The sequence below is a fragment of the Streptomyces sp. NPDC039609 genome, from assembly GCF_055596705.1.
This window is the reverse complement of the sequence record NZ_JBVIUJ010000009.1, coordinates 254463-363458: the sequence shown is the minus strand read 5'-3', so window position 1 is coordinate 363458 and position 108996 is coordinate 254463. Positions and strand designations below refer to the sequence as shown.

Genomic DNA, 108996 nt, shown 5'->3' with positions numbered 1-108996 from the left:
CGTTCCCACTCGGCATCACTCAGATCACCCCGCCCCATGCCCACATCAACGACTCGGACACGCGGTAGTCACATGATCGGCCGGACAAGTCCTAGGCGGGCTTCGTGGTGAAGTGGACCGGATCGATTTCGACGGGACCCTGCCGGGTGGCGTAGGGCGGGCAGACTCCGACGGTCACCGCGGAGCAGACGACCCAGCTGAGCGAATCCTCGCTGCGCAGCACCGGAGTCAGCCAGGGACGGGGAGGCTCCATGCAGCCCGTGGCGGCGATGTCCGCCAGGACGGTTTCGTCCGCCGTCTCCAGGCTCAGGCCGCGGAACGACCGGCCGATGTTCATCCGCCGCACGTCCTCGAAGCAGAGCCCGATCGGTGCGGTGTCCTCGAAATACCCTCCGCCGCTGAGGATGAACAGCCGCGAGTGGCCGACGCCGTACCTCCACAACTGAAACCGCTCGGGGCTCGACCCAGGACGCGTCCGCCTGCCTCACGTGCTTCGTCCAAGGGGAACTACGGCCCTTCTCTCTTCGCGGTCACTCGTTGCGGCTCTTCAGGCCCTCACACGCGGCGAGTTCGTCGGCTGTGCCATGGAACGCGGGGCCGCAGTTGGCCGGCAGTCGCTCGACGACCATGGCGACCGCCTCCTGCGCCGTACCAGCGCTACCGACCTTCCGAGTCCGCGAAGGTCCCTCGACGTAGTACGGCCCGGTGTGGTTCGGGCCGGCCTTCGCCGGGCCGATGTAGGGCACGTCCCACGTCCACCTCTGCTCGGTGCAGCGACTGAAGTGCAGCTCCCACATACCGGTCCAGGGGAAGAGCTGCCGCAGCCGTGGCTCGGCGTATGCCGCCGTGACCAACTCCTTGCTCACCCTGTCGGAGTCGAGCAGCTCCTGCCATGCCGCTTCCACCTTGTCCGCGCCTGAGGCGTTCGTCGTCATGCTCGGATTCTCCGGCAGTCGAAGAACTCACTCCTCCAGCAGGGCGAAGAGCCCAGCGGCTGCGAGGCGGTGCTCGTCCTCCGTCAGGCTCTAGACCCCCGCGGGCTCCACCAGGCGCTTGCGGAGGGTCTCCACCACGGTCGGATCCAGGCCCACGTGCCCGGTGACGTACGCGTACACCGATCCGTACTCCGCGCGCAGGTCCGCGAGGAAGAGCCGCATGATCTCCGCGGGTGCCCTGCCGTATCCCGGCCAGCGCAGTTCCCGCCCCGGATGGGCGGCGTGCCAGTCGGCGATCAGCCGTTCGGTGGCCAGTTCGGTCAGCGCGAAGTCGGCGAGGATCTGCTCGTCGGAGACGTCGAGAAGGGAGAGGACCACGGCGGCGAGCAGGCCCGTACGGTCCTTCCCCGAGGCACAGTGGAAGACGAGGGGCCCCTCCGCGGACGCGATCACCTCCAGGGCCTCGCGCAGCTCCACGGCGCCGTCGGCCGCGACCTCGGCGAACCGGTCGGCGAGGTAGCGCCACGGGTCGAGGTCCGGATCGATCTCCGCCTGGTCGTAGGGGCGGTGCTCGATGCTCAGGTTGTGCCAGGTGATGCCGTCCGTCTCCGGCATACGGCCCTTGGCGGCGATCTCCCACGGGTAGCGCAGGTCGATCACCGCGGCCACGCCGAGCTCCTGGAAGCGGTCCAGGTCGGGGCCGCGCAGCTTGGCGAGGGAGTCGGAGCGGTAGAGGACGTCCCAGCGGACGGTTGCGCCGTCGGCGGTCCGATAGCCGCCCAGGTCACGGAAGTTGTGGAGGTTCTCGAAGGGTACGTGTCGTCTCATGACGACACCCTACGACTCGACCAACTCCCAGAAGCGGTCGACGATTCCGTCGAGGTACGCGCGGCCCGAGTCCCCGCTGTCGCCCGAGGCGCCCCAGCTGCTCGTCGCCGCCATCTTCGCGTGGTAGTCGGTGTGCAGCCGCTGGAGCGCGAACTCCAGAGTCCGCTTCTGTACCGGCAGCAGCTTCACGACCGGGCGCACGTACGCCTGCCAGCGCGTCGTGGCCGCGTCCCGCAGCAGCTGGGCCAGGTCCTCGTTCCTGCCGGTCACCGTGAGCAGGGCGCGCGGCCCGAGACCGAGGGTCTGGGCGAGGGCGGCGGTCTGGCGTTCGTTGCCGCGCCAGCGGCCCGACTCCTCCATCCGCAGATAGCCGGGGGCGTCGAGGCCCACCCGGCGCGCCAGGTCGTCCGGGGCGAAGCCCCGGGCCATCCGGTGCTCGCGCAGGGTGGTGGCGGCCGCGATCAGCTCGCCGGGGGCACACCAGAGGACGCCCGCGAGAGCGGTGAGCTCCTGAGCGGTCGGGGCGAGCCGGCCGCGTTCCCAGGCGATGACGGTGTCGGGGGTGACCGCGAGGCCGTACTGCGCGCGAAGACCGTAGGCGACATGGCCCGGAGCCATGCCGAGGCCTTCGCGCAATCGGCGCGCGGCGAGGGCGTTGAAGGGAGGTGAGGGAGGGGAGGGTTGCACCCTGACACGGTAGATGCGGAACGTGACAAATGGCTACGGTGCGTTCACCCAAGGCCAGAAGTCGTAGAAACGTCGGAACCGGTCGGTAACAATCCGTATTGATCTCCGTCGCGTTCGGTGACCGGTGGGCAATGTCCGATGACCGGTCACGCTCGGCGGCGGAGCGCCGGAACGCATCCGGCTATGATCTCCAACTCCCAAATGATGGAGGAGACATGAGCGACCGCCCCGTCCATACGGTGGAAGTGCCTCTGGGTGACGGCAGTGACGAGTTCGTGCGGGTCCAGATCCGAGAGGTGGACGACTCGCTCGTCCGCGTGGGCCGAGGTGGACGCACCATAGCGCGGGCCGAGAGGTCGCTCGGCCAGATGCTGGACACCGTACGCCCCGTGGCGGAGAGCTTCGTGGGGCGGTTCCAGGGGATGGCGCAGGCGCCGGACGAGATCACGTTGGAGTTCGGGGTCTCCCTGTCGGCCGAGGCGGACGTGGTGATCGCCAGCACGGCGACAGCGGCCAATTTCTCCGTGAGTTTGACCTGGAACAGGCGTGACGCGAGGGACGCAGAGGGAGACAATTCCCGCCAGGGCTGAGCCGGGCTCGGAGGGTGTGGTGACGGGGGTCGGGGAGCAGGGCGCCGAGCACGCGGAGTCGAGGCTGGTCTCGGCCGTCGTACGGATCAAGGGAGCCGACGGCGCGATCGGTGGCGCGGGCTTCCTCGTCGCGCCCGACCTCGTCCTCACCTGCGCGCATGTGGTCTCGGACGCGCTGGGCCGGCCCCGCGCGGACGCGGTGGACACCGGCACCGAGGTCACGGTCGACCTGCCACTCGCCGAGCACCCGTACGGCGACGGAGGCGAGCACCCTGACGGCGCCTACGCCGAGCACTCCGACGGCGACGGCGGCGAGCTCGCCCACGACGCCGACGGTCGTGACGAGCTCGCCCATGTCCAGAGCTGGGTGCCGATCAGGCCCGACCAGACCGGGGACATAGCCGTTCTCCGGCTTCGGAACCGGATCCCCGGAGCCCGTCCGCTCCCCATGGCCGACCCGCGGCAAGGCGTGTGGGACCACGAGACGCGCACCGTCGGCTTCACCGACGAACACCCCGACGGCATCTGGCAGAGCGGCCGATTCCGCGGTCCCACCCGGCAGGGCTGGATCCAGCTCTCGCGGACCGACGGCGAGGCCGTGCACGTCAAGGGCGGCTTCAGCGGCAGCCCCGTCTGGGACGACACACTGGGAGCCGCCGTCGGGATGATGGTGGCCGCACAGCCGGTGCGCGAGGCCCAGCAGGCGTTCGTCCTGCGCGTGAGAACCCTGCTGCGGGAAGTACCCGAACTCGCCCCGTTCGTGACCCCGGCCACGCCCTTCCGGGGTCTCGCCCCCTTCCAGGAGGGCGACGCGGACGTCTTCTTCGGACGCGACGACGACATCGAGCGTGTGGTCACCGCCCTGCGGGGCGATCAGCCCACGGTCACGCTGTACGGACCGTCGGGCTGCGGCAAGTCCTCGCTCGCCCTGGCCGGTGTCGTACCGAGGATGAGGCAGGACGGACACCGGATCGTCCGGCTGAACGCCGTACGCTTCCAATCCCTCCGCGCCGCGCTCGCCACCGAACTGTTCGAGACCGCACGGTCCGGGCCGCAGCACGGACCGTCGCGCGCGCGGAGCGCCGACCAAGTGGAGGGATGGCTCGACGAGTTGGGCCTCGCGGACACCGTCCAGCGTGCCCTGGGCCCGTCGACCGGCCGACTCCTCGTCGTACTGGACCAGGCCGAGGCGCTCCTGGACCGCTCCGAAGCCGAGGCCGAGGAGGTCGCCCGTCTGCTCTTCCCCGAGCGGCAGCAGGGCGGTGTACGGGTCCTGGTCACCCTGCGCGCCGACTTCATGGACGCGGCCCTGAACCACGCGCGTCTCGGCCCCGCGCTGAAGCGGGGCGTCACGGTACCCCTCACCCCCATGTCCCGGTCCCAACTCGCGGAAGTGATCAGTGAGCCGGTCAGGCGCGTGCCGGCCGTGGAGTACGACCCGGGCCTGGAGCGGCGCGTCCTCGACGACGCGGGCGGCGAACCGGGAATCCTGCCCCTGCTGGGATTCGTCCTCGCCCAGCTGTGGGACCAGCAGGCCGGGGGACGGCTGCGGACCTCGACGTACGAAGCGAGCGGGGGCGTGTCCGGCGCCCTGCGCCGCCACGCCGAGCAGGCCTGGAGCGAGTGCGTCGAGAGAGGTGACGACGACGAGGCGCGGCGGCTGCTGACCGGCCTGGTCCGGGTCCTGCCGGGCAGCGAGGCTCCGCTGCGGCGCATGCTCACCCGGGAAGAGGCCGGGGAGACGCGGTGGCGGATCGCGACCTCGCTCGCCGCACGACGGCTGCTCGTTCTCCACGGGGACGAGGGGGAAGCGCAGAGCGCCGAACTCGCTCACGAGGCACTGATCAGCGCCTGGCCGACGCTCGCACGCCAGGTGACGGCCGACGCGGAGTTCCTGGCCGGCCGGGCGGAACTCGCCCATGACCTCGACCGCTGGCGGAAGGCCGACGAGCCCAACGACCTGCTGCCCGGCCCGCCGCAGCTCCACTCCCTGCGCGGCCGTCTGCACGGCCGGGAGACGGAACTCGCCCCGGAGGAAAGGGCGTTCCTCGACCTGGCGTGGCGGCGTCAACGCACGCGCCGGAACCGCTCACGGGCCGCGTGGATCGCGGCCGCGCTCGTGCTCGCGCTGATCGCCGCGCTGGGCACGTTCCTCGTCCAGCAGTCGCGGGTGAGTGCCGAACGTCAGGCGGAAGGGCGCTCGCGCGCGCTGGCCTCCCTCTCGGACGACCTGACGACGCGCGATCCGGGGCTCGCGGCCCTGGTCGCCATCGCGGCACACGACATCGAGCCCACCCAGGAGGCCGGTAACGCGCTGCTGCGCCGGTACGACCAGTTCCACGCCGCCCGCTGGGTGCTGACCGGCACCGAGTCCCCGATACAGGACGTGGCGACCAGCACGGACGGCGCCGTGATCCTCGCGACGACCGAGATCGGTGGGACGGCGACTGGGAAGGGCGGCGCGGTGCTGTTCGTTCGCCGGGCTGGGGGCGGGATCCACCGCGAACCCCTGCGCCTGGCCCAGCAGGTCCTCTACCCACTGGTCAGCAGGGACGGCCGGAGGATCGCGTACCTGTCGGCGCAGGACGGCGGCACCCTCGTCTGGCACGACGTGAACCGCGACGCCGAGAACGTGCTGGGTCCTGCCCACACGATCCGGCACAGCGACTTCGGCGATGTCGAGCCGACGGGGATCTACCAGAACGTCGGCCTCGCGGACTTCTCCCCGGACGCCGGCGAGGTGGTCCTGGCGGTGAACGGGCGAGCCCGGATCTGGGATCTGGCGACGGAGAAGGGACGAGGGCTTCCTGCGCGCGTCCCCGTGCTGGAGAAGGTCTGGTTCGGCCCGGACGAGCGCACGCTCGTGATCCAGCGGCCCCACGACACCGAGAAGGGCGCGGACGCCTCGGTGATGGCCGTCGCCACGGGCACCGGGAAGACACGGCTGCTGGCGAGCGGTGCCGGCATGCCGGAGCGGCCGCGCCTCGCACTGTCGGGCGACGGAGCGGTGCTGACCATCTGCCGGCCGGGACAGGGCGAGGGCGGCGCCGTCTACCGGGCCGTACGGGTGAGGGACGGACGCCTGCTCACCACGTACGAGTCCGACCCCGTCCACAAGGGCTGTGACCGAGGTATCGCCATGGACCGGACGGGAGAGCGCTTCGCGGTGCGGGTGTCCGGAGCCAAGTGGGCGCTGTCGACACACGGCCGGGCAAGGGGGCGAAGGAGGCGGCCGGGCCGAGCGATGTCAACCTCGAAGACCTGTCCCTCGTCGGCGGACCCGGGGATCCGGTCCTGGTCACATGGGACGAGACCGCCGTGACCGGACGTCCCCTGAGCATGGACACCTTCGAGGCCGACAGCCCTCCGGTGCTGCTCGGCAACGGACGCACGGCGCTCGTACGGGCGGGCGCCGACGGTGACACCCTGGCCGTCGTCCGCATGGGAGACCGTGGAGAGACGACCCCGCTCCAACAGGTGAAGCGGCCGGCGCGGGACACATCGGCGGACTTTCGCCAGGGTCCCCCGGAGGTCAAGGTCAATCCCTCCCAGACGCTCGCGGCCGACCTCGTCGGCCCGAACACCATCCGGGTGTGGGAGGTCCCGTCCCTGCGCCAGGTCACGGACATCACCACCGCCCGGCCCCCGGTCGACAAGGCCGGGAAGACGACGGACGACGTGGAACTCACCTTCCTCGACGACGGCCGGCTGCTGACCGTTACCGGAACCCGCCTCGAGCACTGGGACGCCCGAACCGGCAGGCGGCAGTCCGAGCCGATCGACGTCGGTTCGCTGGGACTCACCGACAAGAGCCCGCCGCGGTTCACGGTGGACCGCTATCCGAAACCCGACCATGCGCAGATCATGATCGAGGGGTCTTCGGTCATCCATGCCGTGGACCTGCGAACAGGCCAGGAGGACAAGGAACTTCAGCTCCGTTTCCCTCCGGATGTCGTTCACGCCGTGCTCGACCCCAGCGGCCGCTACGCGGTCGTGAAGAACACGCGCGACATGGTGGAGTTGTGGTCGGTAGGGCCCGGGCGGCCCATGGAACGGGTACTCGGCCCCCTCGGGCCCCTCCACCCGTACGGGGACTACCGGATGGGATTCCTGCCGGGTGGCTCGCGGTTCTTCCTGGCCAACGAGGACTCCGTACGCGTCCAGGACGCGACCGAGCCCGGCGGCGGAGAGTCCTACGACTTCGAGGAGAACCAGCGGTTCCTCGCGGCCTCGCCGGACGGCAGGACCCTGCTACGGCTCACCGAGGACACCCAGGTCGACGTCCTCCGCTTGGACCCCGAGCTCTGGAAGGACCGGCTGTGCGAGGTCCTCGGCCGTGACATCTCCGAGGACGAACGCCAGGGCCTTCCCACATGGCTGCCGCGGGGAACGTGCCCGGACTGAGGTGACGGCGATCGCGGAGACCCGTCTCAGCGACCGATCGTCGTGATCCACCGGTACTGGAGCTCCGGACGGCCGATCTGCCCGTACTGCGGGGCCCGCGCGGCCCGCCCGTCCGTGACCAGATGCTCCAGATAGCGGCGCGCGGTGATCCGGGAGATCCCCACGGCCGCCCCGGCCTCGGCGGCGGTCAGCCCGTCCGGCGTGTCCCGGAGGGTACGGGTGACGGCCTCCAGGGTGGGGGCGCTCAGCCCCTTGGGCAGCGAGGCGGGCTGCGGGGTGCGCAGGGTCGCCAGGGCACGGTCCACCTCGTCCTGCCCGGACGCCTCCCCGGCGGTGGCACGGAACTCGGCGTACCGGGTGAGCCGGTCCCGCAGGGTCGCGAAGGTGAACGGCTTCAGGACGTACTGGACGACACCGAGCGACACCCCTTCGCGCACGATCGCGAGATCGCGGGCGGAGGTGACGGCGATGACGTCGGCGGAGTGCCCGCCGGCGCGCAGCGACCGCAGCAGCTGCAGCCCGTGGCCGTCGGGCAGATACAGGTCGAGCAGGATCAGATCGACCGGCAGGCGGTCGAGGACGCGGACGGCCGCGGCCCGCGAGTGCGCGACGCCGACGACGACGAACCCGGGCACCCGCCCGGCGTAGAGCGCGTGCGCGTCGGCGGCGACGGGGTCGTCCTCGACGACCAGCACGCGGATGTCCTGACTCATGCGGGCACCTCCGCACCGGGGGAGCCGGGCGCGGCCTCCGCCGCCGGAGTGGGGCCGGGCGTGCCGGGCCGGGATGCGGGGCTCGCGTCTGCTGCGAGGTCTGGGGACACCGGGGTCGGGGTCGCCCCCGTCTGTGCGGGCTTCGGGGTCGCCTGCGTCGGCTTGGGGGGCGCCTGTCCCGCTTGTGTCGCCTCCGAGGGTGCGTGCCTTGCCTGTGCCGGCTCCGGGGTCGCCTGTCCCGCCTGTGCCGGCTTGGGGGGCGCCTGTCCCGCTTGTGTCGCCTCCGAGGGTGCGTGCCTTGCCTGTGCCGGCTCCGGGGTCGCCTGTCCCGCCTGTGCCGGCTCCGGGGGCGCCCCCGCCTCGTCCGTCAGAGGCAGTCGTACGGTGAATTCCGCGCCGCCCTCCGGGGCCCGGGTCAGGACCACCGTGCCCGCGGCCCGCGTCGTCGCCTGGCGGACCAGGGCGAGGCCGAGGCCTCGGCCGGGGCCTCGGGTGGACCAGCCGCGGTCGAAGACCGCGTCCGGGGCGCCCGCCTCGATCCCCGGGCCGGTGTCGGAGACCCGGAGGAGGAGCTCCCCGTCGTGGGTGCGGGCCGTGACCGTGACCCGCCCCTGCGGCGTACCGCTCGCCGCCTCGACCGCGTTGTCGATCAGGTTGCCGAGGATCGTGACCAGGTCCCGGGACGGAACAGCCGGTGGCAGCAGCCCGTCGTCGATGCGGCTGTCCTCGGTCAGGACCAGCTCCACCCCCGACTCGTTCGCCTGCGCCGCCTTGCCGAGCAGCAGAGCCGCCAGGACCGGCTCACCGACCGCGTCGACCACCCGGTCGGTGAGCGCCTGCGCCAGCTCCAGTTCGGCGGTAGCGAAGCCGACGGCCTCGTCCACCCGACCCAGTTCGATCAGCGAGACAACCGTGTGCAGTCGGTTCGCCGCCTCGTGGGCCTGCGAGCGGAGCGCCTGCGTGAACCCCCGCTCGGAGGTCAACTCGCCCGACAGCGCCTGGAGTTCCGTACGGTCCCGAAGCGTCACGACCGTACCCCGACGCTCCCCGCCCACCACCGGACGGGTGTTGACCACGAGCACCCGCTCGGACGTCAGATGCAGCTCGTCCACCCGCGGCTCCGAGGCGAGCAACGCACTCGTGAGCGAGACCGGCAGCCCCAGATCCGCCGCCGACCTGCCCACCACGTCGGCGTCGAGACCGAGCAGCTCCCGCGCCCCGTCGTTGATGAGCGCGATCCGTCGCTGCCCGTCCAGCATCACGAGCCCCTCGGACACCGCGTGCAGCGCGGCCTCGTGGTAGTCGTGCATCCGGCTCAGCTCGGCCGCGTTCATGCCGTGCGTGTGCCGCCGCAGCCGGGCGTTGATGACGTACGTGCCGATACCGCCGAGCGCCAGCGCCGCCCCCGCCATTCCGAGCAGGGCCGTCACCTGCTCCCGTACCTGCTCGCTGATCTTCTCGATCGTGATGCCCGAGCTGACCAGACCGACGACCCGGCCGTCGTCGAGGACCGGTGCGACCGCGCGGACCGAGCGGCCGAGCGTGCCCATGTGCGTCTCGGAGAAGGTCGTCCCCTTGAGGGCCGGCTCGATGTGGCCGAGGTACGTGCGGCCGATCTGGTCCGGCTCCGGATGCGTCCAGCGCGTGCCGTCCGGGGCCATGATCACCACGAAGGCGACCCCGGAGTGCTGCCGCAGCGACTCCGCGTACGGCTGGAGCCGCGCGCTCGGGTCCGTGGAGCCGGCCGCCTCCACCACCGAGGGGGACTCGGCGACGGCCGTCGCGAGCGCGGTGACCTGGCGGGTCGCGGTCTCCTCGGCCTGGGCGCGGTCCGTGATGTACGCGAAGACGGCGCACCCGGCCACGATCGCGGCCACGAGCACGACCTGCATCGCGAAGAGCTGGCCGGCGAGGCTGCGGGGTCGGGGGAACGGTATGCGCATGTCGGTAAGTGTGCCTGGCCGGATTTGCGGCGGGGAATCCCGTTCCCGAATCGTTCTCCGCCGGACGGTTCGGTCAGGAACGCACATGGTTCGGTCGTGAACGAAACGAACGTAAGGGTGACCCGGGTCACAGGCTGATGGATATTCGCTGGGATCCACCGGGACGTGGACATCCATCAGCACGAGGAGGACCCCGTGGCCGCACAACGGGACCGTACCCACTACCTGTATCTCGCAGTCATCGCCGCCGTCGTACTCGGCATCACGGTCGGGTTCGTGGCGCCGGGCGTCGCCGTTGAGCTCAAGCCACTGGGCACCGGCTTCGTGAACCTGATCAAGATGATGATCTCGCCGATCATCTTCTGCACGATCGTCCTCGGCGTCGGCTCGGTCCGGAAGGCCGCGAAGGTCGGTGCCGTCGGCGGGCTCGCGCTCGGGTACTTCCTCGTGATGTCCACCGTGGCCCTCGCCATCGGCCTTCTCGTGGGCAACATCCTGGACCCCGGCTCCAGCCTCCACCTCACCAAGGAGGTCGCCGAGGCCGGCGCCAAGCAGGCCGACGGGGCGAGCGAGTCCACCGTCGACTTCCTCCTCGGGATCATCCCGAAGACCCTGGTCTCCGCCTTCACCGAGGGCGAGGTCCTCCAGACCCTCCTCGTCGCCCTCCTCGCGGGCTTCGCGCTCCAGGCGATGGGCAGGGCCGGTGAGCCGGTCCTGCGCGGCATCGGGCACATCCAGCGGCTGGTCTTCCGCATCCTCGCCATGATCATGTGGGCGGCCCCGATCGGCGCCTTCGGCGCCATCGCGGCGGTCGTCGGCGCGACCGGCATCGACGCGCTGAAGTCGCTCGCGGTCATCATGATCGGCTTCTACGTGACCTGCGCGCTCTTCGTCTTCGTGGTGCTCGGCGCGCTGCTGCGGGTGGTCGCCGGGGTCAACATCCTCGCGCTGCTGAAGTACCTCGGCCGCGAGTTCCTGCTGATCCTCTCCACCTCGTCCTCCGAGTCGGCGCTGCCGCGCCTCATCGCCAAGATGGAGCACCTGGGTGTCAGCAAGCCCGTCGTCGGCATCACCGTGCCGACCGGCTACTCCTTCAACCTGGACGGCACGGCGATCTACCTGACCATGGCCTCGCTCTTCGTCGCCGAGGCGATGGGCAACCCGCTCTCGCTCGCCGAGCAGATCAGCCTGCTGGTCTTCATGATCATCGCCTCGAAGGGTGCGGCCGGCGTCACCGGCGCCGGTCTCGCGACCCTCGCCGGCGGCCTCCAGTCGCACCGGCCCGAGCTGGTCGACGGCGTCGGTCTGATCGTCGGCATCGACCGCTTCATGAGCGAGGCCCGCGCCCTGACGAACTTCGCCGGCAACGCGGTCGCGACCGTCCTCGTCGGCACCTGGACCAAGGAGATCGACAAGGCCCGGGTCTCCGAGGTCCTGGCAGGCCGGGTCCCGTTCGACGAGAAGACCCTGGTCGACGACCACGCCCCGGCGACCTCCATGCCCGACCAGCGGGCCGACGGCCCCGGGGAGGGCGTGGAGAAGGCCCGCGCCGGCGTCTGAAGCTTCCCGAGTCCCGGGCCTTGAGCCGGATCCGGGCCTCGGGGAAAGGGACGACCCCGGCCGCGCGTGCGGCCGGGGTCGTGCTGCTTCGTGCATAGACGGGTGGGATCGCTTGCTTCGTGCGTCACGGGCGGGGCGGATTGCTCTGTGCGTCACGGGGCGAGATCGTCCTGCTCGTGCGTCACGGACGGGGCGATCCCGCTCGCTCGAGTCTCAGGCGGCAGGGGTCACGAGAACGGGATCCTGACCACCGACTGGTTCCCGACGCCGACCGTGCTCGGCCCGTTCCCGATCGCGTTCCACACCTCGATCCGGACCCGTCCGTTCACCAGGTCCCCGTGGCTGCCGGTGGCCGACCGCAGTCCCCTCGCCTGCGTGTAGTGCTCGTAGCCCGGTACGGGATCGGTCGCGAAGTACTGGTACGTCTCCACGCGCTCCCAGCTCCCGTCGCCCGTACGGTCGTAACTCACCCGTATCTGCTGTCCGTTGGCGACGACGGAACCGGCGTCCACGGACAGGTCGAACTGCGTCGAGCCGCCGTTGTACGTCCGCGTGATCGGGCCCGACGTGAAGACCTGCGCGTTGACCGGGCTGCCGTCATGGTTGGCGCCGCCCGCCGAAGCCAGGGTGACGGCGGAGGCGGCCGACTCGGCGTCGCCCGCGCCCGAGCCGGTCCGCAGATACAGCTGCGAGGAGCCCGAGGGTGGGGGAGTCGTCGGCGGAGTGGTCGGCGGGGTCGTGCCGCCGCCCTTCGTCCACACCGCCACGTAGTCGACGAGCATCGGCCGCCCGGACACCGTCGCCGCCGTCGGCGTCTTCCCGGCCAGCGCGTCCGGGAAGGCCCCGCCCATCGCCACGTTGAGCAGGATGAAGTAGCCCGCGTGGCTGGTCATGTCGGCCCACGCCTGAGCGCCGACCCGGGTCTCGTTCACGCTGTGGAAGAGCTGGTCGTCCACGTACCAGCGCAGCTCGTTGGGGGAGGTCGAGCGGTCCCACTCGAAGCGGTACGTGTGGAAGGCCGACTGGCAGCTCGCGCCGGGGCAGGTGCGGCTGGCGCCGATGCCGGTGGTCTCCCCGCAGGGGCCGCCCGGGTTCACCCCGCAGTGCAGCACGCCCCAGACCGAGTTGAGGCCGTTGACGTTCTCCATGATGTCGAACTCGCCGATGGCCGGCCAGTTCCAGTAGTTGCCCCGGTAGGGCGCGCCGAGCGCCCAGAAGGCGGGCCAGTAGCCGAGGGCCGCGTCACCGGTCACGTTCGGCATCTGGACCCGGCCCTCGATGCGCAGGGTTCCGCCCGCGGGAGCCTTGAAGTCGGCGCGCTTGGTCTCGATGCGGGCCGAGGTCCAGTTGCCGGCGCCGTCCTTGAGCGGGGTGATCCGCAGGTTGCCGGTGCCGTCGAGGCGCAGGTTGTCGGGGCTCGAGGTGTAGTTCTGGATTTCTCCGGTGCCCCAGTTGGCGGGCCCGCCCGGGTAGCCGTGACCGGTGTCGATCTGCCAGTCGGCGGAGTTCGGCAGGGCGCGGTCGGGACCGTTGAAGTCGTCGCTCCACTGGAGCGACCAGCCGGGCGCCGGCGGCGGTACGGCGCCGCTGGCGGTGCCGGTGCCGCCCAGGCCGAGCAGGGCGCCCGTGGCGAGGGCGGCGGCGAGGAGTGAGGCGAGCAGAGGGGTGCGTCGGACGCGGCTCAAGGAGAACACCTCCGGTGGGGGATGAGCGCCTGAGAGCGCTCTCAGGAGGCTTTTGTAGTTGGAGACACCGGCCCCGTCAATGGGTCCGGTGTCTTCGGTTACTGAACGTCCAGCTCCGCCAACTCACCCGCGTCCAGTACGAGTTCGGCGGCGGCCGCCGAGTCCCGCGCCGACTCCGGACGGCTCGCCCCCGGGATCGGGAGCACCGTCTCCGACCGCGCGAGCAGCCAGGCGAGCGCCACCCGCTGCGGACTCACCCCGCGCGCCCGCGCCACCCGGTGGAACCCTCCGAACTCGGGGTCCGCCTCCAACGCCGACGCCCCGTCCGGCGCCGATGCCCCGTCGGGTGTCCCGTTCGGCGCCGGCGCTCCGTCCGGCGTCGGCGCCCCGTCCGGCGCCGATGCCCCGTCCAGCGAGCTCCGCGAGATCCCGCCCAGCGGACTCCACGGCATGAAGGCCAGACCGAGTTCCGCGCAGAGCCGCAGCTCCGCCTCGTCGGTCCGCACGGCGGGGGAGTACCGGTTCTGTACGGAAACCAGCCGGTCGCCCAGGATCTCCCGCGCGAGCCGGATCTGCGCCACGTCCACATTGGAGATCCCGGCCAGCCGGATCGTGCCCACGTCCAGCAACTCCCGTACCGCGCCGAGCGATTCGGCGTACGGCACGGCCGGGTCCGGCTTGTGCAGCTGGTACAGCCCGATCGCCTCGACCCCGAGCCGGCGCGCGGACGCCTCGGCCGCCCGCCGCAGGTGGGCGGGCCTTCCGTCGACCGTCCAGCCACCGTCGGCCGTCCGCCCCCGCCCGCCCTTCGTGGCGACGAGTACGTCGTCAGTACCGTCCCCGCCCCGGCCACGACCCCCGTACGTGGCCAGGGCCCGCGCCACCAGCAGCTCGCCCTCGCCGGGCTCGCCGCCCGGCGGGTGGTACGAATCCGCCGTGTCGAGCAGTGTCACGCCCGCGTCGAGCGCCGCGTGGATGGTGGCGAGCGCGCGGGCCTCGTCGGGACGGCCCTCGATCGACAGCGGCATGGCACCGAGGCCGATCGCGCCGACCCGTACGTCCCCGAGCATCCGGTACCGCATCAGCGCGCCCCCAGCGTCTCGGAGAGGGCCTGCGGCAGCCACTGCGCGGAATTCGAGAAGGAGAAACCGAGAGCCGTCGCGCGTGAGTTGTCCATTCCGTACGAGCGGGCGAAGGAGAACGGCGACACCTCGCCGACCTCCACCTCATGGAGAACGGTCTCTCCACCCACCTGCCTCTCGATCTCGGCGCATATGTCGGCAGTGGTGAGCGGGCCATGAGAATGGGCGTTGACCGGTCCGGTGAATTCGGCCTCCACCGCCCAGGCGAGGAATTCCGCGATCTCCTCGACGTACACAAAGGTGGCCGGGTGGTTCACCGCAGGAACGGAGATCGGCTCACCCGCCCGGATGCGCCGCGCGTAATGCTCGACCCGTCCGGTGAAGTCGTCCCCGCCGCCCAGCACATGGGCGACCCGCACCGCCGTGTACGGGAACGGCGGCTCGGCCGCGAACACGGCCTCCGCCTGCCGCTTTCCCTCACCGTAGTGCGCGTCGAGGAACTCCCCGTCGTCCCAGGGAAGGTCGAGATCGACAGTGACCGTGCGCGGATCGACCGCCTCCTCCCGTACGGGCGCGGCCGAGTCCTCGTACTCGTACACCTCCACCGTCGACGTCATCACATAGCGCCCCGTGCGCGGCCCGAACACCCGCCGGGCAATGGCGGCCTGGAGCGGGGTGTAGCAGACCTGGTCGACGACGACATCGAAAGTCCGGTCGCCGAGCGCCGCTTCCAGAGCCGTCTCGTCGTTCCGGTCGGCGAGCAGGTGGTCCACTCTGTCCGGAGTGTCATTCGGAGCGGCGTAGGGAGTGCCGTTCGGAACGCGGGAGGAACCGCGGTTGAGAATCGTCACGGCGTGTCCGGATTCCAGGAGACGAGCCGTCAGGCGCTTTCCGAAATAGCGGTTCCCACCGATGATCAGAATGTTCATGCGACAAGTGTTACGTTGTGCGCTCGCCGTCTGAAGGGGGAAACATGGGAGTGCAGGCCGCCGCACCGAAGGAACCACGGCATCTGCGCCCTGCCGCCGACGAAACCTCGGGAGGCGCCTTCGACCCCATCGACCGGCAGATCCTGGACCTCGTCCAGACCGACGGCCGCATCAAACTCAGCGAGCTCGGCCGGCGCGTCCGACTGAGCCCTGCGGCCGTCACCGAACGGGTGCGCCGGCTGGAGGCCTGCGGGGCGATCACCGGATACGGAGCCCACGTCTCGCCGTCCCGGCTCGGCTACGGCATCCAGGCCTTCATCCGCGTCAATCCGCACGGCGGGTACACGCTCAAGCACCCGCGGACCCTGGAGCTCACCACCCGGCCCGAGATCCGCGAGGTCCACCACGTGGTGGGCGAGGACTGCTGGATCCTCAAGGTCGCCGTCACCGACACCATCCATCTCGAAGAGATCCTGGAGCAGACCTCGGCGCTCGGCCGGACGACGACCTCGATCGTCCTGTCGTCCCCGGTGGAGCGCAAACCGCTCCTTCCTCCGGGCGCCGTCGGCGGAAACGGATCTTGACGACGCGCTTGTCGGTTCGTTGAGATGAAGGAACTCGCGTCGCGTGCCGGTCCGCGCTGGAAAGCGGAGGCATGGAGGCAAGAGGACTGCATGGAGGCAAGAAGGCTGTGGGGACGGCTCTGCCTCCCCACTCCTTCAACGCAGATCATCGATGAATTCCGTCCGCATCAACGCCGGCCGGCTCGTAGGTCCCTTCGAGGGATCGGTGCTCCTTCTTCTCACCACGACGGGCGCCCGGTCCGGGAGGAAACGGCCCCGCTCGGATTCGTACGGGACGACGACCGTGATCGGCTCCTCGTGGTCGGCTCGGCGGGCGGCTCCGACCGACACCCGGACTGGTACCGCAACATCCTGGCCAACCCCACCGTCACCGTGGAGTTGGGTACGGACACATGGCAGGCGACGGCCGTCGCGGCCACGGGCGCCGAACGCGACGAGCTCTTCGCGAAGGTGGTCGCCGAGGCCCCCCGGCTACGCCGACTACCAGCGGGCCACCGACCGGATCCTCCCGGTCGTCGCCCTCCACCGGATCCCGGAGGACACCTACACCCCACCGACCCGGCCCGATGTCCTCGCCGACGAGCTGATCGAGATCCACGACTGGCTCCGCATTCACGGCACCCCGCGAGGGAATGGCCGCCGGCGCGACCCCTCCGACCCCTCCGACCCCACCGTCGAACTGCGCCGCTGCTGACCACCTTGGGGTTCTGAGGGGCTTGGTGTGGGGGGTCTGGTGGGGGTCGGGTTTCTGAGCCTCCTGGTCTGATACGCCCCCGTGGGCTTCTGGTTCGGCCGCCCTCGTTCCGAGTGTGGCGACCGGAGTCGGTGCGTCAAGGGCGCTCCTGCGTCGCGTCGGCTTCGCCGATTGCGCTTCGCTTCACCCTTGACCCACCGCCTCCGGTCGCCTTTTCACACTCGGAGGGCGGCCCGGGGGCGTGGCCACGCGACGACTCCCTCGGTCCTGGGCGGGGATCGGCGCCTGCGGGTGCGTGGGTGGGATTGCGCGGCAGTTGAATGGGGTGGCCCGGCGGCGCTCAGCGTGTTGCGGCCGTGGGTCGGCTGGGATTCATGCCCCGCTGGTCACTCCCGGTGGGTGGTGGGGTGAGTTGATCAGCTGAGCGACCCTAAGACTCCACAACTCGCCTTCGGCGGGCACCAAGGGGCGCTATCCGGGGAAGTTACCGCGAGTAGTGGAGGGTTAGGGACACCAGTCGTCTGGCCATCGGTTCGGATCGTGACCCCCAGCAGCACTGGAACGGATCCAGGCCCGCTGGAGGGGATCAGCCGCGAGATCACACGCCCGCATCGATGTCGTCCAGGTCTTGCCCGACCCCGAGACCGTCCTACGACTGGCCACGCAGTGCCGGCCGCAATGCACGACGAATGGATCGCCGGGCCTCGCGGCAGCGGGTCAACTCGCCGGGCTGGTCAGGACGCAGTTCGGGTAGTCGTGGTCCGGATCGCCGACGGCGACCCAGAGCTTCAGGACCTTGCCTTGCCTCAAGGCGGAGTAGGAGGCGGGCTTACGCTCACCCGTTTCGGGGTGTGCGGCGTCGAAGGTCACGCCGACGAAGCTTTCCTCCTTGTTGGAGCCATGCTCCCAGGTGCCTGTTCCGGACCAGGTCAAACCCTCTTCCCAGTCGATGGCGATGCAGACCTTGTCGGCGATGAACGTCCCGTCCTGCTTCAGCGTGAGGGTGCCGTCGTCGGCATCGGTCCATGTGGTCGCAAGTTCGGCCGGCTTCAGAACGACCGGTTCGCCCTCGGGCGGCGGCAGGTCGTAGAGCCTGCCGCAGGCTGTCAGGGTGAGGGCCGTGGCGAGCAAGATCAGCGCAGTACGACGGGAACGCAACACAGTCCACCCCTAGCGGGTTCCGCAGGCCGCGTGCGCGACCGGTGACTCAAGAACCCTCGCACCCTGGCACGGAGTTTGAACAGGTTCAAGTCGCAGTGGCCGATCGCGGTCGGACGTACATCGTCCATAGATCACCTTCTTCGCGAACCGCCGTCGGTGGGTGGTGACCCTTAGGCTGCACAACTCGCCTTTGATGGGGCCAAAGGGTGCTATTCGGGGAAGTTACCGCGAGTAGTGGAGAGTTGGGGACACCGGTCGCCTGGTCGGAGGGTCGCGCTCCCGTCGCCGGTCGCAGGACTCAGGAGCGTTCCGGCAGTGACTTCGGACGGGCTTCGTATCCGGCGAGGGGGAGCCTCATGCGGCACTGGTCCTCAGCCTCCACGCCTCCCACCCGGATTCCGGACGGGGTGGGGGAATCTCCCCACCCACCGGGAGTGACCAGCGGGGCATGAGTCCCGGCCGAACGGCGGCCGCCAGCCGCATAGCCGTGCCCCGCTGCCCCATTCAACTGCCGCGCAATCCCACCCACACACCCGCAGGCGCCGATCCCCGCCCAGGACCGAGGGAGTTGCCGCGTGGCCACGCCCCCGGGCCGCCCTCCGAGTGTGAAAAGGCGACCGGAGGTGGCGGGTCAAGGGTGGAGCGAAGCGGAATCGGCGGAGCCGACGCGACGGAGGAGCGCCCTTGAGGCGTCGCCGGAACCCGCCACACTCGGAGAGAGGGCGGCCGAGCCAGAAGCTCGCCGGGGTGTTCCCCTCAGGGGCCCACCGCCCGGGCCCCGACCCCGTCGGCCTTGCGTCGACCCTGACCCCGACCCCGTACGCCCGTCGTCGGCCCCCGACCCCGACCCCGTACGCCCGTCGCCGGCCCCCGACCCCGACCCCGTACGCCCGTCGCCGGCCCCCGACCCCGACCCCGTACGCCCGTCGCCGGCCCCCGACCCCGACCCCGTACGCCCGTCGCCGGCCCCCGACCCCGACCCCGTACCCCCGTCGCCAAACGCCGGTCCCCGCCCCTACCCCAGCCTCAGCTCCTCCACCCTCGGTGGTTCCGCCGTGAAGTCGCTGTACCGTACCCAGCGCGGGCGTACCCGCACATGGGTGATCCCCGGCCATGCGAGGCGGTCGCGGCCGTCCGGGTACGCCGTGAAGTAGACCTCCCGGAGCCGTTCCAGTTCCCGGCCCTGAGGGATGTCTGCGACGCCCTCGATCTGGGCGGTGATCTCGTCCCAGCCGATGACCAACGCGATCCGCGGGTCGGCGACCAGGTTTCCGTACTTACGGGTCGTCTCCACGGTGTCGAAGACGATCTCCAGGTCGTCCGTGACCGCGTAACCGACGACGGCGGCCTGCGGCGCCCCGTCCGCGCTCACGGACGCCTCGACGGCGAGCCTGTGCCCGCGGAGGAACCTCAGCAGTTCGTCGTGCTTCATGGGTACTCCCTAGCACTTTCCCGACCGCTTGCCTTGACGTCGGCGTCAAGGCTTACGTTCGACGCATGCGAATCGGCGAGCTGGCCGAGCGGGCCGGAACGACCACGCGGACTCTGCGCTACTACGAGTCCCGTGGCCTTCTGGCCGCCCGGCGGACGGAGAACGGCTACCGCACGTACGACGAGGACGACCTGCGGCTCCTCGAGCAGATCCGGACCCTGCAGGACTTCGGGTTCGAGCTGGAGGAGACCCGGCCGTTCGTCGACTGCCTGCGGGCGGGGCACCCGGCGGGGGACGCCTGTCCGGCCTCGCTCGACGTGTACCGGCGCAAGCTCGCGGAGCTGGACGGACTCGTCGAGCAGCTCCAGGCGGTACGTGCCCAGGTCGCAACGCAGCTGCTGCGGGCCGAGGCGGAGCTGCCCGGTGGCCCGGAACCCACGTGTGAACTCGGAGGATGACGGAATGATTCGGATAGACGGTGTCACCGAGGTGACGGACGCGGACTTCGACGCCGAGGTCCTGGGCGCGGAGTTGCCCGTCCTGGTGAAGTTCACCGCGGACTGGTGCGGTCCGTGCCGTCAGCTCGGGCCGGTGCTCGGCGCGGTCGCCGCGGAGGAGGCGGACCGGCTGAGGATCGTCCAGATCGACGTGGACAGGAGCCCGGAGACCGCGGTGCGGTACGGGGTGCTCGGGACGCCGACGCTGATGGTGTTCCGGGCGGGCGAGCCCGTGAAGTCGATGGTGGGTGCCCGCCCGAAGCGCCGCCTCCTCAAGGAGCTCGAGGACGTGCTCGTCTAGGGGGTGCCCCAGAGCTCGGTGCTGTGCGCTCCGACGAGCGCCTCGATCCGGTCGAGGACCTCGCCCGGGGGAAGCGCGTCGAGTCGCCGGCCGTCCCGCAGCCGGATGGCCACCAGGTCGTCGGTCGCCTCCCTCGGGCCGATGACCGCCTGGTAGGGGACGAGGCGGGCCTCCCGCACGCGGGCGCCCAGGGTGCCCCGCTCCGGGCCCACGACCTCGGCCCGCAGGCCGCGTTCGGCGCATCGGGCGGCCAGCGCGTCGGCGGCGGGCAGCTCGGACTCCGAGACCGGCAGGACCACCAGCTGGACGGGGGCCAGCCAGGCCGGGAAGGCGCCGCCGTGCTGTTCGAGGAGGTGGGCGACGGCCCGCTCCACGCTGCCGACGACGCTGCGATGGATCATGACGGGCCGGTGCTTGGCGCCGTCCGCCCCGATGTAGTGCAGACCGAAGCGCTCGGGCTGGTGAAAGTCGATCTGTACGGTCGACAGGGTCGACTCCCGCCCGGCTCCGTCCGCGATCTGCACGTCGATCTTGGGCCCGTAGAACGCGGCCTCGCCCTCGGCGGCCTCGTAGGCGAGCCCGGAGGCGTCGAGCACGTCGCGCAGGAGCGCGGTGGACCGCTCCCACAGCTCGGGCGCGGCGACGTACTTGCCGCCGGGTCCGGGGAGCGAGAGCTGGTACCGGGCCGGCGCGATGCCCATCGCCTCGTACGCCCGCCCGATCAGTCCCAGGGCGGCCGCGGTCTCCTCGGCGACCTGGTCGAGGGCGCAGAAGATGTGCGCGTCGTTCAGCTGGATGGCCCGGACCCGGGTCAACCCGCCGAGGACGCCGGAGAGTTCGGAGCGGTACATGCCGCCGAGCTCGGCCATCCGCAACGGCAGCTCGCGGTAGCTGTGTGCGCGGGAGCGGTAGATCACCGCGTGGTGCGGGCAGAGGCTCGGCCGCAGGACGACCTGCTCGCCGCCGAGCTCCATCGGCGGGAACATGTCGTCGCTGTAGTGGTCCCAGTGCCCGGAGATCTCGTACAGCTCCCGTTTCCCGAGGACGGGCGAGTACACGTGCCGGTATCCGGCCCGGCGCTCCACCTCCCGGACGTACTCCTCCAGGGTGTGCCGTACGACGGCCCCGTCGGGCAGCCAGTACGGCAGCCCCGCGCCGATCAGCGGGTCGGTGTCGAACAGGCCCAGCTCGCGGCCGAGCCTGCGGTGGTCGTGGTGCATGTGGTCCTCCGGGGGTGCTCGCCGGGGACGAGCGGCCGGAGGAACGACGAAGCCCCGGGGCGCTCGGCCCCGGGGCTTCGTGACGTCAAGACAGCGGTCAGCGCGCCGGGACACTCTCCGGCGTCGTCGTGATGATCGCGGCACGCTTCATACGGGTGACGGTAGCGGGACCGCCCCCGGCCCGCACGGGATTATTCGTGGAGCCTGAGCCCGAGGCGGCGCGTGACGAGGTTGACGGCGGTGACCTCGACGGCGAGCTCGTCGCCCTCGCCCGGGGCGCGTTCCCCGAGGTCGTCCTTGTGCAGGACGCCCTGGACGCCCGGCGCCACCTCGACGAGGACCCCGAAGGACACGACGTGGGTGACTGTCGCGGTGCGGACCCCGTCGAACCCGGCGCGGGCGAACGCGGCCATCGGGTCGGGCTCCAGGGCCTTGAGCGAGAGGGACACCCGCTCCCGGTCCATGTCCACGTCGAGTACCTCGAAGGCGTGCTCCTCGCCCTCGGCGATGACGTCGGCGGGGGTGTCGACGTGGCGCCAGGACACTTCCGGGATGTTCATCATCGCCTCCACCCCGCCCAGTTCCACGAAGGTCACGCCGAAGCTCGCGATCAACGCGACGACACCGATGACGACATCGCCGCGCTCCAGCCCCCGGAGGAACGCCGCCCGCTCCTCGCCCTCGAGTCTCAGAAGGCCGCGTGCGTCCTTGGACGCCGCCTCGGTCAGCAGGGGACGCCAGCGGGTGAACAACCTGAGCAGCGCGCCGCCGTGCCGGCTCCACAGCTCTCGGTTCTCCCGGAGCACGTCCAGTTCGTTCGCCGCCGTCAGTTCCGCGAAGTCCGCCCGCCGCGTCGCCGTCGGCGTGAACGTCTCCCCCGTGAAGCGGTCCCGGAAGAGTCCGTCCTCCCGACCGATCCCGGGGTACGAGAATTCCCGGTCGCAGCTCGCGTAGAGGTACACGAGCTCCTCCGCCTCCGTGCCGATCGCCGCTGCCAGTACATCGCGGCGTTCCAGCGGCAGCAGCTGCTCGGCGAAGCCGTCCGTGCCGTAGAAGGCGTGGCACAGGCCGGCGAGTCGGAGGGCGTCCCGTGCGCCCCAGGCGGCCAGTCGGGCCTCGACCCGGTCCAGGTGGGCGAGCAAGGTGCCGCCGGGGTGGTTCAGTGTGTCCGCGCCGTGCGCGATCAGCAGATCGCGGGCTTCGTCTCTCCCCATGAGACATGAAAATACCCCGACTAGAATTGCAGTCGGGGTTGTTTCTCGCGTATATTCATGGATTCCGTGTCTACGCACAACAAATGACGCGGAGAAGTTCAATAAACGCACTGTATCGCGCCGGGAGTCGAATTGTCAACCGAGGAATTTCGGAATGAGCAGCAATTCATCACAGAGCTCTACGCACGACTCGACGACCTGAGGGACCGGGCCGAGGCCGACGTCGGCCGGGCGCTCAAGGCGCCGTGGGTCGGCAACCAGGGCCGACTGGAGCGGGACGTGATGGTCGCCGAGCAGTCCGGGCTGCTCGCCGCCTTCAACGCCGGGGAGACCGGGCTCTGTTTCGGACGGCTCGTCTTCCGGGACGGAGGCGACCACCACATCGGCCGCATCGGAATCCGGAAGGACGACCCGGACCGCACGCCCCTCGTCGTCGACTGGCGCGCCGAGGCCGCCCGCCCCTTCTACCTCGCCACCGGGTACGAGCCCATGGGGCTCAGCCGCCGCCGGCACATCACCACCCACGGCCGTGCGGTGACGGCGCTCCACGACGAGGTGCTCGACCTCGCCGACGGGACCCGCACCGGGCACGAGAACCGGGACGCCGACGAGGTGCTGCTCGCCGCGCTCGACGCCGCCCGCACCGGGCGGATGCACGACATCGTGCAGACCATCCAGGCCGAGCAGGACCGCATCATCCGCTCCCCGCACCGAGGCGTCCTCGTCGTCGAGGGCGGTCCCGGCACGGGCAAGACCGCCGTGGCGCTGCACCGGGCCGCGTACCTCCTCTTCGCACACCGCGAGCAGCTCGCCCGCCGCGCCGTCCTCATCGTCGGCCCCAACCCGGCCTTCCTCGGCTACATCGGCAACGTCCTGCCCTCCCTCGGCGAGACCGGCGTCCTGCTCGCCACCCCCGGCGAACTCTTCCCCGGCGTCCGCGCCACCGGTACGGACACCCCCCGCGCCGCCGCCGTCAAGGGTGCCGCCGCGATGGCCGAGGCCCTCGCCGAGGCGGTACGGGACCGCCAGCAGGTGCCCGAGCGCGGCGAGCCCCTGATCGTGCCGCACGACGACGGCGACCTGGTCATCGACTGGGACATGGCCCTCGAAGCGCGCCACAAGGCCCGCGAGACCCGCCTGCCGCACAACCTGGCCAGGCCCTACTTCGTCTTCCACCTTCTCGACGCGCTCGCCGAACAGCTCGCCGACCGCATCGGCGCCGACCCCTACGGCGGGCCCAACTTCCTCGGCCCCGACGACATCGCCCTGCTCGCCAAGGGCATCGCCGCCAGCCAGGACGTCCACGCCGCCATCGACACCCTCTGGCCGCCGCTCACACCCGAGTCCCTCCTCGCCGACTACCTCGCCGATCCGACCCACCTCACCGAGGAGGACGCGGCCGCGATCCGGCGCGAGGACGGCCCCTGGACCCCCGCCGACGTCCCGCTCCTCGACGAGGCCGCCGAACTCCTCGGCGAGGACGACTCGGCCGCACGGGCCGCGGCCGAGGCCGAGCGGGAGAAGCAGATCCAGTACGCACAGGGCGTCCTCGACGTCTCGTACGCCTCGCGCACGTACGAGTTCGAGGACAAGGAGGAGCAGGACAAGGACGCCGCCGAGGTCCTCGCCGCGCACGACATCATCGACGCCGAGCGGTTCGCCGAGCGGCACGAGGAGGCCGACCACCGCAGCGCCGCCGAACGCGCCGCCGCCGACCGCACCTGGGCCTTCGGACACATCATCGTCGACGAGGCGCAGGAGCTCTCCGCGATGGCCTGGCGGCTGCTGATGCGCCGCAGCCCCACCCGCTCGATGACCCTGGTCGGCGACCCGGCCCAGACCGGTGACGCGGCGGGCGTCGGCTCGTGGGAGGGCATCCTCACGCCGTACGTCGAGGACCGCTGGGAGCTCGTACGGCTCGGGGTCAACTACCGCACCCCCGCCGAGATCATGGCGGTCGCCGCCGACGTCCGGCGCGAGGCCGACCCGGGCTTCGAGCCACCCCGCTCGGTCCGCTCCACCGGCGTGGAGCCCTGGCAGCGGACCGTCGAGGACCCGGTGAAGGAGACCGCCGACGCGGTCGCCGCCGAGCTCCGCACCGAGGGCCGGCTCGCCGTGATCGCCCCGCCGGAGCTGCATCCGGCCCTGACGGCGGCGCTGCCGGACGCCTCGTACGGACCGACGCCCGACCTGACCCGGCCGGTGGTCCTCCTCGACCCGCTCCAGGCCAAGGGCCTGGAGTTCGACACGGTCCTCGTCGTCGACCCTGACGGCATCCGGGCCGGCGCCACGCACGGCATCAACGACCTGTACGTGGCGCTGACCCGGGCCACTCAGCGGCTGGGGGTCATCAGGCAGGCCTGAGCCACACCGTCGCCAGCGGCGGCAGCGTCATCCGTACGCTCGCCGAACGGCCGTGGGACGGCACCGACTCGGTCTTCACCGGGTCGGTGCCCACCACGTCGCCACCGCCGTACCGGGCCGCGTCCGTGTTCAGGACCTCGTCCCAGGCCGCGAACGTGTCCGGGACCCCGAGCCGGAAGTCGTGCCGTACGACAGGGGAGAAGTTGCAGACCCCGAGCAGCGGCGAGCCCTCGGCGTCGTAGCGGAGGAACGCGAAGACGTTGTCCTCGGCCGCGTCGCCCACCACCCACTGGAAGCCCTCGGGGACGGTGTCCCGCTCCCACAGCGCCGGCGTCGCGCCGTACACCGTGTTCAAGTCGCGCACCAGGTCCCGTACGCCCCGGTGGTCGGCCTCCGCGCCGTACGACGGGTCGAGCAGCCACCAGTCGGGGCCGTGCTCGGCGGACCACTCCGCACCTTGGGCGAACTCCTGCCCCATGAAGAGGAGTTGCTTGCCGGGGTGGGCCCACATGAAGCCGAGGTACGCGCGGTGGTTGGCGCGCTGCTGCCACCAGTCGCCGGGCATCTTCGAGACCAGGGCCTGCTTGCCGTGCACGACCTCGTCGTGGGAGATCGGCAGGATGTAGTTCTCGCTGTACGCGTACACCATCGAGAAGGTCATCTCGTTGTGGTGGTACTTGCGGTGCACCGGCTCCTTCTCGACGTAGCCGAGGGAGTCGTGCATCCAGCCCATGTTCCACTTCATGCCGAAGCCGAGACCGCCGAAGCCGCCGGGCCCGACCTGGTCCGTCGCCCGGGTGACGCCGTCCCAGGCCGTCGACTCCTCGGCGAAGGTGACGACACCGGGGCAGCGCCGGTACACCGTCGCGTTCATCTCCTGGAGGAAGGCGACCGCGTCCAGGTTCTCCCGCCCGCCGAACTCGTTCGGCAGCCACTCGCCGTGCTCGCGCGAGTAGTCGAGGTAGAGCATCGAGGCGACGGCGTCGACCCGCAGGCCGTCGAGGTGGAACTCCTCGCACCAGTACACCGCGTTGGCGACCAGGAAGTTCCGTACCTCCTTGCGGCCGTAGTCGAACTCCAGCGTTCCCCAGTCGGGGTGCGCGGACCGGCGCGGGTCTTCGTGCTCGTACAGCGGCCGGCCGTCGAACTCCGCCAGCGCCCAGTCGTCGCGCGGGAAGTGCGCGGGTACCCAGTCCATCAGGACGCCGATCCCGGCCCGGTGCAGGGCGTCGATCAGGTACTTGAAGTCGTCGGGTGTGCCCATGCGGGCGGTCGGCGCGTAGAAGCCGGTGACCTGGTAGCCCCAGGAGCCGCTGAAGGGGTGCTCGGCGACGGCCATGAACTCCACGTGCGTGAAGCCGAGATCGCGGACGTAGTCGGGCAGCTGCTCGGCGAGCTGGCGGTAGGTCAGGCCAGGGCGCCAGGAGGGGAGATGCACCTCGTAGACCGAGAGCGGCGCCTCGTGGTGCGGACGGTCGCCGCGGCTCGCCATCCACCCGGTGTCGCTCCACTCGTGGTACGAGTCGGTGACGATCGAGGCGGTGTTCGGGGGGCACTCGGTGCGACGGGCCATCGGGTCGGCGCGCAGCGTGTGGGAGCCGTCGGGGCGGGTGATGTCGTACTTGTAGACCGCTCCCTCGCCGATGCCGGGGACGAACAGCTCCCAGACACCGGTCGCGCCGAGGGAGCGCATCGGCAGACCGGTGCCGTCCCAGTGGTTGAAGTCTCCGGTGACGCGGACGCCGCGGGCGTTGGGCGCCCAGACGGTGAAGCGGGTGCCGGTCACGCCCTGGTGGGTGACGATCCGTGACCCGAGCGCCTTCCACAGCTCCTCGTGGCGGCCCTCGCCGATGAGGTGGAGGTCGAGGTCACCGAGGGAGGGCAGGAAGCGGTACGGGTCGTGGACGGCGAGCTCGTCGCCGTCGTAGCGCACGCGCAGCTCGTACTCGGGGACCTTGCGGAGCAGCGGCAGGATCCCGGAGAAGAAGCCGTCGCCCTCGTCGCGCAGCGTGGTGCGCTTTCCCTTGGCGAGGACGGTGACCTCACGCGCGTACGGGCGCAGGACCCGGATCGCCACGCCGCCGCGGACGGGGTGGGCGCCGAGGTGGGCGTGCGGGTCGTGGTGCTCCCCGGCGAGCAGCCGCGCCCGGTCCCCCGCGTCGAGTGGCGGCACCTTCCGCACCTTCCGTACGGGATCCTGGGCTGCCCGGGGCGCGGGTGTCTTCGCCGGGGGCACTGCCGTCTTGCGAGCGGATCGGGCGGTCACGGGGATGCCTCCTGCAAGGGGGGTTGAAGGATGGGGTGGGGGAGATGGGCCGGTTCCCACGCAACCGCAACGGCGCGGGCCCCGCACAGGACACTCGGCCGAATGGGCCCCGCGCACATGTCCGCGCGCGGGTGGACGGCACCGTTGCGGGCGACGGGCGGTACCCGTCCGCCCCCTGCCCACACGGGGTGGGGTGGGTGCGGCCAGCGGGGCGCGAGCGCCCGGTCACGTGGGGCCGCGGGGCGACTACCCCGCGGGGTGTGGGGTCGCGGGGCGAGGACGCCCGCCCGGGATGGAGGGCGACGGTGTGCGGGGTGGGCGCCTTCGCGGGCCGCGGTCGTTCGGGGTGGGCTCTTCACTCCGCTCCCGCCAGGCGTTCGATCGCCGACATGGGGACCGGGAGCCAGTCCGGTCGATGGCGGGCCTCGTAGACGACCTCGTAGACCGCCTTGTCCGTCTCGTAGGCCCGCAGCAGCGCCGGGTCCGTGCGGGGGTCCGTGCCCGAGGCCTCCGCGTACCCGGTGCAGTACGCCGCGCGGCAGCGGGCCGCCCACTCGGCGTTCCACGGGCGGTGCGTGCGCGCCGCGTAGTCGAAGGAGCGGAGCATTCCCGCGACGTCGCGGACCGCCGGCTGCGGACGGCACCGCTCGGCGAGCGGCTTCGCGGGCTCGCCCTCGAAGTCGATCACCGTCCAGCCGCCGTCGTCCGCCGCCCGCAGTGTCTGCCCGAGATGCAGATCGCCGTGGACCCGCTGGAGCAGCCCGGAGCCGACCGCGCCGCCCGCCGCCGCGAAGACGGCGCGCAGCCCGGGGACGTACGGCAGCAGCGCCGGCACCGCCTGTGCCGCCGCGTGCAGCCGCTGGTCCATCTCCCCGGCCAGGTGCTCCGTCTGCGTCCGGTGCAGCCGCTCGGTCGGCAGCGCCGTCGCCAGCGCGAGGTGCACCTCGGCCGTCGCCCGCCCCAGGGCGTGTGCCTCGCTGGTGAACTCCCTTCCGTCCGCCAGCGCGTCGAGGGCGAGCCGCCAGCCGTCCCGGGAGTCCCGCAGATACGGCTGGAGGACGCCGAGCGTGCTGGCGCCCGACTCGAACCAGGCCACCGGCGCCGGTACCCGCGAGCAGCCGGCGCGCGCGAGCGCGAGCGGCAGCTCCAGGTCGGGATTGGCGCCGGGGCTGACCCGGCGGAAGATCTTCAGGATGTACGTATCGCCGTATACGAGCGAGGAGTTGGACTGCTCGGCGTCCAGCATCCGGGGCGCGAGCGAAGGCGGCAGTTCGACGGTGCGGTGGAAACCGAGCGGGCCGATCTGGCCCGGTGTGCGCAGCCGTTCGTAGAGCAGCCCGGCGAGCCGCGGATCGCGCAGCCCTTCGTAGACCGCCCGGCCGGCCAGCGGCCCCTGCCGGATCCGCCCGATCAGGGCGGGGGCGAGGCGGGGCGGCAGCTGGGTCCGTACGCCCAGGAGCAGTTGGTAGCAGTCGGCGGGCGCACCGGCCGGGCGGCCCGGCTGTTCCACCCGTACGAGCAGGTGCAGCAGCCCGGGTCCCGCGCCGTCCAGCGGCAGCAGCTCGGTGGCCGCTTCCAGCGTGAATCCGATGACCCGGCGGCCCTTGCCCGCGAACCAGCGCTGCCGGGGCAGCCATTCATGGAGCAGGGGAGCGAGTGACGGGAGGAGGGCGGCCGGGGCCCGGGTGGTGGATGCGGTCTCCGGCATGGCATCGCGTCCTTTCCCCGGGGGGCGCAGATTCGAGTTCGTGTGAATCGAGTTCAAATGCGCAAAGTGTCCCGGATGGCGGCTTCGACTGTCCGGATGTGCGGGACGTGTCGGAAGGGGAAGATCCGTACGGGCCCGACAAGAAGGCCCGTATGGACCTGAATCGACCGTGTGTGGGACACAGTGCCCAGGGTGGCGCGGGGGAAACCCGCTCCACCCCGGGCAGTTGGCCGTTCTTCGGTCAGATCTTCGGTCGGTGGTCCGTCAGTGGTTCGGTCGGCTCGTGGCCGACCGGTCCTTCAGGCGGAACCAGTAGAAGCCGTGACCCGCCAGGGTGAGCAGGTACGGCCACTGTCCGATCGCCGGGAACCGCACCTGGCCGATCAGCTCGACCGGGCTCATCCCGTCGAACTGCCGCAGGTCCAGCTCCGTGGGCTGCGCGAACCGCGAGAAGTTGTTCACGCAGAGGACCAGATCGTCGCCGTCCTCCCGGAGGAAGGCGAGCACCGCCGGATTGGACGAGGGCAGTTCCGTGTACGAGCCGAGTCCGAAGGCCCGGTTCTGCTTACGGATTTCGATCATCCGCTTCGTCCAGTGGAGCAGCGAGGACGGCGAGGCCATGCCCGACTCGACATTGGTGACCTGGTAGCCGTGGACCGGGTCCATGATGGCCGGCAGGGTGAGCCGGCCCGGGTCGCAGGACGAGAAGCCCGCGTTCCGGTCCGGTGTCCACTGCATCGGGGTCCGCACCCCGTCCCGGTCGCCCAGCCAGATGTTGTCGCCCATCCCGATCTCGTCGCCGTAGTACAGCACCGGCGAACCGGGCAGCGAGAAGAGCAGCGCGGTGAACAGCTCCATCTGCTTGCGGTCGTTGTCGAGCAGCGGGGCCAGCCGCCGCCGGATGCCGATGTTGGCCCGCATCCGGGGATCCTTGGCGTACTCCGCGTACATGTAGTCGCGCTCTTCGTCCGTGACCATCTCGAGCGTCAGCTCGTCGTGGTTGCGCAGGAAGATGCCCCACTGGCAGTGCGCCGGGATCGCGGGGGTCTTGGCCAGGATCTCGGAGACCGGGTGGCGCGACTCCCGTCGTACCGCCATGAAGATCCGTGGCATCACCGGGAAGTGGAACGCCATGTGGCACTCGTCGCCGCCCGAGGCGAAGTCCCCGAAGTAGTCGACCACGTCCTCGGGCCACTGGTTCGCCTCGGCGAGCAGCACCGTGTCCGGATAGTGGTCGTCGATCTCCTTGCGGACCTGCTTGAGGAAGGCGTGGGTGGCGGGGAGGTTCTCGCAGTTGGTCCCCTCCTGCTGGTACAGGTACGGCACGGCGTCCAGCCGGAAGCCGTCGATGCCCAGGTCCAGCCAGAACTTCAGCGCCGAGAGGATCTCCTCCTGCACGGCCGGGTTCTCGTAGTTGAGATCCGGCTGGTGCGAGAAGAACCGGTGCCAGTAGTACTGCTTGCGCACCGGGTCGAAGGTCCAGTTCGACGTCTCCGTGTCGACGAAGATGATCCGGGCGTCCTGGAACTGCTTGTCGTCGTCGGCCCAGACGTAGTAGTCGCCGTACGGCCCGTCGGGGTTGGCGCGCGACTCCTGGAACCACGGGTGCTGGTCGCTCGTGTGGTTCATGACGAAGTCGATGATCACGCGCATCCCGCGTTGGTGCGCCGCGTCCACGAACTCCACGAAGTCGGCGAGATCGCCGAACTCCGGCAGCACGGACGTGTAGTCGGCGACGTCGTAGCCGCCGTCCCGCAGCGGGGACTTGAAGAACGGCGGCAGCCAGAGGCAGTCGACGCCAAGCCACTGCAGATAGTCCAGCTTCGAGGTGATGCCCTTGAGATCGCCTACGCCGTCCCCGTTGCTGTCCTGGAAGGACCTGACGAGCACTTCGTAGAACACGGCCCTTTTGAACCAGTCCGGGTCACGGTCCTTGGCGGGCGTGTCCTCGAACGTGTCGGGGACGGGTTCGTTGACAGTCATGATGTGGGTGACCCTCCGGTCTGCGGGGACGGTCGCAGGGTGAGGATGTGCGCGGGCGTGATGCCCGGCTCGAGGCGCACATAGTTGGCCCTGCCCCAGTGATAGGTCTCACCGGTGAGCTCGTCGCGCACCGGCACGGTCTCGGGCCAGTCGAGGCCGAGTTCCGGCATGTTCAACGAGACCGTGGCCTCCTGGGTGTGGTGAGGATCGAGGTTCGCGACCACCAGAACGGTGTTCGAGCCCGAACGCTTGCTGTACGCGATCACCGCGTCGTTGTCCGTCGTGTGGAACGTCAGGTTCCGCAGTCGGCGCAGGGCCGGGTGACGGCGCCTGACCCGGTTGAGCGTGGTGATGAGCGGGGCGATCGACGCCCCCGAACGCTCCGCGGACTCCCAGTCGCGGGGCCGCAGTTGGTACTTCTCCGAGTCGAGGTACTCCTCACTGCCGTCCCGTAGCGGAGTCCCCTCGCAGAGCTCGTAGCCGGCGTACACGCCCCAGGTGGGCGAGAGGGTGGCGGCGAGCACCGCCCGCACCTCGAAGGCCGGCCTGCCGCCCTGCTGGAGGTAGGCGTGCAGGATGTCGGGGGTGTTCACGAAGAAGTTCGGCCGCATCTGCGCCGCCACGTCTCCGGACAGCTCCGTGAGGTACTCCGTCAGCTCCGCCTTGGTGTTGCGCCAGGTGAAGTACGTGTACGACTGCTGGAAGCCGATCGCGCCGAGGGTGCGCATCATCGCGGGCCGGGTGAAGGCCTCGGCCAGGAAGATCACGTCCGGGTCGGCCCGGTTGATCTCTCCGATCACCCGCTCCCAGAACACCACCGGCTTGGTGTGCGGGTTGTCCACGCGGAAGATCCGTACGCCGTGGTCCATCCAGTGCCGCAGGACCCGCACGGTCTCGGCGACGATGCCGTCCATGTCCTTGTCGAACGCGATCGGATAGATGTCCTGGTACTTCTTCGGCGGGTTCTCGGCGTAGGCGATCGAGCCGTCCGCGCGGTGGTGGAACCACTCCGGGTGCTTCTCCACCCACGGGTGGTCCGGGGAGCACTGGAGCGCGAAGTCCAGCGCGATCTCGAGGCGTAGCTCGCGGGCGCGTGCCACGAAGGCGTCGAAGTCCTCGATCGTGCCCAGGTCCGGGTGGACGGCGTCGTGACCGCCCTCCGGAGAGCCGATCGCCCAGGGGACGCCGACGTCGTTCGGGCTCGCCGAGAGCGCGTTGTTGGGACCCTTGCGGTGCGTGGTGCCGATGGGGTGGATGGGCGGCAGATAGACCACGTCGAAGCCCATCGCGGCGATCGCCGGGAGCCGTTCGGCAGCGGTACGGAAGGTCCCGGGGACGGTCCTGCCGCGGACCTTCTTCACGCCCTCCGAGCGCGGGAAGAACTCGTACCAGGAGCCGAACAGCGCCCTCTCGCGCTCCACCTGGAGGTGCAACGCGGGGGAGGAACTGACCAGTTCGCGCAGCGGATGCCGGTCCAGGGCCCCGGTCACCTGCGGGGCGAGCGCCGCCGCGAGCCGCGCGGCGGCCGAGCGGTGCTCGTCGCGCAGCGCGTCCGCCGCGGCCAGCACGGCCTCGCGGCCGCCGCCCTTCTTCGGGACGCCCTTCGCGGCCCGCTCGTGGAGCTCGGCGCCCTCGGCGAGGACGAGTTCGGAGTCGATCCCCGCCGGGATCTTGATTTTGGCGGCGTGCCGCCAGGTGGCGAGGGGGTCGCTCCATGCCTCGACCGTGTACGTCCACAGGCCCTCGACGTCCGGCGTGACCTCGGCGCCCCACCGGTCGGTACCGGGGGCCAGTTCACGCATCGGGGTCCAAGGGCCGGGGCGTCCTGACGGGCGACGCAGCACGACGTTGGCGGCGACGGCGTCGTGGCCCTCGCGGAAGACGGTGGCCGAAACCTCGAAGGTCTCACCGGCCACCGCCTTCGCGGGGCGGCGGCCGCAGTCGACCAGCGGGCGGACGTCCAGTACGGGAATACGTCCCATGAGCGGATTCACAGCATCACCTGAGGGTTTACGGGGGTGCGGGTGGTGGTGCGCTCTTTGTAGCTCCGTCGACGGCTGGCGGGTTGCGGGCATGGCCGCTCCTGTCCGCGTTCACTCGGATGGCGGGTCTACGGGGGTGTACCGGGGGAGCCTTCCACCGACTTCCGGTGGCCAATCCGGCGCTTTGTTAACTACTAGGACGTAGGCGTACGGACAAGCACACGGCACCCACAAGATTCCGGCCCCGTCCTTGTGGGACGGGGCCGGTTCACGAACGGGCGTACGGATGGGGCCTGTCGAGACGCTGTGTTGATCGGGGGCGGCACGAGCGCCGTCGGGGCGTCTCGACCGAGCTGCTCGGCTGTCTCGTTTTCAACCCTGCGCGGACGGCTTCAACCCTGCGCGGACGGCGACTGCTCCTCCGTGTCACCGGCCCACACCTGCCACGGCTGACGAGTCACCCACTCGTCCACCGGCGCCGCGCGCACCCCGAGAACTTCGGCCGAAACACCGTCGTCCGCCGCCAGCAGGAGAGGGTCGGCGCCCGATGCCATGTAGTGGTAGATCCCCGCGACTCCGGCCGCCGTCTCCGGCCCGAGCAGTTGGGCCAGACCGCGCTGGAAAACCGCGGGCGGAAGCTGTACGTACCGCACCGACCTGCCGAGCCCGCGGCCGAACGCGGCCGCCAGATCCGGGCCGGTCAGCGAGTGCGTCCCGCCGATGTCGAAGGTGCGGCCTTCGAGGCCGTCCACGGTCAGCGCCGCGTACACGGCCTCCGCCAGATCCCGGTGCGACAGCCACGCCGTCGGCGTCGACGCGGGCAGCGGATAGGCGAGGACGCCCTCGTCGACGAGGGCCGGACCGTTCCACGGGGAGAAGAGGTTGTCCAGATAGATCGGAGGCCGTACGACGACCAGCGGGAGGCCGCTGTCGCGCAGCACCTCCTCGACGATCCGCCGGGTCTCGAAAGCCGGCACCGTGGTCGGGCCTTGCGGGACACGGGTGTTGGCGTTGTGGACCAGGCGCTCGACACCGGCGTCCAGGGCCGCGAGCGCGATGTTGCGGGCGTACAGCCTTACCCGCTCCGGCTCGTACACCAGCGGCATCGTCACCACGGCATGGGTCGTCCCCTCGAAGAGCCGACGGACGTCCTTCGCGTTCGCAAGGTCGCCGGGCACGAAGGAGGCGCCGGGCAGGGGCGGGCGGTCGCCCGCGCGGCGGCGGGTGAGCGTACGTACCCGGTGGTGCCGCTCGCCGAGCAGACGCGCCACCGCGCCGCCCTGGAAACCGGTCGCTCCTACGACCGCCACCCGCATCGGTATCTCACTGGACATGTGTGGTTGAGGCCCTTCGATAGGCTGTCGCTGTTGCCGTGACGGCCTTCTCAGGCTGGCGGCGGTGGCTTCGTCCGTTCAATTAACAAACCGGGGCGGAAGTTGAAGGATCGTCCATGGACATGGCGGGAACCGACCGTGACGACCGACACGGCGCCGAGCACGACGACCTCCTGAGCGAGCTGCTGCAACCACTGCGCCTCACCGGCGTCTTCGACAGCCGCTGGCACGTCCGCGCGCCCTGGGCCATCGAGGGGGACGCCGAACAGAGCTGCGCCGTGCTGCACTACATCGTCGAGGGCGGGTGCTGGATCACGGGCGACGACCGGACACCGCTGGAGCTGCACGCCGGCGACCTGATCGTCTTCCCGACCGGCACCGCCCACCGGCTCGCCGACCGACCGGACCGCCAGGGCATACCGCTCAAGGCCGTGCTGCCCGAGCGTCGGCCCGGCACGTCCGGCGAGATCGTCATCGACGGCACCGGCCCGGAGAGCCGACTGCTGTGCGCCGGACTCCACTACGACCTCAGCGCAGCCACCGGCCTCTACACCTCGCTGCCCTGGGCACTCGTCCTCGACGGCGCCCAGGTCGACCGCGAACCGCTGCTCCGCGACACCCTCCGCCTCCTGGCCTCGCCCGACCGCCCCGTGGGCCCCGGGGACCGCCTGATCACCCTGCGCGCCTTCGAGATGGCGTTGGTCCTCGCCCTCCGCCCGCTCCTGCGGGAGCTCGCCGACAACCCGACGTCGCTCCCGATGCTCCGCCACCCCGGCATCAGCCGCGCCCTGGTGGTGATCGCCACGCGCTTCGCCGAACCGTGGACGATCGACTCCCTGGCCCGCGAGGTCGGCATGTCCCGCTCCGCCTTCACGGCCGCCTTCCGCGCCCTGGTCGGCGAGTCCCCGGCCCGCCACCTCACCAGCCGCCGCATGCAGGAAGCGGCCCGCCTCCTCACCGAGACCTCCCTGGCACAGTCCGGCGTCCCGGCCAGGGTCGGGTACCAGAGCGCGGTCGGGTTTCATTTGGCGTTCAGGAAGTGGTTCGGGGTGACGCCGGGGGAGTACCGGACGGGGGTGAGCAGTGCCGCGTGAGCCGCCGGTGGCAGCGGGACGGCATCTGGCACCAGGTCCTCACCCGGCTGCAGTCTCTGGCCGACGCGAAGGGGGCGATCGTGTGGGACCTGAGCGTCGACTCCACGGTCTGCCGTGCCCATCAGCATGCGGCCGGGGCCCGCAAGCAGGGTGACCTGCAGAAAGAACCACCAGGCGGTGTGTTCACCGAGCCCGGCGATCACGGGCTGGGACGTTCACGCGGCGGGTTCACCACCAAGCTGCACCTGGCCGTCGAGCAGGGGCAGACGCCCATGTCGGTCGGGGTGACGGCAGGGCACGTGCGGACTCGCCGCAGTTCGAGCGGTGCTGGAGAAGGTCCGCGTGCCTCGCATTGGGCCGGGCCGGCAACGTGTCCGTCCCGATCGGGTGCGTGCTGACAAGGCGTACGCCTCCCGAAGGAACCGTGCCTATCTGCGCCGCCACGGATCCGTTGCACCATCCCGGACAAGGTCGACCAGGCACGCAACCGCCGAAAGCTCGGTTCCCGCGGCGGCCGGCCGCCGCATTTCGACCGGGCCGACTACCGCGAGCGCCATGCGGTCGAGTGCGGGATCAACCGTCTCTTAGCGCCCGAGCAGACGGTTCCAGAGGCCGGGCTTCTTCTCCTCCGCGGGGCGGGCGGGCCGGACTTCGAGCGACCAGTCGCCGTCCCCTTGCACGACCGCCAGGACCAGGGGCCCCTCGGGGAGCACCCGTGCGTCCTTCGGGCGCCGGCCCGTCTCGCTCGCCAGCGTGTCCGGGTACGGGGCGGGCGCGCCGGGGCGACGCGGCTTGTGGCCCTCGATGCGCAGCCACCCGACCCCCTCCGCCGAGCGCATTCGGGAGACCAGCTCGCCCGCGGGCCCGGTGTGGAGCAGGACGTCGGAGCCCCGCCCGGCGGCCCCCTCGCCGAGCGCGCGCACGATGCTGAGTGGCCGGATCACGACCACCCACTCGTCCCGGCTGTCGCACTGGACGCGGAAGCGCAGGGGGTACAGGTTGTCGCACCACATCACCCTCCGGTCGAACCGGTGGGGCGGGAAGCTTCTGCCGAGGTGGACGGCCTCCTTGCCGTTCCAGTCGAGGGAGTCCATCCAGAAGATGCCCGAGCCCGTCCGGGCGACGTCGACCAGGACGTAACCGGGCGGAGGCGTCTCCTCCATGGCGAACTTGGCGTCGCCCCTGCCGACGTACACGATGTCCTCGAACTCCCCGCCGAGGATCCCGGCGGCCGCGGCCGTCCCGGCGGACGGGGCGGGTGAGGGACCGATCAGCCCCGCCCACCGTCCGTCGTCCGCGAGGTCGATCCTGCGCGGGGGCCGCGCGCGGTCCTTCCCCCGCGCGCCGGACCCGGAACCGGCCGACGCGCCGTCCGAGGCGGAGCCCGTACCCCTGCCCGAACCCCGATGCGTACCCGCATTCGTGCCCGAACCCGAATCGGGTCCCGCACCGGCGTCCGGCCCCGCGCCCGGACTCGACCCCGAACCCGCGTCCGGCTCCGAGCCCGACGACTTGCCGACGGCTCCGTGCGGGATCTCCAACGGGACCGGTCCGGTCTGCCCTGACTGTCCGGGGGCCGGCAGGTCCTCCCCCTTGCTGATCTGCGTCACGGCGTCATGCTGGCACGCGCCGCCCGGCCTGCCCAGGGCTTTCGACACACGCCCTAAAGCATGTTGCGGAAGGTTGCGTCCGGGCAGGTCAGGGCCGATTGCAGGGCCTGCCTGGTCATGCGGCGAGGGCGAGGTTGTGCATGTGGGCGACGGCCTGGACCGCGTGATGGAGACCGTTACCGCGCTGGCGGCAGTCGCGGAGGATCTTGTAGTGCTTCATCCGGGCGAAGGCGTGCTCGACCCTGGCCCGGACCTTCCGGTGCTCGGCGTTGTCCTCCTCCTCGCCCGGCAGCAGCGCCCTTCCCGGGCGTTTGCGGTGCGGGACGACGAGGCCGGTGTTGATGTAGGCGCCGTCGCCCAGCACGGTCACGCCTTCGCAGTGCTGGGCCAGGCCGGAGTCCCGCCAAGCCTTCGCATCGGCGGTGTTGCCGGGAACCGGCCGGGCCGCCGCGACCACCAGCTTGGTGTCGGCGTCGATGATGACCTGCACATTCGCCGAGAACCGGTAGTTGCGTGAGGACGCACCGACCTTCCGGTCGCGGACCGGGATGAGGGCGCCGTCGACGATCCACAGCCGCTCGACCGCGTCGGCCGGCCGTCTGGCTCGATGGCCAGCAGCGGCCGCAGTCGCTGGATCACCCGGCAGACGGTCGCCGGCGAGACGCCGAACAGCGGCGCGAGCTGCCGCATGGTGAGGTTCGTACGGTGGTAGACGGCCACCAGCAGGAGCCGGTCCGCCAGCGGAAGACACCACGGCCGACCTTCAACAGCCGTTCGAACTGCTTCATCCGCAGCCCGGTGAACGTCGTCACCCGCGACGGCTCTGCCCTCAACACCCCATACATACAAGGGAAATGCCCTGATCGCCGCCTTCTGCAACACGCTTTACGAGCTCGTGCATGGTTAGCCGTCGAGGAGGAAGTCCACCGCCATCACGGCGTGGAGGACGATCATGGCGCTGCAGCAGAAGACCAGGACGGCGCCCGCGTAGGTGTTCACCAGGTGCGTGAACGGCGATGCCGGCACCAGCACGTCCGCCGGGTTCTCCGGGGGGTGGGCCACGGTGATCGTGGGGCCGGCCTCGCCGTGCAGGAAGCCGCGGTACGTCCCGGTCGCGTCCGGGTAGATGTACGCCCCGCGGGACATCGTGGCCTGGGTGGCGGTCACCATGACGCCGTGCCGGTACAGCCAGCGTTCCCGCCGCGCACGGATCACCCCGTACAGGCCAGGCCACAGGCCCAGCCAGGCGAAGCCGCCGATCGGGACCGTGAGGAGCACCAGGTCCCACCTGCCCAGCGACCCGGCCACCACGCAGAGGACGACGAGTGCCAGCAGGTGCCACAGCGTGCCCCGCAGGATCCGGCGGTGGAACCTCGCTCGCCAGGTGGGGGCGAGCGAGCGGACCACGGCGAACGGGGCCCCGTCGACGTCGTCGCTGTCCGTCCGGTTCGCCAGGATCGCGTTGACCCCGTCGGCGAAGGCGGTGGCCGCTGCCTCGTCCACGTCGTCGATGCGGTGGACGTGCGGCGTCGCCCCGGCCTTCGCCCGCAGTTCGATCAGGACCGAGCGGCCCTCGGCGCGTATCCGGCCCAGCCCGTCGGGGGTGAAGGTGACTTGCTCGCGCGGGAGGTCGAGGACCAGTCCGATGTCCTCGGCGGACAGGACGGCCCCGCCCCGGCCTCGGAGCACCGGGAGGGAGGAAATCGAGGTCGACATGAGCATGATCGTAGAGCGGGGTGCGGTTCCCCGACAGCCACACGGACCTGATCGGCAGTCTTAGCGCAGACGGCACGTCACTGGCCGGCTCCCGGGCCTACGACCCCTTCGGTCAGGTAACCGCCACCGAGGGAAGCAACCCAGCGATCGGTTATCAGTCAGGCTGGACGGACGCCACCACCGGCGAGGTCAACATGGCCGCACGGTGGTATCAGCCGAGCAGCGGTGGGTTCACCTCCCGCGACACGTGGACGTTGGATCCGACGCCATCAGGGCAGGCCAACCGATACGGATACGTCGAAGGGCAGCCCCTCAACGCCATCGATCCCACGGGGCATAACAGGGTGTGCACGTGCGGAGGGTTCCGGCTCCGCATATCCGATGCATCTCCTCGTAGCCGCGACTTCTCTCCCCGCGTGACCCCCAACAAGCCCACGACCAAGACGCCCACTCGCAACCGGCAGAGGAGCCCCGGGACGAAGCCCAGGTCGAGGGACTTCGACTCGTGCAGCAGCAAGCGCTGTGGGAACCAACCTCACTCGAGGCCTCAGCAGAAGGCTCAGCCGAAGATTCCGAAGACGAGGACCACAAGCACAACCCCTCGAGGCTGCTCGGCGCGCGGAACCTGCCGTGGGACTAGCACGAAGCCACCAACGACCGGCCGCGGACAGAACCCATCCGGCAGTCGCGGGAAGACGCAGAATTCGGGCACGACTCGCCCCGCTCAAAAGATTGAGCCGAAGAACCCGAACACCGGGAAGCACCCGAGGCCGGCACCCTCGCGGCCGGCACCGAAGCCTCAGATCAATACAGCCCGCATACAACAGCAGTCACAGCAGAATGCGCGCCAGGTCAGCGAAGCCATCGACCGCGCTGTCGTGGAGGCAATGCAGCCGCTCACGCCTGACGAAGTCGTACCGCTCGCCGGCTACGCGCCTGTCCCGGGGAGCGACGACGACGGCGGCGGCGCCCGTACGGGAACCGACGACAAGCCGTGTGACACCGGGTTCGGCTGGGACACGAACAAGCAGGGTGTGGCCAACAAGATCTACCTGCCGCGGAAGCGTCAGGCCGGCGCGTGCGTCGCCACCGGCGCGTACGCCGACCTGACCAAGGACGACTACGTGCCGCCGCCGCGGCCGGGTCTCGGGTTCCCTCTCCCGGGACTGACGGGGCTCCCGCTCAAGAACCGCTCGCGCGGTCACCTCATCGGCTTCGCCATGGGTGGCTCGAACACGGATACGCGCAACTTCGTCTCCATGTACCAGACTGCCAACCAGGCCATGTGGGACCACGCCGAGGACAAGGTCGTGAATTCGATCAAGAAGGGTGGGCATCAGTTCGTTCAGGTCATTCCTGTATACGACGACCCTTCCTCGGTGATGCCGACCAAGGTGCAGTTTTTCTCCACGGGAACGGTCGATGTGCGATGCGAGTTCGACAACACGGCCGCGGCCACGTACAGATGCTGGTAACGGAAAGGAATGCGGATGTCTTCGTCTTCTGACGATCTGTCCCGGATCCTGGGGCGCTCTCCCTGGCCCGAGCGCACCCTGGCGGGCGTCGAGCAGGCGTGGGGAGTCGACCTGCCCGCGGAAGTTCACCGCGTGCTGTCGTCCTACGGGGACGTGATGGTCGACGGCTTCCTCTACCTCTTCGGCCCGCTCTCCCTGGAGGAGAAGGGAGAGTGGATGAGTGGCTACGTGAAGCGCGGTGAATCGCGGCTGATCGTCGATCCCGTCCTGCCGGAAGCGGCGGGGATGCTCCATTGGGGCCACACGATCGACGGCGACCGACTCTTCCTCGTGCCCCACGGCCCGGGGGAGCCTTGGACGGTCTCCGCGTTCCGACGCAACTGGGGTGACTGGCACGAGACGAGCCTTCCCCTTGAGGAATGGCTCGTGGGCACCCTCCGCGGGGACATCGAGACGGACTGGATGCCGGAATGGCCCGAGGTCCACGAACTGGAGGCGGACGACGACTGACGTCGCTTCCGGCCGGCGGGATGACGTCGAATACCTCCCAGGTGTAAACGCTTCGCCCCGCCGAATCTTCGATCGGTGGGGCGAAGCGCTGTGCGGGCGCGCCCGCGCCGTCATGAAACGCGCCTGTCCCTAAGAGGTCGTTTTTCGTCCGATGTTTCATCCCGGGATGGGTTGTTTGGCAGCCTTCTTCGGGGCGCGCCAGGAGATCGTGTTCTCGCCGGTGAGGCGGCGGGCCATGAGGTCGGTCATGGCGAGGTGGACCACCGCTTCGGACCGGGTCGGCAGGGTTTCGTAGTCGCGGGCCAGGCGCCCGGTGGAGCATGAGCCAGCCGTAGGTCCGCTCGACCGCCCACCGCTTCGGGATCGGGGTGAACCCCTTGGTCCCGGGCTTGCGGCCGGTGATCTCCATGTCGATGCCGAGGGCGGCGGCGTGCTCGACGAGGTGCTGGCGGTAGCCGCCGTCGACCCAGACCTTGCGGATGCCGGGGTGCTCGGCGGCGACCCGGTCGAGCAGCGCGGCGCCGGCGACGGAGTCCTGCACGCTCGCCGCGGTGACCAGCACCACGAGCAGGAGTCCGAGCGTGTCGGTGACGATGCTCCGCTTCCGGCCGACGATCTTCTTCCCGGCGTCGACGCCCTGGCCGGCGGCGGGGACGCTGGTGGACGTCTTGACGCTCTGAGCGTCGATCACGCAGGCCGACGGCTCGCCGTCCCGTCCCTCCTTCTCCCGTAAGAGCTGCCGGAGAAGGCCGTTGAGCTGGGCGAACACGCCCTCATCGGCCCATTTGGCGAAGTAGCCGTAGACCGTGTTCCAGTGGGGGAAGTCGTGCGGGAGGTAGCGCCACTGGACCCCGGTCCGGTCGACGTACAAGATCGCGTCCATGATGTCGCGCAGGCCGTGCTCGGGCGGCCGGCCGAAGTCCAGGGCCCGGCCACGGCGCTCGAAGCGCCAGGCCGAGAGCACCGGCTCGATCAACTCCCAGCGCGCATCGGACAGATCGCTCGGATACGGACGTCGCTTCGTCATGCTTCCGGCGTACCGCCGCAGGCCGAGTGCGCCCAGGCGCGCGGTCGGGACGCCTGGGAGCTCTATGGCTGCGGAATGGTGGAGTTCCTCGTGCGCGTCTTTCGGGCTCAGCATCCAAGACATCCGCTGTCCGGCGCATCCATGTGGGGCGTCTCGACCCCGCGATTCCTGACAGAGGTCGAGGAGAGGCGAATCGAGGAATCCGGTCGAGATCCGTGGGCTTGAGGGCGCTGGGGAGGTCTCATGGCCTGGCCGACTCATTCGGCTTTGACGCCGACGCACCGCCATCGTTATGCAGGCGCTGGCCGAAGGGTTCCCGCAGCCGCTGGCAGTGAACAGCCGTTCCAGCGACTGCCGGGAATTGTCCCCAGCGCGGGCCGCTAGCTGGGGGCTGCACTCTAGAGACGGCGACTGTCGGTGATCACTGCTCGTCGCCTTCCCGTCCGCGCCAGCCAGTTGCGAGCAGGTCGAGCGCGTCCGGCAGGGGTGGGAAGTGTGGTGCGCAGGTGGGGCAGGCGTAGACGTTGAAGCCCGGGCCGGAGGCCTGGTGGACCTCGGAGACGGTGATCGGGGTCGTGGTGACCTGGGCGCAGCGGACGCACATGCGGACCGGCTTGCGGGGGCTGGGTGGTGGGGTGGTGGCTGCGCACCGGTGGCAGACCTGGTGCCGGCCGTTGGCGGCCGTCGTGACCGTGGTCAATGGGCCTTTGGTCGTACCGCACACCTCGCATGCGTCCATCAGGCCACCCCCAGCCCGTGCATGTCCCGTGTGTCCAGGTCGATGCCGAAATCCGCCGCCAGTACCAGGGCGAGCCGTCGCTGGAGCTGGCGCGCCCGCCGTTCGTGCGCGAGGAGGTACGGCCGGACCATGGCCGTTTCGTCGGCGTCCAGCGGCTCGTCCAGCCCGTACGGGGAGCGCGGGGCGGAAAGTCGCGCCGGCTCCGGGGGCTGGATCGCGGGGCGGAACGCGGGGCGGAACGCGACGGTGCGTGTCTGGTGCCGGTCGCTGGGGCTCGGTGCGAGCAGCAGCCTCACCCATAGGGCGAGGGCGCGGATAAGGTCTGACATGTCGACGCTCCTTCGAAGCGTTGGCCATGCCCCCGGACCCGTCGGAAGGTCGCGGGGGTCTCGTCTGGGACGAGCATACCGAAGTATACCGAGGTGTACTGAAGATGCGAAGAATACCGAGGCGTACTCAGATGGCCTCATGTCCATTGATCGAACTCGCGCGATGTGGCCGCAGATCGCGGCCGTCATCGTTGAGCGCATCCGCAACGGCACCTATCCCCCCGGCGGCAAGATCCCGAGCGTGGTCCAGCTGGCCAACGAGTTCGGGGTGGTGAACTCCACGGCGCAGCGGGCCATGGAAGCCGTACGGAAGCAAGGGCTCACGCGATCCGAGGCCGGCATGGGGACCTACGTGCTGAGGCCTGAGGAGCAGCCTCCCGTCGGGTAGCGCGCCTCCCAAGTGCGCGAACCCCCCCCGTGAACCCGAGTTGGCTGGACGGTTCTTAAGGAGCGCTGGACGGACGTTCATTGCCTCCCGCCGTCCCCGCGATGAAGGCTCGGGGCGGTGCCCGCCCTGCGGGTGCTGTCGTGGTTCGCGAGGAGAGGCGATGCTGACGTGACGAGGTCCGGGCACGAGTATCTGGAGGCGCTGCGCGACGGGCGCGAGGTCTGGCTCGACGGTGAGCGGGTCAAGGACGTCACCACGCATCCCGCCTTCCGGGCCACCGCCGCCTCCTTCGCCCGGCTCTTCGACCTCGCCCATGACTCGCCGCAGGCGCCCGCCCTCGTTCAGGGCGGGGTGCATCGCGCGTACGCCGTGCCTCGGTCGTACGAGGATCTGGTCGCGCGCCGCCGGGCGTACAAGGTGTGGGCCGAGGCGAGTTACGGGTTCCTCGGGCGGACCCCCGACTACATGGCCTCCGGCGCCGCCGGGTTCGCCGCCGTGCCCGAGGTGTTCGACACCGAGTGTTTCGGCGGGGCCGAGAACGCGCTCGCGTACCACCGGCGGCTCGCCGAAGACGGACTGCACTGCGCGTTCACGCTCACGAACCCGGCCGGCGAGAGCGTGCGGGTCGTCGAGGACCGGGCCGACGGGATCGTCGTACGCGGCGCCAAGACCATCGGCACCGGCGCGGTCTTCGCCGACGAGATCCTCGTCGGGACGATCGAGCCGCTCGCCGCCGGGGACTTGGACCGGGCGCTGACGTTCTCCTTACGCGTGGACACGCCCGGGCTCAAGCTCATCTCGCGGGTCTCGTACGAAGGGCAGGCCCGGTCCGTCTTCGACCAGCCGCTCTCCTCCCGCTACGACGAGAACGACGCGCTGCTCGTCTGCGACGACGTCTTCGTGCCGTGGGAGCGCGTGCTGACCTATCGCGATCCCGCCGCCACCGCCGCGATGTGGTGGGACACCCCCGCCTATCTGAACCTCGTGCACCAGTCCGCCACCCGCTTCTGGACCAAGCTGGAGTTCCTCACCGGACTCGCGATTCTGATCGCCCGGTCGAACGGCACCGACACGCTGCCGGCCGTCACCCAGGCGATCGGGCGGCTCCTCGGGATGGTCGCGCAGGCCAAGGCCTTCGTGCTCGCCGCCGAGGCGTCGTACGAGGAAGTGGACGGCGGGCGGGGCGGCGTGCGGCCCGGGCGGGACATCTCCTTCGCCCAGCGCATCATGGCCGGCGAGCTGTACCCCCGGGCCGTCCAGGACATCAAGCTGCTCGCGGGCGGTGCGCTCGTCCAGACCCCGGCGAGCGGCCGCGACCTGCTCCACCCCGAGCTGGGCGGACTCGTACAGCAGTACTTCCGTACCCCCGGGCATCCCGCCGAGGACCGCGTCAAGCTTCTCAAGCTCGCCTGGGACGCGCTCGGTTCGGAGTTCGCCGGGCGGCATGAGCAGTACGAGCGCTTCTACCACGGCGCCCCGCACGTCTATCTGACCATGCAGACCTGGGCGGGCGCCGCCGACCACTGCGAGGGCCTGGCTCAGTCATGTCTGGACGGGTACGACCTGGGGACGACGCGATGAGGGGACCTTGGACGGCCGGTGGGAGGGAGGTGCCGGCCTTGGCCGGTGCTGCCGCCGACATCGCCGCGGCGGCCTGCGGCCGGACAGCGGCGGCCCGGTGCCCGGCAGCGGCGGCCCGAGGCCCGGCAGCGGCGGCCCGAGGCCCGGCAGCGGCGTGCTCGCGCCGCGTGGCCGGATCGCGGCCCGTGGCCCGGTCCGCCGCCCGGCGCCCCGCCCGAGCGTCGGGGGACGCCGAGTGACCGCCGCCCCCGCGCCGCGCGGCGCTCTCGCGCTGCTCGCCGCCACGCAGCTGCTGCTCATTCTCGACACCGCCGTCGTCAACGTCGCCCTGCCCTCCATCGGCGCCGACCTCGGTGCCGGAGCCGCCGGGCTGTCCTGGGTGGCGAACGCGTATCTGATCACCTTCGGGGGGCTGTTGCTGATCGGAGGGCGGGTCGCGGACCTGCTCGGGCATCGGCGGGTGTTCCTCGCCGGGCTCGGGCTGCTCGCGGTCGCCTCCGCCGTCGGTGCCCTCGCGCCCGGTCCGGGTGCCCTGATCGCCACCCGTGCCGCCCAGGGCGTCGGTGCCGCGCTCGCCGCGGCCGCCGCGTTCGCGCTGCTGCTCGTCCTCTTCCCCGACGGGCCCGTCCGGCACAAGGCGCTCGGCGTGTTCGCCGCGATGGGCGGCCTCGGCGGGGTCCTCGGGACCGTACTCGGCGGAGTCCTCGCCGATCTCCTCGGATGGCGGTCCACCCTGTGGCTCAACGTCCTCGCCGCCGTGCTCCTGGGCGCCCTCGCCCTCCGTCTGCTCGAAGGAGCCCGCGGCACCAAGGGCGGCAGCCGCTTCGACCTCGCCGGGGCCCTCACCGGCACCGGCGGCCTCGGGCTCGTCGCCTACGCGCTCGTCGGCGCCGCCGAGACCGGGTGGCTGTCCCCGACGACCGTGACCGCCGGCGCCGGCGGGCTCGTTCTCCTCGCCGCATTCGCCGTCGTCGAGACGCGCACGCCGGAGCCGCTCGTCCCGCCGGCCGTCCTGCGAAGGCCCGCCCTCCGGCGCGCCAACATCCTCAGCGGCCTCGCCCAGATGACGTTGTTCCCGATGTTCTTCCTGGTCAGCGTCCATCTGCAGAGCGTCCTCGGGTACACACCCCTCGGCGGCGGTCTCGGCCTGCTGCCCCTCTCCCTCGTGGTCGTCGCCGTTGCCCCGCAGACCGGCCGGCTCATCTTCCGGCTCGGACTGACCCGGACCATGACCCTCGGCTTCGCGCTGCTGTGTGCCGGCACGATCTGGCTGGCCCTCGGGCTCACCCCCGACGGCGGCTTCCTCACCACGGTCCTCGCCCCGAGCCTCGTCCTGGGCGTCGCCCTGCCGCTCGTCATGGTCACCACGAACGTGGCCGCCACGGCCGAGGCCGCTCCCGAAGAGACCGGACTCGCTTCCGGGTTGGTCAACACGAGCCAGCAGTTCGGCTCGGTCCTCGGCCTCGCCGTCCTCGTGGCCGTCGCCACCACCCGTACCGAATCAGCCACCGCGGCCGCCCAGACCGACGGCTTCCGGGCCGCTCTGCTCGTCGGAGGGGCTTTCGCCGCCGTCGCCACGTTGATCTCCGTACGCTTGCGCCTGCCCATGCCCACCCCGGCGCCGCCACGCCGCGGGCGAGTGGCCGAACCACGGTGACCACGTAGACCCCGGCGAGTGAGCCGAAGGGGAGCGCGGCCGTTCGACGCGCGCCCCCGAGGCGAACGCGCCCCGACCGGAAAGGGCATTCCGTTGGCCCTGTACGACCTTGTCGCGCCCCGACTCGAAGAACGCGGCGACCCTCGCTACTGCTTAGCCGACATATGCGCCGCCGACCCGCTCGGCGCCGACGCCGTCCTCGCCGCGTTGCCCGCGATGAACGCCGACGCCGACGCACCCGCGCTCACGGTCGCCCTGCGCACCCTCGTCCCCGACCCCGACCTGGCCGCCGAGTGGAGCGTGATCGACGCGCTCGCCGCGATGCGCGACCTCGGCATCCTGCTCGGCTCGCTCAAACGGCACGGCGTCCAGCCCGTGGCCGCAGTCCCGGAAGTCCTCCCGGTCCTCGAACTCCTGGGCCGTCGCACCGATATGGTGCCCCGCGACACCGTGCACCACTACACGACCTGGAACCCGTCCGGGCCCCGCCGGCGGATGTACACCGGCCACCCCATGGAGGCCCATCTCCAGGAAGCCGTCCGGATGGTGTTCCCGGGGCTCGTCGCCGCCCTCGACACCTGCTCCCGGCTCGCCCGGCTCGAACCGTACGACCCCGGCTTCGCCTGCGCCCTCGACCGCATCGGCCGGCACCTCCGGTCGACGGTCGACTCCATCGACCACACGGTCACCCACGTCAGCCCGGAGTTCTTCGCGCTCACCCTGCGCCCCTACTTCGAGGAGGTCGACATCGCGGGACGCGACTACCTCGGCCCCGCCGCGGCCCAGATCCCGCTCTGGCTGGTCGATCTGACGCTCTGGCAGTGCGACCGCTCGAATCCGGTCTACGACGCGTTCCTCGCCGGCTCCATCCAGTACAGCCTGCCGTCCTGGCGGGACTTCCACGCCCGGCACGCGGGCGGTGTCTCCGCCGTCAGCAAGCTCTCCGCGGCCATCAGCTGGGAGAACGTCGAGCGGCTTCCCCCGCAACTGGCCGCCTCGGCGCAAGCCCTCGGCCGGGTGCTCCGCATCCTCAAGACCTTCCGCGCCCGCCACCTGGGCGTCGCCCGCAAGGCGTACGCGGACGAACTGCGGCTCTACGACGAGGGGAGCGGCGGCGCCCCGATCACCCTGCTGCGTTCGATCCTCGACCTGACCCGGGACAACGAGACGATGGCGCGGCACGCGACCGGAGCCCGCTCGGAGTGCGCGACGGCTCTCAGTCGCTCGGACCGCGCCGCGGCTCTCAGTCGATCCGACCGTTCGGACCGTTCGGACCGTTCGGACCGTTCGGACCGTTCGGACCGTTCGGACCGCTCCGGCCGTTCGGACCGTTCGGACGGAGACCGTTCCGGTCGCGCGAGCGGCCCACGTTCCGGCGGATCGTCGTGTTGAGGGAGGGCTCGATGACCCACGGCACCCCGTACGAGCCCTTCCTCCCGGACGGTGGTCGCGATCTGCCCGGCGGCGGGCTGCTGCACATCGTCGTCGCCGGAGGCGGTATCGCCGGACTCACCACCGCCCTCGGCCTGCACGCCGCCGGATTCGACCGCGTCACCGTCGTCGAGTCCGCCAGGGAGAACCGTTCCGTCGGCGCCGGCCTCAACCTCCTGCCGCCAGCCGTCCGTGAGCTCGACGCGCTCGGGCTGCTCCCGCGCCTGGAAGCCGGTGCCCTGCGCACCCGCGAACTGCGTTACTACCACCGCTCCGGAGGCCTGATCTCCCGTGAGCCGCGCGGGCTCGGCGCCGGGTACCGCTGGCCGCAGCTCTCGATCCACCGCGCCCATCTCCAGCAGGTCCTCGCCGACGCCGTACGGGAACGGCTCGGCGCGGCCGCCCTGGTCACCGGGGTCCGGGTCACCCGGGTGGAGCCGCTGCCCGACGGCCGGCCCCGTGTCCAGCTGGAGCACCGCGACGGCGCCCGGCGCGGCCGGGCCTCCCTGGAACCCGATGTGCTCGTCGGCGCGGACGGCATCCGCTCCGCCGTCCGGGCGGCGCTCAACCCCGGTGAGGGCAGCCCGCCCTGGAACGGGCAGCTCGTGTGGCGCGGCGTCTCGCGGTTGCCGGCCCGCGCCGTCGGCTCGTTCATGTTCATCGCGGGCGACGACCGGCAGAAGGCCGTGGTCTACCCGATGCGCCGGGCGGGCGGCGACGTCCTCGTGAACTGGGCGCTCGCCCGGCCCGCCGGCGCCGCGGTCGAGGAGTATCGGGGGGACTGGAACCGTCCCGTCCCTGTAGAAACGTTCCTGCACCATTACGAGGGGTGGGAGTTCGACGGCGTCAGCGTGCCCGAGGTGCTGAGGGCCGCCGACACCGCCCACGAGTACCCCATGGTCGACCGCGAGCCCCTCGACCGGTGGAGCCACGGCCGTACCACCCTGATCGGCGACGCGGCCCACGCGATGTACCCGATCGGGTCCAACGGAGCCACCCAGTCCGTCGTCGACGCCCGGGCCCTCGCCCACGCCCTCGCACTCCACCGTGACCCGGCGGAGGCCCTCGCCGCCTACGAGCGCGACCGCAGACCCGCCACCACCGCACTCCAGCTCGCCAACCGGCGGCTCGGCCCCGAGGTCGTCATCGATCTGGCGCACCAGCGTGCCCCGCACGGGTTCACCGACATCCACGAGGTGATCCCCGCCGCCGAGCTGGCCGCGATCGCCGCGCGCTACGCGGCCACCGGCGCCTGTGAACCGACCGCCGTCAACCAGGGGTCGCCCTACACCGTGCCACTGGGCGCGCTGCCCTGACCTCGCGCGCCGCCCCTGCACCGCGCGCTCCCCTGACACCGCGCCACCGCCCCCTGCCACGGCGCGCGACCCCCGCGCGCCGTGGTCCGGGAGGACGACGTGGCCTACCGTCAGGGGGATGCTCTGTCGGCTGCACAGCGTGGTGCGTCCGCTCCGCTCCGTACTCCCCTGCGAAGGTGGAACGCGTGAAGGCAATCCGTCGATTCACCGTGCGTCCCGTCCTCCCCGACACCCTTCGACCCCTCACCGAACTGGCGCGGAACCTGCGCTGGTCCTGGCATGAGCCGACCCGTGAACTCTTCGACTCCCTCGACCCCGTCATCGGTTCCTGCGACGACGCCGACGGCGCCGGCCGGCCGGGGGCCCGCTGCGGCGAGGACGTCGACCCGGTTCAACTCCTCAGCACCGTCTCCGCCGACCGCCTCGCCGCACTCGCCGCCGACCAGGACTTCCTGGCCCGGCTGCGCGCCGCGGCCGAGGACCTCGACCACTATCTGCACGCCCCCCGCTGGTACCAGGAGCAGAACGGCAGGCTGCCCGCCTCGATCGGGTACTTCTCACCCGAGTTCGGGGTGACCGCGGCCCTGCCGCAGTACTCCGGCGGTCTCGGCATCCTGGCCGGCGATCACCTCAAGGCCGCCAGCGACCTCGGCGTCCCTCTCGTCGGCGTCGGCCTGCTCTACCGGCACGGCTACTTCCGGCAGTCCCTCTCCCGCGAGGGCTGGCAGCAGGAGCACTACCCCGTCCTCGACCCCGGCGAGCTGCCCGTCGCACTGCTCCGCGAGAACGACGGCACACCCGCCCGGGTCACCCTCGCCCTCCCCGGCGGCCGCAGTCTGCACGCCCACATCTGGATCGCGCAGGTCGGCCGGGTGCCGCTGCTCATGCTCGACTCCGACGTCGAGGAGAACGCGCCCGCCGAACGCGAGGTCACCGACCGGCTGTACGGCGGCGGCAGCGAGCACCGGCTGCTCCAGGAGATGCTCCTCGGCATCGGCGGCGTCCGCGCCGTCCGCACGTACTGCCGGCTCACCGGCACCCCCGCACCCGAGGTGTTCCACACCAACGAGGGCCACGCCGGCTTCCTCGGCCTCGAACGCATCCGGGAGCTGGCGGGCGAGGGCCTCGACTTCGACGCGGCACTGGAGACCGTCCGCGCGGGAACGGTCTTCACCACCCACACGCCCGTCCCCGCCGGAATCGACCGCTTCGAGCGCAGCACCGTCGCCCGCCACCTCGGCGAGGACGGCGAGCTTCCCGGCGTCGACGTGGGCCGCATCCTCGCCCTCGGCGACGAGACCCCGCTCGGCGGCGAGCACGGGCTCTTCAACATGGCCGCCATGGGCCTGCGGCTCGCACAGCGTGCCAACGGCGTCTCCACCCTCCACGGGGCCGTCAGCCGCGGGATGTTCGCCGGTCTGTGGCCGGGCTTCGATCCGGAGGAGGTGCCGATCGGCTCGATCACCAACGGGGTCCACGCGCCGACATGGACCGCGCCCGAGGTCGGCCGCTGTTCGGCGGGGGCCGACGACCGGGAGCTGTGGGAGCTGCGCAGGACCCTGCGCGAACAGCTCGTGACCGAGGTACGGGAACGGCTGCGGGCCTCCTGGCGGCAGCGGGGCGCCGCGGCCGCCGAACTCGGCTGGACGGACTCCGTTCTCGACCCCGACGTGCTCACCATCGGCTTCGCCCGCCGGGTCCCCTCGTACAAACGGCTCACGCTGATGCTGCGCGACCCCGACCGGCTGCGGGCGCTGCTCCTGCACCCGGAGCGGCCGGTGCAGCTCGTCGTCGCGGGCAAGGCCCACCCCGCCGACCACGGTGGCAAGCGGCTCGTGCAGGAGCTGGTGCGGTTCGCCGACGATCCGCGGGTGCGGCACCGGATCGTCTTCCTGCCCGACTACGGCATGGCCATGGCGCGCAAGCTGTACCCGGGCTGCGACGTCTGGCTCAACAACCCGCTGCGCCCCCTGGAGGCCTGCGGGACCAGCGGGATGAAGGCCGCCCTGAACGGCTGCCTCAACCTGTCGGTCCTGGACGGCTGGTGGGACGAGTGGTTCGAGCCCGACTTCGGCTGGGCGATCCCGACGGCCGACGGGGCTGCGGCGCAGGACGAGGAGCGCCGTGACGACCTGGAGGCGGCCGCGCTCTACGAGTTGATCGAGCGCCGTGTCGCCCCGCGCTTCTACGACCGGGGCGCGGACGGGGTGCCGGCCCGCTGGACGGAGATGGTGCGCCGCACGCTGGGCGACCTCGGCCCGAAGGTGCTCGCGGACCGGATGGTGCGCGAGTACGTGGAGAAGCTGTACGCCCCGGCGGCGCTGGCCCACCGGGCGCTCCCGGCGCGCACCGCCCGGGAGCTGGCCGACTGGAAGGGGCGGGTGCGTGGCGCCTGGCCCAAGGTCGCCCTCGACCACATCGAGATCGGTGAGGTCGGCGAGGACCTGGCCGACGCGGAACTCGGCGCCACGACGGCGGTACGGGTCCGGGTGGCGCTCGGCGAACTGCGGCCGGACGACGTGGAGGTCCAGGCGGTCGCCGGCCGGGTCACGCCCGACGACGCGCTGGTCGACACGCGGGTGTGCGCGCTGAAGCCCGCGGGCGGACCGGATCTGGAGGGCCGGGTGCCGTACGAGGGCTCCCTCGTCCTGGACCGGACCGGCCCCTACGGCTGCACGGTCCGGGTGCTGCCCTCCCATCCGTTGCTCGCCTCGCAGACGGAGCTGGGTCTGGTGGCCCTGCCGACGGAGACGACGGGGGAGGGGGCGGGCGTTCTGATGCGCTGACCTGACGCCCTGACTGGTATGGACCAAGGTCTTGACGTGTCCATGGACGGCCTCTAAGTTCCACGCTCGACGCGGAGTTCATTCACCCGCTCGACGTTCACATACAGGAACGAAAGGCACCCCCCGCATGCGCCTCAAAGCCCTGGTCCCCGCCCTCGCCACCGCCCTGGCGGCGGCCGTCGCCGTCACGTCGGCGCCGACGGCCGCCGCCGGACCCGAACAGGCCCCGGCGGCCCGCCCGGCCGCCCCCGCCGGGGCCGCCGCCCCCGCGACCTTCACCCACCCCGGCGTCGTCGTGAGCCGGTCGCAGCTCGACTTCGTACGGGCGAAGGTGCAGGCGGGCGCGCAGCCCTGGAAGGCCGCCCACGACCAGATGATGGCGAGCTCCTACGCCTCCCTGACGCGCGCGCCGAAGCCGCGCGCCATCGTCGAGTGCGGCTCGTCCTCCAACCCCAACAACGGCTGCACGGACGAGCGGCAGGACGCGGTCGCCGCCTACACCCAGGCGCTCGCCTGGTACATCACCCGCGACGACCGGCACGCCCGGAAGGCGATCGAGATCATGGACGCCTGGTCGGCCGTGATCAAGGACCACACCAACTCCAACGCCCCGCTCCAGACCGGCTGGGCCGGCTCCTCCTGGCCCCGGGCCGCCGAGATCATCAAGCACACCTACACCGGCGGCTGGGCGAACTCGGGCCGCTTCGCGACCATGCTCCGCAACGTCTATCTCCCCGAGATCATCAACGGCGCCGCGACGAAGAACGGCAACTGGGAACTCATCATGACCGAGGCCGCGCTCGGCATCGCCGTCCATCTGGAGGACCGCGCGGCCTACGACAAGGCCGTGAAGACCTATCTCGGCCGGGTCCCCGCGTACATCTACCTGTCCACCGACGGTGCCACTCCCAAGCCGCCGCCGAACAGCAGCATCGACACCCGCGACGAGATCGTGAAGTACTGGCAGGGCCAGTCCACCTTCGCCGACGGCCTCTCACAGGAGACCTGCCGGGACTTCGGCCACACCGGCTGGGGCCTCGCCGCCGCCGTCCACACCGCCGAGACCAGCCGCATCCAGGGCGCGGACCTCTACCCCCAGGTCTCCGAACGGCTGCGGCACGCGCTCGGCTTCCACACCAAGTACGAGAACGGTACGGCGATCCCGTCCTGGCTCTGCGGTGGCACGGTGAAGCCGGGCCTCGGGCGGGTGACGGAGGTCGGCTTCAACGCCCTCAACGGGCGCATGGGGATCTCCATGACCAACACGCAGATCTACACGGAGGGACACCGGCCCTCCGGCACGGACAACTACTTCGTCTCCTGGGAGACGCTGACCCACGCGGGGAACCCGAACTGACGCCGGCTCAACCCACGAGTGCCTTGTCGGCGAGCCGCCCATCGACGAGGCACAGGCGGTAGACGGGCACGGCTGCCGTCATCGTCGCCCGGTAGTACAGGCACCGGTCCAGGCCGGGCGGCTCCGGCGGGGCGTCGGCGGGCGGTCCGTCCAGCGGGTGCGGCGGGAGGCGTTCGGCGTCGGCGGAGAGCGGATCGCCGACGCGCAGCGAGTCGTAGTCGTCCCGGTCCAGGAAGGACCGGGACTGCGTCCACAGCCCGAAGAGCAGCATCACGAGACCGAGCGCGGCGACCAGCGTGAGCGGGATCCAGATCGCCCGCGCGAGCCCGCGTCGCACCTCCCGCCGGGCCAGGTCCCGCTCCCGTACGGAAGTGGGCGCGGCAGGCTGCGCGGCGGCAGCCGCTCCGGTGGAGCCGGAGCTCGCACCGGATGCCGCCGCGGCACCGGGCTCCAGCGGCAGCACCGCCCGCACGGCGAACCCGCCCGCCCCGTCCGGACCGTGACTCAGCCGCCCCCCGGCCAGCCGCACGCGCTCGTCGAGCCCGACGAGGCCGGTGCCGCCGGGGGCGGGGCGGGCGGGGACGGAGCCGACGGGGCGGTCGCCGCCGCCGCCGGCCCCGCCGGTGGCCCGCGCCGCCGCCTGTCCACGGCTCGACGGACCGTCGGCGTCCCGCGGATGCGTCGCGTCCGATCCGACACAGGCCACGCCGGTACGGCCGTGCGGTCCGTCGGCTGTGTCCGTGCCCGTACGGCCAGGTATGAGGCCGGCGCTGCCGGTGCGGCCGTGCGGTCCGTCGGCTGCCGTGCCGGTGCCGGGGCCGTTGGACACCGACACCGTCAGCGTGTCGTCCGTGCGCTCCAGCGCGACCCGGACCGGGGCGCCCGGCGCGTGCTTGGCCGCGTTCGTGAGGGACTCCACCACCAGCCGGTGAACCGCGCGGTCGACCATCGGCGGTGTCTCACCGTCCGGGCCGGTCTCCGTCAGCTCCACCCGCAGCCCGGACGCGCCCGCCCGTTCCACGACCTCCTCGACCGTCTCCCCGACCGGCGTCGTCGGGGCGGCCCCCGGCCCCTCCTCCTCGTCCGCCCTGAGGACACCGATGATGTCCCGCAGCCGGGCCGTCGCGTCGGCGGCCGCCACGCGCAGTTCCCCGGCGGCGGCCTGCTGCCGGGCGCCGAGCCCGGGATCGACCTCCAGCGCGGCGGCGCGCAGCGCGATCAGCGCGAGGTCGTGACCGAGCGAGTCGTGCATGTCGCCCGCGATGCGGGAGCGTTCACGCAGCCGCTCCCGGTCGGCGACGGCGGCCTGCTCGCGCTCCATGCGCGCGGCCAGCTCCCAGCCGGCCCGGACGAGCCGGGCGTACTGGCGTACGTATCGGCCCGTCAGCCAGGGCGCGACGATCGCCAGGGCGAGGACCAGGACGACCGTGAACCCCTGGGACACGTTTCCGTCCGACAGCGGTACGAGCGCGAAGCCGAGCACCGCGACCGCGGCGAACAGGGCCAGCGCGGCCCGGGTGTGCTGCTGCCGCCGCCCGGCGAGATAGCCGAAGACGACGAGTGCGAGCGCGTACGGCGCGGTGAACAGCTCGGGGGAGGTGGCGAGGCTCAGCGCGACGGCGAGGGCGAGCGAGACGAGCGGCAGCGCCCGGCAGCACGCCACAGCCGCGCCGAGGACGACGATCCCCACGGCGACCTGACTCCAGGAGCCGCCGTCATTGGGGTCGAGGCGCAACAGCACGGGGGTGCCGAGCAGCCCCCAGAGTCCCAGGTCGAGCAGAAGATCCCGAAGTCGTTCACGCCGCATCCACCCAGCTTGCCGGACGGCCCGGATCGAGACCCCTGACGAAAGTCAGTGGTCCCGACCGTCCAGGAGATCCACCAGCCCCGCCTCGTACGCCAGGATCGCGAGCTGCACCCGGTTCCGCAGGCCGAGCCGGGCCAGGACGGCGCTCACATGGGCCTTCACAGTGCCCTCCACGATGTGCAGCCGGGTGGCGATCTCGCCGTTGGAGAGGCCGGAGCCGACCAGCGCGACGACTTCCCGCTCCCGCCCCGTCAGCGGCTCCAACCGCTCCCGCGCCTCCGCCGCCCGGGAGAGCCGCCCGGCCGGCAGCCGGTCGATGACCCGTCGGGTGACCTCGGGCGAGAGGAACGCGGCCCCACCGGCCACGGCCCGCACCCCCGAGAGCAGCTCCCTGGGGTCACCGGACTTGAGCAGGAACCCGCTCGCCCCCGAGCCGAGGGCCCGGGCGACGTACTCGTCCTCGGAGAAGGTCGTGAGCATCACGACCGCCGTCTCCGGTGCCGCACGGCGCAGTTCCGCCACCGCTCCGAGCCCGTCGAGCCTCGGCATCCGGATGTCGAGCAGCACGACGTCCGGGCGGTGCCCGCGGGCCAGTTCGACGGCCTCGTGCCCGTCCCCGGCCTCGGCGACCACCTCGATCCCCGGATCGGCACCGAGAATCGCCCGCACCCCGGCCCGGATCATCGCCTCGTCGTCGGCGAGCAGCACTCTGATCATGCCCACCAGCCTAAGCACGAACGCGCGGACGCCCGGAGGGAACGAGCCCTCCGGGCGTCCGTCACTCACCCGGTGTTACGGGAAGGTGAGCTTGACGCTGTTGATGTAGCCGGTGTCGATCGCGGCCTTGTCCTGGACGCGGAGCTTCCAGGCGCCGTTGGCGACCTCCGAGGAGGCGTTCACGGTGTAGGCCTGGACGATGTTGTCGGCGCTGCCGCCGGACCGGTTGTGCAGGTTGTAGACCGAGCCGTCGGGGGCGACGAGGTCGACGACGAGGTCACCGCGGTAGGTGTGGACGATGTTCACGTCCACCTTGAGCGCGGAGGGCGCGTTGCCGGTGATGCCGGTGACGTTGACCGTGGAGGTCACCGCGGCGCCGTTGTCCGGGATGGAGACGTCGGCCGCGTTCTCGAAGACCTTGCCGGGGTTGGGGTTGCCACCACCGGGGCGGGAGCCCACGTTGATGCCGGCCCAGGCGTGCTCGACGGCCAGGACCTCGGGGCTGCCGGCGCCGTACAGCTCGGTGGCCACCGCGACCGTACCGGTGCGCGCACCGGCGTAGTTGGTGTTCGAGCTGAACTTGGTGGTGAGCGCCTTGAACCAGATCAGCGACGCCTTGTCCCGGCCGATGCCGGTGACGGGCAGGCCGTCCGAGGTCGGCGAGTCGTAGTTGACGCCGTTGACGGTCTTCGCGCCGCTGCCCTCGGAGAGCAGGTAGTACCAGTGGTTCGCCGGGCCCGAGGAGTAGTGGACGTCGATGCCGCCGATGCCCGAGTACCAGGCGTCCTTGGACGAGCCGTCCTTGCTCGGCTTGTCCATGTAGCGCAGCGGCGTGCCGTTGCCGCGGATGTCGATCTTCTCGCCGACGAGGTAGTCGCCCTTGTCCGAGGCGTTGTTGGCGTAGAACTCGACGGCCGCCGCGAAGATGTCGGAGGTGGCCTCGTTCAGACCGCCGGACTCCCCGCTGTAGACCAGACCGGCGGTGTTGGAGGTGACGCCGTGCGTCATCTCGTGCGCGGCCACGTCGATCGACGTGAGCGGCTTGGTGTTGCCGGAGCCGTCGCCGTATGTCATGCAGAAGCAGGAGTCCTGCCAGAAGGCGTTGACGTACGCGTTGCCGTAGTGGACCCGGGAGTACGCGCCGACGCCGTCACCGCGGATGCCGGAGCGGCCGTGCACGTTCTTGTAGTAGTCCCAGGTGACCCCGGCGCCGAAGTGCGCGTCCGCGCCCGCGGTCTCCAGGTTCTGCGGGGTGCCGTCGCCCCAGATGTCGTCGGAGCCGGAGAAGAGCGTCCCGGTGCCGGACGTACCCCGGTTGAGGTTGTACGTCTTGTGGTTGCCGCGGCCGGTGTCGGTCAGCGTGTACGACGGCGCGGTGCCCAGCGTCACCTGGCCGCTGTACTGCGTGTTGCCGGTGCCGGTGTGGACGGCCTGCCACTCGTACAGCTTCGCGCCGGTGGTGGCGTCGGTGACGACGTGCAGCTCGTTCGGGGTGCCGTCGTGCTGGAGGCCGCCGACGACGGTCTCGTACGCGAGGACGGGCGAACCCTGCGCCATCCAGACGACCTTGCGCGGGGCGCGCTCGGCGGCGGTCTTCTTCGAGCCCTCCGCGGCGGCGGCGCCGAGCGCCTGCTTCTCGGCGGCGGCCGGGGCGACGTCGGCGGTGGTGTCGACGTTCTTCAGCTCCGCTCGGGACGCCTTGGTGACGCCCTGGGTCACTCCGGCCTTGGTCTCCTGGACGACCATGTCGCCGCCGAGGACGGGGAGTCCGGCGTAGGTGCGCTCATAGCGCGTGTGGGTCGTGCCGTCGCGGTCCTGCACGACGTCGCGGACGACGAGCTTCTCCTGGGCGCCGAGGCCGAGGGCCTTGGCGGTCGCCGCCTTGTCGGCGTCGGCCGCGCGTATCAGCGCGCTGCGCTCGGCGGGGGAGAGGTCGGCCGGCAGCTTGCCGGGGTTGGCCGCGGTGCCGGCCTGGGCCTTCGGAGCGACCGTCCACTGGTCGTCCGCCGCGGTGGCGGAACCCGCCTGGACGGTGACGGCGATCATGGCGGCGGCAGCGATCAGAGCGCCGGTCGCGGTGGCGCGACGGCTGGGCGTGGATCTCACGCAGACTCCTTTTGCGAGGGGGGTACCGGACCACTGGGTGGGTCGGCCCGGGCAGAGCAAACAGAGCTGTGGAGCACGTACCTGTGAAGCGCGAACTCTCTTACGAGTCGGGGAGAGATTGGCAGCAGTGACGGGCATCTGTCAGGAGCGCGTCAACAAGTTGGCCGGAAATCGTCCGGTGCCCGAAAGGTCGTGTTCGTTAACCGGACGTTTCGTCGATCATGGCCGCGACGCCGTCCAGCGTTCTCCGGAGCCCGAATTCGAAAAGGGACTCAAGGTCCACCTCGAAGTCCGCGCCCGCCGAGAGCGCGTCGAGCAGGGGGTAGGAGCCCCCGGCCGAAATCGCGTCGAACCGTGGCTCGTTCTGGTCCATCCACTCGCCGTCCGACATCCCGGTGTCCTGGCGGGCCTGCTCCTCCAGATCGTCCGCCATCGCCAGACCCTGGATGTAGGCGAAGATCGCCAGATGGGTGTGGAGCTTCTCGAACGGTGTCAGCGGCGTGCCGCGCAGGACCCCCAGGATCCACTCCAGATACGCCATCGCGTTCGGTGAGGCGACGGGCCGGGTGAAGGAGGCCATGGCCTGCGCCATCCAGCGGTGCCGGGTGTACACCCCGCGCAACCAGCGGGCACCGTGATCGAGTCCGCTGCGCCAGTCGGCCGGCACCGGCCCCAACGGCACCTCTCCGCAGGCCGTGTCCGCCATCAGCCGCACCAGCTCGCCCTTGCCCGGCACATGCCGGTACAGCGCCATGGTCGAGGTCGAGAGAGAGGTGGCCAGCCGGCGCATCGTCAGCGCCGGAAGCCCCTCGGCGTCGGCGAGTTCGATCGCGGCACGGACGATCCGCTCGCGGGTCGGCGCCGTCGCGGGGACGGGGGCCGCCGGCGTGGAGACGACCGTGCCGACGCCCGGCTCGGGGTGGACGAGACCCTCCTGGCGCAGCGCCGCCAGCGCCTTGGACGCCGTCGCCATCGCGACGCCCCACTCGCGGGTGATGGCCCGTGTGGACGGGACCAGATCGCCGGGGGAGAGTTCGCCGGAGAGGATCCGCCGACGGATCGCGGCGGCGATGGCGAGGTAGGGCGGGGGGCTGGTCATCGCGGCAGTGTACTAGTGCACTTCGGGGCTCGTACGCGCCCTTGATCTGCGGCTTCCCCGGACTCCCGCGGGGTGCACTAGGGCGACCGTGGCACCGTACGCAGACGGCTGCTTCGCTCCCCGCATGACGCTCACGACACCACCGGAAACCGTCCTCGCCGGCCGCCGCGAATGGACCGCGCTCGCCGTGCTGATGCTGCCTCTCCTCCTCGTCTCCATGGACGTCTCGATCCTCTATTTCGCCATCCCCTCCATCAGCGCCGACCTCCACCCCGGCGCCACCGCGCAGCTGTGGATCCTCGACATGTACGGCTTCGTCCTCGCCGGACTCCTCATCACCATGGGGGCGCTCGGGGACCGCATCGGCCGCCGCAAGCTGCTCCTCGGCGGCGCCGCGCTCTTCGGTCTCGCATCGGTCGCCGCCGCCTACGCCCACAGCCCGGGCACGCTGATCGCAGCCCGCGCGCTGCTCGGGGTCGCCGGGGCCTGCCTGATGCCGTCCACGCTCGCCCTGATCCGCACGCTCTTCCGTGACGAGGCCCAGCGGGCCAAGGCGGTCACGCTCTGGACGACCGTGATGGCGAGCGGGATCTCCCTCGGACCGGTCGTCAGCGGCGCGCTCGTCGAACACTTCTGGTGGGGCTCGGTCTTCCTCATCAACCTGCCCGCGATGGTTCTCCTCCTGATCCTCGGGCCCGTACTCCTTCCGGAGTCCACGGGGGCGGCGGCGCGCGGGCGGTTCGACTGGACCAGCGCGCTGCTGTCGCTGGCAGCGCTGCTGCCGCTGATCCACGGCATCAAGGAGCTCGCCAAGGACGGCTGGCGGCCGCTGCCGGCACTCGCGATCGCGGCAGGCCTGCTGATCTCCCTGGTGTTCCTGCGCCGTCAGAGCCGGCTCGCGGAGCCGATGGTGGACCTCGCGCTGCTGCGCAAGCGGGCGTACGGGGGATCGGTGCTGGTGAATCTGCTCGCCATGGTCGCGACCGTCGGCTTCGCCGTCTTCCTCACCCAGTACCTGCAGTCCGTCCTCGGCCAGAGCCCGTTGGAGGCGGCGCTGTGGAGCCTGGCGCCGTCGGTGGGCGTCATGATCGCCGCGCCCCTGGCCGCGGTGCTCGCGGGGCGGGTGGACCGGGCGTATGTGATGACCGGCGGCTTCCTGCTCTCGGCGATCGGCTTCGCGTTGCTGACGCTCATCGAGGCCGACACTCCGCTGTGGGTCGTCCTCGTCGGCGCCACCGTGTACGCCTCCGGTCTCGTCTCGGCGATGACCCTCGCCAACGAGAGCGCGCTCGGCGCGGCCCCGCCGGAGCGGGCGGGCGCGGCGGCGGCTGTCCTGGAATCGGGCACGGAGCTGGGTGGGGCCCTCGGGATGGCGGTCCTCGGCTCGATCGGAGCGGCGGTCTACACGGCCCGGATGCCGTCATCGGCGCCGGCGGCGGCACGGGAGACGCTGGGTGGGGCGATGGGGTTCCCGGGGGAGGTCCTGGACGCGGCGAGGTCCGCGTTCACGTCGGCCCTGAACGGGGCGGCGTACGGGGCGGCGGGGGTCATGCTTCTGGCGGCGGCGCTGTGTGTGGTGCTGCTGCGGGGCCGCAGGGCCTGACGGGGCGCCGAGGGGCGGGGCTCTGGGCAGCGGGGGGTGGGCCGGGCCGGTGGGCTGTCTCGCCAGATGGGGCGCCGGGGGAGGGCTGGCCCGGTGGGCTGTCCCGCCAGGCGGGGCACGGCGCCGGGCTGCCCCGCCGGGCTGTCCGGCCAGGCGGGCGCCGGGGATGGGCTAGCCCACCAGGCTGTCCCGCCAGGCGCGATGGAGGGTCGCGAAGCGGCCCTCGCCGCTCACCAGGTCCGACGGGTGGCCGTCCTCGACGATGCGGCCGCGTTCCATCACCAGGACGCGGTCGGCGATCTCCACCGTCGACAGGCGGTGGGCGATCACCACCGCCGTCCGACCGGCGAGCACCGTGTCCATGGCCCGCTGCACCGCCCGTTCCCCCGGCACGTCCAGCGAACTCGTCGCCTCGTCCAGGATCAGGACCGCCGGGTCCGCGAGGAGCGCGCGGGCGAAGGCCACCAACTGCCGCTGACCCGCCGAGATCCGCCCGCCCCGCTTCCGTACGTCCGTGTCGTACCCGTCCGGGAGCCCCGCGATGAACTCGTGCGCGCCGATCGCCTTCGCCGCCTGCTCGATCTCCGCCCGGGTCGCGTCCGGCCGCCCGATCGCGATGTTCTCGGCGACCGTCCCCGAGAACAGGAACGCCTCCTGCGTCACCATCACCACACCGCGGCGCAGTTCGGGTGTCGCGAGATCCCGGACGTCGACCCCGTCGAGCAGCACGCGCCCCTCGGTCGGGTCGTAGAAGCGGGCGAGCAGCTTGGCGAGCGTCGACTTGCCGGCGCCCGTCGAACCGACCACCGCGACCGTCTGCCCCGCCGGGATCGTCAGGTCGAAGCGGGGCAGCACCTCGCCGCCGGTCCGGTACGCGAACCGCACGTCCTCGAACACGACCTCGCGCCCCGGCGTCCCGGTCCGGCGCGCCGGGAGCTCCTTCGGCGAGGAGGCCTCCGGGACGCCCGGCTCCTGCGCCAGCAGGCCCGCGATCTTGGCGAGCGACGCGGCCGCCGACTGGTACGAGTTGAGGAACATACCGAGCCGGTCGATCGGGTCGTACAGCCGCCGCATGTACAGCACGGCCGCCGCCAGCACTCCGAGCGCCAGCGTCCCCCCGGCCACCCGGTACGCGCCCCACAGACACATTCCGGCCACGGCCGTGTTCGCCACGAGGCGTGAGCCGACGACATAGCGGGCCATCTCCAGGAGCGCGTCGCCGTTGCTGCGCTCGTGGCGGTGGTTGAGCGCGGCGAACTCGGTGTCGTTTGCCTGCTCCCTGCGGAAGGCCCGCACCGGCCGGATCCCGTTCATCGTCTCCGCGAACTTCACGATCACGCCCGCGATGGCCGTGGACCGCTCGGCGAAGACGAGGGCCGCGCGCCGCTGGTAGATCCGTACGAGCAGATACAGCGGTACGAAGGAGGCGACGGCCACCGCGCCGATGCCCAGATCCAGCCAGAGCAGCACCGCCGAGATGTACACGAACGCGAGGACGACGCCGATCAGTTCCTGGAGCCCCTCGGCGAGCAGCTCCCGCAGGGACTCCACGTCCGTGGTGGAGCGGGAGATGAGCCGGCCGGAGGTGTACCGCTCGTGGAAGTCCACGCTGAGGGCCTGGGCGTGGCGGAAGATCCGCCCGCGCAGGTCGAGGAGCACGTCCTGGTTGACGCGGGCGGCGCCGCGGACGAAGGCGTACTGGAGCAGTCCGGCCGCCGCCGCGCAGAGGAGGTACCCGACGGCGACGGCCACGACGGGCCCGTAGTCCCCGTCCCGGATGGCGGGCACGCCGCTGTCGATGGCGTACGCGACGAGCAGCGGACCGGCCTGCACGGCGGCCTGCTGGACCAGCAGCACGAGCGCGGCGACGGCCACGCGCGCGCGGTGCGCGGAGAGCAGCGAACGCAGCAGCGCGCCGGTGGCCCCGGGCGCGGTGGGCAGATCGTCCCGGTCGAAGGGATCCCCGTGGGGCGCACCGGCCGCGGACGGATCCCCTTCGGACTTCCCGGTGGCGGCGGACGGATTCCCGCCGGGTTTCCCGGCGACGGACGGATCGCCATGAGGCTTCCCGGCGGCGGACGGATCGCCATGAGGCATCCCGGTGGCGGACGGATCCCCGTCGGGCTTTCCGGCCCCGGGCGTTGCGGACCCGAAGGGTGCGACCGTCGGCGTTTCCGGCGCCTCCCCCGGCGCCGTTCCCTCCGTGTCCGTCGCTGATGTCGTCGTGGGATCCGTCATCGTTCCTCGTTTCCCTCGCCCGACATCAGCCAGGCGTACTCGGGGTTGCTCCGCAGCAGTTCGTGGTGGGTGCCCACCGCCGCGATCCGGCCCTCCGACAGGAGCGCGACCCGGTCCGCGAGCATCACGGTCGACGGGCGGTGCGCCACGACCAGCGCGGTCGTCTCGCGCAGGACCTCCCGCAGCGCCGCCTCCACCAGGGCCTCGGTGTGCACGTCCAGCGCGGACAGCGGGTCGTCGAGGACCAGGAAGCGCGGGCGGCCGACGACCGCGCGGGCCAGGGCGAGGCGCTGGCGCTGGCCGCCCGAGAGGCTCAGGCCCTGCTCGCCCACCTGGGTCGCCGCGCCCTCGGGGAGCGCGGTGACGAACCCCTCGGCCTGGGCCACCCCCAGCGCGCGCCGCAGCTCCGGCTCGCCGGCGCCTGCCCCCACGCCCATCAGTACGTTCTCGCCCACGCTCGCCGAGAACAGCGTCGGCTCCTCGAAGGCCACCGACACCAGCGCGCGCAGCCGTTCGCGTTCCATGCGGGCGATGTCCTCGCCGTCGAGCAGGATCCGTCCGCCGGTCGCCTCGTGCAGCCGGGGGACGAGCGCGGTCAGGGTCGTCTTGCCCGAGCCGGTGCCGCCCACCAGCGCGAGGGTCTCGCCGGGACGGATGTGCAGGTCGATCCCGTCGAGTACGGGCGGTGTGTCCTCGGGAGCGTCCGGGTAGCGGAACGTGACGTTCTCGAACCGCACACCGTCCGAGGCCGCGGCGCCGGTGGTCGACACCGCCACCTCCGGCCCCGGCGTCTCCTCCGCCTCGTCCATCACCTCGAAGTACCGCTCCGTCGCCGTCGCCGCCTCCTGGCTCATCGCGAGCAGGAAGCCGATCGACTCCACCGGCCAGCGCAGCGCGAGCGCCGTCGACAGGAAGGCGACGAGCGTGCCCGCCGACAGATCGCCGTCGGCGACCTGAACGGTGCCGAGCACGAGCGCCGCGCCGATCGCCAGCTCCGGAATGACGGTGATGAACGCCCAGATTCCGGCGAGCAGCCGGGCCTTGACCAGCTCCGTGCCCCGCAGCCGCTCGGCCAGTTCCCGGAAGGCGAGCGCCTGGCTGCGGTGGCGGCCGAAGCCCTTGACGATCCGGATGCCGAGGACGCTCTCCTCGACGACGGTGGTCAGGTCGCCGACCTGGTCCTGGGCGCGCCGGGCGACGACGGAGTACTTCGTCTCGAAGAGCGAGCAGAGGACCACCAGCGGGGCGACGGGCGTGAGCAGCACCAGGCCGAGCGTCCAGTCCTGGCCCAGCAGCAGGACGTAACCGGCCAGGATCGTCACGCCGTTGACCAGCAGGAACGTCAGCGGGAAGGCGAGGAACATCCGCAGCAGCATCAGATCGGTCGTGCCGCGCGACAGCAGCTGACCCGAGGCCCACCGGTCGTGGAAGGCGATCGGCAGCCGTTGCAGACGCCGGAAGAGGTCGGCCCGCATCCGCGCCTCGACCCCGGCCAGCGGCCGTGCCACCAGCCACCGCCGGAAACCGAAGAGCACCGCCTCCGTGATCCCGAGCAGCAGCAGATACAGGGCGCCCAGCCACACGCCGCCCGGATCGCCCGCGGCGACGGGCCCGTCGACCATCCACTTCAGGACGAGCGGAATGACGAGCGACATACACGAGGCGACTATCGCGACGAGGGCGGCGACGGCCAACCGCCCCCGCACCGGTCGTACATAGGGCCACAGGCGCAACAGCGTGCGTACGGCCGAGCGGTCAGGGGAATTCTTGGCGACTGCGTCTTCTCCGGGCATCAGGTCCGAGCCTAGGGTTCACCACTGACAACCCTCATCTGGTTTTCTCCCCGCGCCCACCCTCCCCATCCGCCGCTTGACGGCGAAACCCGCAGGCCACAGACTTCTCCGACCCCGGAGTCGGGGTACGGACACAGGGGTGGGAACCGGGATGACGACAGCCGAGACAGAGGCCGAGGCGTACTTCGAGCGTTGCGAACAACTCTTCCTCGCGGGCGGCAGCGCCGCCGTCCGGCGCGCGGCGCAGGAGGGCCTCGACGCCCTCGGCCCGACGGCCGATCTGTACTGCTGGCTCGGCGTCGGCCATGCGCTCGAGGACGAGGACGACCACGACGACCGTGCCGAGGAGGCGTTCCGCGCCGGGCTGAGGCTGGATCCCGACCACCTCGGACTGCTCGGCGGGTACGCGGAGCTCTGCCTGCGCGCCGACGGGTTCAACCACCCCGGGCGGGCCGCCCGCGCGGTCCGACTCGCCGCCAGGATCAAGGAGCTGGACTCCGAGTCCGCGGAGGCCCAGCGCCTGGACGCCGCCGAACGATGGCACCGTCGGAGCTACTGGGAGGACCTCCGCTTCCACGCCGCACAGGGCGCGGTGAAGCGGCAGGCCGTCGAGCAGCAGAGCACGGACCTCGCGTACGCGCTGCGCAACGGAGGCCGGGGGCAGGTGCGCGAGTCCGCCGAGGCGTACGTCGCGGCCCGGCCGGACGACCACCGTGCCGCCGTGCTCGCCGCGACCCTCGACATCCTTTCCGAGCCGGGACAGGCGCCCGTACGTTTCCTGGCGCGCCACCGGGCCGCCGCCTGGGTCGTCTCCGTCCTGTTGGCCTTCGCCACCAACTACACGCTCCGTGCGGCCGACGTCGTCGACTTCTCCCTGTGGGGCTGGCTCTGGGCGCTTCCGATGCTGCTGGTCGACCGGCGCCTGACCGCGGCCCGTCGCCTCGCCGAGGAGCGGGTCCTGGCGCGGATCGAGACCGAGCACGCGGCGGCGGCGCAGAGCTGACCCCGGGGCGGCCCCGGCCCTCCCACCCGAGCCGCCCCGCCCCGCACCCGGGAGGCTCCGAGCCCCCCCCCCGCACCCGGGAGGCTCCGAGCCCCCCCCCGCACCCGGGAGGCCCCGAGCCCCCCGCACCCGGGAGGCTCCGAGCCGCCCCCGGCACCCGGGAGGCTCCGAGCCGCCCCCGGCACCCGGGAGGCTCCGAGCCGCCCCCGGCACCCGGGAGGCTCCGGCCCGCCCCAAGCCCCGGGGTCGTACCCGCCATCAACCGATCGGTTGATGGCGGTTCGAGCGCGATGGCCGATGTCCCGGGACCGCCTCCGCGGCCACGCTTGAGTCATGCCAATGATCGAAGTTCAGGGCCTGCACAAGGCCTACGGCGGCCGGAAGGTCGTCGACGGTGTCTCGTTCGAGGTCGCCGAGGGGGAGATCTTCGGGATCCTCGGGCCCAACGGGGCCGGCAAGACCACGACCGTCGAGTGCGTCGAGGGGCTGCGGATCCCCGACGCCGGGACCGTTCGCGTCGGCGGGCTCGACCCCGTCGCCCAGCACGCCGACGTCACCCGGATCCTCGGAGTGCAGCTCCAGGAGAGCGAGCTCCAGGCCAAACTGACCGTACGGGAGGCCCTGGAGCTGTACGCCTCCTTCTACGAGCGGCCCGCCGACTGGCGGACCCTCACCGAGAGGCTCGGGCTCGACGCCCATCTCGGATCCCGGTTCGGGAAGCTGTCCGGCGGGCAGAAGCAGCGGCTGTTCATCGCGCTCGCCCTCGTCGGCAACCCGCGCGCCGTCGTCCTCGACGAGCTCACCACCGGACTCGACCCGCGTGCCCGGCGCGAGACCTGGTCCCTCGTCGAGGACATCCGGGCGGGCGGGGTGACCGTTCTGCTCGTCACCCACTTCATGGAGGAGGCCCAGCGCCTCTGCGACCGGATCGCCGTCATCGACAAGGGCCGGATCGCCGCGCTCGACACCCCCCACGGGCTGATCGGCCGCGCCAGCGCCTCCAAGGTGATCTCCTTCGCCGCCGAGACACCTCTCGACCCGGCCGAACTCCGCGCCCTGCCGCAGGCGGCGGCCGTGGAGACGAAGGACGGCCGGACCGTCGTCACCGGCACCGACGAGACAGTCAACGCCCTCATCCAGCTCATCGCCCGGCGCGCCGTCACCGCCCAACAGCTTCGCGTCGTCGACGCCACCCTCGACGACGCCTTCCTCGACCTGACAGGAGCCGACCCCCGATGAGCGCCGCCACCACCCTCGTCCTCAGGACCGAGGTCCGTCTCTTCACCCGTGAACCCGGCTCGCTGTTCTGGGTGATGATCTCGCCGACCGTCCTCCTGGTGATCCTCGGTCTGATCCCGTCCTTCCGTGAGGTGTCCGAGGACCTCGGAGGCCGCCGCGTCATCGACCTCTACGTCCCCGTCTCCGTCCTCTTCGCGATGATCATGGCCGGGCTCCAGGCCATGCCCCCGGTCCTCGCCGGCTACCGCGAACGCGGCATCCTGCGACGGATGTCGACCACCCCGGTCCGTCCGGCGTCCCTCCTCACCGCCCAGATCGCCCTGCACGGTGCCGCGGCCCTCGTCTCCTCCGCGCTCGTCATCCTCGTCGGCCGGCTGGCCTTCGGCGTCCGGCTGCCGCAGAACCTCCCCGGGTACGTCCTCGCGCTGCTTCTCGCGATCGCCGTCGGCCTCGCCCTCGGCGCCGCCGTCTGCGCCGTCTCCCGTACCCAGAAGATCGCCACGGCGGTCGGGTCGGCCGTCTTCTTTCCGACGATGTTCACGGCCGGCGTCTGGGTCCCGGTCCAGGCCATGCCGGATACGCTGCAGCGCATCGTCGAGTTCACGCCGTACGGCGCCGCCTCGCAGGCGCTCGACGCGGCGACGACCGGCGGTTGGCCCGGGTGGGCGGTGCTCGGGGTCATGGCCCTCTGGACGGTCGTGCTGACCGCCACGGCGGCCCGCTGGTTCCGCTGGGAGTGACGGTATGGGGGAGAGCCGATGAGTGCGACGACGGTCGAGGAACGCTGGCAGCAGTTCTTCCGCTGGGGGCCGCACGGTCTGCTGGCCATCGCCACGGTCCTCGCCGCGGCGGCCGCCGACCAGATCATGGACCGTACGGAGATGGCCACGGCCGCGGTCCTGGTCGTCGCGGTGCTCGCCCTCCAGCTCGGGTGGGACGTCCGCCAACGCCGCGCCAGGGCGGCGGAGTCCGACCCCGCCGATTCGGCCACCGACGCCGGGGACACGGGTACCGCCGCGTCGGCCACCGACGTCGGGGACACCGGTGCCTCCGCGTCGGGCGCCCGCGCCACGGAGGCCGGTCCCGCCGCGTCGGGGACCGGCCTCACCACCGGGCACGCGCCCGCTTCCGCAGCCGCGGACACGCGTCCCGCCGGGCTCGCCGTCGACGCCGTACGGCTCGTGCCCGGAGCCCCCGGCGCGGCGTCCTTCCGCTACTTCACCGTCCGCACGGTCCTCGCCTTCGCGCTCACCTGGCTCAACCCCTTCTTCGCCGTCTACGCCTGCATCGGCTACTTCGACGTCGTCCAACTCCTGCCCCGCCGCCTCGTCCGCGCCGGGCTCCTCGTCACCGCCGTCACCATGGCCGGGTCCCAGTCCGGCGGTCTGCCACCCGCCTCGCTCATGAACTGGATCGCCTTCGGCGGCCTGTTCGCCCTCAACGCCTGCCTCGCCGTCGTCTTCGCCCACCTCGGTTCGAAGGAGGCCGAGAGGGCCGCCGAGCGAGCCACCACCATCACCGAACTCGCCCGCACCAACGCCCGTCTGGAACAGGCCCTCGCCGAGAACGCCGCCCTCCAGGCGCAACTCCTGCTCCAGGCCCGCGAGGCCGGGGTCGCCGACGAGCGGCGGCGGCTCGCCGCCGAGATCCACGACACCCTCGCCCAGGGCCTGGCCGGGATCATCGCCCAGCTCCAGGTCGTCACCGCCACCCCCGACCCGGAGCTCGCCCGGGTCCACGTCCAGCGCGCCGCCGACCTCGCCCGCCACAGCCTCGGCGAGGCCCGCCGCTCCGTGCAGAACCTGAGCCCGGTCGCCCTGGAGCACGACACGCTTCCCGACGCACTGAAGAAGACCGTCGCCGACTGGTCCGAACGCACGGGCATCACCACCCGGTTCACCGTCACCGGCACAGAGGAACCCCTGCACGACGAGGTCGCCGCCACCCTGCTGCGGATCGCCCAGGAGGCCCTGGCCAACGCCGAGCGCCACTCCGGCGCCTCCCGGGCCGGCGTCACCCTCTCGTACATGGGCGACGAGATCACCCTCGACGTACGGGACGACGGCCGCGGCTTCGACCCCGGAGCCGTCCCCGCCCGCACCGGCGGTGGCGGCTTCGGCCTCGACGGCATGAGGGCCCGCGCCGAACGGCTCACCGGCACCGTCGCCCTGGAGACCGGGCCCGGCGAGGGAACGGCGGTCTCCGCCCGCGTACCGTTGGTGCACCATGGCTGAGCTCAAGCGCATCACCCTGCTGATCGTCGACGACCATCCCGTCGTACGGGACGGCCTGCGCGGGATGTTCACCGCCGCCGTCCCGGGCGCCGCCGAACCGGGCTTCCACGTCCTCGGCGAGGCGTCCGGCGGCGTCGAGGCCGTCGAACTCGCCCTGCGTCTCGACCCGGACGTCGTCCTCATGGACCTGCGGATGCCGGGCGGCAACGGCGTCGACGCCATCGCCGAGCTCACCCGGCGCGGCGCCCGTTCCCAGGTCCTCGTCCTCACCACGTACGACACCGACACGGACACCCTCCCCGCGATCGAGGCCGGCGCCACCGGCTACCTCCTCAAGGACGCGCCCCGCGAGGAGCTGTTCGCCGCGGTCCGGGCGGCCGCCGAAGGACGTACCGTGCTCTCCCCGGCCGTCGCCTCCCGGCTGGTCTCCCGCGTCCGCACCCCCGCCGCTCCCGTGGAGGAGAGCCTCTCCGCGCGCGAACGCGAGGTCCTCGAACTCGTCGCCAAGGGCACCTCCAACCGTGCGATCGCCGTCGAGCTCTTCATCAGCGAGGCGACGGTGAAGACCCATCTGACGCACATCTATGCCAAGTTGGGCGTCAAGGACCGGGCGGCCGCGGTCGCGGTGGCGTACGACCGGGGCATCCTGGGACGCCACTGACCTGGGCATACCCGTAAGATCCGCGCCTACGTGCGAAACATGAGGCTGGGGATCGTCATGAGACTCAAGGGAGTCCGCAGAGCGGCCATGGCCGTCGTTCCGCTGTTGCTGGGAGCGGTTGCCTGCCAGTCCGGTGGAGGGTCGGGCGGGGCGCCGGCCGAACCGGCCGAGCATCCGGTGTACGGCAAGAAGCTCGCCGACCAGCTCGTCGCCGCCCGCAAGGTGACCGACGAGAGCGGCTCGTCCCTCTTCCGCTCCTCCCTCACCTACAGCCTGAAGACGGGTGTCGTCGAGGACGTCACGGTCGGCCACCAGGACCACGTGAAGCGCACGGCCCACGCCGTGCGCACGCTCGACATCGCGTCGAACGTCCCCGAGGCCACCGCCAGGTCGCGGAGAGGGCGCCGGCGCGGAGCGGCAGGTCTTCGAGGTGTCCGGCTTCGACGTCAGCTACCGGACCGCCGACGCCGGCTGGCTGAGCTACTCCTCCGGCGGGAGCGCGGAGTTCGCGGACGCGGCGGCGGACATCCTGGCCCGCTCCGGGGAGTTCGCCCCCCACGCCGGCACGCTCGCCGACGTCGTCGCCCGTGCCGAACGCCCCCGGAAGCAGCCGCTGCGCGCCACCGACGGCAGCCGCACCTACCAGTCCAGCATCAGCGCCGAAACCGCCATGGTCGCGCTCCCCGAGCAGCTGCGCGGCTTCGAGGGCGGCCTGGGGTCGGACGACCCCGTTCCCCTGACCGTCCGAGTGGACGAGAAGGGGCGCCTGCTGGAGGCGAAGGTCGACTACGCACCCGTTCTGCAGGCGCTCCACCGGAGTGGCAAGCTGCGGGACGTCACCGAGCTGCACGCCGCCTACCGGCTCACCGGCCACGGCAAGCCGGTGCCGCCGCCGCAGGCCACCGGAACCGTCCCGGACGCCGAGAAGACGCTCACGGACCTCCAGAGGGTGAATCCCGGCGCCTGTGCCTCCGAGGACACCGGGCTCGGCTCCCTCGCCCTGGTCCGCGCCGTCGACTGCGCCGACCGCCACGACATGCGTGTCTTCGGGCAGGTCGAGGTCGACAGGACCACCAAGGCCCCGTTGACCGTCAAGGACGGTGAGACGGAGGCGGACGACAAGCGCCGTGCGGCGTTCGGGAAGGCGCCCGCCGCGTGGACCGCACGTGCCCAGCCCCGCGGCCGCTTCCGGTACACGGGTCGATCGACGCTGTCCCTGGGGTACACCCCTGCGGGTGACAACAACATCACCGGCGACTACACCTGCTACGTCGCCACCGCCCGGTCCTGAGCCGCCCCGCCCCCGCCCTCACCCCGCGCCCCTCACCCCCCGACCCGCAGCAGCAGCACCGACCGGGCCCCCACGGTCACCGTCTCCCCGCCCCGGTGCACCGTTCCCGGGGCCCGGGACTGGTCCTCCGAGGTCGTGTCCAGGACCAGCTCGTACGACTCCGCCCATGGCGGGCCCGGCAGTCGGTACGCGAGCGGGCGCGGGCCCGCGTGGAGGATCGCCAGGAAGCTGTCGTCGGTGATCTGGGCGCCGCGGGCGTCCCGTCCCGGGATGTCGCGCCCCGAGAGGTAGAGGCCCAGAGTGGCGGCGGGGGCGTACCAGTCCTGCTCGGTCATCTCCTGGCCGTCCGGCGTGAACCACGCAAGGTCCCGCAGGCCGTCCGCGCCCTGCGGGCGGCCGGAGAAGAACGCGCGCCGACGCAGGACCGGGTGGGCGTGGCGCAGGGCGAGCAGCCGGCGGGTCAGGGCGAGCAGCTCCCGCCGCCCGGGGTCCTCGGGCAGCGACCAGTCCAGCCAGCTCGTCTCGTTGTCCTGGCAGTACGCGTTGTTGTTGCCGCCCTGTGTGCGGCCCATCTCGTCGCCCGCGACCAGCATCGGCACCCCCGTCGACAGCAGCAGCGTCGTCAGCAGGTTCCGCAGCTGGCGCAGGCGCAGCGCGCCGATCTCCGGGTCGTCGGTCTCGCCTTCCGTCCCGCAGTTCCAGGCGCGGTTGTCGTTCGTGCCGTCCCGGTTGCCCTCCCCGTTGGCCTCGTTGTGCTTCCGCTCGTAGGTGACGAGGTCTCGTAACGTGAACCCGTCGTGGGCGGTGATGAAGTTGACCGAGGCGTACGGCCGCCGGCCGCCCCACGCGTACAGGTCGCTGGAGCCCGACAGCCGGTAGCCGAGGTCGCGGACGTCGGGCAGCGCGCCGCGCCAGAAGTCCCGCACCGCGTCGCGGTAGCGGTCGTTCCACTCCGTCCACAGCGGCGGGAAGGCGCCGACCTGATAGCCGCCATTGCCGACGTCCCACGGCTCGGCGATCAGCTTGACCCGGCGCAGCACCGGGTCCTGGGCGATGACCGCGAGAAAGGGCGAGAGCATGTCGACGTCGTGCATCGACCGGGCGAGCGCCGCCGCCAGGTCGAAGCGGAAGCCGTCGACGCCCATCTCCGTCACCCAGTACCGCAGCGAGTCCGTGATCAGCCGCAGCACCTGCGGCTGGACCACGTGCAGCGTGTTGCCGCAGCCCGTGTAGTCGGCGTACCGGCGGGCGTCGGACTGGAGCCGGTAGTAGCCCCGGTTGTCGATGCCCTTCAGGGAGAGCGTGGGGCCCAGTTCGCCCGCCTCGGCCGTGTGGTTGTAGACCACGTCGAGGATGACCTCGATCCCGGCGGCGTGCAGCGCCCGCACCATCCGCTTGAACTCGCCGACCTGCTGGCCGGTGGTCCCCGACGAGGAGTAGCCGGCGTGCGGGGCGAAGTAGCCGATGGAGTTGTAGCCCCAGTAGTTGCGCAGGTCCCGGCGCAGCAGATGGTCCTCGTGGGCGAACTGGTGTACCGGAAGCAGCTCGACCGCCGTCACCCCGAGCCGTACGAGATGCTCGACGGCCGCCGGGTGCGCGAGCCCGGCGTACGTGCCCCGCAGCTCCTCGGGGATGCCCGGGTGGAGCTTGGTGAAGCCCTTCACGTGCAGCTCGTAGATGACCGAATCCGGCCAGGGGGTCTTCGGTCTGCGGTCGTCCGACCAGTCGTCGTCGTCCTGGACGACGACGCCCTTCGGCACGAACGGCGCCGAGTCCCGGTCGTCCCGCACGGTGTCGGCCACATGCTGCTGCGGCCAGTCCCGGACGTGCCCGTACACCTCCGGCGGCAGGGTGAAGTCCCCGTCGACGGCCCGGGCGTACGGATCCAGGAGCAGCTTGGCCGGGTTCCAGCGGGCGCCCGTCCACGGATCCCAGCGGCCCCGCACCCGGAAGCCGTACCGCTGCCCGGCCGCCACCCCCGGCACGAAGCCGTGCCAGATCTCATGGGTCAGCTCGGTCAGCGGCAGCCGTCTCTCCGTTTCGTTCCCCGCCGGGTCTGTGCCGAAGAGGCACAGCTCGACGGCCTCCGCCCCGCCCGCCCACAGTGCGAAGTTGGTGCCGGCGACCCCGTCGGGCCCCACCCGGCACCGCGCGCCCAACGGGGTGGGCGCCCCCGGCCACACCACGGGCCGGGGCCGCTCCGGGGCAGGGGAGAGCCCCACTCCGTCCCGTACCGCCTCCTGCTCGGCTGCGCTCGACACCTGTCGGCCTCCCGCGGCTCGTCGGGCCCTCCCCCACAGCCACCGGCATGGGAGGTACCCCCATGTCGCGGAGGGCGCGGCGTCCCGGCCGCGACTCCCCGCACGTGGTCCTCCCACCTGTTCTGCCCGGACGACCGGACTCCCAACATGACCCGCACGCACGTTTCCCCTGGAGGGTGGCTGTCGTTGGGCCAGGCGTGAAACACGTACTGAAGCGGGTGAGGACCGGTGCGGTGCTCGCCCTGGCGGCGGCGGGACTGGTGGCCGGGCTTGCGGGCTGCACCGACAAGGGCGGCGACGACGGCGGAGGCATCGACATCTCGCTGCCCGGGAAGGCGCGGGCGCCCGGCGACGTCATCCGGATCAGCCCGGAGGACGGCAGCCGGGCCGTGCCCGCCGAGGGGCCGATCGAGGTGAGGGTCGACAGCGGACGCCTCGAACGGGTCACCGTCGTCCAGGTCGAGGACGCCCAGCGGACCGAGGTCCCGGGCGCGATCAGCGAGGACGGGCTGCGCTGGCGGCCGAAGGCGGACGCGCGGCTCGCGCTCGCCGCCAAGTACAGCGTGGACGCCGTGGCGCTGGACGCCCACGGCCGACGCTCCGCCCGGCACACCACGTTCACCACGGTCGTGCCCGAGCGCCGCTTCATCGGCTACTTCAAGCCGGAGAACCGCTCCACAGTCGGCACCGGCATGATCGTTTCGTTCGGCTTCAACCGGGCCATCGAGAACCGGGAGGCGGTCGAACGAGCCATCAGGATCACCTCCGAGCCGCCGGTGGACGTCGTCGGCCACTGGTTCGGCAAGGAGCGGCTCGACTTCCGTCCGGAGGAGTACTGGCAGCCCGGCACCAAGGTGACCGTCGAGCTCGCGCTGCGCGATGTCGAGGGCGCGCCGGGGGTGTACGGCATCCAGCGCAAGAAGGTCGGGTTCACGGTCGGGCGCTCCCAGGTGTCCGTGGTCGACGCGGCCGCGCACACGATGGAGGTGCACAGGGACGGTGACGTCCTCGCGACCGTGCCCATCACGGCCGGGGCGCCGAAGACCACCACGTACAACGGGAAGATGGTGGTCACGGAGCTCTTCGACGTGACACGGATGGACGGCCGCACGGTCGGTTTCGGCGGCGAGTACGACATCAAGGACGTGCCGCACGCGATGCGGTTGACCGACTCGGGGACCTTCCTGCACGGCAACTACTGGGCCGATCCCTCGACCTTCGGCTCGGCCAACGTCAGCCACGGCTGCGTCGGCCTGCGGGACGAGAAGGGCGGCAGCCCGGAATCCCCGGCGGGCTGGTTCTTCGACCGGACGCTCATCGGGGACGTGGTGGAAGTGGTCAACTCCCGTGACCGAAAGGTCGCTCCCGACAACGGGCTCGGAGGATGGAACATGGAGTGGAACCAGTGGAAGGCAGGTTCCGCCCTGCGGTGAGCCCCTCGTCGTCCCCTCGCTGACCTGCGTCGCGTGCACGGTTCCTGGATCAACTGGGACTGAACGGTGACATTCGCGTGGAACTTTCGTGTCCTGCGGTGTGATTATCTAGCGCCGTGTGCGCGGAGGATGCGCGCGGGGGTGCGGGCCGTGGTGAGACCAGGCCGTGCGAGGGGAGACGACCATTTTGAACGGGCAGCCGATATCGGCCGGGGTGGGGCGCGGACGGCGGCGCGGGGGCGCGCGTCTGCAGGCCCTGGCTGTGGGAGCGTTGCTCCTGGTGCTGACGGCCTGCGGGGGCGGGGAGCCGGCGGGCGGCGGCAAGGGCGGACAGGACCCGGCGCAGAGCGGCGGGGGCAAGCAGGAGAACGCGGCGTCGCAGGCGGTCGTCACGATCGCCCCGAAGGACGGCGCCGACGCGGTCGCCACCAGCGGTGCGCTGAAGGTGACGGCCGAGCAGGGCAAGCTGACGACGGTCACCGTCGCCGACACCAAGGGTGTCGAGGTCGAGGGCAAGATCGCCGCGGACGGCGCCAGCTGGACGCCGGTCGGCCACCTGTCCGCGGGCACGCAGTACAAGGTCCACGCGATCGCGAAGGACGCCGAGGGCCGTGAGTCGGCGAAGGACACCACCTTCACCACCCTGACCCCGAAGAACACCTTCATCGGCCACTACACGCCCGAGGACGGCTCGACCGTCGGCGTCGGCATGCCGGTCTCGATCAACTTCACCCGGGGCATCACCAACCCGGCGGCCGTCGAGAACGCCATCAAGGTGACCGCCGAGCCCGCCGTCGAGGTCGAGGGCCACTGGTTCGGCAACGACCGCCTCGACTTCCGCCCCAAGGAGTACTGGGCCGCGGGCACCAAGGTGACCGTCGAGCTCAACCTGGACGGCGTCGAGGGCCGCCCGGGCGTCTACGGCAAGCAGAAGAAGAAGGTCACCTTCACCATCGGCCGCCGTCAGGTCTCCACGGTCGACGCCAGCGCCAAGACGATGAAGGTCGAGCGCGACGGCAAGATCATCAAGACGATCCCGATCACCGCGGGCGCTCCGTCCACGACCACGTACAACGGTCAGATGGTCATCAGCGAGAAGTACAAGGTGACCCGGATGAACGGCGCCACGGTCGGCTTCGGCGGTGAGTACGACATCAAGGACGTGCCGCACGCGATGCGTCTGTCGACCTCGGGCACCTTCGTCCACGGCAACTACTGGGCCTCGTCCGGCACCTTCGGCTCGGCCAACGTCAGCCACGGCTGCGTCGGTCTGCGGGACGCGCGCGGCGCCGGCGACGGCTCCACCCCGGCGGCCTGGTTCTACGACCGCTCGCTCATCGGCGACGTGGTGGTCGTGAAGAACTCCAAGGACAAGCAGATCGCTCCGGACAACGGCCTCAACGGCTGGAACATGAGCTGGTCGGAGTGGATCAAGTAGTCCCCGATCCACTCCGTACGACGGACCCGGCGCTGTGAGCAACAGCACCGGGTCCGTTGTCGTTAACGGCGGCTAACCTGCCGGGTATGACTGTGAACCTCGAAGTCGCCGAAGGCGTCGGCACCATCCGCCTCGACCGCCCTCCGATGAACGCCCTCGACATCGCCACCCAGGACCGGCTGCTCGAGCTGGCCCAGGAGGCGACCGACCGCGACGACGTGCGCGCCGTGATCCTGTACGGCGGCGAGAAGGTGTTCGCGGCGGGCGCGGACATCAAGGAGATGCAGGTCATGGACCACGCGGCCATGGTCAAGCGGTCGCGCGCGCTCCAGGACTCCTTCACCGCGGTCGCCCGCATCCCCAAGCCCGTCGTCGCCGCCATCACCGGCTACGCCCTGGGCGGCGGCTGCGAACTGGCCCTGTGCGCCGACTACCGGATCGCCGCGGACAACGCCAAGCTCGGCCAGCCCGAGATCCTGCTCGGTCTGATCCCCGGCGCCGGCGGCACCCAGCGGCTGTCCCGTCTGGTCGGTCCGTCGAAGGCCAAGGACCTCATCTTCACCGGCCGGATGGTCAAGGCCGACGAGGCCCTGACGCTCGGTCTGGTCGACCGGGTCGTCCCGGCGGCCGAGGTGTACGAGCAGGCGCACGCCTGGGCCGCGAAGCTCGCCCAGGGCCCCGCCATCGCGCTGCGCGCCGCGAAGGAGGCCATCGACCAGGGTCTGGAGGCCGACATCGACACCGGTCTCGCGATCGAACGCACCTGGTTCGCGGGTCTGTTCGCGACCGAGGACCGCGAGCGCGGGATGCGCAGCTTCGTCGAGGAGGGCCCGGGCAAGGCGAAGTTCGTCTGAGATGCGGGCCGCCCGAGGCGGTCGGCGGACCCTACTCTTCAGTACCGCCGTCCGCCAAGGGCATATGCCATGTGAATTCAGCGGAATTGTCGATTCCGGGGCCTCGATTCCGTCGGAACGGCCCCGCGGCCCGTTCCGTCCGGCCATGATGGGGGGCATGGCGGGCCTGGAGGGTGTGGAACAGCCGCGGCAGCACGGCGGTGCGACCGCAGCGCGGTGGGTACCGGCCGCCGATGACGAACAGGCCCTCAAGGCACTGGAGTTGTACGGGAATCCGGCCGAGGAGGATGTGCGGCTGCCGTCCCGTCCCGAGTCCGCCGCCATCGCCCGCCGGCTCACCCAGTGCGTCGTCCTGCGGCAGTGGGCCCTGTCCCCGCAGATCGCCGAGCACGCCGTTCTGCTCGTCTCCGAACTCGTCGGCAACGCCGTCCGGCACACCGGTGCCCGGGTCTTCGGGCTGCGGATGCTGCGCCGTCGTGGCTGGATCCGGATCGAGGTGCGTGACCCCTCGCGCGGGCTGCCGTGCCTGATGCCCGTCCAGGAGCTCGACATCAGCGGGCGCGGGCTCTTCCTCGTCGACAAGCTCTCCGACCGCTGGGGCGTGGATCTGCAGCCGCGCGGCAAGACGACGTGGTTCGAGATGCGCGTCTCGGACCGCTGACCGCTGACCGTCGGCCTTTGACCGTCGGCGTTCGGCTGCTGCTCGCGGGTCGTCGGCCGTCCCCGGATGCACCGAAGCCCCCGTCCGCCGCGGTGGGGCGCCTGGGGGCTTCCGTGAGGACGGCCGTGGATCGGGGGGGGGTGTATCCACGGCCGTGAAAACGACCTGGCCCGGGTCAATGGGGGTCGTGTCTCCGACTATGGCAGACAGGGGGCCATCACGCCAAAAGTCCCTACTGGGGCAAATTCGGTCAAAGAGTGACAGTTTACCGATGAATCGTTGGTGACCTAGAGCACCTGCCTTGTAAATGGTGAATAAGTATGGGATTCATCGCTTGTTTCCTCGACTCCTTCGCATGGCAGGCACTGGAGTGCGACCCGTAAACGTCCTGAAATGGCCCAATCGTAAGAAAACGGGCGCTACAGGCCTTAAATGGGCGCGTGACCCTGACCGACCGCCGTGGCGCACTCCGGGCGGGCGCGGTGGCCGCCCTCGCGGGAGCGCTCTCCACCGCCTGCGGCAGCGACGGCCGCCCCCCACCCGACGGCCCCGCGCCCGCCCCCGAGCCCGTCGCACCGGGCCCCCGCCGCTTCCCCGGCCTGCCGTTCGAGATCACGAGCGGGCCGCGTGACCGCCCCCGGGTCGCCCTCACCTTCCACGGCCAGGGCGACCCCGCCCTCGCTCGCGCCGTCCTCGCCGAGGCCGAGAAGGGCGGCGCCCGGGTCACCGTCCTCGCCGTCGGCGACTGGCTCGACACCCACCCCGAGCTGGCCCGCCGGATCCTCGACGGCGGCCACGACCTCGGCAACCACACCCAGCGCCATCTCGACGTCAACGCGATGACCGAGGACGAGGCGCACGCGGAGATCAGCGCCTGCGCCACGCGGCTGCGCCGGCTCACCGGCTCCATCGGCAGCTGGTTCCGGCCGTCCAGAGGCCGGAACGCGAGCCCGGCCGTCCAGCGGGCCGCCCGCCAGGTCGGCTACCCGCACGTCCTCTCGTACGACGTCGACTCCCTCGACTTCACCTCGCCCGGCGCCGCGGCCGTCGTCCGCAACGTCACCGGGCCGATCCGCAACGGATCGGTGGTGAGCCTGCACCTCGGCTACGCGGACACGCTCGCCGCCCTGCCGCCCCTCCTCGCCGACCTCGACCGCCGCGGCCTGCGCGCGGTGACGACCACGGAGCTGCTGACCTGATGCTGCCTCTCACCAAGCGTTCGAAGAGCCTCCTCGCCGCCGCCCTGCTCGCCGCGCTCGCCGGGTGCGGTACCGCGGACAACGGCACCGAGCCCCGTGGCGGCGCCAAGAAGGAGGCGGCGGCGCGCCCGGTCGTACCGAAGGAGGCCGTCCCGGACGGCCTCCCCGGAATGCCACCGCTCCTCGACCCCAAGGACGTCTACGCGGCCGACCGGCCGGGCCGGTTCTCGCCCGTGGTCAAGGACTTCCCGTCCCGGGTCTACGTGCCCAACACCAACTCCAACACCGTCTCTGTCATCGACCCGGCGACCTACAAGGTGATCGAGACGATTCCGGTCGGCATCCAGCCGCAGCACGTCGTCCCGTCGTGGGACCTGAAGACGCTCTGGGTCAACAACAACCGGGGCCACACGCTCACCCCGATCGACCCCGCCACCGGAGTGGCGGGCAAGCCCGTCGAGGTCCACGACCCGTACAACCTCTACTTCACCCCCGACGGCAAGTACGCCGTCGTCATGGCCTCCCTCGACCGTGAGCTGGTCTTCCGCGACCCGCACACCATGGACCGGAAGAAGACCGTCCCGGTCTCCTGCTACGGCGTCAATCACGCGGACTTCTCCGCGGACGGCCGGTACTTCGTCGTCTCCTGCGAGTTCTCCGGCGAGCTGCTGAAGGTCGACACGGCGAAGATGGAGGTCATCGGCCAGCAGAAGCTCCCCTTCCAGGGCGCGATGCCACAGGACGTGAAGATCTCCCCGGACGGCAAGACGTTCTACATCGCCGACATGATGGCCCACGGCATGTGGGTCCTGGACGGCGAGAAGTTCACCACCCCGCAACTGATGCCGACCGGCAAGGGCGCCCACGGCCTCTACGTCTCCCGGGACTCCAAGGAGATGTACGTCCCCAACCGGGGCGAGGGCTCCATCTCGGTCTTCGACTTCGGGCAGAACAAGCTGACGAAGAAGTGGTGGCTGCCGGACGGCGGCTCCCCGGACATGGGCGGTGTCTCGGCCGACGGCAAGGTGCTGTGGCTGTCGGGACGTTACGACTCCGAGGTCTACGCGATCGACACCAAGACCGGCAAGCAGCTCGCCCGCATCCCGGTCGGCGGCGGCCCCCACGGCCTCGCGGTCTATCCCCAGCCCGGGCGCTACTCCCTCGGCCACACCGGAGTGTTCCGCTAGTTCCTCGGGGCCCGGCCGGTCTCCGGGCCCCTCGGCCGGGCACCTCCGCGCACTCGCCGGGCGCGGGTCAGCCCGCTGTGAGCAGGGCCTCCGAGGCCACCGGGCGGTAGCCCGCCGCCTGGAAGACGCGCACGCTGCGAGCGTTGCCCGGGGACTGCTGCGCCCAGACCACGTCGCCCGGTGTCAGATGCCGGGCGGCGAGGGCCAGCGCCCGGCCGATCCCGCGGTGCCTGACCTCCTCGTCGACCTCGATCGCCGCCTCCCAACGGCCCGCCACTCCCCGGCCCAGGATCACTACGCCGCCGTGGGCCGCCCACACCCGTACGTCGTCGCGGTACTTCATCGCCCGCGCCACCCGGGGATGCTCCGGGTCCTCGATCTCCCGCAGCGGCAGCTCGGGTTCCCCGGGCAGTGTCCTGGCGACCGTCAGCAGGTCGATGGTGTTCATGCGCCGGCCCGTGTGCCGCATCAGGGCGAGGAGGAACCCCGGGTTCATCGAGGCGGCCAGCGGGTCGCTGGAGGCGGCCGCCAGCTCCGCCCGCACCCATGCGGGATCCGCGTCCGTGAAGACGACCGAGTGCGCGGTGAAGGCGAGGACACCGGCGTCCCGGTCGTTCGGCGGCGGGACGACGGTCGTCGAACCGTCGGGCGGCGGGAACTGTCCGCGGGCCGCCGCTGCCAGGATCCGTGCCACGTCGTCGCTCATACCTCCCATGATCCGCCATGGCCCGCCACTCCCCGGCGCCCGGCCCCCGGGGAACGCCCGATAATCTGAGCCCCGTCATCGAAGCATCAAGAAGGGGCGGAAGCTGTGGCGGACATCGAGTCGGCGCGCAAGGCATTCGAGCGGTTCGACGTGGACGGGGACGGTTACATCACCGCCGCCGAGTACAAGAGCGTCATGGCGCAGCTGGGTGACTTCAACGTCACCGAGACGGTCGCGGAGGCCCTGATCGGCCAGCGTGACGGCAACGCCGACGGCAAGCTGTCCTGGGACGAGTTCTGGGCGGACCTCAACAAGGCCTGACCCGCCCCTACTGGCTCCGCACGGATATTCCAGCCCGCGCTCCGACGGCCGGTACGACGACTGAGGGGCCCGCTACGGCGGGCCCCTCAGTGCTGCGCGCGGACATTGCGACGGGTCGCACGACCCCCTCATCAGGGCTGCGGCGTCAGCACTCGATGATGTTCACCGCGAGACCGCCGCGGGCCGTCTCCTTGTACTTGACCGACATGTCCGCGCCGGTCTCCTTCATGGTCTTGATGACCTTGTCGAGGGAGACCAGGTGGCTGCCGTCGCCGCGCATCGCCATCTTCGCCGCCGTGACCGCCTTGACCGCCGCCATGCCGTTGCGCTCGATGCACGGGATCTGGACCAGGCCGCCGACCGGGTCGCAGGTCAGGCCCAGGTTGTGCTCCATGCCGATCTCGGCCGCGTTCTCGACCTGCTCGGGGGTGCCGCCCAGGACCTCCGCGAGGGCGCCGGCCGCCATCGAGCAGGCCGAGCCGACCTCGCCCTGGCAGCCGACCTCGGCGCCGGAGATGGAGGCGTTCTCCTTGAAGAGCATGCCGACCGCGCCCGCCGCCAGCATGAAGCGGACCACGCCGTCCTCGTCCGCACCCGGCACGAAGTTCATGTAGTAGTGCAGGACCGCCGGGATGATGCCCGCCGCGCCGTTCGTCGGGGCGGTGACCACGCGGCCGCCCGCCGCGTTCTCCTCGTTCACGGCCATCGCGTAGAGCGTGATCCACTCCATGGCGAGCGCCGCCGGGTCGCCCTCGGAGCGCAGCTTGCGGGCCGTGTTCGCGGCGCGGCGGCGGACCTTCAGACCGCCCGGCAGGATGCCCTCGCGGGACATGCCGCGCGAGACACAGGCCTGCATGACCCGCCAGATCTCCAGGAGGCCCGCGCGGATCTCGTCCTCGCTGCGCCAGGCCTTCTCGTTCTCCAGCATCATCGCGGAGATCGACAGACCGGTCTCCTTCGCCAGGCGCAGCAGCTCGTCGCCCGTACGGAAGGGGTACTTCAGGACCGTGTCGTCCGGGACGATCGGGTTCTCACCCTGGACCGCGTCCTCGTCCACGACGAAGCCGCCGCCTACCGAGTAGTAGGTCTTCTCCAGGACCAGCGCGCCCTCCGCGTCGTACGCGAAGATCGTCATGCCGTTGGCGTGGTACGGCAGCGCCTTGCGGCGGTGCAGGATCAGGTCCTCGTCGAAGTCGAAGGGGATCTCGTGCGCGCCGAGGAGATTGATCCGGCCGCTGGACTTGATCCGCTCGACCTCGTCGTCCGCCGTCTCGACGTCGACCGTGCGCGGGGAGCTGCCCTCCAGGCCCAGCAGGACGGCCTTCGGCGTGCCGTGGCCGTGCCCCGTCGCGCCCAGCGAGCCGTACAGCTCCGCGCGTATCGAGGCGGTGTGGGCGAGGAGCCCCTCGTTCTTCAGTCGGCGGGCGAACATCCGGGCCGCGCGCATGGGACCCACGGTGTGGGAGCTCGACGGGCCGATACCGATCGAGAACAGGTCGAAGACCGAGATGGCCACGGGGAACTCCTTGTGGGGGGCTAGACGCCGTTGTCTGCCGGGGTGGTGCAGAACAGCAGGAAAAGGGGGTGGGGCACCGCGCTCACTGTCCAGTGTGCGCGGTGCCCCGGAGCTTTCGTACGAACGAGCCTGGAACTAAAGCGTACGAAATTACTTCAGGCCGGGGTACAGCGGGTGCTTCTCCGCAAGCGCGGACACCCGGGCCTTCAGCGCCTCGGCGTCGAAGCCGGGCTTCAGGGTCTCCGCGATGACGTCGGCCACCTCACGGAAGTCCTCGTCGCCGAAACCGCGGGTCGCGAGCGCCGGCGTACCGATGCGCAGACCCGAGGTGACCATCGGCGGACGCGGGTCGTTCGGGATCGCGTTCCGGTTGACCGTGATGCCGACCTCGTGGAGACGGTCCTCGGCCTGCTGGCCGTCCAGCTCGGAGTTGCGCAGGTCCACCAGGACCAGGTGCACGTCCGTGCCGCCGGACAGGACCGAGACACCGTGCGCGGTGACGTCGTCCTGGACCAGACGCTCGGCGAGGATCCGGGCACCGTCCAGCGTGCGCTGCTGGCGCTCCTTGAACTCCTCCGAGGCCGCGACCTTGAAGGAGACGGCCTTGGCCGCGATCACGTGCTCCAGCGGGCCGCCCTGGAAACCGGGGAAGACCGAGGAGTTCAGCTTCTTCGCGAACTCCTTCTTCGCGAGGATGATGCCGCCGCGCGGGCCGCCGAGCGTCTTGTGCGTGGTGGAGGTCACCACGTCCGCGTACTCGACCGGGTTCGGGTGCAGACCGGCCGCGACCAGGCCCGCGAAGTGGGCCATGTCGACCCACAGGTACGCCTCGACCTCGTCGGCGATCCGGCGGAACTCGGCGAAGTCCAGCTGACGCGGGTACGCGGACCAGCCCGCGATGATCACCTTGGGGCGGTGCTCCTTGGCCAGGCGCTCCACCTCGGCCATGTCGACCAGACCGGCGTCGTCCACGTGGTACGCGACCACGTTGAACTGCTTGCCCGAGAAGTTCAGGCGCATGCCGTGGGTCAGGTGACCGCCGTGGGCCAGGTCCAGGCCCAGGATCGTGTCGCCGGGCTGGGCGATCGCGAACAGCGCGGCCTGGTTCGCGGAGGCACCGGAGTGCGGCTGGACGTTGGCGTACTCGGCGCCGAACAGGTCCTTGATCCGGTCGATCGCGATCTGCTCGGCGACGTCGACGTGCTCGCAGCCACCGTAGTAGCGGCGGCCCGGGTAGCCCTCGGCGTACTTGTTGGTGAGAACGGAGCCCTGGGCCTCCATGACCGCGACCGGAGCGAAGTTCTCCGAGGCGATCATCTCGAGGGTGGACTGCTGACGGTGGAGCTCGGCGTCGACGGCGGCGGCGACGTCCGGGTCCAGCTCGTGAAGAGGGGTGTTCAGCACAGACATGAATCGATCCCTAAGGGGTCTCAGTTCCCGGCGGAGAACTCGGCGTACGCGTCGGCGGAAAGCAGGTCGTCCGGCTCACCCGTGACGCGCACCTTGAACAGCCAGCCACCCTCGAACGGAGCGGTGTTCACCAGCGACGGGTCGTCCACCACGTCCTGGTTGGCCGCCACGACCTCACCGGTGACCGGGGAGTACAGGTCGCTGACGGACTTGGTCGACTCGAGCTCACCGCAGGTCTCGCCCGCGGTCACCGTGTCACCGACCTCCGGGAGCTGGGCGTAGACGACGTCACCGAGCGCGTTGGCCGCGAACTCCGTGATGCCGACCGTCGCGACGCCGTCCTCGGCGGCCGACAGCCACTCGTGCTCCTTGGTGTAGCGCAGCTGCTGGGGGTTGCTCATGACCTGATTCTCCTGGATCGAGGGAGTGCTGATGAACGTGGGTCTTGCGGGGTGAGACGCGGAGCGAGACGGATGCGTCACTTCTGGCGCTTGTAGAACGGCAGCGCCACGACCTCGTACGGCTCGTGGGTGCCGCGGATGTCCACACCTACACCCTGCGTGCCGGGCTCGGCGTGCGCCGCGTCCACGTACGCCATGGCGATCGGCTTTCCGAGGGTGGGGGACGGGGCACCGGAGGTGACCTCGCCGACGACCTCGCCGTTCGCGACGACGGAGAAGCCGGCGCGCGGGACGCGGCGGCCCTCGGCGATCAGGCCGACGAGCTTGCGCGGCGGGTTGGAGGCGGCACGCTCGGCGGCGGCCTCCAGCGCCTTGCGGCCGACGAAGACGCCGTCGTTGGTCGTCTTCTCGAACTTCACGACCCGGCCGAGGCCCGCGTCGAACGGGGTGAGGGAGGTGGTCAGCTCGTGCCCGTACAGCGGCATCCCCGCCTCCAGGCGGAGCGTGTCACGGCAGGACAGGCCGCACGGGATCAGGCCGACCGGAGCGCCCGCCTCGGTCAGCGCCTTCCAGACGCCCTCGGCGTGCTCGGGCTTCAGGAACAGCTCGAAGCCGTCCTCGCCGGTGTAGCCGGTACGGGCGATCAGCGCGGGGACCCCGGCGACCGTGCCCGGGAGGCCGGCGTAGTACTTCAGACCGTCCAGGTCGGCGTCGGTGAGCGACTTCAGGATGCCGGGAGACTCCGGGCCCTGGACGGCGATCAGGGCGTACGCGTCACGGTCGTCCCGCACCTCGGCGTCGAAGCCGGCCGCGCGCTCGGTCAGCGCGTCGAGGACGATCTGCGCGTTGGAGGCGTTGGCGACGACCATGTACTCCGTCTCGCCGAGGCGGTACACGATCAGGTCGTCGAGGATGCCGCCGTCCTCCTGGCAGATCATCGTGTAGCGGGCGCGGCCCACACCGACCGTGGAGATGTTGCCGACCAGCGCGAAGTCGAGGAGCTCGACGGCCTGCGGGCCGGTGACGGTGATCTCACCCATGTGGGAGAGGTCGAAGAGGCCCGCCTTGGTGCGGACGGCGTTGTGCTCGTCGCGCTCGCTGCCGTAGCGCAGCGGCATGTCCCAGCCGGCGAAGTCGGTCATGGTCGCGCCCAGGGAGCGATGCAGCGCATCGAGGGCGGTCAGACGGGGGGCGGCAGTGCTCATGGGTGTGGCTCCCGGGTCCCAGGGCAGAAAAATCATGACGGACGAGGACGATCCTCCCCATCTGTCATGGAACCTGAGAGGTTCACCGAGAGCATCCTCGGCTTGCACCTTGGGTGGAGCCGCACCGGGCACGCCGGAGCGGTTCGCTTTTCAGATCTGCCTCATCCACGCGGTACGGGGCCTGAGAGATTCAAGGGAGGGTCTTGCTCCTTCGGCGCCCGGGGCCCACCGTGGTGGTTCCGGGACTCTCCCGCGCGGATTCGAGCGGCCGGTATGAGGTTGTGTGCGCTTGGCGCGCACATCATTGCACGAGGGGTCTGATCGGCAAATCGCTTGTGTCTCATTACCGCTTCTTTACACTTTGTGGGCAAGGGTTCCCGGGAACCCGACTGGGGGAGAAGCGATGACGTTCCAGCACTCCGGCGCCTACGCCACAGGGACGGGGATACCGTCCCCGCGCGCCCGGGCCAGGACCCGCAGGCGCGGCTCCGCCGTGCCTCTGCTGCGCGATCTGCGCGAGCGGGGCGGCCGTGGCCCCCGTGTGCTCTCCTTCGCCGCCGGTGACCTCGTCGTGGTCTCCGGCCTGCCCGGCAGCGGCAAGTCGACGCTCATGCGGCGCGCGGCGGGGGGTCTGGGCATCGATTCGCAGGACGCCCGCGAGCGCTGGGAGGGACGGCTGCCCCGCTTCCTGCCGTACGCCGTCTACCGCCCGCTGGCCCGTATCGCCCACTACGCCGGGCTGCGCCGGGCGCTGCGCTCCGGGCGGAGCGTGGTCGTCCACGACTGCGGCACCCAGTCCTGGGTGCGGAACTGGCTCGCCCGCGAGGCCCGCCGCCGTGGCGGCGCCCTGCACCTGGTCCTGCTGGACGTCACCCCGGCCGCCGCGCGGGAGGGGCAGCGCGAGCGTGGCCGAGGCGTGTCGGGATACGCCTTCGCCCGGCACCGCCGGGCCGTCGGCCGGCTCCTGAGCTCCGTCGAGTCCGGCCGCCTGCCGAGGGGCTGCTCCTCGGCGACCCTCCTCGACAGGGACGCGGCGGGCGCCCTGCGGAGAATCACCTTCCGTCCCACGGACTGACGGCGCCCGCACCGGCCGAGCGAGCGCGGTGGACCGGCTCGAGCGAGCGTGGCGGACCGGCCCGAGCGAGCGCGGTGCACTGCCCCGAGCGATTGCGGCGGACCGCCCCGAGCGATTGCGGCGGACCGCCCCGAGCGATTGCGGCGGACCGCCCCGATCGAGCGCGGCGGACCGCCCCGACCGAGCGCGGTGCACCGGCCGAGCTGTTTCCGGTCCATCCGGACCGGGGTGCTCCGTACACTTTTGGCCACGGCGGCGCCAGGGCGGCGTTAGGGTTCTGCCCCGAGGGCGCCGCGACCAGGGCGTGCGAGACGCGACCAGGGCGCGAGAAGGGGAACCGGGAACCGTGGACGTCACATGGCCGGGCAATGAGCTCGAAGAGGTGCTGGCCGCCTCGCTCGGCAACCCCGCAGCCGGAGGCCGGCTCGTCGAGGTGCTCGGGCGGAGCCCCGTCTGGGTGCCCCTCCCCAACGGCGGCAGCCCCGAGAGCCGGGACCTCGATCTGCCCACGATGGAGATCGAGGGACTGCCGTACGTCCCCGTCTTCAGCTCCCAGCAGCAGTTCCTGGCCTGTGTCGGCGGTCACATGTCCTTCACCGTCGCCCCCGCCCGAGACTTCGCCCGCGGTCTCCCCCCGCAGCTCGGCATCGCCGTGAACCCCGGCGGCACCGTCGGCGCCCCGCTGCCTCCCCCCGCCGTCGCCGAGCTCTGCCGGGTCGGCCGCAGCCCGCTGGACGGCCCCGCGAGCGGCGGCCGCGTCCGGCTCTTCGAGCCCGACTGGCAGGACGACCCCGTCGACTTCCTCGCCGCCGCGTCCGCGGAGTTCGAGGCCACCGGAGTCGTCGTCACCGCGCGCCGTGCCCTGGCCAGCGTCGAGGGCATGGAGCCGGCACTCTTCGTCGGCGTCCAGCTCGCCGGCTGGGACGGCGTCGACCGCAACGCCCCGCTCGACGCGCTCGGCCGCGCGCTGGGCCGGGTCGAGGTGGCCTGGCCGGTCAATCTCATCCTGCTGGACGTTGCGCAGGACCCGGTCGGCGACTGGATGCTGGAGCGGGTGCGCCCCTTCTATCAGCGGGCGTCCGCGTAATTAAGCTGGTTCGGTGGACGGAAGAGGGGCGGGACCCAGGGTGAGCGCGTCGAGCACCGCTGCGGCCGGACAGGTCGAGCACATGCTGCGCCAGGTGGCACCGGGACGCTACGACGCGTACGAGAAGCTGTTGCACGCTCTCGCCGAAGGCGATGTCTGGATGCTGCTCTGGCAGGGCGCACCCGGCTCGCCCGACGCCCAGTACGGGAACATGGAGGTCGACGGCTTCGGGTACGCCCCGTGCGTCACCTCCGCGCAGGAGCTCGCCGCCTCCGGCTGGAACCGTGCCCACGAAGTGGTCACAGGACACGACATCGCGCGCTCCCTCTACCCCGACCGCTGGGGCATCTGGCTCAACCCGCACGACCCGGGCGGCGGCGTCGGCATCCCCTGGGCCGATCTCCGGCGGATCGCCACCGGTCTCGACCGGATGCCCGCCGGACCGCTGCGGCTCTCCGAACCTTCCCTGGAGATCCCGCAGTTCTACGCCCTGCTGACTCAGAACGCCCATCGCACCCCGGCCGTACGGGCGTTGCGCCGCGCCTGGGTGCAACCCGCGCTCGGCTCCCCGTATCTCGCCATCGGTCTCGACCTCTACGACACCTCCACCGCCTCGGTCGAGGCGGTGCGGGCGATGATGCGCCAGTCGATCGCGGCGGTCCCCGACGGGCTGCCCGTCTCGACGGTCGCGATGTCCGACGAGTACGACCCGGTGACGATGTGGCTGCGCGCCAACGCCCGCCCGTTCTACGACCGCGACGCCCACGTTCCCGTCTATCGCTGAGCCCCGACAGCTCGTCCGCATCGCGAGACGCCTGTCCGAAACGGCCGCACCGAGCTCCTCGGTGCGGCCTTCGTCGTCCTCGGCGAATCCACCCAAAAAGCAGCCAGGAACGCCCTGTTGGGCGTGATGTCCGTTCCGCGCCGAACGGGCGGTGTTGCTTCGCTCAGCAGATCGCCCGGTCCGGATAACGGAAGGCTCCGGGCCACATCACGGTTGCGCATCACATCCCGAGCAGGTCTGGCGGGTGATCGTGAGCCCGATGAAGACTCCCCCCAACCGAGAGCCGGACGGCCCACGACCACCGACTCTTCACGTGCACTTCAGACACTCTTCGCAGCAATCCACACGTAACAAACGCACCCGTACGCACCATCAGCGACACCGATGTGAGACAAGCCGCTACAGCGGCGGGCATGGGCCGGCCACCGTCGGCCGAGAGGGGTCCCCACCACGATGACGGCACCACTGCACGACACAGCCGCGGACGAGATCGCAGCTGTCGCCGCCAAAGTCCCTGCCAAGGCCATCGAGGGTCGTTCTCCCGGCCGTATCGCCTGGACACGCCTCAAGCGCGACAAGATCGCACTGACGGGCGCGTTCCTCGTGCTCTTCCTCATCCTCGTCGCGATCTTCGCGCCGCAGATCGTCAGCCTTTTCGGCCACCCGCCGAACGAGTTCCACGAGGAGATGCTCGACCCCGACCTGGGCATCCCCAAGGGGGCCTTCGGCGGCATGAGTTCCGACTTCCTGCTCGGGGTGGAGCCGACCAACGGCCGCGACGTCTTCAGCCGCATCGTCTACGGCGCGCGGATCTCGCTTCTCGTCGCCTTCCTGGCGGCCTTTGTCTCCGTCGTCATCGGCAGCGTTCTCGGCGCGGTCGCCGGCTTCTTCGGTGGCTGGGTCGACGGGATCATCAGCCGTCTGATGGACCTGCTGCTCGCCTTCCCGCAGCTGCTCTTCACCATCGCGCTGGTCTCCGTGGTCCCCAACTCGCTCTGGGGGCTCACCGGCACCGGCGTCCGCATGGGCGTACTGATCGTCGTCATCGGCTTCTTCGGCTGGCCGTACATCGGACGCATCGTCCGCGGCCAGACGATGTCGCTGCGCGAACGGGAGTACGTCGAGGCCGCCCGGTCCCTCGGAGCGGGCCGCGGCTACATCCTGCGCAAGGAGATCCTGCCCAACCTGGTCGCCCCGATCCTCGTCTACACGACGCTGATCATCCCGACCAACATCCTCACCGAGGCGGCCCTCAGCTTCCTGGGCGCCGGCGTCAAGCCGCCCACCGCGTCCTGGGGAAAGATGCTTTCCGAGGCCCTCGCGACCTACCAGGCGGACCCGATGTTCATGGTTGTTCCGGGTCTCGCGATCTTCGTCACCGTCCTTGCGTTCAACCTCTTCGGGGACGGGCTGCGTGACGCACTCGACCCCAAGGGCAGCTGAACCGATTCACCTGATTCACCTGAATCCATTCCTGGGAGGTTGGAACACAGTGATCCGCAGAAAGAAGGCAGTAGCGCTCACCGCGCTGGTCGCCGCTCTCTCCCTCACCGCGGCATGCGGTGGCGGCAGCGACGACGGCGGCAAGGGCAAGGGTTCCGCCGGCGCCGGGTTCGACGCGGCGACCAAGGGTGTCGTCAACGTCTCCGACAAGAAGGGCGGCGAGCTCAAGCTCTGGTCGCCCCAGGACGTCGACTACCTGGACCCGGCGCGCGCCTACTACGGCTTCGTCTGGAACATGCAGCGTCTGTACGTCCGCCAGCTCCTCGCGTACGACAGCAAGCCGGGTGATGCGGGCACCAAGCTGGTCCCCGACCTCGCCGAGGCGCTGCCGGTCCTGAGCAACGGCGGCAAGACCTACACGCTGAAGCTCAAGGACGGCGTGAAGTTCGAGGACGGCACGCCGGTCACCTCGAAGGACATCAAGTACGGCATCGAGCGCGTCTTCGCGCAGGACGTGCTGTCCGGCGGCCCGACGTACCTGATCGACGTCCTCGACCAGGGCCAGAAGTACCCCGGCCCGTACAAGGACAAGGCCGCCGACAAGCTCGGCCTGAAGTCGGTCCAGACGCCCGACGACAAGACCATCGTCTTCAACCTGGCGAAGCCGAACTCGGACTTCTCCTACCTGCTGGCGATGCCGTCCTCCTCGCCGGTCCCGATGGCCAAGGACACGGGCGCCAAGTACACCAACAAGCCGATCTCCACCGGCCCGTACAAGGTCACCAGCTTCGCCGCCGGCAAGGGCGCGACCTTCGAGCGCAACCCGAACTGGGACCCGAAGACCGACACGATCCGCAAGGGTCTGCCGGACAAGGTCTCCTTCACGGTGACCACCAACCCCGACGACATGGACCAGCGTCTGCTGTCCGGTGACATCGACCTCGCGGTCGACGGCACGGGTGTCCAGAACGCCGCGAAGATCAAGATCCTTCAGGACCCGAAGCTGAAGGCCAACGCGGACAACCCGTTCACGGGCTACATCCGCTACATGGTCTTCCCGCAGACGGTCGCGCCGTTCGACAACGTCGAGTGCCGCAAGGCAGTCATCTACGCGGCCGACCCGAAGTCCCTGCAGACGGCCCGTGGCGGCCCGACCTCCGGTGACCTCGGCGCCAACATGCTGCCGCCCGGCATCCCCGGCGCCGACAAGGCGTTCGACCCGTACGGCCTGACCGCCGGCAAGCCCCAGGTCGACAAGGCCAAGGCCGCCCTCGCCGCGTGTGGCAAGCCGAACGGCTTCAAGACCACGATCGCGGTCCGCAACAACCGTGCCCCCGAGGTCAAGACCGCCGAGTCGCTGCAGGCCGCGCTGAAGGCCGTGGGCATCGACGCCTCGATCGACCAGTACGACGGCAAGCTCTCCTCCTCCACGATCGGTTCGCCCGAGAACGTGAAGAAGAAGGGCTACGGCATCATCGTCATGGGCTGGGGTGCCGACTACAACTCCGGTGCCGGCTTCCTGCAGCCGCTGGTGGACGGTTCGTTCATCCTCCAGAACGGCAACAACAACTACTCGATGCTGAACGACCCCGAGGTGAACGGCCTGTTCGACAAGGCCGCCGACGCCCCGACGCCGGCCGAGGCCGCGCCGTTCTACACCGAGATCAACAAGAAGGTCATGGAGAAGGCGCTCTACCTGCCGATCAACTTCGACAAGGCCCTCGTGTACCACAACCCCCGTCTGACGAACGTCTACTTCAACGAGTCGATGGGCAAGATCGACCTCGCGACCGTGGGCGTCACCAAGTAACAGCAGGACATGTGCCTTCACCCCACATGCGCTAGTTCGAAGGGCAGGTGAAGGTCGCAGGCGGCGGCTGTCGTCCCCACAAGGGGCGACAGCCGCCCGCCCCGAGCGGCCGACTGCAGTGCTCGTCTACCTCATCCGGCGGCTTTTCAATGTCGTCGCAACGCTGCTGGTGGTCTCCGCGGTCACCTTCGGCATCTTCTTCGCGGTGCCGAAAATAACCGGCAGTGACCCGGCTCTCATGTACGCAGGCCGCGAGACCAACGAAACCGCTCTTGCGGGCATCCGCGTGAAGATGGGCTTCGACAAGTCCATCCCCGAGCAGTACGGACTGTTCCTCAAGGGCATAGTCGCCGGCCGCGACTACAACCAGGGCACGGAGGTGACGCACTGCCCCGCGCCGTGCTTCGGTTACTCCTTCAAGGCGGAGCAGCCGGTGTGGGAGCTGCTGCTCGACCGCATCCCGGTGACGCTCTCCCTCGCCAGCGGCGCGGTGGTCCTCTGGGTGATCGGCGGTGTCCTGACGGGCGTGATCTCGGCCTTGCGCAGAGGCACGATCTGGGACAGGGCGACGATGGTGACGGCTCTGGCCGGCGTCTCGCTGCCCATCTACTTCACCGGAATGCTGGCCGGCGCGATCTTCGTCTACTCCCTGGAGTGGCTGGAGGCCAGTAATTACCGACCATTGGCCGAGGATCCTGCGGCCTGGTTCAACAGCATGATCCTGCCCTGGGTGACACTGGCGTTCCTCTTCGCCGCCACATACGCCCGCATCACTCGCGCGACCATGCTGGAGGTCCTCGGTGAGGACTACATCCGCACGGCCCGCGCGAAGGGGCTCAAGGAGAACGTGGTCATCGGCAAGCACGCCCTGCGTTCGACCCTGACCCCGGTCCTCACCCTCGTCGGACTCGACCTCGGCGGCCTCCTCGGCGGCGCCGTGCTCACCGAGACGACCTTCAACTTCCAGGGCCTCGGCACCGCCGCGGTCGGCGCCATCGGCGCCGGTGACCTGCCCGTCATCATGGGAGTCACCCTCATCGCGGCCTTCTTCGTCGTCATGGCGAACCTGATCGTGGACATCATGTACTCCGTCGTCGACCCGCGCGTGAGGCTGACGTGACCGAGACCCCGCTGAACAACGACAGCCCCGCGGGCGCCACCACCGGTCCGGTCGGCGTCCCCGTGCAGTCCGGACCCAAGGACGACGCGTACCTCTCGGTGCGCGACCTCAAGGTCCACTTCCCGACCGACGACGGCCTGGTCAAGTCCGTCGACGGGCTCTCCTTCGACCTGGCCCGCGGCAAGACCCTCGGCATCGTGGGCGAGTCCGGCTCCGGCAAGTCGGTCAGCTCGCTCGCCATCATGGGCCTGCACCGCACCGGCCACAGCCGCAACCGTCCGGTGATCGAGGGTGAGATCTGGCTGGACGGCGACGAGCTGATCCGCGCCGACGCCGACGAGGTACGGCGTCTGCGCGGCCGCAAGATGGCGATGGTCTTCCAGGACCCGCTGTCCGCGATGCACCCGTACTACACGGTCGGCAACCAGATCGTGGAGGCGTACCGCACCCACAACGCCGTCGACAAGAAGACCGCCCGCAAGCGCGCGGTCGAGATGCTCGACCGGGTCGGCATCCCCGAGCCCGACAAGCGGTTCGACGCCTACCCGCACGAGTTCTCCGGCGGTATGCGTCAGCGCGCGATGATCGCGATGTCGCTGGTCAACAACCCCGAACTGCTGATCGCGGACGAGCCGACCACCGCGCTCGACGTGACCGTGCAGGCGCAGATCCTGGACCTGATCCGGGACCTGCAGAAGGAGTTCGGCTCCGCGGTCATCATGATCACGCACGACCTCGGCGTCGTCGCCGAGCTCGCCGACGACATCCTCGTGATGTACGGCGGCCGGTGCATCGAGCGCGGTCCGGCCGAATCGGTCTTCTACGAGCCGCAGCACCCCTACACCTGGGGCCTGCTCGGCTCGATGCCGCGGATCGACCGGGACCAGACCGACCGGCTCATCCCGGTCAAGGGCTCGCCGCCCAGCCTCATCAACATCCCGAGCGGCTGCGCGTTCCACCCCCGTTGCCCGTACGCGGACGTGCCCAAGGGCGGCATCACGCGCACGGAACGCCCCGAGCTGAGGCTCGCGCCGAGCGGTGAGGGCCCCGGCCGTCACTACTCCGCCTGCCACATGTCACCGGAGGAGCGGACCCGGATCTGGACCGAAGAGATTGCGCCGAAGCTGTGAGCGACAACAAGAGCACTGAGCCCCTGCTCAAGGTCAACGGCCTGGTGAAGCACTTCCCGATCAAGAAGGGGCTGCTGCAGCGCCAGGTCGGGGCGGTCAAGGCGGTCGACGGCATCGACTTCGAGGTGCTGCCCGGCGAGACCCTCGGCGTCGTCGGCGAGTCAGGCTGCGGCAAGTCGACGATGGGCCGGCTCATCACCCGGCTCCTCGAACCGACGGGCGGCACCATCGAGTTCGAGGGTGTGGACGTCTCGCACCTCGGCGTGGCCAAGATGCGTCCGATGCGCCGCGACATCCAGATGATCTTCCAGGACCCGTACGGCTCGCTCAACCCGAGGCACACGGTCGGCTCGATCATCTCGGCGCCGTTCAAGCTCCAGGGCGTGGAGCCGGAGGGTGGCGTCAAGAAGGAGGTCCAGCGCCTGCTGGGCCTGGTCGGCCTGAACCCGGAGCACTACAACCGGTACCCGCACGAGTTCTCCGGCGGTCAGCGCCAGCGCATCGGCATCGCCCGGGCGCTCGCCCTGAAGCCGAAGCTGGTCGTGGCCGACGAGCCGGTCTCCGCGCTGGACGTCTCCATCCAGGCGCAGGTGGTGAACCTCCTGGACGACCTCCAGGAGGAGCTGGGCCTCACGTACGTGATCATCGCCCACGACCTGTCGGTCATCCGGCACGTCTCGGACCGGATCGCGGTGATGTACCTCGGCAAGATCGTGGAGCTGGCGGACCGCAAGTCCCTGTACGAGTCGCCGATGCACCCGTACACCAAGGCCCTGATGTCGGCGGTCCCGGTACCGGACCCGCGACGCCGAGGCGCGAAGAGCGAGCGGATCCTCCTCCAGGGCGACGTCCCGTCCCCGATCTCCCCGCCGTCGGGCTGCCGCTTCCACACCCGCTGCTGGAAGGCGACGGACCTCTGCAAGACGGTGGAACCCCCACTCCTGGAACTCCGCACGGGCCAACGGGTGGCGTGCCACCACCCGGAGAACGCGGAGGGGCTGACGGTGCCGTCGGCGAGGGACTCGGTGGAGGTGTCGGGTCCGAAGTCGGAGACGACGGGTCCGGGGTCGTCGGAGGCGGAGGCCCCGGCGAAGGACGCCCTCGCGAAGGCGGAGGCGCCGGCCAGGTCGGAGACCGCCGCAGCCCCGGCGAGCGCGGCGGAGGGCGAGGAGCCCGAGGCTGCCGAGGACGCGGACACGTCGGACGTCGAAGGCGACGCACCGCCGAAGGCGTAGCCGCACGCGCGATGCCACAAGGCCCCGGACGACGACCGTCCGGGGCCTCACGGCGTAGTGGGGCGCGACGCTGCCGCGTGCCGCGTGCCGCGTGCCGGGGGTTGGGCGGAGCCTCCAGGTCTCCTTGAGGTGCACCGCCGTGCGGACCTGCCGCGCGGCGGGGGTCCGGGCGGAACCCGGCGCGGCGCGGAACCTCCGCCGCCGGCAGGGGTTCGCGGTGAAGCCTGCGCCGCCTGTCGCGCCTCGGCGGTTCGGGGGCGGAGCCCCCGGTCCCGGTCCCGGTTTCGGGGAGGGGCGGGGTGGGGCGCCTCCCGTCTTGGCCGGCGCCCCGCGCGGCCCCGGCATGGTGGGTGCCGCGCCGTGCCCGCCGTCACCCCCGTACGGCGCGAGCCGCCCCCCTCGCTCCGTCACCACCTGGCCGCCGCCATCCCGCCCCCGCCACCAGCTGGCACCCGCCCCCGTGAGGACCCGGCACAATTGCTCGGTGCTCCACGACCTCTTCAGCCCCTCCGTACAACACGCCCTCGACCTCGTCGGCATCTTCGTCTTCGCCATCTCCGGTGCCCTCCTCGCCGTCCGCAAGAACTTCGACGTCTTCGGCATCGCCGTCCTCGCCGAGGTCACCGCCCTCGGCGGCGGCCTCCTCCGCGACCTGATCATCGGCGCCGTGCCCCCCGCAGCCTTCACCGACCTCGGCTACTTCCTCATGCCGCTCGTCGCCACGGTCCTCGTCTTCTTCCTCCACCCCGAGGTCGAGCGCACCCAGAACGCCGTCAACGTCTTCGACGCCGCCGGCCTCGGCCTCTTCTGTGTCACCGGCACCGTCAAGGCATACGAGTACGGCCTCGGCCTCACCTACTCCGCCGTCCTCGGTCTCGCGACCGCCGTCGGCGGCGGTGTCCTGCGCGACGTCCTCGCCAACGAGGTCCCCTCGCTCCTTCGCTGGGACCGGGATCTCTACGCCGTGCCCGCGATCGTGGGCGCCACGATGGTCGCCCTCTGCATCCGCTTCGACGTGCTCAACGCGTACACCAGCGGCGTGGCCGTCGCCACGGCCTTCGTTCTCCGCCTGCTCGCGATGCGCTACCACTGGCGCGCGCCCCGAGCCTGGAACCGCCGCTCCTCCGCCCGCGAGGAGCCCGAAAAAGCTACCGCTCAGTAGTTTCCTGCTGTACCGTCGAAACCATGAGCACGAGCATCGAGACGATCGCGGGGACCAGCGAGTTCGACCGCGACACCGCTGTCACCCTCCGCGCCCCCGGCGTCTACGACGCCGATCTCTCCGCCGGGTGGACCATCATCAGCGCCGTCAACGGCGGCTACCTCCTCGCCCTGCTCGGCCGCGCACTCGGTGACCACCTCCCGCACCCGGACCCGTTCACGATCTCGGCGCACTACCTCACGCCGTCCGTGCCCGGCCCCGCGGTGATCCGCACCGAGACCGTCCGCACCGGCCGCACCCTCTCCACCGGCCAGGCGTCCCTCTTCCAGTACGCCGAGGACGGCACCGAGGTCGAGCGCATCCGGGTCCTCGCCTCGTACGGCGACCTCGACGCGCTCCCCGACGACGTCCGCACCACTGCCACGCCCCCCGCGATCGCGCCCATCGAGCACTGCTTCGGCGCCTCCGACGGCCCCAAGCCCCCGATCCCCGGCTCCAGCGCCATCACGGAGCGGCTCGACCTCAAGCTCGACCCGGCCACCGTCGGCTGGGCGATCGGCGCGCCGTCGGGCAAGGGTGAGATGCGCGCCTGGTTCGGCCTCGCCGACGGCCGCGCGCCCGACGCGCTCTCCCTGCTCCTCACCGTCGACGCGCTGCCGCCGACCTCCTTCGAGCTGGGCCTCAAGGGCTGGACGCCGACCGTCGAGCTCACCACCCACATCCGGTGCCGCCCGGCCCCCGGCCCGCTGCGCGTCTCCATCACCACGCGCAACCTCGCCGGCGGCTTCCTGGAGGAGGACGCGGAGGTCTGGGACAGCGCGGACCGGCTCGTCGCCCAGTCCCGCCAACTGGCCCGAGCGCCGCGCGGCTGAGGCCGGCGCCCGCCTGGGAGCCGCCCCCTTCCACCACCCCGGGGTTGACCTCGGCCGGTGACGTCCGACAGGTTGCCCTCCCTCCTGCTGCTCCTCCGGACCCCCGGGGCCTGGTCCCCGTCACGGACCTCGCCGAGCGCCTCGACGCCTCCGTACGCACCAGCTACGGGGCGTCGAGGCGCTCTCGGCGTCCGGTGTGCCCGTGTTCGCCGAAGCGGCGTCGTCCCGCAGCCGACCGGACCCGTTGCCTCGACACGGCGGCATCGCCCTCCTGCCCGGCTTCCGTTCGGATGTCACGGGGCCGACGGCCTTCGAGTCCCGTGCCCTGTTCGTGCGCGCCGCCCAGGACGCCGCCCGCGGCCTCGGCCTCGACCGAGCCCCGGCTCCGCCCTGCGCAGGATGGCCGCTCTCCCCGAACCCCACCGGCCCACCGCCGAACTGACGAGCCGCCACATACTCGACGACCCGGCACGGCGCCGGGAAGGCGCCGAACTGGCCCAGGTGTGGGAGCAACTGCGCCGCCGCGTGGAGAACCGCCCGCCCGGTGTCCTGGTGCGGGCCCGGGGCCGGCACGAACGCCTGGACCGTTTCTCCGCCTTCACGGCGACCGCCCCGACGTGGCCGCCGGGGGAGCCCGAAGGGGAGCCGACGGAGGTGGCACCGGCCCCGCCACAGCCTTCCCCGAACCGGGCGACGCCCGCCCACTGCTTGCCCTGGGCGGCAGTATGGAGGTCCTGGAACCACCGGACGCGCGCACCCTGCCGGCGGAGGCGGCAGCAGAAATCCTCGCCGTGCGCGCAGATCCTCGCCGAGGGAACTCCCACGCCGCGCCGCGGCCGACGACCGCGCCGACGGGCCCTGCGGCCGGCCTCCTCGACCGCTTGGCGCCACGCCCCGCCCGCGCCCAACCCGCCAAAGGCCGGCCCACCCTCCCCGGGCCCCCGACCAACCGCCCCCCACGCCCTCGTAGAATCGAGGCACCATGGCTTACCTCGACCACGCCGCGACCACGCCCATGCTTCCCGAGGCGATCGAGGCGATGAACGCCCAGCTCGCCGTCACGGGCAACGCCTCCTCCCTCCACGCGGCCGGGCGGCGCGCCCGGCGGGCCGTCGAGGAGGCGCGCGAGACCCTCGCCGCCGCCCTGGGCGCCCGGCCGAGCGAGGTGGTCTTCACCTCCGGCGGAACCGAGGCCGACAACCTCGCCGTCAAGGGCCTGTACTGGGCCCGGCGCGACACCGACCCCGCCCGCACCCGCGTCCTCGCGAGCCCCGTCGAGCACCACGCCGTGCTCGACGCGGTGGACTGGCTCGCCACCCACGAGGGCGCCACCGTCGAGTACCTTCCGGTCGACCGGTACGGCCGTGTCCACCCCGACGCCCTGCGCGAGGCGATCGCGCGTGAGCCCGAGACCGTCGCGCTCGCCACCGTCATGTGGGCGAACAACGAGATCGGCACGATCATGCCGATCCGAGAACTCGCCGACGTGGCCCGCGAGTTCGACGTCCCGATGCATGCCGACGCCGTCCAGGCCTTCGGCCAGATCCCTGTCGACTTCGCCGCCTCCGGCCTCGCCGCCTTGACCGTCTCCGGCCACAAGATCGGCGGACCCTACGGCATCGGAGCACTGCTCCTGGGCCGCGAGTACAGCCCCGTACCCGTCCTGCACGGCGGCGGCCAGGAGCGCCATGTCCGCTCCGGCACCCTCGATGTACCCGCCATCGCCGCCTTCGCCGTCGCGGGCCGGCTCGCCGCAGAGCGACGCGAGGAGTTCGCCCGCGAGATCGGCGCCCTGCGCGACGAGCTCGTCGCCGCCGTCCACGCCGCCGTCCCCGATGCCATCCTCGGCGGCGACCCGGACGACCGGCTCCCCGCCAACGCCCACTTCACCTTCCCCGGCTGCGAGGGCGACTCCCTGCTCCTGCTGCTCGACGCCCAGGGCATCGAGTGCTCCACCGGCTCCGCCTGCACCGCCGGCGTCGCCCAGCCCAGCCACGTCCTGCTCGCCACCGGCACCGACCCGGACCTCGCCCGGGGCACCCTGCGCTTCACCCTCGGCCACACCTCCACCAAGGAGGAGGTCGCGGCGGTCGCCGCGGCCATCGGCCCGGCCGTCGAGCGGGCCCGCACCGCCGGCCTGGTCTGACGAGTCAGGAGTTCCGTCGGGCGTCCACCCGGGCGGCCTTCGCTCAGGCGACCTTCTTCGAAGCCTCCCGTACCAGCTTCATGTAGCGGTCCCAGTCCCAGTGCGGCCCGGGGTCCGTGTGATCGGTCCCGGGCACCTCGACATGTCCGATGATGTGCTCCCGGTCGACGGGGATGCCGTACCGGGCGCATATCCCGGCCGTCAGCCGCGCCGACGACGCGTACATCGCCGGCGTGAAGTCCTGCGGCCGGTCGACGAAGCCCTCGTGCTCTATCCCGACGCTCCGCTCGTTCATGTCCCGGTTCCCGGCGTGGAACGCCACATCGAGCTCGCGGATCATCTGCGCCACATGCCCGTCCTTGCGGACGACGTAGTGCGTGGCGGCGCCGTGTCCCGGATTCTTGAAGACCTTCAGCGCGCTCGCGTAGCTGCCCTGGACGACATGGATCACCACCCGGTCGATCGTGTAGTCGGCGGGCCGGTCGGCCCGCCGCCAGTTCGCCCGGGACGCGGCCGACCAGTCGGCCCCCTTGTGGTCGAGCTCGCCCTCCACCCGGTCCTTCTCGGTGCCGGGCAGCCGCCACCAGGCGCGCGCCAGCTCGTCGCGGGCCAGCGCCGCCGTACCCAGCACGGCCACGCCGCCGCCGAGCAGGACGGCTCGACGCCCCACCCCCCGCTTCTTGTCAGTCCCCATGTGAACGTGAACGCATACTCACGCGACCACGGTTCCCGGAGCCCCGTACCCTGGTAGGGCTATGACTCAGACTCCGCCGCCGCGCCCCCTCCGTGTACTCGCCGCCATGTCCGGCGGAGTGGACTCCGCCGTCGCCGCCGCCCGCGCCGCCGAAGCCGGGCACGACGTGACCGGGGTGCACCTGGCGCTCTCCGCGAACCCGCAGTCGTTCCGTACCGGCGCGCGCGGCTGCTGCACCATCGAGGACTCCCGCGACGCCCGCCGCGCGGCCGACGTCATCGGTATCCCCTTCTACGTCTGGGACCTCGCCGAGCGGTTCCGCGAGGACGTCGTCGACGACTTCGTCGCGGAGTACGAGGCGGGCCGCACCCCCAACCCGTGCCTGCGCTGCAACGAGAAGATCAAGTTCGCTGCGCTGCTCGACAAGGCGCTCGCGCTCGGCTTCGACGCGGTCTGCACCGGCCACTACGCCACGGTCGTGCTCAACGAGGACGGCTCGCGCGAGCTGCACCGGGCCTCCGACATGGCCAAGGACCAGTCGTACGTCCTCGGTGTCCTGGACGAGAAGCAGCTCGCCCACGCGATGTTCCCGCTCGGCGACACCCTCACGACCAAGGACGAGATCCGGGCGGAGGCGGAGCGCCGCGGGCTCGCGGTGGCGAAGAAGCCCGACAGCCACGACATCTGCTTCATCGCCGACGGCGACACCCAGGGCTTCCTCACCTCCCGGCTGGGCCGGGCGGAGGGCGACATCGTCGACGAGTCGGGGACGAAGGTGGGTACCCACGAGGGTGCGTACGGCTTCACCATCGGCCAGCGCAAGGGCCTGCGGATCGGCCACCCGGCGCCGGACGGCAAGCCGCGCTACGTCCTGGACATCTCGCCGGTGAACAACACGGTCACGGTGGGCCCGGTCGAGGCGCTCGACGTCACCGGCCTCACGGCGATCAAGCCCCGCTGGTGCGGCACGGCCCCGGAGGGCTCCGGCCGCTACACCGCCCAGCTGCGCGCCCACGGCGGCGAGACGGCGGTGACGGCCGCCCTGGAGGACGGCGAGCTGACGGTCACGTTCGACGAGCCGGTCCGGGGCGTGGCCCCCGGCCAGGCGATCGTGCTGTACGACGGCACGCGTGTGGTGGGCTCGGCGACGATCGCGACGACGGTACGGAGCACGGCGGCGACGGTCTGACGCCGTAGCGGCGATCCGACCCCGAAGGCCACCGCCCCTCACTCCTACTCCTCCTCGAAGAACTCCTCCAGGACCGGCGCCAGGACGTGCGGTGCCACCTGGTGCGTCTGGCCCGTCAGCGTGCGGTGGCGTCCGCGGGGGAGGGACGTCGAGACGGCGTGGGCGGCCCGGCGCATCCAGGCGGGGCTCGCGCCGCCGTCGACCACCAGCACGCGCGCGTGGAGCCGCCGCAGGCGCTTGGCCGGCACCGCACCGTCGCCCAGCAGCGCGTGGTCGTAGGCCAGGGTGTGCGCCACGGCCTCGAGCCGTGGCCACTCCGCCCCGCCGCGCATCCCGGCCAGCGCCCCCGGCGCTATCGCGTCGGCGAGGAAGAGTTCGAGCGCCGCCGCCCGCTGCCCCCGGTCGAGGAGATCCGTCAGCCGGCGCCGGTGCGCGGTGTACGTCTGGCGCGCCCCGGCCTCCGCCGAGAACGGCGGCTCGTAGACCGACAGGCGGTCGATCGGCAGCCCTGCGCCCGCCGCGGCCAGCGCCAGTGCCCCGCCCGACGACGTGCCGTGCACGATCACCCGGCCACCCACCTCGTCGATCAGCGTCGCCAGATCGTCGATCTCCCGCTCCACGGTGTACGGGCCGGTGTCGCCGCTCCCGCCTCGCCCCCGCCGGTCGTAGGTCACCACAGAGAAGCGCGGTGCGAGGAGGTCGGCCAAGGGCGCCTCGGTCGCGGCGGTGCACAGGGCCCCGCCCACCAGGACCACCGGCTGTCCCTCACCGCACCGCTCGTACGCGATCCGGGTGCCGTCCCCCGATGTGACCCGGCCCCGGGACCTGCTCAGCGTGCTGTTCACCTCGTCCATGCCGGATAGGACCGGAGCCGCTTCCGGAACTCATCGCGACTCGGCGGGATTTCCCGGAAATTCTTGGAAGTCGCAGGTCGGCGCCTACCGTGGAGGCCATGAACATCTGCGTCTTCCTCTCCGCCGCCGACCTCGACGAGCGCTACACCGCCCCCGCCCGCGACTTCGCGGAACGCCTCGGAAAGGCCGGCCACACGCTGGTGTGGGGCGGCTCCGACGTCGGTCTGATGAAGGTCGTCGCGGACGGCGTCGAGGAGGCGGGCGGCCGGCTCGTCGGCGTCTCGGTCGACTTCCTGGCCGCCAAGGCCCGGCCGGCCGCGGACGAGATGATCATCGCCAAGGACCTCGCCGAGCGGAAGGCGCTGCTTCTGGCCAAGTCCGACGCGATCGTGGTCATGGTCGGCGGCACCGGCACCCTCGACGAGGCCACCGAGGTCCTGGAGCTGAGGAAGCACGGCAAGCACACCAAGCCGGTGGTACTGCTGAACACGGCCGGGTTCTACGACGGCCTGAAGACCCAGTTCCACCGCATGGAGGCCGAGGGCTTCCTGCCCCTGCCGCTGACGGACCTGGTCTTCTTCGCCGAGGACGGCGTGTCCGCTCTGGCCTACCTGGAGGATGCGACTTCGACGGCTGCCGCCGGGGGCATCGCCGCACAGTGATGGGACCATGGTCCCCATGGCTACACATGTGATCACCGGGGCTGGTTCCGGCATCGGCGCCGCCGTCGCCCGTCGTCTGCACGCGCGCGGGGACGAGCTCGTGCTCCACGCGCGCGATGCCGGCCGGGCCAAGGAGCTCGCCGCCGAGTTCCCCGGCGCCAGAACACTCGTCGGAGACCTCGCCGACCCCGACCGGCTCTCCTGGGCGTTCTCGCACCAGAGCCTGCCCGAGCGGGTCGACACCCTTCTGCACATCGCCGGCGTCGTCGACCTCGGGCCGGTCGGCGACCTCACCCCGAAGACCTGGCGCCACCAGCTCAACGTCAACCTCGTCGCCCCCGCCGAACTGACCCGGCACTTCCTGCCCCAGCTGCGCGTCTCCCAGGGACACGTGGTCTTCGTCAACTCCGGCGCCGGGCTCAACGCCCATGCCGAGTGGAGCGCCTACGCCGCCTCCAAGCACGGTCTGAAGGCGCTCGCCGACTCCCTGCGCCACGAGGAGCACGGCAACGGGGTGCGCGTCACCTCGGTCTACCCGGGGCGGACCGCCAGCCCGATGCAGGCCAAGGTGCACGCGCAGGAGGGCAAGGAGTACGACCCCTCCCGGTGGATCGACCCGGAGTCCGTCGCGACGACGATCATCACGGCCATCGATCTGCCGCGCGACGCCGAGATCAACGACCTGACAGTCCGTCCGGGACGGTAGGAACAGTGAGCGAGACCAGCGAGCAGGCAGCGTTCACCTGGGGGCCCGCCACCGGCGTCGGCTCCATGCCCGGCGGCGACGCCCGCGAGGCGGCCAAGACGGTCACGGGCTCCTTGGAGGGCTTCCCCTACCTGGCGGAGCTCCCGGCCCGCGGGCCCGGCGCCGACATGATCGGGCGGACCATCGGGATGCTCGTCGAGATGTACGCGCACGTGGAGCCGAGCGGGTGGCGGGTCAGCGACCGGCCGGGCCGCGACACCCGGCGCGCCCACTCCTGGCTCGGCGAGGACCTCGACGCCCTCGAGGAGTTCACCCAGGGTTACGAAGGCCCGCTCAAGGTCCAGGTCGTGGGCCCCTGGACGCTCGCCACCGCCCTGGAGCGGCGCGGCGGCGAGGCGGCGCTCGGCGACCCCGGCGCCTGCCGGGACCTCGTGGGCTCCCTCGCCGAGGGGCTGCGCGACCACCTCGCCGATCTCCACAAGCGGGTCCCCGGTGCCCGGCTCGTCCTCCAGCTCGACGAGCCCTCCCTGACGTCCGTGCTGCGTGGACAGGTCCGTACCGCCAGCGGCTACCGCACCTACCGCGCCATCGACCGGCAGGTCGTCGAGAGCGCCCTGCGCGAGATCATCGCGGTGCACGACGGCCCGGTCGTCGTGCACTCCTGCGCCCCCGACGTCCCGTTCGGACTGCTGCGCCGTGCCGGCGTCGCCGGGGTCTCGTTCGACTTCGGGCTGCTCACCGAACGTGACGAGGAGCCCATCGGCGAGGCGGTGGAGTCCGGCACGAAGCTCTTCGCGGGCGTGGTGTCCTCGACCGACGCCCCATTGTCGGACCCGGGCGGTAGCGTCATGGGTGTCAGGACGCTGTGGCGCAGGCTGGGGCTGAATCCGGGGACTCTCGCCGAGTCCGTCGTGGTCACTCCGACGTGCGGGCTCGCGGGTGCTTCGCCGGCATACGCCCGGGCGGCGCTCGCCCACTGCGCCCGGGCGGCGAGATCGCTCGCGGACAACCCTGAGTGACGGGGTCCGAGTCAACGGGAGGACGAGTAACGGTGGCAGTCGAACAGGGGGCCCTGCCCGCCGAGGCACGGGAGAAGCACGCCGAGCTGGCCGAGCAGGTCGAGGAGCACCGCTTCCGGTACTACGTGAAGGACCAGCCCGTCATCAGCGACGGCGAGTTCGACAGGCTCCTGCGCTCCCTCGAGGCGCTGGAGGAGGAGTATCCCGAGCTGCGCACGCCGGACTCGCCGACCCAGAAGGTCTCGGGGGACTACGAGACGGGCCTGGCCAAGGTCGACCACCGCGAGCGCATGTACTCGCTGGACAACGCCTTCGACGACGCCGAGCTGTCCGCCTGGGCGGAGCGGGTGGCCAAGGACGTCGGCACGTCCGCGTACCACTTCCTGTGCGAGCTCAAGGTCGACGGCCTCGCGATCAACCTGACGTACGAGAAGGGCCGGCTCACCCGGGCCGCCACCCGGGGCACCGGCGTCACCGGTGAGGACATCACGCCCAACGCCCGGACCATCCACGGCATCCCGGACCGGCTGTCCGGCGACCGGATCCCGGACCTGGTGGAGATCCGGGGCGAGGTCTACTTCCCGATGGAGGCCTTCGCCGACCTCAACGCCCGCCGGGTGGCGGCCGGCGAGCAGCCGTACGCGAACCCGCGGAACTCCGCCTCCGGTTCGCTGCGGCAGAAGGACCCGAAGATCACGGCCACGCTCCCGCTGCGCATGGTGGTCCACGGCATCGGCGCCCGCGAGGGCTTCGACATCGACCGCCTCAGCCAGGCCTACGACCTGCTGCGTGAATGGGGCCTGCCGACCGCCCAGCACAACCGGGTGGTCGGCTCGCTCGACGCGGTACGGGAGTTCATCGCGTACTTCGGCGAGAACCGGCACTCCGTCGAGCACGAGATCGACGGGGTCGTCGTCAAGCTGGACGAGATCCCGCTCCAGGGCCGGCTCGGCTCCACCGCGCGCGCCCCGCGCTGGGCCATCGCCTGGAAGTACGCGCCGGAGGAGGTCAACACCAAGCTGGTCGACATCAAGGTCGGCGTCGGCCGGACGGGCCGGGTCACCCCGTACGCCCAGGTCGAGCCGGTCAAGGTCGCAGGCTCGGAGGTCGAGTTCGCCACCCTCCACAACCAGGAGGTGGTGAAGGCCAAGGGCGTGCTGATCGGCGACACGGTCGTGCTGCGCAAGGCCGGTGACGTCATTCCGGAGATCCTCGGCCCGGTCGCCGATCTGCGGGACGGCACCGAGCGGGAGTTCGTGATGCCGGCCGAGTGTCCGGCATGCGGGACACCGCTGCGGGCCATGAAGGAGGGCGACATCGATCTGCGCTGCCCCAACGCGCGGACCTGCCCGGCCCAGTTGCGTGAACGTCTCTTCTACCTGGCCGGCCGCGAGTGCCTGGACATCGAGAACTTCGGCGCGGTCGCAGCAGCGGCGCTGACCCGCCCGCTGGTGCCCTCCGAGCCGCCGCTCGTCGACGAGGGCGATCTCTTCGACCTCACCATCGAGCAGCTCCTTCCCATCAAGGCGCACGTCCTCGACCAGGACAGCGGGCTGCCCAAGCGGGACCCGAAGACCGGTGAGGAGAAGGTCGTCACCGTCTTCGCCAACCAGAAGGGCGAGCCGAAGAAGAACGCGCTCGCGATGCTGGCGAACATCGAGGCGGCGAAGGCGCGGCCGCTCGCCCGGTTCATCAACGGCCTGTCGATCCGCCATGTCGGGCCGGTGGCGGCCCAGGCGCTGGCCCGCGAGTTCCGCTCGCTGGAGCGGATCGAGCAGGCGACCGAGGAGGAGCTGGCGGCCGTCGACGGCGTCGGCGGGATCATCGCGGCCGCGGTGAAGGACTGGTTCTCCGAGGAGTGGCACCGGGAGATCGTGCGCAAGTGGCGCGCCGCCGGGGTCACGTTCGAGGACGAGGGCGCCGGCGAAGAGCAGGGGCCGCGTCCGCTGGAGGGAATGACCGTCGTCGTGACCGGCACCCTGCAGAACTTCACCAGGGATGGCGCAAAAGAGTCGCTCCAGAACCTCGGGGCGAAGGTGACCGGTTCCGTTTCGAAGAAGACCGACTTCGTGGTCGTCGGTGACAACCCTGGTTCGAAGTACGACAAGGCGATGCAGCTGAAGGTTCCGGTTCTGGACGAGGACGGCTTCGCGGTGCTGCTCGCAGAGGGTCCCGAGGCCGCTCGGGAGGCGGCCGTCCCCGTAGCGGGATAGGCGGGAGAGAGGCAAGGGACAGCCGGGAACGTCACCCGTTCGGCGCATACCAGATCCTTAGGGGTGGCCGGGTCGCATTCGGGCAAGACATGGAGAGCGCTGCCCGTCGGAGCCCTCCGCGGCCTACTGTTGAGACCGTGCGTCTGCCGTGCACGGCCGTGTGAGGGCTCTGCCGGTCGTGGAGGCATGACAACGGCCCATCGCGTTGCGACGGCACCGCCGGCTGTGAGAGGGACGGAATGAAACCGACCGAGAGTGCCGCCCCGGTCTCACGGCCGCGTGGCCGTGAGACCTTCGTGGGCATCACCTCCGGGCTTCCCGGAGTCGTGGTGGGCATCGCCGCCGTCGTGCTCGCCACCGGGTTCTACCGGGCCCTGAGCACCGGCCACGGACTCTTCCCCGGCGGTGCCGCGGGCTGGTCCCTCGCCGTCCTCACCGGGCTCATCGTCGGACATCTGGTCGCCCTCGGCCGCGACCGCTGGTGGGGCGGAACCGGCTCCGGCGCCGCCCTCACCCTCGCGGTCCTGCTGCTCTACGGTTGGGTGCCCGCCGGCCTCGTCTCCATGGCCGTCGTCGTCCTGGTCGGTGCGGCCCGCCGCCACCGCTGGCGCCAGGGACTCCTGCACGGCGCCGTGGACGTCCTCGGCATCGGCGCCGCCGCCCTGGTCCTCGCCGGCTTCGGGGACGTACCGACCGTGGAGAGCCCCTGGCAGCCCCTCGACTGGGGGATCGCCGACGTACCGGAAGTCGCGCTCGCCGCGGCCGCCTACCTCGCGGTGACCCGGCTGCTCCTCTGGTACGCCCTCTCGCCCCAGGGCGGCGGCCTGCCGACCGTCGCCCGCACGGCCCTGCTCCGGCAGGGACTCGTCGCGGTCGCGCTGCTCGGCATCGCCCCGCTGATCTGCGTCGTCGCGGTCTCCCAGCCGGTCCTGCTGCCGCTCTTCGCCGTCCCGCTCATCGCCCTCGACTCCACCCTCTGGATCGCCCGCGCCCGCGCCGAGGAGCAGCTGCGCGACCCGCTCACCGGACTGCCGAACCGCCAGTGGCTCCTGGAGCGGGCCTGGACGGCCCTCGAGGAGGCCGAGGGGGAGGGCGCGCGCTCCGCCCTCGTCCTGATCGACCTCGACCGTTTCCGATCGGTCAACGACACCCTGGGGCATCTCGCCGGAGACCGGCTGCTGCTCCAGATCGCCGAGCGACTCAAGCTCGCCCTGCCGCGCGGGGCGGAGGCCGCGCGGCTCGGCGGCGACGAGTTCGCCGTCCTGCTCCCCACCGCCGACTCCACCACCAGCGCCCAGCGCGTAGCCCGCCACCTCGTCGCCGAACTCTCCTCGCCGCTCGACCTCGACGGGCTCACGCTCGTCCTGGAGGCCAGCGCCGGCGTCGCCGTCTTCCCCGACCACGCCCTCGACGCCGAGGGGCTGCTGCGCCGGGCCGACGTGGCGATGTACCAGGCCAAGCGGGACCGTACGGGCGTGGAGGTGTACGAGTCGAAGCGCGACTCCAACACCCCCGACCGGCTCGGACTCCTCGGCGACCTGCGCCGAGCCCTGGACGCCGGCGAGGTCGAGCTCCACTACCAGCCCAAGGTCCGCTTCGACGGACAGGTCGCCGGCCTCGAGGCCCTGGTGCGCTGGGTGCACCCCGAGCGCGGCCGGGTCCCCCCGGACGAGTTCATCGCGATCGCCGAGTCCTCGGGCCTGATGCCCCACCTCACCGAGTACGTCCTCGAGACCGCGCTCGCGCAGGTCGCCCGGTGGCGAGCCCAGGGGTTGAACGTTCCTGTCGCCGTCAACGTCTCCCCCCGCGACGTCCACACCCCCGGCTTCGCCGGTGCCGTCGCCGCCCGCCTGGCCCGCCACGGGGTCCCGGCCGGCGCCCTGCAACTGGAGATAACGGAGCACGTGCTCCTGGAGGACCCGCAGCGGGCCGCGGACACCATGGCCGGCCTGACCGGCCACGGCGTGAAGATGTCCCTCGACGACTTCGGCACCGGCTACTCCTCCCTCGTGCACCTGCGGCGTCTCCCGGTGAGCGAGCTCAAGATCGACCGCTCCTTCGTCGCCCGGCTCGCCGTCGACGCCGAGGACGCCGAGATCGTCCGCTGCACCCTCGACCTCGCCCACTCGCTCGGCCTCCTCGTCGTCGCGGAGGGCGTCGAGGACGACGAGACCTGGGAGCGCCTGCGGGACCTGGGCTGCGACGCCGTCCAGGGCTGGCTGGTCGCCGCTGCGATGCCGCCCGGCGAGACCACGGCCTGGCTCCGCGCCCGCGGCGAGCACGGCTGGCGCCGTCCCTCG

87 protein-coding genes, 3 pseudogenes and 1 riboswitch (1 of these 91 cut by a window edge) are annotated in these 108996 nt (G+C 71.3%); of the genes and pseudogenes, 52 read left to right on the top strand and 38 right to left on the bottom strand.

What is annotated here, in order from left to right; translation table 11 throughout:
* Positions 1–91: 91 nt before the first annotated feature.
* From ACZ561_RS27610 to ACZ561_RS27595, 4 genes are all read right to left on the bottom strand, one after another.
* Complete coding sequence (locus ACZ561_RS27610; RefSeq protein WP_470999800.1) at positions 92–337, bottom strand: hypothetical protein; 246 nt, start codon at positions 335–337, stop codon at positions 92–94.
* Positions 338–530: 193 nt separating this feature from the next.
* On the bottom strand, positions 531–935 hold the full coding sequence (locus ACZ561_RS27605) for a DUF6193 family natural product biosynthesis protein (protein WP_470999798.1): 405 nt from the start codon (positions 933–935) through the stop codon (positions 531–533).
* Positions 936–1025: 90 nt separating this feature from the next.
* Entirely contained in the window at positions 1026–1763 is a 738-nt protein-coding gene (locus ACZ561_RS27600; RefSeq protein WP_470999796.1) for a tyrosine-protein phosphatase, read from the bottom strand.
* Positions 1764–1772: 9 nt separating this feature from the next.
* Positions 1773–2381, bottom strand: coding sequence for an XRE family transcriptional regulator (locus ACZ561_RS27595; RefSeq protein ID WP_470999827.1), 609 nt, complete (start codon positions 2379–2381; stop codon positions 1773–1775).
* A 284-nt stretch (positions 2382–2665) separates the two neighbouring features.
* Between ACZ561_RS27595 and ACZ561_RS27590 the strand changes: the two genes are divergently transcribed.
* The 3 genes from ACZ561_RS27590 to ACZ561_RS27580 are packed head-to-tail and all read left to right on the top strand — an operon-like array spanning position 2666 to position 7444.
* Positions 2666–3040 (top strand): CU044_2847 family protein, encoded by a 375-nt coding sequence (locus ACZ561_RS27590; RefSeq protein WP_376439362.1) that lies wholly within the window; start codon positions 2666–2668, stop codon positions 3038–3040.
* Between the two features lie 19 nt (positions 3041–3059).
* Entirely contained in the window at positions 3060–6362 is a 3303-nt protein-coding gene (locus ACZ561_RS27585; protein WP_470999795.1) for an nSTAND1 domain-containing NTPase, read from the top strand.
* Positions 6359–7444 (top strand): WD40 repeat domain-containing protein, encoded by a 1086-nt coding sequence (locus ACZ561_RS27580; protein WP_470999793.1) that lies wholly within the window; start codon positions 6359–6361, stop codon positions 7442–7444. Before ACZ561_RS27585 ends, ACZ561_RS27580 begins: the two co-directional genes overlap by 4 nt.
* A 26-nt stretch (positions 7445–7470) precedes the next feature.
* On the opposite strand, the gene ACZ561_RS27575 is transcribed toward ACZ561_RS27580, so the two are convergent.
* On the bottom strand, positions 7471–8157 hold the full coding sequence (locus tag ACZ561_RS27575) for a response regulator (protein ID WP_376439356.1): 687 nt from the start codon (positions 8155–8157) through the stop codon (positions 7471–7473).
* On the bottom strand, positions 8154–10100 hold the full coding sequence (locus ACZ561_RS27570) for an ATP-binding protein (protein ID WP_470999792.1): 1947 nt from the start codon (positions 10098–10100) through the stop codon (positions 8154–8156). Before ACZ561_RS27570 ends, ACZ561_RS27575 begins: the two co-directional genes overlap by 4 nt.
* 195 nt (positions 10101–10295) lie before the next feature.
* Here ACZ561_RS27570 and ACZ561_RS27565 point away from each other — a divergent pair, with 195 nt between their 5' ends.
* Entirely contained in the window at positions 10296–11660 is a 1365-nt protein-coding gene (locus ACZ561_RS27565) for a cation:dicarboxylate symporter family transporter (protein WP_470999790.1), read from the top strand.
* A gap of 227 nt (positions 11661–11887) precedes the next feature.
* Here ACZ561_RS27565 and ACZ561_RS27560 read toward each other — a convergent pair whose 3' ends face one another.
* The 3 genes from ACZ561_RS27560 to ACZ561_RS27550 all read right to left on the bottom strand — a co-directional run bounded on the left by ACZ561_RS27560 (position 11888) and on the right by ACZ561_RS27550 (position 15356).
* Positions 11888–13345 (bottom strand): glycoside hydrolase family 16 protein, encoded by a 1458-nt coding sequence (locus ACZ561_RS27560; protein ID WP_470999788.1) that lies wholly within the window; start codon positions 13343–13345, stop codon positions 11888–11890.
* Between the two features lie 98 nt (positions 13346–13443).
* The gene (locus ACZ561_RS27555) at positions 13444–14427 is read right to left on the bottom strand and encodes an aldo/keto reductase (RefSeq protein ID WP_470999786.1); all 984 of its coding nucleotides are present in this window, start codon (positions 14425–14427) and stop codon (positions 13444–13446) included.
* Complete coding sequence (locus ACZ561_RS27550) at positions 14427–15356, bottom strand: NAD-dependent epimerase/dehydratase family protein (RefSeq protein WP_470999784.1); 930 nt, start codon at positions 15354–15356, stop codon at positions 14427–14429. Before ACZ561_RS27550 ends, ACZ561_RS27555 begins: the two co-directional genes overlap by 1 nt.
* 44 nt (positions 15357–15400) lie before the next feature.
* Between ACZ561_RS27550 and ACZ561_RS27545 the strand changes: the two genes are divergently transcribed.
* A complete protein-coding gene (locus ACZ561_RS27545) occupies positions 15401–15940 on the top strand; it encodes an Lrp/AsnC family transcriptional regulator (RefSeq protein WP_470999782.1) in 540 nt (179 codons plus the stop codon).
* A gap of 24 nt (positions 15941–15964) precedes the next feature.
* Positions 15965–16651, top strand: a complete 687-nt coding sequence (locus ACZ561_RS27540; RefSeq protein WP_470999781.1) for a nitroreductase family deazaflavin-dependent oxidoreductase — start codon at positions 15965–15967, stop codon at positions 16649–16651.
* Between the two features lie 700 nt (positions 16652–17351).
* Here ACZ561_RS27540 and ACZ561_RS27535 read toward each other — a convergent pair.
* Both ACZ561_RS27535 and ACZ561_RS27530 read right to left on the bottom strand, forming a co-directional pair.
* Positions 17352–17765, bottom strand: coding sequence for a hypothetical protein (locus ACZ561_RS27535; protein ID WP_470999779.1), 414 nt, complete (start codon positions 17763–17765; stop codon positions 17352–17354).
* Between the two features lie 1045 nt (positions 17766–18810).
* On the bottom strand, positions 18811–19227 hold the full coding sequence (locus tag ACZ561_RS27530) for a pyridoxamine 5'-phosphate oxidase family protein (RefSeq protein WP_470999778.1): 417 nt from the start codon (positions 19225–19227) through the stop codon (positions 18811–18813).
* Positions 19228–19292: 65 nt separating this feature from the next.
* Here ACZ561_RS27530 and ACZ561_RS27525 point away from each other — a divergent pair, with 65 nt between their 5' ends.
* Positions 19293–19685: a MerR family transcriptional regulator gene (locus ACZ561_RS27525; protein ID WP_470999776.1), complete on the top strand. Its 393-nt coding sequence runs from the start codon at positions 19293–19295 to the stop codon at positions 19683–19685.
* Positions 19686–19689: 4 nt separating this feature from the next.
* A complete protein-coding gene (locus tag ACZ561_RS27520) occupies positions 19690–20025 on the top strand; it encodes a thioredoxin family protein (RefSeq protein WP_470999774.1) in 336 nt (111 codons plus the stop codon).
* On the opposite strand, the gene thrS is transcribed toward ACZ561_RS27520, so the two are convergent.
* Both thrS and ACZ561_RS27510 read right to left on the bottom strand, forming a co-directional pair.
* Positions 20022–21245 carry a threonine--tRNA ligase gene (gene thrS, locus ACZ561_RS27515; RefSeq protein WP_470999772.1) on the bottom strand — a complete coding sequence of 408 codons (1224 nt, stop codon included), beginning with the start codon at positions 21243–21245 and terminating at the stop codon, positions 20022–20024. The two genes, ACZ561_RS27520 and thrS, sit on opposite strands and share 4 nt — an antisense overlap.
* Before the next feature lie 191 nt (positions 21246–21436).
* Positions 21437–22459, bottom strand: coding sequence for a DUF6817 domain-containing protein (locus tag ACZ561_RS27510; RefSeq protein ID WP_470999771.1), 1023 nt, complete (start codon positions 22457–22459; stop codon positions 21437–21439).
* 132 nt (positions 22460–22591) lie between these two features.
* On the opposite strand from ACZ561_RS27510, the gene ACZ561_RS27505 reads away from it, so the two are divergent.
* Positions 22592–24823 carry a HelD family protein gene (locus tag ACZ561_RS27505; protein WP_470999769.1) on the top strand — a complete coding sequence of 744 codons (2232 nt, stop codon included), beginning with the start codon at positions 22592–22594 and terminating at the stop codon, positions 24821–24823.
* On the opposite strand, the gene glgB is transcribed toward ACZ561_RS27505, so the two are convergent.
* The 5 genes from glgB to ACZ561_RS27480 all read right to left on the bottom strand — a co-directional run bounded on the left by glgB (position 24810) and on the right by ACZ561_RS27480 (position 34096).
* Positions 24810–27089: a 1,4-alpha-glucan branching enzyme gene (gene glgB / locus ACZ561_RS27500; RefSeq protein WP_470999767.1), complete on the bottom strand. Its 2280-nt coding sequence runs from the start codon at positions 27087–27089 to the stop codon at positions 24810–24812. The genes ACZ561_RS27505 and glgB overlap by 14 nt on opposite strands.
* Before the next feature lie 355 nt (positions 27090–27444).
* Positions 27445–28797 carry a maltokinase N-terminal cap-like domain-containing protein gene (locus tag ACZ561_RS27495; RefSeq protein ID WP_470999765.1) on the bottom strand — a complete coding sequence of 451 codons (1353 nt, stop codon included), beginning with the start codon at positions 28795–28797 and terminating at the stop codon, positions 27445–27447.
* A gap of 264 nt (positions 28798–29061) precedes the next feature.
* Entirely contained in the window at positions 29062–30780 is a 1719-nt protein-coding gene (gene treS, locus ACZ561_RS27490) for a maltose alpha-D-glucosyltransferase (protein WP_470999763.1), read from the bottom strand.
* Positions 30777–32762, bottom strand: coding sequence for an alpha-1,4-glucan--maltose-1-phosphate maltosyltransferase (locus ACZ561_RS27485; protein WP_470999761.1), 1986 nt, complete (start codon positions 32760–32762; stop codon positions 30777–30779). The genes treS and ACZ561_RS27485 overlap by 4 nt, the downstream gene beginning before the upstream one ends.
* 392 nt (positions 32763–33154) lie before the next feature.
* Complete coding sequence (locus ACZ561_RS27480; RefSeq protein ID WP_470999759.1) at positions 33155–34096, bottom strand: SDR family oxidoreductase; 942 nt, start codon at positions 34094–34096, stop codon at positions 33155–33157.
* Positions 34097–34212: 116 nt separating this feature from the next.
* Here ACZ561_RS27480 and ACZ561_RS27475 point away from each other — a divergent pair, with 116 nt between their 5' ends.
* A complete protein-coding gene (locus ACZ561_RS27475) occupies positions 34213–35190 on the top strand; it encodes an AraC family transcriptional regulator (protein WP_376437392.1) in 978 nt (325 codons plus the stop codon).
* A 584-nt stretch (positions 35191–35774) separates the two neighbouring features.
* On the opposite strand, the gene ACZ561_RS27470 is transcribed toward ACZ561_RS27475, so the two are convergent.
* The 3 genes and pseudogenes from ACZ561_RS27470 to ACZ561_RS27460 all read right to left on the bottom strand — a co-directional run bounded on the left by ACZ561_RS27470 (position 35775) and on the right by ACZ561_RS27460 (position 38516).
* Positions 35775–36800, bottom strand: a complete 1026-nt coding sequence (locus ACZ561_RS27470; protein WP_470999757.1) for a hypothetical protein — start codon at positions 36798–36800, stop codon at positions 35775–35777.
* A 115-nt stretch (positions 36801–36915) separates the two neighbouring features.
* Positions 36916–37645: pseudogene (locus tag ACZ561_RS27465) on the bottom strand (transposase family protein).
* Positions 37646–37703: 58 nt separating this feature from the next.
* Entirely contained in the window at positions 37704–38516 is an 813-nt protein-coding gene (locus tag ACZ561_RS27460) for a hypothetical protein (RefSeq protein WP_470999755.1), read from the bottom strand.
* A 20-nt stretch (positions 38517–38536) separates the two neighbouring features.
* Between ACZ561_RS27460 and ACZ561_RS27455 the strand changes: the two are divergent.
* The 3 genes and pseudogenes from ACZ561_RS27455 to ACZ561_RS27445 form a co-directional block, all read left to right on the top strand.
* Positions 38537–38842, top strand: a pseudogene (locus ACZ561_RS27455) (RHS repeat-associated core domain-containing protein); the annotation flags it as partial.
* A gap of 561 nt (positions 38843–39403) precedes the next feature.
* The gene (locus ACZ561_RS27450) at positions 39404–39991 is read left to right on the top strand and encodes a DNA/RNA non-specific endonuclease (RefSeq protein ID WP_470999825.1); all 588 of its coding nucleotides are present in this window, start codon (positions 39404–39406) and stop codon (positions 39989–39991) included.
* A 15-nt stretch (positions 39992–40006) separates the two neighbouring features.
* Complete coding sequence (locus ACZ561_RS27445; RefSeq protein WP_470999753.1) at positions 40007–40501, top strand: hypothetical protein; 495 nt, start codon at positions 40007–40009, stop codon at positions 40499–40501.
* 156 nt (positions 40502–40657) lie between these two features.
* Here ACZ561_RS27445 and ACZ561_RS27440 read toward each other — a convergent pair.
* The 3 genes and pseudogenes from ACZ561_RS27440 to ACZ561_RS27430 all read right to left on the bottom strand — a co-directional run bounded on the left by ACZ561_RS27440 (position 40658) and on the right by ACZ561_RS27430 (position 42596).
* Positions 40658–41528: pseudogene (locus tag ACZ561_RS27440) on the bottom strand (IS5 family transposase).
* Between the two features lie 421 nt (positions 41529–41949).
* On the bottom strand, positions 41950–42228 hold the full coding sequence (locus ACZ561_RS27435; RefSeq protein ID WP_470999751.1) for a hypothetical protein: 279 nt from the start codon (positions 42226–42228) through the stop codon (positions 41950–41952).
* Between the two features lie 38 nt (positions 42229–42266).
* A complete protein-coding gene (locus ACZ561_RS27430; protein WP_470999749.1) occupies positions 42267–42596 on the bottom strand; it encodes a hypothetical protein in 330 nt (109 codons plus the stop codon).
* A gap of 139 nt (positions 42597–42735) precedes the next feature.
* On the opposite strand from ACZ561_RS27430, the gene ACZ561_RS27425 reads away from it, so the two are divergent.
* The 7 genes from ACZ561_RS27425 (at position 42736) to ACZ561_RS27395 (ending at position 53112) form a co-directional block, all read left to right on the top strand.
* Complete coding sequence (locus ACZ561_RS27425; protein WP_470999747.1) at positions 42736–42984, top strand: GntR family transcriptional regulator; 249 nt, start codon at positions 42736–42738, stop codon at positions 42982–42984.
* 168 nt (positions 42985–43152) lie between these two features.
* Complete coding sequence (locus ACZ561_RS27420) at positions 43153–44565, top strand: 4-hydroxyphenylacetate 3-hydroxylase family protein (protein ID WP_470999745.1); 1413 nt, start codon at positions 43153–43155, stop codon at positions 44563–44565.
* A gap of 235 nt (positions 44566–44800) precedes the next feature.
* On the top strand, positions 44801–46222 hold the full coding sequence (locus ACZ561_RS27415) for an MFS transporter (protein ID WP_470999743.1): 1422 nt from the start codon (positions 44801–44803) through the stop codon (positions 46220–46222).
* A 93-nt stretch (positions 46223–46315) separates the two neighbouring features.
* Complete coding sequence (locus ACZ561_RS27410) at positions 46316–47614, top strand: monodechloroaminopyrrolnitrin synthase PrnB family protein (protein ID WP_470999741.1); 1299 nt, start codon at positions 46316–46318, stop codon at positions 47612–47614.
* A gap of 11 nt (positions 47615–47625) precedes the next feature.
* Positions 47626–48969 carry an FAD-dependent monooxygenase gene (locus tag ACZ561_RS27405; protein ID WP_470999739.1) on the top strand — a complete coding sequence of 448 codons (1344 nt, stop codon included), beginning with the start codon at positions 47626–47628 and terminating at the stop codon, positions 48967–48969.
* 185 nt (positions 48970–49154) lie between these two features.
* A complete protein-coding gene (gene glgP / locus ACZ561_RS27400) occupies positions 49155–51755 on the top strand; it encodes an alpha-glucan family phosphorylase (protein WP_470999738.1) in 2601 nt (866 codons plus the stop codon).
* Positions 51756–51882: 127 nt separating this feature from the next.
* A complete protein-coding gene (locus ACZ561_RS27395; protein WP_470999736.1) occupies positions 51883–53112 on the top strand; it encodes an alginate lyase family protein in 1230 nt (409 codons plus the stop codon).
* A gap of 7 nt (positions 53113–53119) precedes the next feature.
* On the opposite strand, the gene ACZ561_RS27390 is transcribed toward ACZ561_RS27395, so the two are convergent.
* The 4 genes from ACZ561_RS27390 to ACZ561_RS27375 all read right to left on the bottom strand — a co-directional run bounded on the left by ACZ561_RS27390 (position 53120) and on the right by ACZ561_RS27375 (position 58841).
* Positions 53120–54919 carry a sensor histidine kinase gene (locus tag ACZ561_RS27390; protein WP_470999734.1) on the bottom strand — a complete coding sequence of 600 codons (1800 nt, stop codon included), beginning with the start codon at positions 54917–54919 and terminating at the stop codon, positions 53120–53122.
* Positions 54920–54964: 45 nt separating this feature from the next.
* The gene (locus ACZ561_RS27385) at positions 54965–55636 is read right to left on the bottom strand and encodes a response regulator (RefSeq protein WP_470999732.1); all 672 of its coding nucleotides are present in this window, start codon (positions 55634–55636) and stop codon (positions 54965–54967) included.
* 75 nt (positions 55637–55711) lie between these two features.
* Positions 55712–57742: a M4 family metallopeptidase gene (locus ACZ561_RS27380; protein ID WP_470999730.1), complete on the bottom strand. Its 2031-nt coding sequence runs from the start codon at positions 57740–57742 to the stop codon at positions 55712–55714.
* Positions 57743–57941: 199 nt separating this feature from the next.
* Positions 57942–58841, bottom strand: a complete 900-nt coding sequence (locus ACZ561_RS27375; RefSeq protein ID WP_470999728.1) for a TetR/AcrR family transcriptional regulator C-terminal domain-containing protein — start codon at positions 58839–58841, stop codon at positions 57942–57944.
* Between the two features lie 124 nt (positions 58842–58965).
* Between ACZ561_RS27375 and ACZ561_RS27370 the strand changes: the two genes are divergently transcribed.
* The gene (locus tag ACZ561_RS27370) at positions 58966–60444 is read left to right on the top strand and encodes an MFS transporter (protein ID WP_470999726.1); all 1479 of its coding nucleotides are present in this window, start codon (positions 58966–58968) and stop codon (positions 60442–60444) included.
* Between the two features lie 171 nt (positions 60445–60615).
* On the opposite strand, the gene ACZ561_RS27365 is transcribed toward ACZ561_RS27370, so the two are convergent.
* Entirely contained in the window at positions 60616–62541 is a 1926-nt protein-coding gene (locus ACZ561_RS27365) for an ABC transporter ATP-binding protein (RefSeq protein ID WP_470999823.1), read from the bottom strand.
* Between the two features lie 137 nt (positions 62542–62678).
* Positions 62679–64475, bottom strand: a complete 1797-nt coding sequence (locus ACZ561_RS27360; RefSeq protein WP_470999724.1) for an ABC transporter ATP-binding protein — start codon at positions 64473–64475, stop codon at positions 62679–62681.
* 151 nt (positions 64476–64626) lie between these two features.
* Here ACZ561_RS27360 and ACZ561_RS27355 point away from each other — a divergent pair, with 151 nt between their 5' ends.
* The 6 genes from ACZ561_RS27355 (at position 64627) to ACZ561_RS27330 (ending at position 70903) form a co-directional block, all read left to right on the top strand.
* Entirely contained in the window at positions 64627–65478 is an 852-nt protein-coding gene (locus ACZ561_RS27355) for a hypothetical protein (RefSeq protein ID WP_470999722.1), read from the top strand.
* 333 nt (positions 65479–65811) lie between these two features.
* The gene (locus tag ACZ561_RS27350) at positions 65812–66717 is read left to right on the top strand and encodes an ABC transporter ATP-binding protein (RefSeq protein ID WP_470999720.1); all 906 of its coding nucleotides are present in this window, start codon (positions 65812–65814) and stop codon (positions 66715–66717) included.
* Positions 66714–67457 carry an ABC transporter permease gene (locus ACZ561_RS27345; protein WP_470999718.1) on the top strand — a complete coding sequence of 248 codons (744 nt, stop codon included), beginning with the start codon at positions 66714–66716 and terminating at the stop codon, positions 67455–67457. Before ACZ561_RS27350 ends, ACZ561_RS27345 begins: the two co-directional genes overlap by 4 nt.
* Before the next feature lie 18 nt (positions 67458–67475).
* Entirely contained in the window at positions 67476–68951 is a 1476-nt protein-coding gene (locus tag ACZ561_RS27340; protein ID WP_470999716.1) for a sensor histidine kinase, read from the top strand.
* The gene (locus ACZ561_RS27335) at positions 68944–69612 is read left to right on the top strand and encodes a response regulator (protein WP_470999714.1); all 669 of its coding nucleotides are present in this window, start codon (positions 68944–68946) and stop codon (positions 69610–69612) included. The genes ACZ561_RS27340 and ACZ561_RS27335 overlap by 8 nt, the downstream gene beginning before the upstream one ends.
* A gap of 430 nt (positions 69613–70042) precedes the next feature.
* Positions 70043–70903 carry a hypothetical protein gene (locus ACZ561_RS27330; protein WP_470999712.1) on the top strand — a complete coding sequence of 287 codons (861 nt, stop codon included), beginning with the start codon at positions 70043–70045 and terminating at the stop codon, positions 70901–70903.
* A gap of 32 nt (positions 70904–70935) precedes the next feature.
* Here ACZ561_RS27330 and glgX read toward each other — a convergent pair whose 3' ends face one another.
* The gene (gene glgX / locus ACZ561_RS27325; protein ID WP_470999710.1) at positions 70936–73164 is read right to left on the bottom strand and encodes a glycogen debranching protein GlgX; all 2229 of its coding nucleotides are present in this window, start codon (positions 73162–73164) and stop codon (positions 70936–70938) included.
* A 197-nt stretch (positions 73165–73361) separates the two neighbouring features.
* Between glgX and ACZ561_RS27320 the strand changes: the two genes are divergently transcribed.
* The 6 genes from ACZ561_RS27320 to ACZ561_RS27295 all read left to right on the top strand — a co-directional run bounded on the left by ACZ561_RS27320 (position 73362) and on the right by ACZ561_RS27295 (position 79936).
* A complete protein-coding gene (locus tag ACZ561_RS27320; protein ID WP_470999708.1) occupies positions 73362–74597 on the top strand; it encodes a L,D-transpeptidase in 1236 nt (411 codons plus the stop codon).
* Between the two features lie 187 nt (positions 74598–74784).
* Positions 74785–76035 carry a L,D-transpeptidase gene (locus ACZ561_RS27315; protein ID WP_470999706.1) on the top strand — a complete coding sequence of 417 codons (1251 nt, stop codon included), beginning with the start codon at positions 74785–74787 and terminating at the stop codon, positions 76033–76035.
* 86 nt (positions 76036–76121) lie between these two features.
* A complete protein-coding gene (locus ACZ561_RS27310) occupies positions 76122–76889 on the top strand; it encodes an enoyl-CoA hydratase/isomerase family protein (RefSeq protein WP_470999704.1) in 768 nt (255 codons plus the stop codon).
* Between the two features lie 157 nt (positions 76890–77046).
* Positions 77047–77550 carry an ATP-binding protein gene (locus ACZ561_RS27305; protein ID WP_384520076.1) on the top strand — a complete coding sequence of 168 codons (504 nt, stop codon included), beginning with the start codon at positions 77047–77049 and terminating at the stop codon, positions 77548–77550.
* A gap of 440 nt (positions 77551–77990) precedes the next feature.
* Positions 77991–78749, top strand: a complete 759-nt coding sequence (locus tag ACZ561_RS27300) for a polysaccharide deacetylase family protein (RefSeq protein ID WP_470999701.1) — start codon at positions 77991–77993, stop codon at positions 78747–78749.
* Positions 78749–79936 carry a YncE family protein gene (locus tag ACZ561_RS27295; protein WP_470999699.1) on the top strand — a complete coding sequence of 396 codons (1188 nt, stop codon included), beginning with the start codon at positions 78749–78751 and terminating at the stop codon, positions 79934–79936. The genes ACZ561_RS27300 and ACZ561_RS27295 overlap by 1 nt, the downstream gene beginning before the upstream one ends.
* Before the next feature lie 67 nt (positions 79937–80003).
* Here the strand turns inward: ACZ561_RS27295 and ACZ561_RS27290 are convergent, their stop codons facing one another.
* Positions 80004–80642 carry a GNAT family N-acetyltransferase gene (locus ACZ561_RS27290; RefSeq protein ID WP_470999697.1) on the bottom strand — a complete coding sequence of 213 codons (639 nt, stop codon included), beginning with the start codon at positions 80640–80642 and terminating at the stop codon, positions 80004–80006.
* Positions 80643–80747: 105 nt separating this feature from the next.
* Here ACZ561_RS27290 and ACZ561_RS27285 point away from each other — a divergent pair, with 105 nt between their 5' ends.
* Positions 80748–80963 carry an EF-hand domain-containing protein gene (locus ACZ561_RS27285; RefSeq protein WP_470999695.1) on the top strand — a complete coding sequence of 72 codons (216 nt, stop codon included), beginning with the start codon at positions 80748–80750 and terminating at the stop codon, positions 80961–80963.
* Between the two features lie 145 nt (positions 80964–81108).
* Here ACZ561_RS27285 and ACZ561_RS27280 read toward each other — a convergent pair whose 3' ends face one another.
* The 4 genes from ACZ561_RS27280 to gcvT form a co-directional block, all read right to left on the bottom strand.
* On the bottom strand, positions 81109–82479 hold the full coding sequence (locus tag ACZ561_RS27280) for an L-serine ammonia-lyase (protein ID WP_470999693.1): 1371 nt from the start codon (positions 82477–82479) through the stop codon (positions 81109–81111).
* Positions 82480–82629: 150 nt separating this feature from the next.
* The gene (locus ACZ561_RS27275) at positions 82630–83889 is read right to left on the bottom strand and encodes a serine hydroxymethyltransferase (RefSeq protein WP_383553607.1); all 1260 of its coding nucleotides are present in this window, start codon (positions 83887–83889) and stop codon (positions 82630–82632) included.
* Between the two features lie 20 nt (positions 83890–83909).
* Entirely contained in the window at positions 83910–84290 is a 381-nt protein-coding gene (gene gcvH / locus ACZ561_RS27270; RefSeq protein ID WP_329115655.1) for a glycine cleavage system protein GcvH, read from the bottom strand.
* Between the two features lie 77 nt (positions 84291–84367).
* Positions 84368–85495, bottom strand: coding sequence for a glycine cleavage system aminomethyltransferase GcvT (gene gcvT, locus ACZ561_RS27265; protein ID WP_470999690.1), 1128 nt, complete (start codon positions 85493–85495; stop codon positions 84368–84370).
* A gap of 160 nt (positions 85496–85655) precedes the next feature.
* Positions 85656–85758: riboswitch (glycine riboswitch) on the bottom strand.
* 140 nt (positions 85759–85898) lie between these two features.
* Between gcvT and ACZ561_RS27260 the strand changes: the two genes are divergently transcribed.
* The 12 genes from ACZ561_RS27260 (at position 85899) to ACZ561_RS27205 (ending at position 99359) form a co-directional block, all read left to right on the top strand.
* Complete coding sequence (locus ACZ561_RS27260) at positions 85899–86570, top strand: AAA family ATPase (RefSeq protein ID WP_376437295.1); 672 nt, start codon at positions 85899–85901, stop codon at positions 86568–86570.
* A 346-nt stretch (positions 86571–86916) separates the two neighbouring features.
* Positions 86917–87657: an enhanced serine sensitivity protein SseB gene (locus ACZ561_RS27255; RefSeq protein WP_470999688.1), complete on the top strand. Its 741-nt coding sequence runs from the start codon at positions 86917–86919 to the stop codon at positions 87655–87657.
* Positions 87658–87697: 40 nt separating this feature from the next.
* Entirely contained in the window at positions 87698–88441 is a 744-nt protein-coding gene (locus tag ACZ561_RS27250) for an enhanced serine sensitivity protein SseB C-terminal domain-containing protein (protein WP_470999686.1), read from the top strand.
* 453 nt (positions 88442–88894) lie between these two features.
* Entirely contained in the window at positions 88895–89884 is a 990-nt protein-coding gene (locus tag ACZ561_RS27245) for an ABC transporter permease (RefSeq protein ID WP_470999684.1), read from the top strand.
* Positions 89885–89933: 49 nt separating this feature from the next.
* Positions 89934–91694 (top strand): ABC transporter substrate-binding protein, encoded by a 1761-nt coding sequence (locus ACZ561_RS27240; protein WP_470999682.1) that lies wholly within the window; start codon positions 89934–89936, stop codon positions 91692–91694.
* Positions 91695–91812: 118 nt separating this feature from the next.
* The gene (locus tag ACZ561_RS27235) at positions 91813–92814 is read left to right on the top strand and encodes an ABC transporter permease (protein WP_470999680.1); all 1002 of its coding nucleotides are present in this window, start codon (positions 91813–91815) and stop codon (positions 92812–92814) included.
* 62 nt (positions 92815–92876) lie between these two features.
* Positions 92877–93944, top strand: coding sequence for an ABC transporter ATP-binding protein (locus ACZ561_RS27230; protein ID WP_470999821.1), 1068 nt, complete (start codon positions 92877–92879; stop codon positions 93942–93944).
* Entirely contained in the window at positions 93941–95179 is a 1239-nt protein-coding gene (locus ACZ561_RS27225; protein WP_470999678.1) for an ABC transporter ATP-binding protein, read from the top strand. The genes ACZ561_RS27230 and ACZ561_RS27225 overlap by 4 nt, the downstream gene beginning before the upstream one ends.
* Before the next feature lie 484 nt (positions 95180–95663).
* Entirely contained in the window at positions 95664–96341 is a 678-nt protein-coding gene (locus ACZ561_RS27220) for a trimeric intracellular cation channel family protein (protein ID WP_470999676.1), read from the top strand.
* A gap of 23 nt (positions 96342–96364) precedes the next feature.
* On the top strand, positions 96365–97213 hold the full coding sequence (locus tag ACZ561_RS27215; protein ID WP_470999674.1) for a thioesterase family protein: 849 nt from the start codon (positions 96365–96367) through the stop codon (positions 97211–97213).
* Between the two features lie 202 nt (positions 97214–97415).
* Positions 97416–97655, top strand: coding sequence for a hypothetical protein (locus tag ACZ561_RS27210; protein ID WP_470999672.1), 240 nt, complete (start codon positions 97416–97418; stop codon positions 97653–97655).
* Between the two features lie 540 nt (positions 97656–98195).
* Positions 98196–99359, top strand: a complete 1164-nt coding sequence (locus ACZ561_RS27205; RefSeq protein WP_470999670.1) for a cysteine desulfurase family protein — start codon at positions 98196–98198, stop codon at positions 99357–99359.
* 43 nt (positions 99360–99402) lie between these two features.
* Here the strand turns inward: ACZ561_RS27205 and ACZ561_RS27200 are convergent, their stop codons facing one another.
* Positions 99403–100053 (bottom strand): N-acetylmuramoyl-L-alanine amidase, encoded by a 651-nt coding sequence (locus ACZ561_RS27200; RefSeq protein ID WP_470999668.1) that lies wholly within the window; start codon positions 100051–100053, stop codon positions 99403–99405.
* A 61-nt stretch (positions 100054–100114) separates the two neighbouring features.
* Here ACZ561_RS27200 and mnmA point away from each other — a divergent pair, with 61 nt between their 5' ends.
* Positions 100115–101242 (top strand): tRNA 2-thiouridine(34) synthase MnmA, encoded by a 1128-nt coding sequence (gene mnmA / locus ACZ561_RS27195; protein WP_470999666.1) that lies wholly within the window; start codon positions 100115–100117, stop codon positions 101240–101242.
* 44 nt (positions 101243–101286) lie between these two features.
* On the opposite strand, the gene ACZ561_RS27190 is transcribed toward mnmA, so the two are convergent.
* Entirely contained in the window at positions 101287–102096 is an 810-nt protein-coding gene (locus ACZ561_RS27190; RefSeq protein ID WP_470999664.1) for an alpha/beta fold hydrolase, read from the bottom strand.
* 98 nt (positions 102097–102194) lie between these two features.
* Between ACZ561_RS27190 and ACZ561_RS27185 the strand changes: the two genes are divergently transcribed.
* The 5 genes from ACZ561_RS27185 to ACZ561_RS27165 all read left to right on the top strand — a co-directional run.
* Complete coding sequence (locus tag ACZ561_RS27185) at positions 102195–102758, top strand: LOG family protein (RefSeq protein ID WP_470999662.1); 564 nt, start codon at positions 102195–102197, stop codon at positions 102756–102758.
* A 7-nt stretch (positions 102759–102765) separates the two neighbouring features.
* A complete protein-coding gene (locus ACZ561_RS27180) occupies positions 102766–103464 on the top strand; it encodes an SDR family oxidoreductase (RefSeq protein WP_470999660.1) in 699 nt (232 codons plus the stop codon).
* A 5-nt stretch (positions 103465–103469) separates the two neighbouring features.
* A complete protein-coding gene (locus ACZ561_RS27175; RefSeq protein WP_470999658.1) occupies positions 103470–104483 on the top strand; it encodes a methionine synthase in 1014 nt (337 codons plus the stop codon).
* Between the two features lie 32 nt (positions 104484–104515).
* Positions 104516–106696 (top strand): NAD-dependent DNA ligase LigA, encoded by a 2181-nt coding sequence (gene ligA / locus ACZ561_RS27170; RefSeq protein ID WP_470999656.1) that lies wholly within the window; start codon positions 104516–104518, stop codon positions 106694–106696.
* A gap of 239 nt (positions 106697–106935) precedes the next feature.
* Positions 106936–108996, top strand: the 5' portion of a protein-coding gene (locus tag ACZ561_RS27165; protein WP_470999654.1) for a putative bifunctional diguanylate cyclase/phosphodiesterase. Its footprint extends 54 nt past the window's final position; 2061 of the gene's 2115 nt are visible here — the first part of the coding sequence; it begins with the start codon at positions 106936–106938; its stop codon lies off the right edge, out of view.

What these genes read in the sequence shown, in the direction of transcription:
- ACZ561_RS27605 (WP_470999798.1), bottom strand. Translation starts at nt 935, where the DNA reads ATGACGACGAACGCCTCAGGCGCGGACAAGGTGGAAGCGGCATGGCAG.
- ACZ561_RS27355 (WP_470999722.1), top strand. Translation starts at nt 64,627, where the DNA reads ATGACGACAGCCGAGACAGAGGCCGAGGCGTACTTCGAGCGTTGCGAA.
- ACZ561_RS27375 (WP_470999728.1), bottom strand. Translation starts at nt 58,841, where the DNA reads ATGACCAGCCCCCCGCCCTACCTCGCCATCGCCGCCGCGATCCGTCGG.
- thrS (WP_470999772.1), bottom strand. Translation starts at nt 21,245, where the DNA reads ATGCACCACGACCACCGCAGGCTCGGCCGCGAGCTGGGCCTGTTCGAC.
- ACZ561_RS27550 (WP_470999784.1), bottom strand. Translation starts at nt 15,356, where the DNA reads ATGAACATTCTGATCATCGGTGGGAACCGCTATTTCGGAAAGCGCCTG.
- ACZ561_RS27475 (WP_376437392.1), top strand. Translation starts at nt 34,213, where the DNA reads ATGGACATGGCGGGAACCGACCGTGACGACCGACACGGCGCCGAGCAC.
- ACZ561_RS27275 (WP_383553607.1), bottom strand. Translation starts at nt 83,889, where the DNA reads ATGTCTGTGCTGAACACCCCTCTTCACGAGCTGGACCCGGACGTCGCC.
- ACZ561_RS27545 (WP_470999782.1), top strand. Translation starts at nt 15,401, where the DNA reads ATGGGAGTGCAGGCCGCCGCACCGAAGGAACCACGGCATCTGCGCCCT.
- ACZ561_RS27540 (WP_470999781.1), top strand. Translation starts at nt 15,965, where the DNA reads ATGAAGGAACTCGCGTCGCGTGCCGGTCCGCGCTGGAAAGCGGAGGCA.
- ACZ561_RS27245 (WP_470999684.1), top strand. Translation starts at nt 88,895, where the DNA reads ATGACGGCACCACTGCACGACACAGCCGCGGACGAGATCGCAGCTGTC.
- ACZ561_RS27575 (WP_376439356.1), bottom strand. Translation starts at nt 8,157, where the DNA reads ATGAGTCAGGACATCCGCGTGCTGGTCGTCGAGGACGACCCCGTCGCC.
- ACZ561_RS27530 (WP_470999778.1), bottom strand. Translation starts at nt 19,227, where the DNA reads ATGAAGCACGACGAACTGCTGAGGTTCCTCCGCGGGCACAGGCTCGCC.
- gcvH (WP_329115655.1), bottom strand. Translation starts at nt 84,290, where the DNA reads ATGAGCAACCCCCAGCAGCTGCGCTACACCAAGGAGCACGAGTGGCTG.
- ACZ561_RS27295 (WP_470999699.1), top strand. Translation starts at nt 78,749, where the DNA reads ATGCTGCCTCTCACCAAGCGTTCGAAGAGCCTCCTCGCCGCCGCCCTG.
- ACZ561_RS27405 (WP_470999739.1), top strand. Translation starts at nt 47,626, where the DNA reads ATGACCCACGGCACCCCGTACGAGCCCTTCCTCCCGGACGGTGGTCGC.
- ACZ561_RS27360 (WP_470999724.1), bottom strand. Translation starts at nt 64,475, where the DNA reads ATGCCCGGAGAAGACGCAGTCGCCAAGAATTCCCCTGACCGCTCGGCC.
- ACZ561_RS27525 (WP_470999776.1), top strand. Translation starts at nt 19,293, where the DNA reads ATGCGAATCGGCGAGCTGGCCGAGCGGGCCGGAACGACCACGCGGACT.
- ACZ561_RS27345 (WP_470999718.1), top strand. Translation starts at nt 66,714, where the DNA reads ATGAGCGCCGCCACCACCCTCGTCCTCAGGACCGAGGTCCGTCTCTTC.
- ACZ561_RS27340 (WP_470999716.1), top strand. Translation starts at nt 67,476, where the DNA reads ATGAGTGCGACGACGGTCGAGGAACGCTGGCAGCAGTTCTTCCGCTGG.
- ACZ561_RS27185 (WP_470999662.1), top strand. Translation starts at nt 102,195, where the DNA reads ATGAACATCTGCGTCTTCCTCTCCGCCGCCGACCTCGACGAGCGCTAC.
- ACZ561_RS27590 (WP_376439362.1), top strand. Translation starts at nt 2,666, where the DNA reads ATGAGCGACCGCCCCGTCCATACGGTGGAAGTGCCTCTGGGTGACGGC.
- ACZ561_RS27425 (WP_470999747.1), top strand. Translation starts at nt 42,736, where the DNA reads ATGTCCATTGATCGAACTCGCGCGATGTGGCCGCAGATCGCGGCCGTC.
- ACZ561_RS27510 (WP_470999771.1), bottom strand. Translation starts at nt 22,459, where the DNA reads ATGGGGAGAGACGAAGCCCGCGATCTGCTGATCGCGCACGGCGCGGAC.
- ACZ561_RS27430 (WP_470999749.1), bottom strand. Translation starts at nt 42,596, where the DNA reads ATGTCAGACCTTATCCGCGCCCTCGCCCTATGGGTGAGGCTGCTGCTC.
- ACZ561_RS27570 (WP_470999792.1), bottom strand. Translation starts at nt 10,100, where the DNA reads ATGCGCATACCGTTCCCCCGACCCCGCAGCCTCGCCGGCCAGCTCTTC.
- ACZ561_RS27395 (WP_470999736.1), top strand. Translation starts at nt 51,883, where the DNA reads ATGCGCCTCAAAGCCCTGGTCCCCGCCCTCGCCACCGCCCTGGCGGCG.
- ACZ561_RS27335 (WP_470999714.1), top strand. Translation starts at nt 68,944, where the DNA reads ATGGCTGAGCTCAAGCGCATCACCCTGCTGATCGTCGACGACCATCCC.
- gcvT (WP_470999690.1), bottom strand. Translation starts at nt 85,495, where the DNA reads ATGAGCACTGCCGCCCCCCGTCTGACCGCCCTCGATGCGCTGCATCGC.
- ACZ561_RS27310 (WP_470999704.1), top strand. Translation starts at nt 76,122, where the DNA reads ATGACTGTGAACCTCGAAGTCGCCGAAGGCGTCGGCACCATCCGCCTC.
- ACZ561_RS27555 (WP_470999786.1), bottom strand. Translation starts at nt 14,427, where the DNA reads ATGCGGTACCGGATGCTCGGGGACGTACGGGTCGGCGCGATCGGCCTC.
- ACZ561_RS27305 (WP_384520076.1), top strand. Translation starts at nt 77,047, where the DNA reads ATGGCGGGCCTGGAGGGTGTGGAACAGCCGCGGCAGCACGGCGGTGCG.
- treS (WP_470999763.1), bottom strand. Translation starts at nt 30,780, where the DNA reads ATGACTGTCAACGAACCCGTCCCCGACACGTTCGAGGACACGCCCGCC.
- ACZ561_RS27460 (WP_470999755.1), bottom strand. Translation starts at nt 38,516, where the DNA reads ATGTCGACCTCGATTTCCTCCCTCCCGGTGCTCCGAGGCCGGGGCGGG.
- ACZ561_RS27595 (WP_470999827.1), bottom strand. Translation starts at nt 2,381, where the DNA reads ATGGCTCCGGGCCATGTCGCCTACGGTCTTCGCGCGCAGTACGGCCTC.
- ACZ561_RS27480 (WP_470999759.1), bottom strand. Translation starts at nt 34,096, where the DNA reads ATGTCCAGTGAGATACCGATGCGGGTGGCGGTCGTAGGAGCGACCGGT.
- ACZ561_RS27600 (WP_470999796.1), bottom strand. Translation starts at nt 1,763, where the DNA reads ATGAGACGACACGTACCCTTCGAGAACCTCCACAACTTCCGTGACCTG.
- ACZ561_RS27260 (WP_376437295.1), top strand. Translation starts at nt 85,899, where the DNA reads ATGACGTTCCAGCACTCCGGCGCCTACGCCACAGGGACGGGGATACCG.
- ACZ561_RS27385 (WP_470999732.1), bottom strand. Translation starts at nt 55,636, where the DNA reads ATGATCAGAGTGCTGCTCGCCGACGACGAGGCGATGATCCGGGCCGGG.
- ACZ561_RS27365 (WP_470999823.1), bottom strand. Translation starts at nt 62,541, where the DNA reads ATGCCTCATGGCGATCCGTCCGCCGCCGGGAAGCCTCATGGCGATCCG.
- ACZ561_RS27350 (WP_470999720.1), top strand. Translation starts at nt 65,812, where the DNA reads ATGCCAATGATCGAAGTTCAGGGCCTGCACAAGGCCTACGGCGGCCGG.
- ACZ561_RS27190 (WP_470999664.1), bottom strand. Translation starts at nt 102,096, where the DNA reads ATGGACGAGGTGAACAGCACGCTGAGCAGGTCCCGGGGCCGGGTCACA.
- ACZ561_RS27215 (WP_470999674.1), top strand. Translation starts at nt 96,365, where the DNA reads ATGAGCACGAGCATCGAGACGATCGCGGGGACCAGCGAGTTCGACCGC.
- ACZ561_RS27390 (WP_470999734.1), bottom strand. Translation starts at nt 54,919, where the DNA reads ATGCGGCGTGAACGACTTCGGGATCTTCTGCTCGACCTGGGACTCTGG.
- ACZ561_RS27290 (WP_470999697.1), bottom strand. Translation starts at nt 80,642, where the DNA reads ATGAGCGACGACGTGGCACGGATCCTGGCAGCGGCGGCCCGCGGACAG.
- ACZ561_RS27200 (WP_470999668.1), bottom strand. Translation starts at nt 100,053, where the DNA reads ATGGGGACTGACAAGAAGCGGGGGGTGGGGCGTCGAGCCGTCCTGCTC.
- ACZ561_RS27445 (WP_470999753.1), top strand. Translation starts at nt 40,007, where the DNA reads ATGTCTTCGTCTTCTGACGATCTGTCCCGGATCCTGGGGCGCTCTCCC.
- ACZ561_RS27205 (WP_470999670.1), top strand. Translation starts at nt 98,196, where the DNA reads ATGGCTTACCTCGACCACGCCGCGACCACGCCCATGCTTCCCGAGGCG.
- ACZ561_RS27180 (WP_470999660.1), top strand. Translation starts at nt 102,766, where the DNA reads ATGGTCCCCATGGCTACACATGTGATCACCGGGGCTGGTTCCGGCATC.
- ACZ561_RS27495 (WP_470999765.1), bottom strand. Translation starts at nt 28,797, where the DNA reads ATGCCGGAGACCGCATCCACCACCCGGGCCCCGGCCGCCCTCCTCCCG.
- ACZ561_RS27370 (WP_470999726.1), top strand. Translation starts at nt 58,966, where the DNA reads ATGACGCTCACGACACCACCGGAAACCGTCCTCGCCGGCCGCCGCGAA.
- mnmA (WP_470999666.1), top strand. Translation starts at nt 100,115, where the DNA reads ATGACTCAGACTCCGCCGCCGCGCCCCCTCCGTGTACTCGCCGCCATG.
- ACZ561_RS27520 (WP_470999774.1), top strand. Translation starts at nt 19,690, where the DNA reads ATGATTCGGATAGACGGTGTCACCGAGGTGACGGACGCGGACTTCGAC.
- ACZ561_RS27450 (WP_470999825.1), top strand. Translation starts at nt 39,404, where the DNA reads ATGCAGCCGCTCACGCCTGACGAAGTCGTACCGCTCGCCGGCTACGCG.
- ACZ561_RS27485 (WP_470999761.1), bottom strand. Translation starts at nt 32,762, where the DNA reads ATGGGACGTATTCCCGTACTGGACGTCCGCCCGCTGGTCGACTGCGGC.
- ACZ561_RS27610 (WP_470999800.1), bottom strand. Translation starts at nt 337, where the DNA reads ATGAACATCGGCCGGTCGTTCCGCGGCCTGAGCCTGGAGACGGCGGAC.